The organism is Hydrogenophaga sp. L310 (assembly GCF_055703065.1).
Window position 1 is genome coordinate 55536 of record NZ_JBVPZA010000011.1, and the last position, 115343, is coordinate 170878.

The following is a 115343-nucleotide window of genomic DNA, read 5'->3' on the forward strand; positions in this document are numbered from 1 at the left end:
AGCGCCTCTCGCACGCGGATGTCGTCGAGCGGCTGGCGGCGCGTGTTGAGCACATAACTCTGGAAGCCAGTGGGCAGGCGGTGCACCAGCTCGGCCTTGACCAGCTCGCCGGTGTTGAAGCGTTTGCCATTGACGCGACGCGCCCAGTCGCCGGCCGAGAAGAAGCGCATCAGGTCAAACTCGCCCGCCTTGAGCGCTTCGAGCCGCGCGGTGGCGTCCTTGTAAATCTTCACCGTGATGCGGTCGAAATTGGCGGTACCGCGGCGCACCGGCAGGTCGCGCGCCCAGTAGGCCGGGTCGCGCACGTAGGTGATGTCCTTGCCAAACTGCACGGGACCGATCTTGTACGGACCGCTGCCGATCGGGAAATCCATCACCACCTGGTCAAAGCTCTTGCGCTGCCCAGTCTTGGGATCGGGTGTGTTGCCCCAGGCACGGCTGAACACGGGCAGGCCACCCACCGTCAACGGCATTTCGCGGTTGGGCTTCTTGAACCGGTAGCGCACCGTGCGCTCGTCGATCACGTCCAGTCCCGCCACGTCTTCCAGGATGGTCTTGTAGGCGGGCGAGGTGTAGGGCCCCATGAGGGTGTCGAAGCTGTGCTTCACGTCGGCGGCCAGCACCGGGTCGCCGTTGTGGAAACGCGCCTCGCGCCGCAACCGGAAGGTGACCGACAGGCCGTCGCTCGCGGCATCCACGTCTTCGGCCAGCAGTCCGTAGCCGGCACCCGTTTCGTCCAGCGCACCCGTGAGCAGCGAGTCGAACATCAGGTCGGACAGGTAGGCCGGTGCACTGCCCCGCAAGGTGAACGGGTTGTATTTGTCGAAGGTGGAAACGCGCAGGTTGCTGACCAGCCGCAACTCGCCCCCTTTGGGCGCGGCAGGGTTCACGTAGGCAAAATGGTCAAACCCCGGTGGGTATCTGAGGTCACCCCAGAGCGCATAGCCGTGCGCCGACCAGACCGGGCTTGCAGACAGCGCCAGCACGGCCACCGAACACAGACCAGCCAGGCGTGAACGGAGGCGGTGAAGAGGTGGGTGCATGCGACAATTCTGCTGGATTTTTCATCGGAGGTAGAGCCATGGGTTTTCTGAGCGGCAAAAAACTGCTGATCACGGGTGTGTTGTCCAACCGATCCATCGCCTACGGCATCGCCAGAGCCTGCCACCAGCAGGGCGCCGAACTCGCTTTCAGCTATGTGGGGGAACGCTTCAAGGACCGCATCACCGAGTTCGCGGCCGAGTTCGACTCGACGCTGATCTTTGACTGCGATGTCAGCGACGACGCCCAGATTCACCAGATGTTTGCCGATCTGTCGAAGACCTGGCCGAAGTTTGACGGCTTCGTGCACAGCATCGGCTTCGCGCCGCACGAGGCGATCGCCGGCGACTTTCTCGATGGCCTGTCGCGCGAAGCTTTCCGCATCGCCCACGACATCAGCGCCTACAGTTTCCCCGCCATGGCCAAGGCCGCCCTGCCCTACCTCAACGACAGAGCCGCCCTGCTCACACTGAGCTACCTCGGCGCGCTGCGCATCATTCCCCACTACAACACCATGGGCCTGGCCAAGGCCAGCCTGGAAGCTTCGGTGCGCTACCTGGCCGAGTCGCTGGGTCCGCGGGGCATGCGTGTCAACGGCATCAGCGCCGGACCGATCAAGACGCTGGCCGCCAGCGGCATCAAGGACTTTGGCAAGCTGCTGGGCATGGTGGCCGCCGCATCGCCCCTGCGTCGCAACATTACCATTGAAGACGTCGGCAACGTGGCGGCGTTCCTGCTGTCCGACCTGGCTTCGGGTGTGACTGCGGAGATCACCCATGTGGACGGGGGCTTCAGCCAGACCGGCGGCGCCAGCCGGGACAGTGAACCGGTGGTTTCCTGAACATGCAAACAGGCCATCAACCCTCCATTCATCGGCGGGCTTGGTTGCTGGCGGCACTCGGTCTGCTGGCGTTCGGTGGCGCCGAGGCGGCCGCCCCCAACAACACCCCGACCCTGATGCTGGCCAATGTCTACCGCCCCGGCATCGATCTGGGTGCCTACTGGCTCAGCGAAAAGTACGACGGCGTGCGCGGTTTCTGGGATGGCCGGCGCTTGTTGACCCGCGGCGGGACCGAGGTTCAGGCACCGGCCTGGTTCACCCAGGGCTGGCCCGCCGAACCCATGGACGGTGAACTCTGGGCCGGACGTGGCCGCTTCGAAGAAACGGTCTCCACCGTGCGCCAGCAAACGCCCGATGACGAGGCCTGGCGACGCATCCGTTTCATGGTGTTTGATCTGCCGGCACACCCGGGCGTGTTCAGTGAGCGCATCGTGGCTTACCGGTCACTGGTCCAGGGCATGGACCGGCCGTGGGTGCAGGCCGTGCCGCAGGAACGGGTGTCCAGCCACGAGGCGCTGGGCCATCGGCTGGACCGGATGGTGCGGTCGGGTGGCGAAGGCTTGATGCTGCACCGTGGCGACTCGCTGTACCGCGCCGTGCGCAGCGACGACCTGCTCAAAGTGAAGACCCACGAAGACGCAGAAGCCCAGGTGCTGGGGTCCGTGCCCGGTCGGGGCAAATACGTGGGCGCCATGGGCGCCCTGCTGGTGCAGTCACCGGATGGACGCCGGTTCCGGATCGGGAGTGGCTTCAGCGATGCCCTGCGCCAGCAGCCGCCACCGACGGGCACCTGGGTGACCTACCGCTACCGGGGTCTGCACGACAGTGGCCTGCCGCGCTTCGCCACTTTTTTGCGCATCCGCAGCGACGCCGACTTGTCGGCGCCGGTCGGTGCGCAGACCCCTGCCCTGCGTTGAACAGGGGATTGGACCGCGCTGCTCAGGTGCTGGCCTGGCGCAAGAGGCCGTAAATCTGGTCCTTGAGCAGCAGTTTTTCTTTTTTCAACTGCTCAATCTCGACCTGCGAACCGGGTTCAATGTGCGCTTCCTTGTTTTTGATCACCTGGTCCAGTTCGTTGTGCTTGTCAAACAGGCGCGTGAAGTGGACGTCATGGCCCTTGAGTCGGGTGATGAGATCGCGGTATTCAGGGAACATCGGTAAGCCTCCGGTTGGGTGGTGGGCATGCAACGGTGCACGTTCCATTGCGCTTCCCGCGCAGCGCGGGTTGCCAGAACATCTTACCGTGTGCCCTCCGGATCGCCGTGTCCGGCGGTTTCAGACACCCACACAGTCGGCAAAGTAGCTGACCACGCCGTCCACCCCGCGCTCTTGCACCAGCCCGTGGATATCGGTCTCGAACCCGGGGCACTCGCGCGCGAACTCGCGGTTGAACTTGAGGTAGTCCACGATCTTCTTGTTGAACACCTCGCCGGGGATCAGCAGCGGGATGCCGGGCGGATACGGCGTCACCAGGCTGGTGGTGATGCGGCCCTCCAGATCATCGATCGGCACGCGTTGCGTGGTGCGGTGGGCGATGTGCGCAAACGCGTCACTCGGTTTCATGGCCGGCGTGTGATCGCTCAGGTACATGTCGGTCGTGAGGCGTGCGATGTCGTACTTGGCGTAGAGCTCGTGCACGTGCTGGCAGAGGTCGCGCAGGCCCATCTGTTCGTAACGGGGGTGTTTCTGGCAGAACTCCGGCAGGATGCGCCACATGGGCTGGTTCTTGGCGTAGTCGTCCTTGAACTGCTGCAGCGCGGTCAGCAGCGTGTTCCAGCGGCCCTTGGTGATGCCGATGGTGAACATGATGAAGAAGCTGTAAAGCCCGGTCTTCTCCACCACCACGCCGTGCTCAGCCAGGAACTTGGTGACGATGGAGGCCGGGATGCCGGTGGCGGCGAAATCGCCGTTCATGTTCAGGCCGGGCGTGACGATGGTCGCCTTGATCGGGTCCAGCATGTTGAAGCCCGGCGCCATGTCGCCGAAACCGTGCCAGGCTTCTTCGCCATCGGAAGGCTGCACGCCATCGGCGTCGGTGCGCTTGAGCACCCAGTCGCTGGCGCGGCCGATGCCCTCTTCCACCAGGTTGTCGGGTCCCCAGACCTGGAACCACCAGTCGTCTTCACCGAATTCCGCCTCGACCTTGCGCATGGCGCGGCGGAAATCCAGGGCTTCGGCGATGCTCTCCTCCACCAGCGCTGTGCCGCCGGGCGGCTCCATCATGGCCGCCGCCACGTCGCAGCTGGCGATGATGCTGTACTGCGGGCTGGTGCTGGTGTGCATCAGGTAGGCCTCGTTGAAGAGGTGGCGGTCCAGCTTGGTGGTCTGCGAGTCCTGTACCAGCACATGGCTGGCCTGGCTGATGCCGGCCAGCAGCTTGTGGATGGACTGCGTCGCGTAGACCACCGAATGCTGCGGACGCGCGCGCTTCTTGCCCATGGCGTGGAAGCTGCCGTAGAACGGGTGGAAGGCCGCATGGGGCAGCCAGGCTTCGTCGAAGTGCAGGTTGTCCACCCAGCCATCGAGCAGGTTCTTGATGGTCTCGGTGTTGTAGAGCACACCGTCGTAGGTGGACTGCGTGAGCGTCAGGATGCGCGGCTTGACGGTGTCGGCATCCACGCCGGCCAGTAGCGGGTTGGCGCGGATCTTGGCCTTGATGGCGTCGATCTCGAACTCGCTCTGCGGGATCGGGCCGATGATGCCGTAGTGGTTGCGCGTGGGCTTCAGGAAGACGGGGATCGCGCCCGTCATGATGATGCTGTGCAGGATGGACTTGTGGCAGTTGCGGTCCACCACCACCACGTCGCCCGGCGCCACCGTGTGGTGCCAGACCATCTTGTTGCTGGTGCTGGTGCCGTTGGTGACGAAGTAGCAGTGGTCGGCGTTGAAGATGCGCGCCGCGTTGCGTTCGCTGGCACCGATGGCGCCGTTGTGGTCCAGCAGCTGGCCCAGCTCTTCCACCGCGTTGCACACGTCGGCCCGCAGCATGTTCTCGCCGTAGAACTGGTGGTACATCTGGCCCACCGGGCTCTTCAGGAAGGCCACGCCGCCCGAATGACCCGGACAGTGCCAGGAATAGGAGCCGTCTTCGGCGTAATCGAGCAGCGCCTTGAAGAACGGCGGCTGGATGCCTTCGAGATAACTCTTGGCTTCGCGGATGATGTGACGCGCCACGAACTCGGGCGTGTCCTCGAACATGTGGATGAAGCCGTGCAGCTCGCGCAGGATGTCGTTGGGCAGGTGGCGGCTGGTCTTGGTTTCGCCGTGCACGTAGATCGGCACATCGGCGTTCTTGCGCCGCACTTCCTGGATGAAGTTGCGCAGGTTCAGCACCACCGGGTCCAGATCCGGCCCCGGGCTGAACTCTTCATCGTCGATGGACAGGATGAACGCGCTGGCGCGGCTCTGCTGCTGCGCAAACAGGCTGAGGTCGCCGTAGCTGGTGACGCCGACCACCTCGAACCCCTCCGTCTCGATGGCTTGCGCCAGGGCGCGAATGCCCAGACCGGAGGAGTTCTCCGAACGGAAGTCCTCATCGATGATGACGATGGGAAAACGGAATTTCATGGCGGTCTCCAGCCGCGGACGCGGCCATCAGGTGCAAAAGGAATCGAAACAGGCGCGAAGTGTACGGAAATCGAGTGGCCCTGCCCTTTTGACGCAGGGCATTTGTCGCAGAATGTGGCACGGGTCAGACATTCAGGGGAATGCCTGCCGCATTGGAGAGCTTACATGTCGGATTCCACCCTTTGGTGGCTGCTGGTCGGCGCGGCCGTGGCGCTGGAGTTGTTCACCGGGACTTTCTACCTGCTCATGCTGGCCGTGGGCATGGTCGCCGCGGCACTGGCCGCCCATGCAGGCGTCGGATTGAGCATGCAGCTGATTGTGGCTGCGGTGATCGGATCCGCGGCCGTGTTCTTCTGGCACCTGATCAAGCGGCGGCGCCCGTCGGACCCGTCGGTGCGCGCCATGCGCAGTGTGAATCTCGATGTGGGTGAGGTCATACAGATCGAAGAATGGCTGCCCGACGGCACAGCAAGCGTCAAATACCGGGGCGCGCAATGGACCGTGATCCAGCGGGCGGGCAACCCCCCGATTCCGGGGGCCTACCGCGTGGCAGAACTCGTGGGCAGCCGTCTGCTGGTGGAAAAAGTCTGACTATCAGACTGCAACCTTGCCCGTGGGGCATGATGCAAACCCTCTTCTCACCACAACGGAATCACACACATGGAAATCGCCGTACTTCTGTTTGTCATCGCCGCCATCTTCATCACCCGCTCGATCAAGGTCGTGCCGCAGCAGAACGCCTGGGTGGTGGAGCGTCTGGGCAAGTACCACGCATCCCTGGCGCCCGGCCTGAACTTTCTGGTGCCCTTCATCGACAAGGTGGCCTACAAGCACAGTCTCAAAGAAATTCCGCTGGATGTGCCCAGCCAGGTCTGCATCACACGCGACAACACGCAGTTGCAGGTCGACGGCATCCTGTACTTCCAGGTCACCGACCCCATGCGCGCCAGCTACGGCTCGTCCAACTACATCATGGCCGTGACCCAGCTCGCACAGACCTCGCTGCGCTCGGTCATCGGCAAGCTGGAGCTGGACAAGACCTTCGAAGAGCGCGACATCATCAACGCCCAGGTGGTTCACGCCATCGACGAAGCCGCGCTCAACTGGGGCGTGAAGGTGCTGCGCTATGAAATCAAGGACCTCACGCCGCCCAAGGAAATTCTGCTGGCCATGCAGGCGCAGATCACCGCCGAGCGTGAAAAGCGGGCCCTGATCGCCGCGTCCGAAGGTCGGCGCCAGGAGCAGATCAACATCGCCACCGGTGAGCGCGAGGCCTTCATCGCCCGCTCCGAGGGTGAAAAGCAGGCCGCCATCAACAACGCCCAGGGCGAGGCCGCGGCCATCACCGCGGTGGCCGACGCCACCGCGCAGGCCATCGAACGCATCGCAGCGGCCATCCAGCAACCGGGCGGCGAGCAAGCCGTGCAGCTGAAGGTGGCTGAACGGGCTGTTGATGCCTACGGCAAGGTCGCGGCGGACGCCACCACCACGTTGATCATTCCTGGCAACATGACCGAGGTCGCGGGCCTGATCGGCTCGGCAATGAAGATGATCGGTACCGGAAAAGCAGTCTGATGCTCCGGTAGGCGCCGTCTGGCCTGCTACAATGCAGGGCTTCGCGGAGAGGTGGATGAGTGGTTTAAGTCGCACGCCTGGAAAGCGTGTGTGGGCTAATCCCCACCGCGGGTTCGAATCCCGCCCTCTCCGCCAATAATGAGTCCCAGAGCGTCCCAGGACGTCTCGAAAGACACCCTGAAAGCCCCGGTTTACCTCGTGTTCCGGGGCTTTTTTGTTTCCAGGCGTCCCGTAACGGTTCTTGCCATCCCAGGATTTTTGGGGGTATCTTTGGGGGTCCGTACCCCACTAGTTGGGGGTATTTCACCTTCGGGGTACGGTTTGGAGCTCGAAATGGCGCTGACCAACACCGAAGTTCTGAAGGCAAAAGCCGGCCCATCACCCATCAAGATGGCTGACGGCAGGGGCCTGTACCTGCTGATCACGCCGGCAGGTTCCAAGCTCTGGCGCTGGAAGTACCGTTTTCTGGGCAAAGAGAAACTGATGGCTGTCGGCGCCTACCCAGACGTGTCACTCGCCCAGGCCAGGGACAAGGTGGACGAGGCCCGCAAGCAGCTCGCAGCGGGCTCCGACCCGATGGCGGCCCGCAAGTTCGAGAAGATCGCCCGCCGTCTGGCTGTCGAAGACACATTCGCGGCCGTGGCGAAAAAATGGTGGGAAAGCTGGAAGGCCGCGCGCAGCGACAGCCACACGGTCTACGTTTGGCGGCGCCTGGAGGCCGACGTCTTCCCGGCCATTGGCTTGCGGCCTGTCGCAGAGATCGAGGCACCCGAGCTGGTTGCGATGATGAAAGCCATCGAAAAGCGTGGCGCCCTCGACATCGCCAAACGCGCCCTGCAGACCTGCTCCCAGATCTTTCGCTACGCCATCGCCCACGGTTTGGCGAAACGCAACCCGGCCGTTGAGATTCGCCCCAGCGATGTGCTCGCCTCGCGAAAAAAGGAAAACTACGCGCGGCTGGACAGCAAGGAACTGCCGGAGCTGTTGCGCAAGATCGAGGTCTACAACGGCAGCACCGTCACCCGCGTGGCCATCAAGCTCATGGCCATGACCTTTGTGCGCACCAGCGAGCTGATCGGCGCGCGCTGGGAAGAGTTCGACCTCGACGGCGGACGCTGGGACATACCGGCGTCACGAATGAAGATGAAGACGCCGCACGTGGTGCCCCTCTCCACCCAGGCGGTGACCCTGCTTCGAAGCCTGCACACCCTGACCGGTCAGAGCCCCCTGCTCTTCCCCGGTGAGCGTGACCATCAAAAGTCGATGAGCAACAACACCATCCTGGGCGCTCTGGACCGTATGGGCTATTCGGGGCGCATGACGGGCCATGGTTTCCGGGGCATCGCCTCCACCCTGCTGCACGAACAGGGCTGGCCGCACGAGCACATCGAGCTTCAGCTGGCCCACCAGGAACGGAACCAGGTCAGTGCGTCGTACAACCACGCCATGTACCTCCAGCCGCGAGCCCAGATGATGCAGGCCTGGAGCAACTACCTGGATGCCTGTGTGGCAGGCAATGTGGTGCCATTCAGGGGGAAACGGGCTTAGCCATCCCTGCAAGTTGGCTTGAAGGCCCTCTCCCGACCCTGCAGGGCATTCGGCGTCCAATCATCACTGACAGCTGTGCAGCGAGTCTGTGTGATAACTCGCAAGGAGCTCGCGCGACACGGGCGCTGCTTGCAGCTTTGCGGTTTTCTTCGTCTTGGCCGCATCTGCGACCCGTCAGAGTGACCTGGAGCCCGCTCGGGTGGCAATTTGGGCCTGCTGCGAACGCAAAAGGGCGCCTATGCGCCCAACAACTGCATCACTTTCCTGGTCCTCTCGAAGCCCAGGATACTGAGGACGCGTTTGAAGTTGTACGCCAACATATGACGCTGAGTTCACATCGTCAGTGATCGGCTTTAGCTCGCCGTATTGCTGCAAATGGTCTTTGTCAAACTGGATGCGAAATTTGGCATCAAAGATGCAGAAGCGCGAGGCACTAGTGAACTGAATGAAGTTCTTCGGCTGGCGAGGCAAGCTGCCCGCCCAGCACCTTCCACAGCGCCACTCGGTTGGCTTGCTCGGACTGGCGCAGACCGATCAGTGTCTGCTGCGCGGCGTACAGGCTGCGCTGGGAATCAAGCACCGTGAGGTAGTTGTCCACGCCAGAGGTGAAGCGCGCCTCGGACAGCTCGAACACCCGCGCGTTGGCCTCCACCACCGCCTGCTGTGCCGACAGGCGTTCCTGCCACTGAGCGCGCTCGGCAAGTGCATCCGAGACTTCACGGAAGGCGGTCTGGATGGCTTTCTCGTACTGGGTCACGGCGATTTCGCGGTTGGCCTGCGCCACAACCACGGCCGCGCGTGCACCGCCGCCATCGAAGATGGGCCAGCGGATCTGGGGCACGAAGTTCCAAGTGTTGTTGCCACTGCCGAGCAAGTTGTCCAGCTCACGGCTGCCGAAACCGATGCTGGTGCTCAGGCTGATGGTCGGGAACAGCGCCGCGCGCGCCGCTGCCACGTTGGCCGAGAGGGCCTGCAGGTTGTATTCGGATGCGCGCACGTCGGGGCGTTCCAGCAGCAGGCTCGATGGCAGATCTGCGGGCAGCACCATCAGGGCCGCGGGCGCCGCCGAATCGCCCCGCAGCGTCTCGGCCGTGGGGAGCCAGTCGGGATTCAGGCCACTACCGACCAGGGCGTCCAGAGCATTGCGGTCCTTGGCCACCTGGCCGGTGAAAACGGCAACATCGCCGCGGGCGGTTTCAACCGTGACCCGATTTTGTGCCAGTACCAAGCCGGACGTGCCGCCCAACTGGTGTATGCGTTCGGTGAGCTGGTAAGCCTTCACCCGGCCGGCCAGGGTGTCCCGGGCCAGGGTCAGGCGGGCCTCGTTGGCGGCCAGATTCAGCCACGCGTTGGTGACATCGGCCACCAGCGTGATCTGCACGTTCTGCTGATTCACCTCCGATTGCAGGAACTGCTGCAGCGCCGCCTCGTTGAGGTTGCGCACGCGGCCCCACAGGTCCAGCTCGAAACTGGTGACGGCGAGTTGCGCCGTGTACTGGCTGGAGGTAGCGGGCTGGCCGTTGCTCGACAGATCCGCCGACGTGCGGCTGCGGCTGCCCTGTGCCGTCGCGGCCACCGTGGGCAGTTGAGCCGCACTCGTGATGCCGTACTGCGCACGCCCCCGCTCGATGTTCAGCAAGGCCACTCGCAGGTCGCGGTTGTGCGTGAGCGCCTGCGCAATCGATTGGCGCAAACCCGGGTGCTGCACCCAGGTCAGGCGCGCGGCGGTTTGCACGGCGACGGGGTTCGCATCGGTAACGGCCAGTGGCTGGCCCAGCGTGGGGGGAGCCACGCCCTGTACACCGGGCTTGGCCGGGGGCAACTGGGCACAGCCCGCCAACAGCAAGGACAGAACGCCGAAGACGGCGACCCGTTTGAACACGGCATTCGCTCGGCGCATCAGGCTTCTCCTTGAGAGGACAGCGTGGGCATGGGAGTGGGCTTGGGGGCGGCGGTGTCTTTCGGCCGTTTCCTCATGACCCAGCTGCGCACCAGGAGGAAGAACACCGGCACGAAGAACAGACCGAGCATGGTGGACAGCACGGTGCCACCGAGCACGGCCGTGCCGATGGCCTGGCGGCTGGCGGCGCCCGGGCCAGTGCCCAGGGCCAGCGGCAGCACGCCAAAGCCGAATGCCAGCGAGGTCATCAGGATGGGACGCAGCCGCCGGCGCACCGCCTCCAACGTGGCGTCGAACACGCCCCTGCCCTGATCCATCAGCTGCACCGCGAACTCCACGATCAGGATCGCGTTCTTGGAAGCGAGACCCACCGTGGTGAGCAAGCCGACCTGGAAGTACACGTCGTTGGACATGCCCCGGAAATAGGTGGCGAGCAAGGCACCGACCACGCCCAGTGGCACGGCCAAGATGACCGAGAACGGCACGCTCCAGCTCTCGTACAGCGCCGCCAGACAGAGGAACACAAAAAGGATGGAGATGGCGTACAGCAGCGGTGCCTGCGCGCCGGACTGCCGCTCCTGCAGCGAAGCACCCGTCCACTCGTAGCCGATGCCCACGGGCATCTCCGCCATGATCTCCTCGACGGCGCGCATCGCAGCGCCCGAGCTAACACCGGCGGCGGTGTTTGCGACCATCTCCATCGACGGAGATCCGTTATAGCGCAGCAGCTGCGGCGCACTGCTGGTCCAGGAGGTCGTGGTGAACGCAGAGAGCGGCACCATCTCGCCGTTGCGGTTGCGCACTGTCCACTGCCCGATGTCCTGCGGCAGCATGCGGAACGGTGCATCGCCCTGCACGTAGACGCGCTTGACGCGGCCGTTGTGCACGAAGTCGTTCACGTACGAACCGCCCACCGCGCTGGAGAGCACGTTGTTGATGTCCTGGGTGGACAGGCCGAGTGCGGCCGCCTTGCGGTCGTCGATCACCACCTTGAGTTCGGAAGTGACGTCGAAATCGGTGGTGCGCATGTTCGCGAGCTCCGGCCGCTGGTTGGCCAGATCGATCACACGGTCCTTTGCCGCCCTCAAGGCATCGTTGCCGAGCCCGTTGATGTCCTTGAGCATGAAGTTCACGCCGGCGTCCGAACCCAGGCCTCGCACGGCGGGCGGCATCGACACGAAGATGCGGGCCGAGCGGATGCGCGACAGGTCACGAGTGGCCTTGCGCGCGATGAAATCGGCGCTCTGCTCGGCGTTCGGCCGGTCGTCCCAGGGCTTGAGTCGCACGAAGATCCTGCCCGAACTCTGGTTGCCACTGTTGCCCGCCAGTGAGTTGACCCGCAACACATCGGGCTGGGCCATGAAGTAGCGGGTGATGTCCTGCAGGACCACTTCCAGCTGCGCATCCGAAGAGCCCGCCGGCAGCGTCACGCTGGTAGAGATGAAGCCCTGGTCTTCGATCGGCAGGAAGGAGGTAGGCAGCTTCTGGAACAGGAACACCACACCGCCGATGAGCAAGGCGAACACGAGCAGCACGCGCTTGCCGCGCACCAGCAGCTTGCCGACGACACCCTGGTAGCGCGTGGCGCGGCGATCGAATCCGGCGTTGAAACCCTGGAAAAACCGGTCGATCCAGCCCAGAAAACCTCGACGGACGGGTGCTCCCTCGTAAACGTATTCGGTGGGTTTGAGCAGCGTGGCGCATAGCGCTGGCGTGAGTGTGAGCGCCACCAGCACGGAGAACGCCATGGCCGAGACGATGGCCACGGAGAACTGACGGTAGATCACCCCCACCGAGCCCGAGAAGAAGGCCATGGGAATGAACACGGCCGACAACGTGAGACCGATGCCCACCAGCGCCGGCGTGATCTCGGCCATGGACTTGATGGTCGCCTCCTTCGCGGGCAGCCCCTCCTGGTGCATCACCCGTTCCACGTTCTCCACCACCACGATCGCATCGTCCACCAGCAAGCCGATGGCCAGCACCATGGCGAACATGGTGAGCATGTTGATGGAGTACCCCATCACCGACAGCACCCCGAAGGTGCCGAGCAACACCACCGGAACGGCAATGGCGGGAATCAGCGTGGCGCGCAGGTTCTGCAGGAAGATGTAGATGACGATCACCACCAGCAGCAAGGCTTCAGCCAGCGTGATGACCACCTCCTTGATCGACGCTCGCACGTAAGGCGTGCTGTCCGAGCTGATCACGCCGGTGATGCCGTCGGGGAAGAACGGCGCCAGTTCGGCCATCTTGGCGTTGACCGCATTGGCCACCGCCATGGCGTTGGCGCCATCGGCCAGCACCACACCCAGTCCGGCGCCCGGCTGGTTGTTCAGGCGGGACTTCACCGTCAGGTTATCCGCGTCCAGTTCCACGCGGGCGACGTCACCCACGGTGACGAGCGAGCCATCGGCCGCCGCCTTGAGAACAACGCCCTGGAACTCCTCGACCGTCTTGAGCTTGGTGCGCGCGGTGATGGTGGCGTTGAGCATCTGGTCCTTCACCGCCGGCAGGGCACCCAGTTGCCCGGCGGACACCTGGGCGTTCTGCGAGCTCAGCGCGGAGATGAGGTCCGCCGGCATCAGTGCGAACTGCTCCAGCTTGCCCGGGTCCATCCAGATGCGCATGGCGTAATTGGTGCCGAACACGCTCACGTCGCCCACACCGTCGATCCGAGAGATCACGTCGACCACGTTGCTCGTGATGTAGTCGCCGATCGCGACCTGCGTGACCGTTGGGTCGGGCGAGGTGAAGACGAAGGTCATCAGGTTGTCCTGACCGCCCTTGTTGACGAACACGCCACGGCTCTTCACCGCCTCGGGCAGCCGGTTCATGGCGGTCTGCAGCTTGTTCTGCACCTGCACCTGGGCCACGTCGATGTCTGTGCCCGGGGCAAAGGTCAGCTGCGTGCGCGAGCGGCCCGCGGAGTCGCTGGTCGAGTTCATGTAGAGCACGTTGTCGATGCCCTTGAGCTGCTGCTCGATCACCTGTGTCACGGAATCGGCCACGGTCTCGGCCGAGGCGCCGGTGTAGGTGGCGTTGATCGACACGCGAGGGGGTGCGATGTCGGGGTACTGCTCCAGCGGCAGGGTGAAAATGGACATCGCCCCGGCCAGCATGATGACGATGGACAGCACCCAGGCGAAGACGGGACGGTGGATGAAGAAATGGGCCATGGCGCAGCGTATGGTGTTCGGTTGGCTCGAAAAATTGCAGGGTCACCCGGGTCGGCGTGGCCCCATCGAGTCGGTCAGGGCTTGGGCTCTTCAGAGGCTTGCGCCTGGCCGGCCAACGCGGAAGCCTGTGCCTCCACCACACGGTTGCCGTCAACGCGCATGGCCACAGGCGTCACGGCCTGGCCCACGCGGGCTTTTTGGAAACCATCGACCATCACGCGGTCTCCGGCCTTCAGGCCGTCCAGCACCAGCCACTGTGCGTCCAGGGCCTGACCCAGCCGGATCGGGCGCTTTTCGATCTTGTTGTCGGCGTTGATGAGTTGTACGCTGGGTTTGCCCGCCGGGTCCCGTTGCAGCGCCTGCTGGGGCAGCACGATGGCTTCGCCCGACTCGCCCGTGGACAGTCGCGCACGCACGTACATGCCGGGCATCAGCAACCGCTCGGGGTTGGGGAACACCGCGCGCAGGGTGATGGCACCGGTGCTCTGGCCGACGGTGGCACCCGTGAACTGCAGTTTGCCAGCGTGCGGATACGCACTGCCATCCTCCAGCGTCAGGCGCACCGGGGCGCCGCTGATCTCGACCTTGCCGAAGGTCCCGGCCTGCCACTGGCGCCGCAGCTCAAGCAACTCGGCACTGGACTGCGTGATGTCGACATGGATGGGATCGAGCTGACTGATGGTCGTCAGCGCCTGGGTCTGGTTGGCGGTGACCAGCGAGCCGGGAAGCACCGCGGACAGGTCGATCTGCCCGCCGATGGGTGCGGCAATGCGACTGAACTGCAGGTTGATCTGGGCGTTCTCCAGCGCCGCCTGCGCCACGGCGACGTCGGCTGCCGACTGTGCGACCTGCGCCTGGCTTTCATCGAACACCTGGCGACTGATGGCGTCAATCTTCACCAGTTCGGCATTGCGCTCGGCGTTGGTGCGGGCGGTCTGCGCGGAGGCCCGCGCCTTGGCCAGTGCGGCCTCGGCGCTCTTGACGGCGGCCCCCAGCGTGCGCGCGTCGATCTGGTAGAGCGGCTGACCTGCCTTGACCGTCTCACCCTCGGTGAACAGGCGCTTCTGGAGGATGCCCGACACCTGGGGGCGCACTTCAGCGCTTTGTGAGGCCCTGGTGCGGCCAGCCAGCTCAGTGTGCAGTCCCTGTGTTTGAAGCACCACCGTCAGAAAGCCGACTTGGGGCGCGGCGGGGGGAGCGCTGGGCGCCTTCTGGTCGCCGCAGGCGGCCAGCCCGAGAGCGGCCACTCCCACAAGCACCCAGGACCAGCGCCGTGCTCCGGCTTGCCGAACGGGTCGAGATGAAGCCATCACAGGCGTGGTGGTCGCCCAGCGTGGTACAGCGGATGAAACGAGTGGCAGTGACATGGGCATCGGCACGGGGCCTGGGTGGAGACGCAAGGCATGGCGCCGGTCAGGGGCAGATCACACCCCAAAACCGCTATTTTGTGCATGCAATATGTCTGGGATGTAAACCGAACCAAATGCCCATATAAAGCCGTGTTCCGCGACAACCGCATCGCCGGTGTCAGCGGCTGCAGGTCGTAGACCGCGAGTAAGAGCTTTCGATATTGGGCAGTGGATGGAGTGTTTGATTTTTTGCGATCGCAAGATTGCGAGGTTGAAACTACGAGGTGATCAAAACCGGCGCTCGCTGATACCGCTGCGCGGCATGACCTGTTCCAAAGCACACAGCCGCTATAGGCCGATGGCGGCTCGAAGAAGCTCACCCTCCAAAGCAGAGGCGCTCATGGCCTGACGTCACTTTTCGACAGTCCGATGCGATGTGTAAGTCAGCCGTCCGGTTCGATAGGCCGAAATGGGGTTGCCGACCCAAAAGCGCCAGTGAGGTTGCGGGATCTCAGGATCGGGGCTGCTTCACCGCGACCAACCTGAGACCCTCGCCTTGACTGAAGTAGTACTCGCCTTGCGGACTGATTACGACAGCGCGATCCGCGGCAGGGTGCGAGAAGTAAAGCCACCCTTCACCAGGCTGGCCTGGGCCGGCAGTGGTAAGCACAGTCTGCATCCCGTGGTCGACCCCATCATCTGGATGCGTGCGCCTTGCTTGCTCGCGGTTCTCGCTTACTCCATCAAGGTCCGTTTGTTCGTCACGTTTGCGGGAGTCCCATGCCAGTTGAATGCGGTCTTGGCCATGGCCGGACAGAATCACCGCGCCTTGGTCCGCACGATGCTCGCGGGCATCGGCCAGTGACAAGGTGCTGGTAGCCACGGCCAACACTCCTATCGAAGCAAAAAGCAGGGTCTTGTTCATGATGAAGTCCTCGGTGTGCAACCCCAGTCGACTTTGACTGTGACTTCAGTTTGCAGCTGCCGCGATGTACAGACACTGAGGAACTCGTTCACCTGCTGTTCATCTGGCACTCACCCACGGACTGCGCACAAAGTCGGCAAAGCGTCAGATCGCGAGAGTCGCTTACGCAGAAAACCGTTTTGCACATGCGAATGCTTTGTCACGCGGCCAGGTTCACTCGGCTGCTTCTTGTCAATCCAGATTGCTCTTCAAACGCAAGGCCAACCAGGCGGTCATCGAGCTGATCACGGCGAAAGCCAGGGCGACCAGCGCCCAGTCGGCGCCGTGTAGCGGCCGCAGATTCAAAGCGCGGCTGATCTCCGGAATCTGGACGATCACACCGAGCGACACAAGCGTGGCGACAACGAGCCAGATCGCGGCAGCGTGGCGAAGCTTGGTCAGGCCAGTCGTGATTCCAGCGCTTGCAGCCAACAGCACGGTCAGCGCCATCGCGCGCGCGTGCTCGATGTTGTGGTCAGCGCCGAGTGCGTGGAGGTAGCTCCAGACCACGGCAACGCTCACGAGACCGCCGACCAGGCAGATACCCAGCCAGGCCTTGATCGAGAAGAAGCGTGATCTTCGTTGGCGCTGCACCGGAGCGAGGGGTCCCTGCAATGGCAGATCCTGGAAAGCCAGCATTGCTGTCGGATGAATGACCAGCTCAAGCCACACGATATGGATCGGCAGGAACAGCAAGGGCAGGCCCATCAGCGGAATTGCCGCAGCGCCGACTACAAGCGGCAGGTGCACCAGCAGAAGGTATGCGAAGGCCAGACGCAAGTTCTGGAAGAGTTGGCGGCCTTCCGCAACGGCTTCGACGATGGTTTTGAAGTTGTCATCGAGCAGAACCATCGGTGCAACTTCGCGTGCGCTGCGCGTACCGCGTTCGCCCATGGCCACGCCGACATCGGCCTGTCGAAGCGCCGGTACATCGTTGACCCCGTCGCCTGTGACGGCGACGATTTCTCCTTCGGATTGCAGTGCCTGCACCAGCGCGAGCTTCTGTGGTGGTGTGGCGCGCGCCACAACGTGCAATCCGCCGTTGGTGCCGAGCACGGCGCCTGCATCTTCGTCAGGTGCAAGAACGACGACTTTTGGCGCTTTTCCGCCCAATCCAATCTCGCGAGCGATCGCCGAGGCCGTGGCGGGATGGTCTCCCGTGACCATGATGACACGCATGTTCGCTGCCATGCAGGCTGCAATCGCCTCTCTCACCCCATCGCGGACAGGATCCTCGAAGGCCAGCAGACCCACAAATTCGAACCCTCGCTCAGGTTCGACGCTAACGGGTTCGCCCGCGGGCAATTCGCGTCGAGCGCAAGCGACAACCTTGTGCCCAGATTGGGCGTACGCCTCCACTCGGGCGAGCCAGCCGTTTCGTTGGAGTTCGGACAGCTCACACGCGGCCAGCACCGTCTCAGGGGCGCCTTTCATGAAGGCCGACGAATGGCCGGCAGCCTGGGACCAGACGACCGTCTCGCGCCGTCGTGCTTCCGTAAATGGGAAATCAGCCAGCCTTGTGGCTTGTGGCAGTGGCCCTGCAGCCCCGTGCAGTGCCTGGTCGAGCGGATCACCGCTGTTTGGTCTCGCGGCAAACGTGGCCACTTCCAACACAGAGGCTTCGTCAAGTCCGTCAGCCGGTGCCCGATGTGCAAGCACCAGCGAGCCGGCAGTGATCGTTCCGGTCTTGTCCGAAACAATGCAAGTGATGCGTCCAATGTTCTCGACCGCGACCGCGCGTCGCACCAACGCCTTCTTTTTCGCCAGCCTGAAGACCCCCACACCGAGAAAGAACGTGTAAACGACGGGGAACTCTTCGGGCAGCGCAGCCACGGCCAGTGTCACCGCGCTCAGGAGTGCATCGATCCACCCGTGGCCTTGCCATAGCCTGACCGCGGCGAGGGCGATGCACACGATGATCGCAACACCGATGAGCACGGTAACCAGTTCACCGATGGCCTTCTGCAGCGGAGTTGCGGCATGGCGGCCTTCGGTGGCCGAGCGGACGATCTCCCCATAGCGCGTCTCGCTGCCGATGCAGACGATGCGCAGCCGGGCAGTGCCGGTCAACAGTCGTGTACCCGCTGTGCCCCAGTGCTCCTCTGAGGAGCTGGCGGGCAGGGGTGTTGTGGGCTCAATGGTGCGCTTGGGTACCGGCAAGGACTCGCCGGTCAACGTCGATTCATCCACCTGAAGACCAGTGCCGGACACCAGCAGGCCGTCAGCAGGGAAGTACTCTCCGGGCGTTACCTCTACCAGGTCGCCTGTCACCAAATCCCGCGACGCGATGTCCTGCCATTTCCCGTCTCGCAGGACCCGGGCCGAACTGGCCAACCGACTCGCCAAACCCGCGGAGGAGGCGGTCGTTCGTCGGTGCAAGTAGGCGTCCATGCCCAGCAGTGGGGCCATCGCGACGAGCAGCGTAAGCGACTCCGAGACCTGGCCCAGCAGTGCGAACAAGCCCGCGGTTATCACCAGGAACCACAGCATCGGATCCCGCGCGGTGTCACGTGCGACAACCAGCCAGCCGCTCGCGGTCTGCGGAATGATGTCGTTGAAACCGAACGAGCGCTGTGTCTCGACCTGCTCCGCAATCAGACCCGTCGTGCCACACTCCAAGGTTGGCATTTTGTCGAGGGGGACGTGGCGCTGGCTCATGAAGATAGGGTGCTGCACCTGAGAGCGACCCGAACAAAGTGTCGTTTCACGGCCCGGCAACCCGCAACGGAACTCCGCCTGTTCGCTGCATGTACAAGACAGATCACCGGACCAGCAGCACTGGGGTTGTGCAGAGGGACAGAACCTTGGTCGCCATCGAACCCATCACCACCCCCGCCACAGCGCCATGCCCGTGCGACCCCATGAGCAGCAGGTCGTAGCCACCTTGCCTCGCAAGCTTGGCGATGTTCATCGCGACAGGGCCGATGCGCAGCACGAATTTTGCAGTGATGCCATGCATCTCGAAGAACGCACGGATCGGCCTAAAAATGATCTCCGCATCGTCCTTGTAATACAAGCTGACCTGCTCGGGAACTAGGAAAGCAGCGGCGCGGTGCGGAATCGCCGCCACGCCGTGCACCACCGTGTAGGTGTGGTGTGTCCCCAGCCATTCATCGTGGGCCGCGAGGTAGGCCAGCGCGCGCTTGGTGTAAGGGCTGCCATCAACCGCAATCAAGATTTTCATCGCTCGTCACCTTCCAGTCGACTATTTCGGCACCCGTCATGCTCGTGAATTTTGTCGCCACATGAAGCCCGTTCCGCTGGTGTTGTTCGCGGGACGGAGGTATCCCGCCCGGCTATTCAAATCTTGAATGCCTTCGCCGCTGTGCTTGGCACCTTCGATTGCATGTGCGTATTTAGGTACGTAGCAAGTATGAGGCAACGAACCAGGCAGCAGGTCACTGAGCTGGTCTCAAGTTGGCTGCTGGGTGCGTTGTCGAACAGGCTGGCATTGCTGACGCAGACAGGATCGGAACATGCGAAATCGATTGAGCTTTTTGTGAGTCCGTCCAGGACGATGGCTGCATTTGGCATGCTTCACATGTCTCTGCCAAGCCACCACGGTCTAGAGCTGGTTCGATGAGCGACACCGCACGGAGCGCAACTGACGTACTGAAAGATCCGAAAGATCCTTCCATTCAGACTCCACATTGCCAAGACAGACAGAACAAGGCAGCGAAGGGGCAGCTCAGCTGCACGAGACCATGGGCCAGCGTTTTCCCTTTTGGGCGATGAACAGAAGATGAATGCACCATTCAGCATGCATACAAGGTGGATTTTCCACAATGCCATTGAACAACAAAGCAGAACCCTCATGCGTATCAAAGCCAACTGGAATTTGGTTGCAGTGCATCATCCTTGGCATTTGCGGCTGTTGCGCCGCACGATCTGGAGCGACCTGTACACACGCTGTGACCACTGGCGTCTTGGGTCCGACCCTCGCGCAGCCATGCGAAGCCTGCACCACAAACCGTTTGTCATGTGCTGACCCGATTGAAAGGAGCCTCCCATGAAATACCCCGCCACTTTGCACAAGGGCCTTCTCGTTCTATCACTGGGGCTGGCCGCGCTGCCCGCCTCAGCCGATGACGATTGCGACGCGCCGCTGAATCGCTGGCAGTCACGCGATGCCGTGCGACAGATGGCCGTCGCACAGGGCTGGCAGATCCAGCGATTGAAGATCGACGACGGCTGCTACGAAGTACGGGGTACCGATGCCCAAGGCCGCGCCTTCAAAGCCAAGATCGACCCGGAGACCCTGAAGGTGTTGAAGATGAAGCAAGACGACCGCCAGCGTGCACGGGAACGCGATCGCAATGACCAGGGTGCCGCGCAGCAGGCCCGACCAACGCAACCGGACGGCGCCGCCGTGCCATCGCCTTTGTTGACCCCTGGCACCGTGCCGCGCGGCCAGACCGAGTAACCACCCTTTCTACAGGAACATCACCATGTCCAAACCTCTCTTGACCATTTTGGCCACCGCCTGCGCGCTGGCCCTTCCCGCCCTGGCACACAGCCGCCCGGTCACGCTCACAGCCCAGCTCAAGAACTACGGCGGCGACGGCGCCTACCTGGCGGCGTACCTGACCGATGCCAAAGGCGCCTACGTGCGCACGCTGTGGGTGTCCGGCAGCAAGGCGAAATACCACAAGCACTTGTCTGACTGGAGCCGCCTCTCGGCGGGTGACGCCAAGCGCCTGGATGGCGTGACCGGCGCCAGTGTGGGCGCCGGGCGCACGCTCAAGGTCACCGCCGATCTGGCGGATGCACTGATCGACGCGGGCTATGAAATCCGCATCGACGCCGCCGTGGAAGACATGCGAGACAGCCCGTCGGAGGTCCGCATCCCGCTGTCCAAAGCGAACGTCGGCAAGCCGCAGGCCGGCAAGCAGTACATCCAGTCGGTGACCTTCCAACTTCAGTAAAGGGACTTGCATGAGCTGGAAAGTCATCCACCGCTGGCTGGGCCTGACCGTTGGCACCCTGGCTGTGGTGCTGGGCATCACCGGCTCTGTTTTGGCGATCGACCCGGTGCAGCAGGCGTGGCAGGCGCCCGCCGCTCCGGGCGACTTGCCCGTGGCCACGCTGGTGGAGCGCGTGACGCGCACCGTCCCGGGCGCGGAAGAGATTCGCCACCTGCCCTCGGGTGCCATCGTGGTGTTCAGCTTTGCCGGCGACCAGCCGCAGGCGCAGTACGTGGACCCGGCTGATGGCCGGGTGCTGGGTGCCTGGCAAGCCTCGGCGCTGCCGCGCTGGGTGAAGAACCTGCACCGCTCGCTGCTGCTGGGCGACGCCGGGCGCTGGGGTGCAGCGGGCATTGCACTGGCCATGGCTTTGTTGTGCGTCTCTGCCCTGGTGCTTTTGCTGCGGCGCATGGGCGGCTGGCGGCAGCTGGCGGCGCGGGTGCGTGGCTCGCTGGCGCAGCGCATCCACGTGGTCGCGGGCCGTGTGGTGCTCGCAGTGCTTTGCCTGACATCGCTCACGGCGCTGACCATGAGCGCCTCGACCCTGGGACTGGTGGAACTGGACTCCCGGGCCGAGCCTGAGGTGCTCTCGGTGCTCACCGGCCAGCCCGACTTGCCCGGCGCGCAGCTGGCCGCGCTGCAAAGCCTTGCGGTGCAGGATTTGCGCAAGCTGAATTTTCCCGGCCCCACCGACCCGGAAGACACCTGGAACGTGGCCACCGCCCAGGGTCAGGGTTGGATCGACCGGTACTCTGGCCAGATGCTGGCCTGGCAGGACGCCACCCTTGCGCAGCGCGTTTACGACTGGGCCGTGGTGCTGCACACGGGCGAAGCGTCCTGGCCCTGGGCCGTGGTGCTCGGGCTCGTGGGCGCCAGCGTGCTGCTGTTCTGGCTGTCGGGCGTTGTCATCTGGTGGCAAGCGCGCAGCCAGGCGCCACACATCACCGGCAACTCCCCGCTGGCACAGGCCGACGTGCTCATCTTCGTGGCCAGCGAAGGCGGCAGCACCTGGGGTTTTGCCCAGACGCTGCAAGACGCGCTGAGCCAGGGCGGCCACCGCGTTTACACCAGCGCGCTGGAGAACTTTCAAACCACGGCCGCCACGCGGCAGGTGTTTGTGCTGGCAGCAACCTATGGCGAAGGCCAGGCGCCGGCCCACGCCAGCGGCGCCCTGGAGCACATCGCCGGGCTCAGCGCCAGCGCTGTGCCGGTGACGGTGCTGGGCTTTGGCGACCGGCAGTTTCCGGCCTTCTGCGCCTTCGCCGTGGCGCTGGATCAGACGCTGCGCGCCCAGGGCTGGCCTGCGCTGCTGCCGCTGGAGTGCATCCACCAGCAATCGGGCCAGCAGTTCGCGCTCTGGGGCGTTGCACTGGCGCAGGCGCTCGGCGAACCCCTGGTCCTGGAGCATGTCCCGCGCGTGCCCCCCACCGCGACGCTCACGCTCATGGCGCGCCAGGACTATCCCGGGGTCACCGGGCAGGCCACGGCGATCCTGCGCTTTGCGTGGCCGGCACAGGGACCGGGCGCACGCCTGCGCGGGCACGGTCTGGCGCGGTTTGCAGCCGGCGATCTCTTGGGCATCGTGCCGCCGGGCTCGGCCGTGCCGCGCTACTACTCGCTGGCGTCGGGCTGGGAAGACGGGTTTGTGGAAATCTGCGTGCGCCAGATGCCCGGCGGTCTGTGCTCGACGCACCTGCTCGGCCTGCAGATGGGGGACAGCATCACCGCCTTTGTCCGGTCCAACCCCGGCTTTGCACTGCCGCGAACGCGGCGGCCTGTGCTGCTGATCGGGGCGGGCACAGGTGTGGCGCCGCTGGCCGGCTTCATCCGCCGCAACGACAGACGCCGCCCGATGCACCTGTACTTTGGTGGGCGCGATCCGGCGCGGGACTTTTACTTCGGCCCCGACATCCAGCGCTGGCTCGGCGAAGGACGCCTGGCAACGCTGGAGACGGTCTTCTCCCGCGTGCCCGACGGCGGCGGCTATGTGCAGGATGCCCTGCGCCGAGACGCCGAGCGCGTGCGCGGCCTGGTGGCACAGGGCGCCATCGTGCGCGTCTGCGGCAGCCGTGCCATGGCGCAGGGCGTGGCGGAGACGCTGGACATGGTGCTGGCGCCACTGCAGTTGAGCGTATCGACGCTGAAAGCCAAGGAGCGTTATGCCGAAGATGTCTTCTGAGCCCGCTACACCCTGCAAGCGCACCACCTTTCACGGCCCGACCATGGGCACACGCTGGTCTGCCACTGTCGACGCCGACAACACCATGGACCTGGCGGCCTTGCGCCAGGACCTTGCCGCTGCGGTGGAGCAGGTGGACGAGCAGATGTCACCCTGGAAACCGGACAGCGACCTCATGCGCCTGAACCGCGCGCCCGTGGACAAATGGGTGGACCTGCCCGCTGAAATCCTGGAGGTACTGGACTGTGCGCTCGATGTCCACCGCCTGAGCGCGGGTGCATTCGACCCCTGCGTGGGGACGCTGGTGAATGCCTGGGGCTTTGGCGCGGTGCGCGATGCACCCGACGCGGAAGCGATCCGCGCCGCACGCCTGTCCACCCCCTCCACTGGGCACGGACGCCTGGAACTCGACAGGCCCTCTGGTCGCGCCCGCAAGCTTACGACCCTGCAACTCGACCTGTGCGGCATTGCCAAGGGCTACGCGGTGGACCGCATGGCCCATGTGCTGCAACAGCACGGCGTGCGGCATGCGCTGGCAGCGCTGGATGGCGAGCTGCGCGCCGTGGGCGCTCAGGCCAGCGGCGTGCCCTGGGCTGTGGCGCTCGAACGCCCAGAGCCCGGGCGCCGCGCGGTACAAGGCGTCATCGAGCTGGAGGATCTGGCTGTGGCCACATCGGGCGACTACCGACGCTTTTTGCAAGTGGGCGATGCACGCCTGGCGCACACCATGGACGCGCACCGCTGTGCACCCGTGAACAACGCCGTGGCGTCGGTCACGGTGCTGGCGCACACCTGCATGCTGGCTGACGCCTGGGCCACAGCCCTGCTGGTGGCAGGCCCCGACGAAGGTCTGGCCATGGCACAGCGCATGGGGCTGGATGTGCTGTTCCTGCTTCGCCGCGCTGAAGGCTTGATCGAGCTGGGACTGGGTCGGTTTGGCAGATAGAGGTTTTCAGCACTGCCGCGTCGGGCATGGGGACCGGATCACGGGGGCGTGTTTCATCACGGCTTGACGGTCAATTCGTCGTGGATGCTATGGGCGCCCTCGGCGCCCCGCGCAGTGCCAATGGCGGCGTCGACCTGCGCCTGGTTGGACACCACACCCGTGAGCCGAACATCGCCCTTGGTGGTGACGACGGTGATGTCCAGCCCCGCCAAACCCGATTCGTTGTTCAGTGCGGATTTGACATGGGTCGTGACGTCAGCGTCTGAAATGTTGGCAACTGCGCTGGCCGCCGGAGCTTGAGTCGGGCTCGCGTTCTCTGCCTTGTTGCAGGCGGTCAGCAGCATCGTGCAGCAGGCGGTCAAGAGGAAGAATCGGTTGATGGATTTCATGGGTTTGTTTCGTGGGATGCAGGAGAGAAAACCACTTTGTTCTGCGGCTTCTCTCGGTGTGAATGAATCACAGGGGCAAAAGGGTTCAGGTCATGTGACGCATGTCGGTCTGCTGCGACGGTACCTGGGGATCTCCCGGGTGCTGCTCAAGCACGTAGGGCACTGAAAGGAAGGCCACGGTGAACACGACAAACAGTGTGGCGGCGACAACCTGTGTGATGGGTTGGCAAAAGTTCTTGAGGTCGGCGTTCATGGTGGATCCTGTGATGGCTGAAGGTTTCAGGGATTGAGGGCCTGTGGTCTGTTCTGGACCTTGGAGCCATGTTGCAACCGTGTGGCTGAACCTTTGCTGAACGGTCTTTACTGGGTACGTACACATTGGAGTCAGCGGTGGGTCGTTCAATTCGAGAAGTTCCTCTGCTTTGTTTGGGGCGGGCACAACCGCTCACTCTGGGCGCGACGAGTCATTCTCGAAGCGCGACCGGGCTGGCCTGTGTTGTGTGCCCGGTGACTGAGGTGCAGCGGTCGTTCGGCTCTTGCATCCTCGAATGACAGGAGACCGCGGTGGTTGACATTTAGGCGTGCCAAGTCACCGGCCGAACCCAGCCTACAGCGGTTGCATGCGATCAAACAAATCGGGCCACCGCCGTGACGGGCTCGCCTGTCTCAGTGAGTACCGTGGTGAACGCGAACGCCGCGCATCCAGGCCGTAAGGTCAATAGGGCTGGACGTGCCAGCGCCGGGCTTCGCTGTCTTGGACAGGGATTTCTTGAGCTGGGGTTTGTGCTGCGGCTGGTGGTGGGCCGTACTGCCCAGTGAGAGCTTTTCCAGGATGGCGCAATGGGGTTGGTCGTCACCGTGGCAGGCGTTCACCAGCACCGACAGGCCGTCCATCATCTGATCGATTTCGCGTCGCTTTTCTTCGAGGTCGGCCAGGTGGCGCTGGGCCACGGCCTTGACTTCGCGGCTGGTGCGCCGTGAATCGCTCCACAGTCCGATGAGCTCGGCGATTTGTGCCATCGAAAACCCGAGGTGGCGCGACTGGCGGACGAATCTCAACACCGAGACTTCACGGTCGCCGTAGAGACGGTAACCCGATTCGCTGCGTTCGGCCTCTGGCAGCAGACCGATCTGCTCATAGTGACGAATCATCTTGGCAGAGACGCCTGCAGCGGCGGCCGCTTCGCCGATGTTCATGAGGGTGGTCATGGTGTGCTCCGTGGACTGGGGGACTGCATGGATCGAAGGATGTAGCTTGTCATGGTGGGAAGGTCAAGACCCTCACCTGGAGGGTCTTGCTTGACCTTCCCGGTTCAGCGCGGCGGGTAGCCGGCTTCGGTGAGCGCTTCGACCAGGGCCTCGCGATCTTCGCCGCTCTTCACGCTGACCAGCTGCCGTGGCAGATCGAGCTGGATCTCGCAGGCTGGATCGACCCGCTTGAGGGTCACATTCACCTTGGAGGCGCAGTGGCCGCAGGTCATGTCGGGGAGGTGGAATTCGTGCATGGATGGCTCCGTAAAGGGTTGGGGAAATCCGCACTCTGGGCATTGCCACAGGGGCAAGGTCAAGCCGGATCGGCGGTTGCGCTTGACACCGTGTCAAGGCCAAACATCCGCTCCACCCTCAATCACAGGAGCCTCCCGTGAGAACCGCCACAGCTTCCCTCATTGAACGCCAGCTCCCCATCGAAGGCATGACCTGCAACTCGTGCGTCGGCCGCGTCGAAAAGGCCTTGAAGGCCCCGATTCAGCGCATCGTGGACCGCGTGAGCGCCGTCTTCGTGCCGGTGGTGCTGGTGATCGCTGCGCTCACCCTGCTCGGCTGGGGCCTGGCCACCGGCCACTGGGAGCAGGCCATCCTGAATGCGGTGGCGGTGCTGGTGATTGCGTGTCCGTTTGCCCTGGGCCTGGCCACGTCCACCGCCATCATGGCCGGCACCGGTGTGGCCGCGCGCCAGGGCATCCTGATCAAGGACGCCGAAGCGCTGGAAGTGGCGCACCGCATCGACACCGTGGCGTTCGACAAGACGGGCACGCTCACCGAAGGCAAGCCCACACTGGTGACCGCACTCGCTGCACCGGGCCATGAAGACAATCTGCTCTCGTGGAGTGCCGCCATCCAGGCGGGCAGCGAACACCCGCTGGCCCGCGCCGTGATGAACGCCGCCGAACAGGCTGGCCTGGATCTGCTCTCGGCCGCCAAGGTAAGCGCTGTGCCTGGACGCGGCATGTCGGCCGAAGTGCAGGGCCGTGCCTTGCGGCTGGGCAGCCCGCGCTACATGCAGGAACTCGGCGTGGACACCTCGGTCCTGGCCGAGTCAGCGCGCAAGCTCCAGGACGACGGGCGCACGGTGTCGTGGCTGGCCGATGTGACGGCGTCACCTGCTCTGGTCGGCATGCTGGCCTTTGGCGATGCGCCCAAGGCCAGCGCCATCACCGCCATCCGGAGCCTGCGGGCCCTGGGCATCCGCACGGTGATGGTCACCGGTGACAACCTGGGCAGCGCCCTGGCGGTGGGCAGTGTGCTCGGTATCGACCACATCGAGGCCGAGGTGCTGCCCGCCGACAAGGCGTCCATCGTGAACCGCCTGAAGGACGGTGGCCACTCGGTGGCCATGGTGGGCGACGGCATCAACGACGCGCCGGCCCTGGCGTCGGCCGACGTGGGCATCGCCATGTCCACCGGCACCGACGTGGCCATGCACGCCGCCGGCATCACGCTCATGCGCGGTGACCCGGCGCTGGTGGCCGACGCGATCGACATCTCGCGCCGCACCTACCGCAAGATCCGCCAGAACCTGTTCTGGGCCTTTGCCTACAACGTGATCGGCATCCCGCTGGCGGCGGCCGGCCTGCTCAACCCGGTGGTGGCCGGCGCGGCCATGGCGCTGAGCAGCGTGAGCGTGGTGAGCAATGCGCTGCTGCTGCGGGCCTGGCACAGGAGAGGCTGAGGTCCAGAGGGGGCTTCAATGGATGGGTCGATCCGTCTTCGCGGCCACCGCCCCCCTTGGCTTGCGCATCAGCCGATAGATCACCGGCACCACCAGCATGGACAGCAGCGGTGCGCTGAGCATGCCGCCGACCATCGGCGCGGCGATGCGCTGCATCACCTCGCTGCCCGCGCCCGCGCCCCAGAACAGGGGCAGCAGGCCGGCCACGATCACCGCCACCGTCATCGCCTTGGGGCGCACGCGCAAGACCGCGCCATCGCGGATCGCGTCGAGCAGGTCGGTGTCGGTGTCCCGCCCCTGGTCCAGCCGCGCGGCCCAGGCCTGCTTCAGGTACAGCAGCATGATCACGCCGAACTCGGCCGCCACGCCGGCCAGCGCGATGAAGCCCACCACGCTGGCCACCGACAGGTTGTGCCCCAGCGCCCAGAGCAGCCAGATGCCGCCGATGAGGGCAAAGGGCAGCGTCGCCATGATGAGCAGGGCCTCATCGAGGCGGCGAAAGGTCAGGTACAGCAGCAGGAAGATCACCAGCAGCGTGAACGGCACCACCAGCTTGAGCTGGGCGCTGGCGCGCTCCAGAAACTCGAACTGGCCCGACCACGACACCGAATAGCCGGCCGGCAGAACCACCTTTTCGGTGACGGCCTTTTGCATGTCCAGCACGGCGCCATGCAGGTCGCGGTCGCGGATGTCCACGTAGACGAACCCGGCCAGGCGCGCGTTTTCGCTGCGCAGCATGGGCGGACCGTCGGCGATGCGCAGGCGCGCCACGTCGGCGAGCACGAGCCTCTGGCCACGCGGGGTGACGATGGGCAGCTCGCGCAGGGCGGCGAGCGAGTCGCGCGCGTCGCGCGGGTAACGCAGGTTGATCGGATACCGCTGCAGTCCCTCCACGGTCTCGCCGATGTTCATGCCGCCCACCGCGCCCGAGACCACGTCCTGCACGTCGGCAATGTTCAGACCGTAGCGCGCCGCTTCGTCGCGGCGGATGTCCACGTCGATGAAGCGCCCACCGCTCAGGCGCTCGGCCAGCGCGCTGGTGACACCGGGCACGCCCTTGACCACCGTTTCAATCTGCTGCGTGAGTCGGTTGATGGTGGCCAGGTCGGCGCCGGCCACCTTCACACCCACCGGGCTTTTGATGCCGGTGGCGAGCATGTCGATGCGGTTGCGGATCGGTGGCACCCAGATATTGGCCAGTCCGGGCACACGCACCGTGCGGTCGAGTTCGTCCACCAGTTTGTCTGGCGTCATGCCCGCGCGCCATTGCTCGCGCGGCTTGAACTGGATGGTAGTCTCGAACATCTCCAGCGGCGCCGGGTCGGTGGCGCTGTCGGCGCGGCCGGCCTTGCCGTACACGCTGTGCACCTCGGGCACGGTCTTGATCAGGCGGTCGGTCAGCTGCAGCAGTTCGGCGGCCTTGGCGGCCGACAGGCCGGGCAGCGCGGTCGGCATGTAGAGTAGGTCGCCCTCGTCCATGGGCGGCATGAACTCGGCGCCGATGTGCCGCAGTGGCCAGAGGCTGGCCACCAGCAGCAGCGCGGCCACCAGGAGCGTCCGCTTCGGGCCCTTGAGAACGGCGTCGAGCACCGGCCGGTACAGCGCAATCAGTCCGCGGTTGAGCGGGTTGGCGGTCTCCTCTGGAATGCGCCCGCGCACCAGGTATCCCATCAGCACCGGGATCAGGGTGACCGCCAGACCGGCGGCCGCCGCCATGGCGTAGGTCTTGGTGTAGGCCAGTGGCGCGAACAGCCGCCCCTCCTGCGCCTGCAGGGTAAACACCGGGATGAAGCTCAGGGTGATGATCAGCAGCGAGAAGAACAAGGCGGGGCCGACCTCCGCCGCCGCGTGGCCGATCACTTGCCAGCGTGGCTCGCCATCGAGCGTCTCGCCCGGATGTTCGTGCGCCCAGCGCTCCAGGTGCTTGTGGGCGTTTTCGATCATCACCACCGCGGCGTCCACCATGGCGCCGATGGCAATCGCAATGCCGCCAAGCGACATGATGTTGGCGTTCACGCCCTGCTGCTGCATCACGATGAAGGCCGCCAGAATGCCCAGCGGCAGCGAGACGATGGCCACCAGGGCGCTGCGCAGGTGAAACAGGAACAGCGCGCACACCAGGGCGACCACACCAAACTCCTCCAGCAGCTTGATGCCCAGGTTGCTGGCTGCGCGTTTGATCAGGCCGGAGCGGTCGTACACGGGCACGATCTCCACCCCCTCGGGCAGGCCACGCTGCAGCTCCGCCAGCCGTGCCTTGACCGCTTCAATGGTCTGCAAGGCGTTCTTGCCCGAGCGCATGATCACCACCCCGCCGACCGCTTCGCCTTCGCCGTTGAGTTCACCGATGCCGCGCCGCATCTCGGGCCCGACCTGCACGCGCGCCACGTCGCCCAGCCGCACCGACACACCGGCATCGGTGGTCTTCAGGGGCAGCGCCCGGAAGTTGTCCAGGGTTTTCAGGTAACCGTTGGCGCGCACCGCGTATTCGGCCTCGCCGAGCTCCAGCACCGAGCCGCCGGCCTCCTGGTTGCCGCGTGCCACGGCCTCGCTCACCATCTGCTGCGTGATGCCGTAGGCCGCCAGTTGGTTGGGGTCGAGCACGATCTGGTGCTGACGCACCATGCCGCCGATGCTGGCGACCTCGGCCACGTCGGGCACCGTCTTGAGCTCGAAGCGCAGGAACCAGTCTTGCAGCGAGCGCAACTGGGCCAGGTCCTGCCGCCCGGTGCGGTCGATCAGCGCGTACTGGTAGATCCAGCCCACGCCCGTCGCGTCGGGGCCGAGCGACGATTTCGCCGTGGCCGGCAGCCGGGACTGCACCTGGTTCAGGTATTCGAGCACCCGCGAGCGCGCCCAGTACAGGTCCACGCCGTCGTCGAACAGCACGTAGACAAAGCTGTCGCCAAACATGGAGAACCCGCGCACCGCCTTGGCGCCAGGCACCGAGAGCATGGTGGTGGTCAGCGGGTAGGTGACCTGGTTCTCCACCAGCTGCGGCGCCTGCCCGGGCCAGCTGGTGCGGATGATGACCTGCGTGTCCGACAGGTCGGGCAGCGCATCCAGCGGCGTGCGCAGCATCGACACCACGCCCCAGGCTGTGATCATCACCGTGGCCATCAGAACCAGGAAGCGGTTGGCGATGCTCCAGTGAATCAGGCGCGCGATCATCGTTGCGCTCCGGTGGCCGCGGGTTCGATGCGCGTGATCTGCGGCACGTCGCCGTCGCGCATCTCAAATTCGATGTGCACCGCGCTGCCCGCAGACAGGTTCTTGGGCCGCTGGTCGGCCGGGGGCAACTGGAAATCCATGCTCATGGCCGGCCATTTGAGGGCCGGTATGGCCGGGTGTTGCAAGGTCACGGTGTCGCCGTCCACCGCTTCGACCAGGGCATCCGTCTGGTGGGTCGTGGGCAGGCTGGCCGCTGGTTTTTCGGAAGCAGCCTCTGGCGCCGGGCTCAGCCGCGCCAGCAAGCCGTTGAGGCTGGCCTCGGAGTCGATCAGGAACTGGCCCGAACGCACGACTTTTTGCCCGGCTTGCAGACCGTGCAGGATCTCGGTCTGGTCCCCCGCCTCGCGCCCGGTGCGCACCTCGACCGGGGAGAAGCGGCCATCGCCCTCGGCCAGCATCACCACGCTGCGCTGGCCGGTGTGGATCACCGCGTCGCTGGGCAGCAGCAAGACGTTTTTGGTGCTGGGGTTGGCGAAGCGCATCTGCACAAACATGCCCGGCACCAGCCGGCCCTGGGGGTTGGCGAGTTCGAGCCGCGCCTTGATCGTGCGCGTGGCCGGGTCGACCGAGGGCAGCAGCGCCTGCAGGCGACCCGTGAAGGTCTGGCCTGGGGCGGCCGGACTGGTGGCGCTGACCTCGGCACCGGGCTGGAGCTGGGCGGCCTGGCTCTCCGGCACCTGGCCTTCGGCCCAAACCGTGCCCGTGCCCTGCAGCCGCAGCAGCGCCATGCCCGGCATCACGGTCGCGCCTTCGCTCACCATCAGTTCCGTGACCACGCCGGCGAGAGGCGCGGTGAGCGTGAAGCGGGGCTGCAGGCTGCCGCTGCGCACCACGCGCTGAATCTGGGCGGGGCTCATGCCCGCCTGGCGCATGCGCTGTGCGGCGGCGTCGCGCAGAGCCTGCAACTGGGGGTCCTGTTCGGCCATGCGGGCCACCGCCAGATACTCTTCCTGCGCCGCCACCCAGCTGGGCACGTAGATGTCGGCCAGCGGCGCACCCTGTGCCACGCGGTCCTGCGTGGCGCGCACGTGCAGGCGTTCGACGAAGCCCAGCGACCGTGCACTGACCAGCACCTGGTCGCGTTCGTTCCAGGCCACGTTGCCGGCCACCGACACCGCACTGTCCAGCCGGCCTTCGGTCACTTCCACCGTGCGCAGCCCGAGGTTTTGCTGCGTGCGGGCACTCACGGTGACGCCACCGGTGTCGGCTGCGTTGCCACCGGCGTAGCGGGGCACCAGCAGCATGTCCATGAAGGGCGACTTGCCGGGTGCGTCGAAGTTCTTGCCCGGCACCATGGGGTCGTGGTAGTTGAGGATTCTCAGCCCGGTCACCGGGTCCACGTCTCCGGCCTTCAGTCCGTCGCGCATGTGGCGCTCGGTGGCTTCGAAACCTTGCGTGATGGTCCAGGCGCCGGGGTCCTGTGTTGATGGGGTGGCCCCATTGGTGCCGGTGGAAGCACCCTGGGGCATGGCCATGGACATGCCGGCGTTCATGCCGACGGTCCAGGCACCGTAACCCACGGCGCTCAAGGTGGCCAGGGCGACAGCCGTCAGCCCGATCCAGTTGGATGTTTTCATGGGGTCAGTCCTTTTGGGTTGCGGCTGCAGTCGGGGCGAGGGGCGCGGCATCTGTGGGTGAAGCGTCGGGCAGGAGGTACGCCAGCCGGGCCCATAGGCGGGCGGTCGAGAGGTGCAGATCGACGCGCTCCATCTCCAGGGCCAGCGCCATGCGCCTTGCGGCGAGCACGTCGCTCAGCCTGGCGTTGCCGCCGCGGTAGGCCGCCTGTGCCAGGTCCACGCGCTGGCGCGCCCAAGGCAGGCGCTCGCGGTCGATCAGAGTCACTTGTTCCAGACCGGCCCGCCAGGCGGCCAGCCAGCGCTCGGTCTCGGCGAGTGCCTCGCGCGCCCGCTCTTCTCGCTCGGCCTGCAGTTCGTTCACGCGCGCCAGGCGCGCGGCCAGCAGGCGGTCCTGGCGCTGCGGCCGGTCCCATTGCAGCGGCACCGACACCGCGAGCGAGACCATGTTGTCGTAGCGCGGGCGCCGGTGGCTGAACATCAGCTCGCCGCTCCAGTCGGGCTGGCGATCCTGTCGCGCCAGCTCGGCGTCGGCCTCGGCGGTGGCCAGACGTGCGCTCGCCAGCGCCAGGTCCGGGTGTTGCTGCAGCTGGGGCGCGAAGCCATTGGCCGACAGCGCCAAGGAGGTCAGCGCGGGCGCATCGCCCAAGGGTTGATCGGGGGTGGTTCCGGTCCAGCGGGCCAGCGCCTGGCGCGCGTTGACCAGCCCGGCTTCGGCACCGAGCAGGGCTTGCTGCGCCTGGGCGACCGCGTCGCGCGCATTCAACCAGTCCACCGACGGGCTGTTGGTGCCCCCGGGCAGTGCGCCGCGGGTGGCCGCTTCAGCCGCCTGCAGCTGCAGGCGGGTTTCGTTCAGTAACGCACGCAGCAAAGACACCCGCTGTTCCTGGGCGTGCCTTTCAAACCAGGCGACCGCGGTGTCGCGCCGCAGGCTGGCTGCGCGCTGTGCCCGTGTGGCCATGGCCACGTCGGCTTCGCGCTCGAAACGTTGCGAGCGGGCCTGGCGCTTGCTCTCGGCGGGGAACGCCTGCATCAGCGAGACGGCTTTGCTGGTCATGGGCTCGCTCGATGTGCTGAAGCGGTTGTCGCCCTCGATGGGCAGGCTGTTGAGGGAAAACCGCAACACCGGGTCCGGACGCTGCCCCGCCGCTGCGGCGGTCTCCCGCGCCGAGCGGGCTGCGGCATCCTGGGCACTGAGGGCCTGCGAGCGCGCCAGCGCGGCTTGCACGGCCCCTGCAAGACCGAGCGGTTCGATGTCCGAGGCCAGGCCGGGCATTGGCACGCCCAGCATCAAGGCGATCAGCAGGGCTGTGGTGTTGACGATGCGGTTGGGCGCCATGGCGCGAACCACCGGGCTCGCGGGCCGGCTCATGGCCATTGGAAGGGCTGACATATCTCTGCTCCATGAAGATGAACATGGGCTGCGCACGACACAGGCGGGCAGCCACGTCACGGACGGCGCGCCAGCCTCAGCAGCGGCGCGCGGTCCGGATCAACGGAGTCAGAGGGTGGGGGGGCGCCAGACGCTGGCGGGAGCGCCGCGCGGTGGCGTGGGTGTAGCGGTCACGAGCAGCAAGCTCGTCGGCAGGGCCTGAACGATGGGCTGCAAGGGCGTTGTGAGCCAGCCGGTGGGCGCCTGGCATTCCTGGCCGGTTTTGCAGAGTTTGCCAGTGAGCGTGGCGGTCGCCGCGTCATTGCAGCAGTCAGCGAGGTCGGCCATCGCTTCGCTGGTGTCGTCGGCGTGCATCGCCACCATGTCGCCCATGGGGCAAGGCGCTTGCACCACCGCGCCCGCAGCCCAGCCCTGGAGCGGGATGGCCAGGCAGAGCAGGATGGCGATGAACAGACGCATGGGCGGATTCTAGGTGGGCGTTGCGGACGCAGAGCGCTTTTTTGCGTAGGCGATCAGGGAAAGGTATCTCCGTGCTCAGCGACGGCGCCAGACAACCACCGCAATGATCAACATCGCCAGGTAGTTGGCGACCATGAACCACGGCGTGTTCCAGGCGATGCCGTCAAAACCCCAATAGGTCACAGGGTAAAAAACGGGGGATGGATAGAAGTCTGCGGAATGCGTGAACACATCGATCAGGATGTGCGACCACCAGCCCAACAAGGGCATCCAGAAACGGCCCAGCCACACCCAGCTGATGGCGGTGACCACACCGGCCACCAGGGCGCTGTGCATCACACAATGCAGGTGGTGGGTGAGTTCCGTGACGACCGGAGACAGCGCAGGCTCATACCCCGGCAGAGCGTTGGCGTAAGCCAGCAGGACCGTCCAGCCGTCGGGCGAGAACAGTGCCAGATAAACCAAAGGCAACAACTGTGCAAGGTCGGGCACCACAGCCAGACCCACCGCCAGCACCGCGGTTCGGCGGTCCAGGCGCCGATGCCGATGCATCCAGGCGGCACCGACGCCCACCCACAGACCGTGTGCCAGGATGTCCACGGTCAAGGGTCCGTGTGTGACGCGCCCGGCTGGATTTTGGCCGCCCGCAAGCGCAGGGCATTGCCAATGACCGAAACCGAACTCAGGCTCATGGCCAGCGCGGCGATCATCGGTGAGAGCAGCCAGCCGGTGAACGGATACAGAAGACCCGCGGCAAGCGGAATGCCCAGCGCGTTGTACATGAATGCAAACGCCAGGTTCTGTTTCATGTTGGCCACGGTGGCCACCGAGAGGTCGCGCGCCGTGGCGATGCCGCGCAAGTCCCCCTTCACCAGCGTGAGCTGGGCGCTGTTCATGGCCACGTCGGTACCGGTGCCCATGGCGATACCGACATCGGCTCGCGCCAGCGCCGGTGCGTCGTTGATGCCGTCGCCCGCCATCGCCACCACGCGGCCCTCGGACTGGAGGCGTTCGACCAGCTTGAGTTTGTCGGCGGGTTTGACCTCGCCATGCACCTCATCGATGCCAAGGCGCTGGCCCACGGCGCGCGCGGTGGTCAGGCCGTCGCCCGTGGCCATCACCACGCGGATGTTGGCCTCGCGCAGTGAGGCCAGGGCATCGGCCGTGGTGGCCTTGACCGGGTCCGACACCGCCAGCAGACCGGCCAGGGTCCGGTCCACCGCCAGGTGCATGACACTGGCCCCCTGCCCTCGCAGCGCTTCGGCTTCGGTGGCCAGCGGCGACACATCCACCCCGAGCTGCTGCATCAGCGCGGTGTTGCCCAGCGCCAGTCGCTGCGAACCCACGACACCCTGCACACCGATGCCGGATTCGGAATCGAACTGCTCGGGCTTGTCCAGCACCAGCCCCTGCTGTTTCGCGGCGGCCACGATGGCGGCAGCCAGCGGATGTTCGCTGCCCTGATCGAGGCTGGCCGCCAGGCGCAACACCTCGTTCTCTGAAAACCCACCGAAGCCGATCGACCGCTCGAAGGTCGGCCGCCCTTCGGTCAGGGTGCCGGTCTTGTCCACGATCAGGGTGTCCACCTTGCGCAGGTTCTCGATGGCGGCGGCGTCTCGGAACAACACACCATGCGTGGCGCCCCGCCCCGTCGCCACCATGATGGACATGGGCGTGGCCAGGCCGAGCGCACACGGGCAGGCAATGATCAGCACGGCCACCGCGTTGATCAGGGCATAGACCCAGCTCGGCTCGGGCCCGAACAGGCCCCAGCCCAGGAAGGTGAGCAGGGCGGCGCCCACCACGCCGACCACGAAGTAACCCGCCACCTGGTCGGCCATGCGCTGCATGGGTGCGCGCGAGCGCTGCGCCATGGCCACCATCTGCACGATCTGCGCCAGCACGGTGGCCGAGCCCACGTGTTCGGAGCGCATCACCAGCGCGCCGCTGGTGTTGAGCGTGGCGCCGATCAGCTTGTCGCCCACCCGTTTCGTGACCGGTAGCGGCTCGCCGGTGAGCATGGACTCGTCAAGTGCGCTGCTGCCCTCGACCACGGTACCGTCCACCGGCACTTTCTCGCCGGGTCGCACACGCAGCAGATCACCCACGTGCACGTGGCCCAGCGGCACGTCTTCTTCCTGGCCGTCGGCGCCGATGCGGCGCGCGGTCTTGGGCGCCAGGCCCAGCAGGGAACGGATCGCCGCCGAGGTCTGCGAACGCGCCTTGAGCTCCAGCAATTGCCCCAGCAAGGTGAGCGAGATGATCACCGCAGCCGCTTCGAAGTACACCGCCACGCGCCCCATCGAAAGAAACGAATCGGGGAACACCTGCGGGGCCACCGTGGCCACCACGCTGTACACAAAGGCCGCACCCGTTCCCAGACTGATGAGGGTCCACATGTTGGGGCTGCGGTTCATGATCGACTGCGCGCCGCGCACGAAGAAGGGCCAGCCCGCCCACAACACGATCGGCACCGAGAGCACGAGTTCGATCCAGCTCTGCACCGCCATGTCGAACCAGCCCAGGCTGTGGCCGAACATGGCCAGCACGGTCACCACGACGGTGAGCGGCAGGGTCCACCAGAAGCGGCGCTGGAAGTCCCTGAGTTCGGGGTTCTCCTGTTCCTCCAGCTCGGGCAGCAAGGGCTCCAGCGTCATGCCGCACTTGGGGCAGTTGCCGGGGTGGTCCTGCCGGATCTCCGGGTGCATGGGGCAGGTGTAGATCGTGCCGGCCACCGCAGGGGCCTGTTCCTGCGGCGGCGCCGGGGCGAGGTATTGCAGCGGGTTCGCCGCGAACTTGCCCTGGCACTTCGCGCTGCAGAAAAAGAAGGTCCGGCCTTCGTGCACCGCCTGGTGAACCGATTGTTCGGTGACGGCCATGCCGCACACGGGGACCTTCAGCGCCGCCGGATCGGTCTGGTTGTCAAGGGAATGCCCGGCCGGGTGCCGGTGCGCTGTCATATCCATGGCGTTCTCCTTCCTGGCCACGGCACACCAGGGCGACCCGATGGCTTGGCCCCGTTTGTTTTTCAAGGACTCACGCTGATCCCGTTGGGTCCGGCGCCCACCGCGACGGTGGCAACGGACTTGCGTGTCTGCACATCAATGACCGACACGGTGTTCGCATAGAGATTGGTCACATAGGCATGGCGTCCATCGTTGCCCACCACCACGCCGTGGGCGCCATTGCCCGTGCGGATGCGCTGCGTGCTGAAGGTCGAGAGATCGATCACGCTCACAGTATTGCCGGGGCTCTTGCGGCTGCCCTGATTGGCCACAAAGAGGAAGCGGTTGTCGGGTGTCGCATAAAGCTGGATCGGCACATTGCCGACCCGAACCTTGCGGATCACCTTGCGGCTGGCCGGGTCGATGACGGCCACGCTGGCCTCTTGCGACAAGGACACGAAGGCCCGTTGGCCATCAGCGGTGAATCCCACCTGGGCTGGGCCTTTACCTACCGCGATCCGGCTGATTTCCTTGCGGCTTTCCGTATCGATGACCGACACCGTTCCGCCCTTCAGGTTCGCGACATACGCCTGCTTGCCATCCGGGCTCAGCCGGATGCCGTGAGGAAATGCACCGGCAGGAATGGTGTCGACGACCTTGAGCAATGTGGTATCCACCACGCTGAGGGTGTTGTCGCCGCCGTTGGTGACATAGGCCCAGCGGCTGTCGGCAGACACCACCACATGGGCCGGATGTTTGCCGACCACCACCCGGGCGACCACCTCGTCGGTAGCGGTGTCGATGGCCCAGACTTCGCCCGCGTCCGCCATGGCGCCGTGTTCGGCGGTCGACATGCCCGCATGGGCCATGCCGGCAGTGGCGGATTTTGGGGTGCCGTTGTTGGTGACCCACGCCAGTTTTCCATCGGGTGACACCTGGACGTTGTGCGCTCCCGCACCCACCGCAATGTGCCGAGTGACCTTGAAGGTTTCGGCGTTGATCACGCTGACGGTACCAGCCCCTTCATTGGCCACGAATATCTTGCGATCGGCGGCGTAGGTGGACAGGCTGCCGACCAGAAGCAGTGCGGGCAGGAAGGCCTGCATCCAGGCCAAATATTTGGGTTTCACAGGTGTCTCCGGGTGGAAGGATTGCTGTCGCTTCAGGTTCATGGGTGAGCGTCCGGCACTGCCTGACGTTGTCAGCGTGTCAAATGGCTTTTCAGGCTTTCACCGTGTAACACAACATCATTCCCGCTTCTGCGTGTTCCAGCGTTTGGCAGTGAAAGACGTAGTCCTGATCACCCGCGTGCGGGTGGGCGAAGTCGATGGCAACCCGCGCCGATTCGCCGGGCCACACGTGCACGGTGTCGATGACACCCTGATCCTGTCACCCAGTTTTCGCAGGCACCGCGTTGCACGCTCAATTCCGCCATTGCCCGTCAGTTGCCGGCGGGTGGGGTGGCTGCGGCCGGCATGCGCTGCATCATCATGTCCATCATGGACTGCATCATGTCCATGCGTATTTCCATCATCTGTTGACGCTGTGCGGGGTCTGCTGGCGCGGCACCCGGGGCGCCCATGCCGGGCATGCTGCCCATCGCATTCATGCCTTTCATCATGTCCATGCCCTCGTGCATGGCCTTCGAGTGATCGGCCATCAGGGCTTGGCGTTCGGCCGGGGTCTGGGCGGCTGCCATCCTGGCGTGCAGTGCCTGCATGGTGGCCATGTGCTGCTGCATGTGTTGTTGCATCTGCGGCATCGAAGCCATGCCCATGGGCATGCCCGCCTGCGGTGCAACGGCGGTCGAGGGTGCGGGGGTCGCCGTTGCAGCAGGATGGTGCTGGTTGTGCTCAGCGGCTTGCTGCGCTGAAGCAGAGAACGTCACACCCGTGACGACGACCATCAGCAGGGTGGGGATCCACTTGGACATGTCAAATTCCTTTCATGACGGGCCTCTGGCGGGATTGCCAGAGCAGGCTTGGAGGTGATCGGCATCCCATGTGATGCGCCGGTCCCTGATGCCATGCCATCAATGTAGGTATCGGCCGGGGTCGGCAAGATGACCCGAAGATGACAAAAAAGTCAGGATCAGCGCTGCGCCGCCTGGTTCGCCTGGCGGTTGATGGCGTCGTGGTGGGCCTGGATGTCGGACGACCACCGGGACTTGATCCAGGACAGGACGGCCACGATGTCGGCGTCGCTGAGCGAATCGCCAAAGGTCGGCATGCTGGAGACGTAGTCCGGCAAGCCTGCGGCCTTGGCCACGCCGTCTCGGGTGATCCGGATCAGGAGCTCGTCAGGGTGGTGCCAGGTGTGACCACTCTCGTCATGGGGTGGCGCTGGAAGGCGCCCGTCGGCCCCCCGCTCCCGCCAGTTCGCCTGCCCTTCCAGGTTCGCGCCATGACAACTGGCGCACTGTGCCTGGTAGATCTGCGCTCCCCGTTGGAGCATCACCGGGTCATCCAGGCGAAGCACGCCTGGTGGGTTCGACCCGAATGGATCGGTGAATCGCCACCAGAAAAAGGCCGCAGCCACCCCTGCCAGTGCAAGGCCGGCTGCAGCCCAACGGAGGGACCGGGAACGCAGGATCACTTCGCGGGCTGGATGTCGGTCACCATCATCTGACCGTTCTCGTTGGTGGCCATGAACTGGACCTTGGCACCGACGGCGGTCTTGTCCAGCAGGGCCTTGTCCTTGACCACGAAGACCATGGTCATGCCGGGCATGTCCATGTGCTTGATGTCACCGTGCTTGATGGTGATCTTGCCCGCGTCCTTGTCGATCTTGCGGACTTCGCCATCGGTCATGCCGGGCGCTGCCGCCATGCCCATTTTTCCATGGTCCATGTTCATCTGAGCGAATGCGGGACTTCCGAGAAGGGATGCGAGGGTCAAGGCAGCTGCGCCCAGAACCCGTTGTACGTTTGTCATTGATAGCTCCTGAAATGGTGAGATGAAACTGTGCCGGATGCACGACGCCCTTACTTGGCCGCCACCTTGACCTGGCCCTTCATGCCGGCGTCGAAGTGACCCACGTGCAGACAGGCGAAGTCGACGGGGCCCGCCTGGGTGAACTGCCAGATCACCTCACCCTGTTTGCCGGGAGCGAGTGAAATCTTGTTGGGCTCATCGTGTTCCATGTCGGGAAATTTCTTCATCACCTCGTAGTGCTCCAGCAGCTCTTGCGGTGTCCCCAGGCTGAACTCGTGTTTGACGCTGTCGGTGTTCTTCAGCACGAAGCGGATCGTTTCGCCTTGCTTGACCCGGATGTCCGAGGGCTTGAACCGCATGCCGCTGCTCATGTCGACCTGGATCGTGCGAGTGACCTTCGTTGCCACACCGGGCTTTCCAATCGGAGACTCGTGGTGCCCGCCGGCGTGGTTGCCGGCGGCCGTTGCTGCCGTGGTGGCCAGCAAAACGCCAGAGAAAAACAGCGCAGAGCGAAAAGACAGGATGGATCGGGAAAATGTCATGGGACTTCTTTCAAGTGAGGGTCTGACAACGGGGAAGCGGAAGGAAAACAGGGGAAAGGCGCCGGGCAAGCGGTTCCAACCCAGAGACACCGTGGAACCGGCTTTGCCGGGCCACTGGTGTCGTCCCCCTGGGGGGAAGACGCGAAGCGGCGCAGGGGGGTATTCACTTCAATGCGACATGCCTTTGGCGGTGGGCTTGATCGCCTTGGCGGTCGCGGGTGTCGTGTCGCTGCTGGCCGCGGGGCGCGGCGCCGGAGGGGGAACACCGTTCCATTCGTAAGCCACGGTGCCTTCTGGAAACTTGTACGGACCCGGGTCCTTGTAGTCGCCCGGCTGCTGATCCTTGCGGACCTTGAAGACCGTGAACATGCCGCCCATCTCCAGCGGGCCGAACTGCCCGGTGCCGGTCATCATGGGGGCCGTGTTGTCGGGAATGGCCATCTGCATCTCGCCCATGTCGGCCATGCCGCGCTCGCCCATCATCATGTAGTCGGGTGCGACCTTCTGGATCTTCTTGACCAGGCCGCGGTGGTCCACGCCGATCATGGTCGGCACGTCGTGGCCCATGGCGTTCATGGTGTGGTGGCTCTTGTGGCAGTGCATGGCCCAGTCGCCTTCTTCGTCGGCAATCAGCTCGATCTGGCGCATCTGCCCCACGGCCACATCGGTGGTGACTTCGTACCAGCGCGTGCTGGGCGGGGTCGGGCCGCCGTCGGTGCCCGTGACCAGAAACTCGTGCCCATGCAGGTGGATCGGGTGGTTGGTCATGGTGAGGTTGCCGATGCGGATGCGCACGCGGTCGTTCAGGCGCACGTTCAGGGTGTCGATGGCCGGAAACACCCGGCTGTTCCAGCACCAGATGTTGAAGTCCGTCATGGTGTTGATCTTCGGCGTCTTGCTGCCAGGCTCCACGTCAAACGCATTGAGCAGGAAGCAGAAGTCCCGGTCCACGGCGCTGATGTGCGGGTGCCTGGTCTTGGGGTGGGTCACCCACATGCCCATCATGCCCATGGCCATCTGCACCATCTCGTCGGCGTGGGGGTGGTACATGAAGGTGCCGGGGCGGCGCGCTTCAAATTCGTAGACGTAGGTCTTGCCCACGGGGATGGCCCGCTGGGTGAGCCCGCCCACGCCGTCCATGCCGCTGGGCAGCCGCTGGCCATGCCAGTGGATGGTGGTGTGCTCGGGCAGCTTGTTGGTCACGAAGATGCGCACGCGGTCGCCTTCGACCACCTCGATGGTGGGTCCCGGGCTCTGGCCGTTGTAACCCCACATGTTCACCTTGAAGCCCGGTGACACCTCGCGCACCACGGGCTCGGCCACCAGGTGGAATTCCTTGACGCCATCGTTCATGCGCCAGGGCAAGGTCCAGCCGTTGAGGGTCACCACGGGGTTGTACGGCCGGCCGGTCGTGGGAACGAGTGGGGGCGCGGTCTCGACGGAGGTCTGGATGACGGGCTCGGGCAAACCCGCCAGCGCGGAGCGGGTCACGGCCAGGCCGGCCACGGACGCGGCGGCGCCTGCGAAAAACTGTCGTCTGGAGTTGGTGCTTGTCATGTGTTGTGTCCTTTCAATGTCCTGCTGCAGCGGGGGTATCTCCACCCACTCCACCCAACGAGACGAAGCTGTCGGGCTCTCCACCCTGCAAGACCCACTGAAGATCGGTCTCAGCGATCCAGAAGTCGCGTTGCGCGCCGATGGCATCCACCGTGGCTTGTGACTGGTTGCGAACTTCGTCCAGCAGGTCCCAGACGCTCTTGAGCATGCCGTTGTAGTGAAGGACCGTTTCTTCGGTGATGAACTCACGGGTTTTCAGGACATCCCCCTGGCTGTCGAGCGCCAGCGCATGGGCGGCCATGTAGGCGTTCATGGCCCCTTTGGACAGCGCCCGGTTGCGGAGGCTTTCTGCGGCAGGCAACTGGTTGCGAATCGCATCGGCGCGCTTTTGCAGATCGGCCTCGGCCATGGGCTTCGCCGGGATGGCTGGAAGTTGGTCCGGGAGCGAAAAGGCCTCCTGAAGGCCCGTTTGCCCCATGGTCTTGACCAGATGGCTTTGGGCCTGGGCGGCGACTTGCTGCGCACGCCGGAGATTCATGCGGGCGGTCGTTGCGGCCAGTTGAACGGGCGACAGCTGCAACTGGCTCCAGTTGCCCACCGTCACCATGCGCTGTCCCAGCTCATGGGCGGCCTGGGCAGCTTCCAGCATGTCGCGCTGGTGCTTCAAGACCTGCTGAGCCGCCACGGCCTCAACCCAGGCCTTGCGCCCCGCTGCAGCCACCTCCAGCACCTCGCCGGCATCCTCGACGCGACGCTGCAGGCTGGGATCGAGCTCTATCGAGCGGCCCTCAGCGATCAATTGCACGTTCTTTGAACCCAGTTTCGACAACGGACGGGCCAGTTCGCGATGCACCGTCCAGGCCATGCGAACCGCGGCCTCTGCGTTAGGGATGGCGACACCCGTGGCGCTGACTGGCGCCGTGGTCGATGCACCCGGATGGGCCTGCTCCCACTTGAGCACGTCGGCATGACCCCGTTTGAGCGCGCCCACCGCGTCGTTGGCCCGGCGCCAGTCGGATTCTTGTGAAGGGCTGGCCGTCTGCGCGGAGAGCGCAAACGGCAGGGCCAGGACGCCCGCCACCAGCAGTTGGCTCGTGGCTCGGTTGTTAAACGAAGATCTCACTGCAGTTGCTCCTTTTTGATATAGATCAAACGGGGCGAATTCTGCGGGTGGTCGTCCGTCAACTCCCTGTCGGGTTGATTACAAAACTGTCATTTTTCTCCGCCCGGCCGCCCGCGCGGGCAAACTAGCGGTCAGGAGCACGACCGTGAAGATTCTGATTGTTGAGGACGAGCCCAAGGCGGGCGACTATTTGAGGCAAGGCTTGCGTGAGGCCGGCTATGTGGTGGATCTCGTCACCAATGGCGTGGACGGCCTGCACCATGGGCTCGAAGGTGACCACGATCTGGTGATCCTGGACGTCATGCTGCCCGGCATGGATGGCTGGCAGGTTTTGAGCAGCCTGCGCAGCCAGGGACGGGAGATGCCGGTGCTGTTTCTCACCGCCCGCGACCAGGTGGAAGACCGCGTCAAGGGCCTGGAGCTGGGAGCCGACGACTACCTGGTCAAGCCGTTTTCGTTTGCCGAACTGCTGGCCAGGGTACGCACCATCCTGCGGCGCGGTCGTTCGGGTCTGGAAGCCACCACGCTGCAGGTGGCCGACCTGGAGCTGGACCTGTTGCGCCGGCGCGTGACCCGATCGGGCAAACGCATTGACCTGACGGCCAAGGAGTTCGGCCTGCTGGAGCTGCTGATGCGCCGCCATGGCGAAGTCTTGCCGCGCTCCCTGATTGCGTCGCAGGTGTGGGACGTGAACTTCGACAGCGATACCGATGTGATCGAGGTGGCCATGCGCCGCCTCCGGGGCAAGGTGGACGACCCCTTTGAACCCCGTCTGATCCAGACCGTGCGCGGCATGGGCTATGTGCTGGAAGTACCGGAGGCGTCGAACTGATGCTCGGGCGACTGTCACTGACCGCGCGCCTGACCGCCTTCTACGCGCTGGTGTCGGCCACTGTGCTGGTGGGGCTGGCGATCCTGGTGGCGTTTGCGACGAGCCGGCACTTTGTCGAACTCGACCGGGGTTACCTGCAGGACAAGATCGGGCTGGTCCAGAAAATCGTCAGCGAATCCCCGTCGCCGCAGCTGCTGGTCAGCCGGCTCGATGAGCTGCTGGGCAGTCACCACGGACTCTTCATTGACCTGCGCCAGGGTGATCGTGTGGTGTACGGAACCGAGGGCATGGTGTTTCCCTCAGGCCTGGCGCCACAAGGCGCCACCCCCACGGACTGGACCCTTCACGATCAAACCCTGCGCGGCCTGAGCGCGCGCGTCGATCCGCCCTCGACCCCATCGAGCGAGCCGGACGCTGGCGGCGCGCCGATGCAACTGCGGATCGCCCTGGACACCGGGCACCACCTGCATTTCATGCGGTCCCTGAGCCAGACGCTGGCGTTCTACTCGCTGGTGGCCATCCTGGTCAGCGGCTTGCTGGGCTGGTGGGCGGCTCGCCGCGGCCTGGCGCCACTGCGCATCATGAAAGAGCGCGCCTCGACGGTCACCGCGCAAAAGCTGGACCAGCGCATGCCCGTCGAGGCCGTGCCGGTGGAGTTTGCCGATCTCGCCGAAAGCCTCAACACCATGCTCGGGCGCCTGCAGGCGGACTTTGCGCGTCTGCAGGAGTTCTCCAGCGACCTGGCCCATGAGCTGCGCACCCCCATCAACAACCTGCTGACCCAGACCCAGGTGTCGCTGGCGCAGAAACGGGATGCCGAAGCCTACCGGGACATCCTCGCCTCCAACGCAGAAGAGTTCCAGCGCCTGGCGCGCATGGTGTCCGACATGCTGTTCCTGGCCAAGACCGAACACGGACTCGAACTCCCCAACACGGAGGCGATCTCGCTGGATCAGGAAGCGCTGGATCTGTTCGACTTCTACGATGCCGTGGCCGATGAAAAGCGCATCCGCTTGAAAATCCTGGGCGAGTCCCAGGTCATGGGGGACCGCTTGATGGTCCGGCGAGCCATTGGCAACCTGTTGTCGAATGCACTCAGGCACTCGCCTGCCGAAGCCGAAGTCGTGGTTGCCATCGAAGTGCGACCAGGAGAAGCCACCCTGTGCATCACCAACAGCGGGACGACCATCGCGCCTGAAGTCCTGCCACGTTTGTTCGATCGCTTCTTCCGCGTCGACAAATCGCGCAGCCATCCGGAGTCCGATGGCACAGGTCTCGGCCTGTCCATCACCCAAGCCATCATGACGGCCCACGGCGGTTCCGTTTCAGTCACATCGGACCAAGGGCAGACCACTTTCTGCCTCGAGTTTCGCAGCACACGTGTGGTTTGAGCCTTGAATGGCGGCTAGAAGAAGCTCATTTCGGCAAGGCTGAGAGCCCTCACCAGTCGTTGCCATTCTCCAGAAGAAGCGCCGGGCTTGGCTCAGGGAATCGGTCAAGCGGTGTGCAGGATGAAGCCCACGCGTGTGATGCCTTCGCTGGACTCCGCTGCAGGACCGCCATCGTGCATGCGTGCAATGGCTTCAGCTTTCACCAGAGCGCTGTGGGGGCATTTCCATTGAGCCAAATGGGAACGGCCCAGTCCTTTTTATACTTCATAGTAATATTTGAAACTCAGTAGTTTCAATCGTTTGCCTCTTGCGCGCACCGCTGGTGTTTGCAGTGGACACCACTTCTGTGCCTTTGATTGCAGCCTCCTCGGATGCCGCGGCGATTGCTCCCGTGGTTGGGCAGACGCTCAGTGGCAAGACCGCCACCGTATTCATTGACGTGCGGCATTCGTGGCGGCTCTTCTTCTCCCGAACGCTGGCAAGGAGTCCTTCGCGCTCGACTCGGCAAGGCCCTGACCAGCCAGGTTCAGAACAAACACGCTTTCTGAGTTCACCCATCGAGGCATCCCCATGAAAACCATCACCGCACTGCTTGCGTTCACAGCTCTGGCCGGCGCATCTGGCCTCGTCCACGCCCAGTCTGACTTCTACCGCAGCGTCACACCGCCGAACGTGCAAGAAGGGGGCGTTGCCAGTGCTGCCGTACTCGTTGGACGCGAGTACCAGGGTTCCGACGAATCCCGTGCGCGGGTCCTCCCGAACATCGAATACCAGTGGAGCAACGGACTCTTTGCAGGTGTCCTCAACGGTGTCGGCTACAACGGTTCGACGCAGCCAGACATGGCCTACGGCGTACGCGTCACAGCGGATTTCGGTCGCAAGGAGCGTCGCAGCGACGCACTGCGAGGCCTCGGTGACGTTGACCCTCGGCCCGAACTCGGGGCCTTCTTCAACTTCAGTCCGACGCGCGGCGTCACGCTGAACTCCTCGGTGCGCTACGGCAGCGGGAACGAGCGCAAGGGGCTGCTCGTGGACCTGGGGGCCGGCTGGAGCACCAGCCTCAGCCCCCATCTTCGATTCGGCACGACCCTGGCAACCACCTGGAGCAACACCGACTACGCACAGGCGTACTTCGGCATCGATGCCGTGCAAGCGGCGCGCAGCGGACACGCGCGGTTCGTCCCTGGCTCCGGCTTCCGGGATGTTCGACTGGGTGCATCGCTCATCTACCGTGTCGCACCGGCGTGGAGCCTGGCCGGGTCCATCACCTGCTCCGAGCTTCTGGGAGACGCCAGGCGCAGCCCCATCGTGCGTGACAAAAGCGCCCTGACTGCTGTGGTTGCTCTGGGCTACAGCTTCTGACTTTGGCGGCATGCGCCGCTTGACCTGAGGGCGCGAAGCCCCAAAAAAAAGCCTAACCGGCTTGCCGAACTTCTGGAGGTCCGGTATTTCCTCTTCCAACGGGGGTGAACATGGCCCTGACCGACATCACCCGGGCTGAAGCTGGCGGAACTGAGCGACCAGAAACGCCTCTTCAGATATACGCGTTCACCGGCTTGGCATGCCGCATGTGCAGCGACAGCCCCAGAGCGGCCATGTGGTTGCTGTTGCGACCCAGGATCTCTTCGCTCAAGGGCAGGAACTCGGTTTCTTCATAGGCCGCGTGCGCCTTGTACTCGGTCACCAGACGGTGCAACTCGCTCACATCCAACCTGGTGCTCTGGCCCTTGGCGACCGGCTTCAGTCCTTTTTCCAGTTGTTTCCACAGCGCTTCAATCGCACGGTGTTCGTCCGTCAGGCGCTTGGCCATGGCCTTGACACGCTCAAGCTCTGCCCCGGGCTGGGCGCTGGCGATCACGGCGGGAAAGAGTTCGCGCTCTTCTTCCAGGTGGTGCTCGAAGATGGCTTCGCGAAAAAACTCGAGCGATTCTTCGGCAATCTGGCGGGCCTTGGCGGCCGGCTCCAGCAAGGCGGGCAGCTCATCCAGGGCTGTCAGGCGCTTGACAATGCCAGCGTGGCAGTCAGAGAAATTGTTCAGGGGTTCGTCGGTGTTGACGGGGGTATTCATGTTGACTCCTCATGTGCTTTGTACCGTGAATCTGCCGCGGAAATTCGACAGCACACTCACGATGCAAGCACCAGTCTAGAGACTACCAGTTTGGCGACCTTGACGCATGTCAAGGGCTGCCCCATCTCAGTGCGCACCGGAGGTCGCTTTGCCGCGGATGCGGCTCCAGACATTGAACACCATCACCACAGCGGCCCCGGCCACAAAACCGGCCAGGCCACCCAGCAGGCTGTTCGTCAGACTGGCGGCCCACCCCAGGCCGTCGGTGAAGTGCTCGATGCCATGGCCAATGGCAGGGACTCCGTGCACGAGGATGCCCCCACCCACCAGGAACATGGCTGCCGTGCCGAGCACGGACAAGGCCTTCATGAGCCAGGGTGCAAAGGCCAGCAGGCCGCGGCCAAAGGCCTGTTTCCAACTGGCGGCCTGGCGCGCGAGGTACAGGCCGGCGTCATCCAGCTTCACGATGCCGGCCACGAGGCCGTAAACACCCAGGGTCATGAGGAGGGAGATGCCCACCAGCACGGACACGCGCTGCCCAAAGCTGGCCGCCGTCACGGTGCCCAAGGTGATGACGATGATTTCGGCCGAGAGGATGAAATCGGTGCGGATCGCGCCCTTGATCTTTTCCTTCTCGAACGCCACCAGATCCACCTTTTCGTCGCTCACGGCCTTCACCAATTCGGCATGCTGCGCATTCACTTCGTCGGGCTTGTGAAAGAGCTTGTGCAACACCTTTTCCGCACCTTCGAAGCAGAGAAACAGGCCGCCGAGCATGAGCAGCGGCGTGATGAGCCAGGGCACGAAAGCACTGATGGCCAGCGCCGCCGGCACGAGGATGGCCTTGTTGAGCAGCGAGCCTTTGCACACCGCCCACACCACAGGCAACTCGCGGTCGGCTTTGACGCCGGTGACCTGCTGCGCATTGAGCGCCAGGTCGTCGCCCAGCACGCCCGCCGTCTTCTTGGCCGCCATCTGCGTCATGGCTGCGACATCATCGGCCGCCGACACCCCCTGGCGGGCGGCGACCTTGGTCATGACGGCCACGTCGTCGAGCACGGTGGCGATGTCGTCGAGAAGCGCAAGAAGGCTGGTGGCCATGGTGGACGATCTTCAGAAAGGAATGAGAAAGGCAGACGGCGGATTGTCCTCGGTCAGCTGACAAATTTTCTGGCGTTGCGCCAGATGCGCATCCACGGGCTGTGGGCGCTCAGGTCGCCGCTGGTCCAGCTCATCTGGATGTTGCGGAACACGCGCTCGGGGTGCGGCATCATGGCCGTGAAGCGGCCGTCGGCCGTGGTCACCGCCGTCAGGCCGGCCGGGCTGCCGTTCGGGTTGAACGGGTACTGCTCGGTGGCCGCGCCGTGGTTGTCCACGAAGCGCATGGCCGCAATGGCCTGCGCGGGGTTACCGCGGTGCTTGAAGTTGGCGTAACCCTCGCCGTGCGCCACGGCAATCGGCAGGCGGCTGCCCGCCATGCCCTGCAGGAACAGACTGGGCGATTCGAGCACTTCCACCATGGACAGGCGGGCCTCGAAGCGCTCGCTCTGGTTGGTGGTGAAGCGCGGCCAGGCTTCGGCGCCGGGGATGATGTCGGCCAGCTCGGCAAACATCTGGCAGCCGTTGCACACGCCCAGGCCGAAAGTGTCGGCGCGGCCGAAGAACCCCTGGAACTGTTCGGACAGCAACGGGTTGAAGGTGATGCTGCGCGCCCAGCCGATGCCGGCGCCCAGCGTGTCGCCGTAGCTGAAACCACCGCAGGCGACCACGCCCTGGAAGTCGGCCAGCTTGGCGCGGCCGCTTTGCAGGTCGGTCATGTGCACGTCGTAGGCCTCGAAACCGGCCTGCGTGAAGGCATAGGCCATTTCCACATGCGAGTTCACCCCCTGCTCGCGCAGGATCGCGACCTTCGGTTTCGTCAGGTTCAGGAACGGCGCGGCCACGTTGTCGGCCGGGTCGAACGTCAGCGACACGTGCATGCCGGGGTCGGCAGCCAGGCCTGCGGCGGCATGTTCGGCGTCGGCGCAGGCCGGGTTGTCGCGCTGCTGGTTGATCTTCCAGCTCACGCTGTCCCAGACCTGGTGCAGGTCGAACAGGTCGGCGCTGAACACGGCCTTGGTGTCGCGCCAGACCTGCAACTGGCCCTTGCCCACGTCCATGCCGGACGATGCCGGTCGGGTCTTGCCGATGAAGTGGCTGTGTTTGGACAGGCCGTGCTCGCGCAGGGTCTGCATCACCTCGTTGCGGTGCTCGGTGGCCACCTGCAGCACCACGCCCAGCTCTTCGCTGAACAGGGCCTTGAGCGTGAGTTCCTGGCGGCGCGCGGCCACCTGGGTGGCCCAGTTCTTGGCGTCGCCGCTGTCCATGCGGCTGTCGGAAATGCCGTCGCCCTCCAGCAGTAGCATGTCCACGTTCAGCGCCACGCCCACGTGGCCGGCAAAGGCCATTTCAGCCACGGTGGCCAGCAGGCCGCCGTCGGAACGGTCGTGGTACGCGAGGATGCGGCCCTGGGCGCGCAAGGCGTTGATGGCGTTGACGAGCTTGACCAGGTCTTTGGCGTCGTCCAGATCGGGCACGGTGTCACCGAACTGGCCGAGCACCTGGCCGAGCACGCTGCCGCCCATGCGGTTCTGGCCCTTGCCGAGGTCGATCAGCACGAGCGTCGTGTCTTCGATCTGGTTGTTCAGCTGCGGCGTGAGGGTGCCGCGCACGTCGGCCAGCGTGGCGAAGCCGGTGACGATCAGGCTCACCGGCGAGGTGACTTTTTTCTTGTCCGAGCCGTCGCTCCATTGCGTGCGCATGGACAGGCTGTCCTTGCCCACGGGGATGGAAATGCCCAGCGCCGGGCACAGTTCCATGCCCACAGCCTTCACGGTCTCGTAGAGCGCGGCGTCTTCGCCCGGTTCGCCGCAGGCGGCCATCCAGTTGGCGGAGAGCTTCACGCGCGGCAATTCAATGGGTGCTGCCAGCAGGTTGGTGATGGCCTCGGCCACCGCCATGCGGCCCGAGGCCGCGGCGTTGATCGCCGCCAGCGGCGTGCGCTCGCCCATGCTCATGGCCTCACCCGCGAAACCCTGGAAATCGGCCAGGGTCACGGCGCAGTCGGCCACGGGCACCTGCCAGGGGCCCACCATCTGGTCACGATGCGACAGGCCGCCCACGGTGCGGTCGCCGATGGTGATGAGGAAGCGCTTGGACGCGACGGTCGGGTGGCTCAGCACGTCGATCACGGCCTGCTGCAGGTCCACGCCGGTCAGGTCCATGGGCTGACCCGAGCGTTCGACGGTTGTCACGTCGCGGTGCATCTTGGGCGGCTTGCCCAAGAGAACATCCATCGGCATGTTGACTGCGGCCCCCACGCTCCCCACTTCGTGTGGTTCGCTGCCCCCCGAGGGGGCTGTGCTTGCTTGGGGCGGCCCGGCGCGGCGCACGGCGTCTTCGTTGCCCACGAACAGGTGCCGCTCTTCCGTGGCCACACCGACGACCGAGAATGGGCAGCGCTCGCGTTCGCAGAAAGCCTTGAACTGTTCCAGCGACTCCGGCGCGATGGCCAGCACGTAGCGCTCCTGGCTCTCGTTGCACCAGATCTCTTTGGGCGCCAGGCCGCTCTCTTCCAGCGGCACGGCGCGCAGGTCAAAGCGTGCGCCCCGGCCGGCGTCGTTGGTCAATTCGGGGAAGGCGTTGGACAGGCCGCCCGCGCCCACGTCGTGGATGAACAGCACGGGGTTCTGATCACCCTGCGCCCAGCAGTGGTTGATGACCTCTTGCGCGCGGCGCTCGATCTCGGGGTTGCCGCGCTGAACGGAGTCGAAGTCCAGCGAGGCGGCGTTGGTGCCGCTGGCCATGGAGCTGGCGGCACCGCCGCCCATGCCGATCTTCATGCCCGGGCCACCGAGCTGGATCAGCAGCGAACCGGCAGGGAAATCGATCTTCTTGGTCTGCTTCGAGTCGATGACGCCCAGACCACCCGCAATCATGATGGGCTTGTGGTAACCGCGGGTCACACCCGCCACGTCCTGCTCGTATTCGCGGAAATAGCCCAGCAGGTTGGGCCGGCCGAATTCGTTGTTGAACGCGGCGCCGCCCAGCGGGCCCTCGGTCATGATCTGCAGCGGGCTGGCGATGTGCTCGGGCTTGCCGCCCGGCTGGTCGCTCAGGCCACCCCAGAGTTTGGAGACGGTGAAGCCGGTCAGGCCGGCCTTGGGCTTGGAGCCGCGGCCGGTGGCACCCTCGTCGCGGATCTCGCCGCCCGCGCCGGTGGCGGCGCCGGGGAACGGGGAAATCGCCGTCGGGTGGTTGTGCGTTTCCACCTTCATCAGGATGTGGTTGGTCGCAGTCTGGCTGGCGTAGGCCGGCGAAGCGCCCTGCCCGGCCCGTGCCACGAAACGCTCGACTTCGCTGCCTTCCATGATGGAGGCGTTGTCGGAGTACGCGACGATGGTGTGCTGCGGCGCCGTCTGGTGCGTGTGGCGGATCATGCCGAACAGGCTCTTGTCCTGTGCCACGCCGTCGATGGTGAACTGCGCGTTGAAGATCTTGTGGCGGCAGTGTTCGCTGTTGGCCTGCGCGAACATCATCAGCTCGACATCGGTCGGGTTGCGTTTCAGGCCATTGAACGCGTTGACCAGGTAGTCGATTTCGTCATCGGCCAGTGCCAGGCCCCATTCGACGTTGGCCTTTTCCAGCGCCACGCGTCCGCCACCCAGCACGTCCACGTGCTCCATCGGTGCCGGGTGCAACTCGGTGAACAGAGCTTGTGCCTGGCCGCGCTCGGTGGTCACGGCCTCGGTCATGCGGTCGTGCAGCATGTCGGCCACGGCGCGAAGTTGTTCGGCGCTCAGGCTGGCCTTGCCCAGCAGGCCGCTTTTCAGACCGATGCGGAATTCGACCAGCCGCTCGACGCGGTGCAGCGCCAGGCCGCAGTTGTGCGCGATGTCGGTGGCCTTGGACGCCCAGGGCGACACGGTGCCCAGGCGCGGCATCACCAGCAGGGCCGGAGCGCCGGATTTTTCCAGCGCCAGGTGGGCTTCGGTGCAGGGCTCGCCATAGGCCATGAGCTGGCCCACGCGGTCCAGCGTGGCGGCGTCGGGCGCGGCGTCAAACGACGCCAGGTGCACGAAGCGGGCCGAGAGGCCGGTGATCTTGTCGGAAATGCCCGCGAGACGGGGCAGGATTTGCTGGACTTTGAAGTCGCTGACGGCGTTGCCGCCGTCAAAAAAGCGCAGGTGCAGGGTCACGGTGGGTGGCCTTGGGGCTGACGGGCGCGGGGTGGCCCGGGGGATGGGTGGAAACCCGGGATTTTACCCGGGGCGCCCTGGGACGAGCCACACAGGGAATGCAACCAGCCCCTGCTGACGGAGCGCGTGCATCCACCAGCACACGCCGGGGATCCGGCTCCGCCGGTCCAAGGGCGTGGTCCCCCTCGGGGGGAAGCCGCGCAGCGGCGCAGGGGGGTTAAAAGTTGTAGCCGAAGCTCACCTTGATCACCGGCAACACCTTCGCGCTGTCCAGGTCGTCCTGCACCTTGCGCTCTTCGGCCGCGATGGCGGCAGAGGCTCCAGGCTGCGCCATCAGGCCACCGGAGCCGGTCAGGGTGACTTTCGGTTTGCCGATCGAGACACCCAGGTCCAGACCGAAGGTCCAGCCGGGCTCGTTGAAGCGGCCATGGCCCCAGCCAACGCCCAGGTAAGGCATGGTGTTCGGGTACTTGATGGTGGCCAGCAGCGAGTTGCCGGTGGCGCTGAAGGTCTGGCCATCGATGGTCACTGTGCCGTCGGTGGTCTGGGCCTGCAACGCAGCGGAAGAACCGGTGAACGTGGCGCCCGCAACCAGGCGGAAGGTGCCAAGAAACGGGCGGAAGTCGGCGAACACGCCGTTGCCGCGCAGTTTGAGGTCACCCTTGTAGGTGATCTGGTCTTCGGTGTAGGTGTCGGACGTCGTCAGCTGCGCCAGTTCGCCACGCAGACCGAAAGCCGGGCCCACCGGCAGGTTGAGACCCACGCCAAGGCCGCCGGTGCCGGCCACGCCATACACACCGACACCCTGGGCCATCGCCGAACCCGACAGCAAAACCAGAGCCAGACCCGCTGCGTGCACCGTTTTCATCGAAAACCTCATCTTGATGGATTGAACTGCGCGCGAGTATAGGTGTGCACCCGGCGATTCAGGGGTGCATTGACCCTTCGTTTCAAAGCGTTGCAGTCCGCGGGATAATAGCCCCCCATGAGCATCACCTACAAAGACGATACCGGCATTGCGGGCATGCGGATCGCCGGCAAACTGGCCTCCGAAGTGCTGGACTACCTCACCCCGCACGTGGTGCCCGGCGTCACCACCGAGGCGCTGGACAAGCTGGCGCACGATTACATCGTGAACGTGCAGGGCGCCATTCCGGCGCCACTGAACTACGCACCCTCGGGCTACATCCCCTACCCCAAAAGCATCTGCACCTCGATCAACCACCAGGTCTGCCACGGCATCCCGAACGAGAAGGCGCTCAAGAAGGGCGACATCCTCAACATCGACGTGACCGTCATCAAGGACGGCTGGCACGGTGATACCAGCCGCATGTTCATGCTGGGAGGCGAAAGCGCGGCCTCGATCGCGGCGAAGCGCCTGTGCGCCATCACCTACGACGCCATGTGGAAAGGCATCGTCATGGTCAGGCCCGGCGTTCGCCTGGGCGATATCGGCCACGCGATCCAGGTGTTTGCCGAGGGCAACGGATTCTCCGTGGTGCGCGAGTTCTGTGGCCACGGCATCGGCCAGAAATTTCACGAAGAGCCCCAGGTGCTGCACTACGGCAAACCCGGCACACTTGAAGAGCTCAAGGTCGGCATGACGTTCACCATCGAACCCATGATCAACGCCGGCAAACGCGACATCAAGGAAATGGGCGACGGCTGGACCATCGTCACCAAGGACCGTTCGTTGTCCGCCCAGTGGGAACACACGATCCTGGTCACGGAAACCGGCTACGAAGTGCTCACGCTGTCGGCGGGCAGCCCGCCACCGCCCGAGTTCGTCACGCCAGCGGTCAGCACCGTGGCCTGACCCGTGACGGGCCAACAGGAGAGCGCCATGGGCGATCTGAGCGCACTGCGGTTGCAATACCGCAGCGACAAAGCCACCCTGATGAACCGGCTGGGTGTGCAGGGCACCTCCACCCGGGGGGTGCGCAGCGCCCTGCAGAAACTGTCGCGCCTGACCGACCAGACGCTGCGCGAACTCTGGACCCGCTCGGGCTTCGGACCCACGTTTTCGCTCATCGCGGTGGGCGGCTATGGCCGCGGCGAGCTGTTTCCGTATTCGGACGTGGACGTGCTCGTGCTGCTGCCCGACGGCAGCGAACCCGACCGGGACGAAACGCTCAAGAACCGACTCGAAGGCTTCATCGGTGCCTGCTGGGATGTGGGCCTAGAGATCGGCTCCAGCGTGCGCACCATCGCCGACTGCGTGGCCGAGGCCTCCAAAGATGTGACAGTGCAGACCTCGCTGCTCGAATGCCGCCTGATCTGCGGTGGGAAATCGCAGTTCACCACGCTCGTCACCCAGCTCAGCGAAGCGATGGACCCCAAGGCGTTCTTCGTCGCCAAGACGCTGGAAATGCGCCAGCGCCATCACAAGTTTGAGAACACGCCCTACTCGCTCGAACCCAACTGCAAGGAATCGCCCGGTGGCCTGCGCGATCTGCAGATCATCCTATGGGTGGCCAAGGCGGCGGGACTGGGCCGCAGTTGGGACGAACTGGCGCGAAAGGGCCTGGCCACGCCGCTCGAAGCGCGCCAGATCAAAGCCAACGAGGCCCTGCTCAACCTGATCCGTGCGCGCCTGCATCTGTTGTCCAACCGGCGCGAAGACCGGCTGGTCTTCGACCTGCAGAACGCGGTGGCCGAATCGTTCGGCTTCAAGCCACAGGTGCCGGCCGTCATCACCCCCAGCGGCCCCGGCCCCCACGCAGCCCCTGTCGTGCGCGGTGCGCGACGCGCCAGCGAAGTGCTGATGAAGCGCTACTACTGGGCCGCCAAGGCCGTCACCCAGCTCAACCAGATCCTGCTGCTCAACATCGAGGAGCGCCTCGCCAGCGACGACGTCGGCGTGGACCGCATGCGCCCGATCAACGAGCGCTTCTTTGACAAGGCGGGCATGCTGGAAGTGGCCAGCGACAACCTCTACACGCAGCACCCGCACGCGATCCTGGAAACCTTTCACATCTACCAGACCACCGTGGGCATCAAGGGCCTGTCGGCGCGCACGCTGCGCGCGCTCTACAACGCCCGTCCGGTGATGAACGCGAAGTTCCGCAACGACCCGGTCAATCGCGCCACCTTCATGCAGATCCTGATGGAGCCCGAGGGCATCACGCACGCCATGCGACTGATGAACCAGACCTCGGTGCTCGGGCGCTACCTCTGGGTGTTCCGCCACATCGTGGGCCAGATGCAGCACGACCTGTTCCACGTCTACACCGTGGACCAGCACATCCTGATGGTGCTGCGCAACGTGCGCCGCTTCTTCATCGCCGACCACTCGCACGAATACCCGTTCTGCTCGCAACTGGCCGCCGGCTGGGACAAGCCCTGGATCTTCTACATCGCCGCGCTGTTCCACGATATCGCCAAGGGCCGCGGCGGCGACCACTCCGACCTCGGCGCCAAGGACGTGCGCAGCTTCTGCCGCCAGCACGGCATCGAACGGGCCGACGCCAAACTGATCGAGTTTCTCGTGGCCGAGCACCTGACCATGAGCCGCATGGCGCAGAAGGAAGACCTGAGCGACCCGGACGTGATCAACGGTTTTGCCCAGCGTGTGGGCAACGAGCGCTACCTCACCGCGCTCTACCTGCTCACCGTCGCCGACATCCGCGGCACCAGCCCCAAGGTCTGGAACGCCTGGAAGGGCAAGCTGCTGGAAGACCTGTACCGCTACACCCTGCGCGCGCTCGGTGGCCGCGCGCCCGATCCGGACGCCGTGATCGAGGCCCGCAAGCGCGAAGCCCTGTCGATGCTGGCCCTGCATGCCCTGCCCCACCTGGCGCACAAGGCGCTGTGGGACACGCTGGACGTGAGCTACTTCATGCGACACCAGGCCGACGAAATTGCGTGGCACACGCGGGTGTTGACCCGCGAACTGGCTGTTCGAGCCGTGGCTTCAAAAGCCGCCAGCCCTGAAGCGGTCGGGCATGAAGCGCAGGAACCGGACAACAGCATCGTGCGCGCCCGCCTGTCAACCGAGGGCGAGGGCCTGCAGGTGCTCGTGTACGCACCCGACCAGCACGACCTGTTTGCCCGCATCTGCGGCTACTTCGACAACGCCGGCTTCAGCATCCTGGACGCCCGGATCCACACCACGCACACCGGCCACGCGCTCGACACCTTCCAGGTGGTGGCGCCCACGCTGTCCGAGCACTACCGCGCGCTGACCGCCATGGTGGAAAACGACCTGGCCCTGGCCATCGACCAGCGCGGACCGCTGCCCGCGCCCAGCAAGGGCCGGCTGTCCCGCCGCGTCAAGAGCTTTCCGATCACACCGCGCGTGGACCTGCGGCCCGACGAAAAAGCCCAGCGCTGGCTGCTCAGCGTCTCGGCCAGTGACCGCGCCGGCCTGCTGTACTGCATCACGCGCGTGCTCGCGCGCTACGACATCAGCGTGCAGCTCGCCAAAATCACCACCCTGGGCGAGCGCGTGGAAGACACTTTCCTCATCAGCGGCTCCCAGCTGCAGGTCAACAAGCGGCAGATCGAGATCGAAACCGAGTTGCTGGAGACGCTGGAAGGTTAGGCGCGAACCGCTCAGTCGTCCTCGGCCGCGTCCAGGCCGGGAAACAGCACCTCGGTGAAGCCGAAGCGGCTGAAGTCGCGCACCCGCATCGGGTACAGCACGCCCTGCAGGTGATCGCATTCGTGTTGCACCACCCGGGCATGAAAGCCCTCGGCTTCCCGGTCGATGGGGTTTCCTGCAAGGTCAAAGCCCTGGTAACGGATGCGCTGCCACCGCGGCACGATGCCGCGCAGACCGGGCACCGACAGACAGCCCTCCCAGCCCTCTTCCTCCAAGTCGCCCAGCGGGGTGATCACCGGGTTGAGCAAGACCGTGCGCGGCTCCATGGGCGCCTCGGGATAACGCGGGTTCGCCGCGCCGGTACCGAAGATCACGAGCTGCAGGTCGACGCCGATCTGCGGCGCGGCCAGTCCCGCCCCGTTCGCCGCGGCCATGGTCTCGACCATGTCGGAAACCAGGCGGTGCAGCTCGGGCGTGTCGAACCGGGTCACGAGCTGGGCCACGCGCAGCAGCCTCGGGTCGCCCATTTTCAGGATGGCATGAAGGGTCATGTTGTGGAGGTCCGGGCTGAATCGGGGCCTTCTTCAATGTAGTGCTGATGGCGCTTGCGGACCACCGCCGCGGCCTCGTCGTACAGGAACGGCAGGTACATGTAGCGCCGGCCGGCGGTCACGGGCATGGCCTCGTGCAGCATCGAGCAGGAGAACACCACGGCACCGCCGCTGGGCGCGGTGTACAGGCTGTTGCCGTATTCCGGAAACCGCAACTGTCCGCCGCTGTATTCCCCGGTGTTGAGGAACAGCGAGACGGCAAAACGCCGATGGGCCGTGCCCAGGGTGGTGTTATCACGGTGCGCCCGGAAATGCCCACCCTCGGCCGCGTCGTAACACGCCACCAGATGGCGCTCCAGGTGTGAAGCCTCGAACTGAAACGCGTTGCGAATCTGTGGCACCAGGCGATGGCGGATGGACGTCACACACTGCTGCCGTAAGGCCGGATCCGCGATGGTCCAGTCACTTCGCACCTTGTGCCGGCGGTCCTGAAGCTGAACCGTCTTGCCGTCCACGTCGCGCATGAAACCGGAAGGCGCTCCACCATGGAGGTCATAGGCGGCCCGCAGGACGCGGCACAAGCCAGGGCTGAACACCCGCGGGACGATCAGCACCGGCGCAAATGCCCCCACCGGATGGGGTGGATCGAAACGCGGCAGGGTGGGCAAGAGCTGAAACAAGCGGGAGAGGCTGGTGGCCGTGTCCCCGCCCAGGCGATAGGCGCTGACCACACGCAGGGTCGGATCCAGCAGGTAGACCGATTTGCGCAGCGTACCGTCCTTCTCACGCAGTCCGAAGCCCGCAGCGATCGCATGGTCGAAGTCCCAGAACACCCGCAAGCCCGGCATCTGGCGCGTGATGCGGGACTGGGTCTCGTCCTCGGGGTCATGGCTGACCCGGAAATACGACAGTCGTTCGTCGTCGAACAGGTCCCGGTGCTCCTGCACCGCCTGTTCAAGTTGCTGGCTGTCGGCGTCCGCGGCCGACCCGAAAAAACCCAGCAAAACAAAGCGGCCAGCGGCGGAGTCGAAACTGAATCGGGGGTTGGTCGAGGACCGGGCATGGAACCAGGGCGCAGGCTCGCCGATGACCAGAGGATTGTCGCGGGGATCCATGGAGTGGGCAGTGGGCTGTCGTCAACGCCGATGGCTGAAGGCGGGACCATTGTGTCTCAACTCCGCAGCGGGCAGCCACCTTGAGGGCACTGGTTTTCCCGGGTGTGGTCCCTGCGGGCACAGGGTGTAAATTGGGCGCTTCCGTGCGCAGCCCGCGGCCAGCACGAAAGCGCCCCACAACAGGAGGACCCGTCAACATGAACCCCACCCCCATCCGCCCATCCATGCCCTCCCATCCCGCCTCTCACCGGGCGTTGCGATACCCGCTCATCGGGCTGGGCGCGGGTCTTCTCCTTCTGGGTGCACTGGTCGCAGGCCAGGCGCGCGCCCAGGGCGCAGAGATCTTCAAGGGCGCCGACCTGGCGCTGGGCGAAAAGATGATCACCGAGCACAAGTGCGTGGCCTGCCACGTCAGCAAGGTGGGCGGCGACGGCAGCGCCATGTACAAGCCCATGGGCAAGATCAACACCGCCGGCCTACTGCGCGGCATGGTGGAGATGTGCAACACCACCATGAACCTGGGCATGTTCCCGGAGGAAGTCAGCGCCGTGGCCGCGGTGCTCAACCGGGACCACTACAAGTTCAAGTGAACCGAAACCAGGCCCCCACGCTCCGCCGCTGACGCGGGTCGCTGCCCCCCGAGGGGGTGCGAATTCAGCTTGGGGCGGCCCGGCGCTGAATTCAAGCCTGCAACAAGGCCAGCATGGCGGCTTCATCCAGCACAGTCACGCCCAGCGTCTGCGCCTTCTCCAGCTTGCTGCCGGCTTCCGCGCCCGCCACCACGTAGTCGGTCTTCTTGCTCACCGAGCCAGCCACCTTGGCCCCCGCGGCTTCCAGCAGGTCCTTGGCGGCGTCGCGGCTGAGCGTGGGGAAGGTGCCGGTGAGCACGAAAGTCTTGCCCGCCAGCGGTCTGGGCGCCTGCGCCGCGGGTTCGCCCTCTTCCCAGGTGACGCCACACGCCCGCAGCTGCTCCACCACTTCCCGGTTGTGCGGCTGGTCAAAGAAGGTCCGGATGCTTTGCGCCACCACTGGGCCGACATCGTTCACTTCCAGCAACTGTTCCACCGTGGCGTCCATGATGCGGTCGATCTGGCCGAAGTGGCGCGCCAGGTCTTTGGCCGTGGCTTCGCCCACATGGCGGATGCCCAGGCCGAACAGGAAGCGAGGCAGCGTGGTCTGCTTGGACTTCTCCAGCGCGGTCACAATGTTCTGCGCCGACTTGTCGGCCATGCGGTCCAGGCTGGCCAGCGCGGTGAAGCCCAGGCGGTACAGGTCGGGCAGGGTCTTGACCACGCCCGAGTCCACCAGCTGTTCCACCAGCTTGTCGCCCAGGCCCTCGACCTCGACCGCGCGGCGGTGGGCGAAATGCAGGATGGCTTCCTTGCGCTGGGCGGCGCAGAACAGGCCACCGGTGCAGCGGTAGTCGACCTCACCCTCTTCGCGCACGGCATCGCTCCCGCACACCGGGCACTGGTGCGGCATGGTGAACACCTCGGCGCCTTCTGGCCGCTTCTCGGGCAGCACCCCCACCACCTCGGGGATCACGTCGCCCGCTCGCCGCACGATCACCGTATCACCCACGCGCACGTCCTTGCGGCGCGCCTCGTCCTCGTTGTGCAAGGTGGCGTTGGTCACGGTCACGTTGCCCACGAACACCGGCGCGAGCTTGGCCACGGGCGTGAGCTTGCCGGTGCGTCCCACCTGCACGTCGATGGCGAGCACGGTGGTGAGCTGTTCCTGCGCCGGGTATTTGTGCGCCACCGCCCAGCGTGGTTCGCGGGTGACGAAACCGAGCTGCCGCTGCAGCCCGAGCGCGTTGACCTTGTAGACCACGCCGTCGATGTCGTAAGGCAGCTGGTCGCGGCTGGCGCCGATGCGCTGGTGGAACGCGACCAGCTCGTCGGCCCCCGTGGCCACCGTGGTCTGCTCGGCCACCGGAAAACCCCAGGCCTTGAGTTGCATGAGCAGTTCGAAGTGGGTCTCGAACGCCGGGCCGCCATGCTCCGGCGGCGTGATCTCGCCCAGGCCGTAGGCGAAGAAGCTCAGCGGGCGCTGGGCGGCAATGCCCGAATCGAGCTGGCGCACCGCGCCGGCCGCGGCGTTGCGCGGGTTGACAAAGGTCTTTTCGCCCTTGGCACCGGCGGCGATCTTCGCGCGTTGCTTCTGATTGAGTGCATCGAAATGATCGCGGCGCATGTAGACCTCCCCCCGCACCTCCAGCACCGCAGGAGCGCCCGCTGGCAAGCGCAAAGGAACCTGGCCGATGGTGCGGATGTTGTTCGTCACCTCCTCACCCACCTCCCCGTCGCCGCGCGTGGCGGCCTGCACCAGCACGCCGTTTTCATAGCGCAGGCTCATGGCCAGACCGTCGAACTTGAGTTCGGCCACGTAGTCCACTGGCGGGTCGGCTTCGGTCAGCCCCAGCGCGCGGCGCACGCGGGTGTCGAAATTGCGCGCGCCGCTGGGTTCGGTGTCGGTCTCGGTGTTGATCGAGAGCATGGGCACGGCGTGGCGCACCGGCGTGAAGGCATCCAGCACCCGACCACCAACACGCTGGGTCGGCGAATCCGGCATCAACAGTTCGGGGTGCGCGGCCTCCAGCGCCTGCAGCTCACGGAACAGCCGGTCGTATTCGGCGTCCGGAATCTCCGGCGCGTCCAGCGTGTAGTACAGGTGGGCGTGGTGGTTCAGTTGCTCGCGCAACTCGGCCGCGCGTTCGGCCGGCGATGGTTCAGCGGAAAAAAGATCAGAAGTGCTCATGCAGCGAGAGAAGTGAGTTCAACCCAGGATGCCGCGGAACCGGCTTTGCCGGGCCGCCTGCATCGCCCCCTGGGGGGTCACGCGAAGCGTGGCGGGGGGGTCAACTGAACAGCCGCCTCGCCTGCGGCGAACCCGCCGACAGATCATGGCTGTCCAGCGCGTCGTACAGGCTTTCCAGGTCGGCGCCGATGCCGTCCATCGTGTCGGTTGACAGCGGCTGTCCGGCGTCGTCGGTGATCACGCCTTCCATGGCCTCGGCCAGCGCAGCGGCGGCCTGGCGCATGCGCAGAAACGGTTGTTCGCTGCGCGGCACGTGGGTGACTTCGAGCGACAGCGCCACCTCGCGCAACGCACTTTGTTCCGGGTCTTCGGCCATGGCGGCCTGCGAATCAAACGCCAGGCTCAGGATGGGCGCTTGTCCCGCCGCGCTGGCGGGCAGCACCATGCGCCCGGGCAACACGCCCGCAACGAATCCGTGCCGCGCCGCATTCTGGGCCACATATCCGGGACTCCAGGCGCTGCGACGGGCGCGCAGCGTGAAGCCCAGCTGGGCATCGTGGCCGCTGGCAAAGGCGTCCAGTTCGCGGGCACGGGCCACCTCGGCCCTCATGTCGGGGAAATCGGGTGCGGCGCCCACCGCATCGGCAAAGGCCTGGGCCTTGACGACGAACTCGGAGAACTCGATATCGTTGAGCGCGCCGGCACGGTTCGCCAGCTGCACGCCGGCCTGCAGCGCGTGGTAACGCTGCCCGGGCCGGGGCCCTTCCCATTCACCGCTGATCTCGTTCAGGCCTTCGACGGCAAACGGCTTGCTGCCGACCCGACGCGTGCCAGGCAACGCAGCCAGCAAGGCATCGCCCGACACCGGACCTTCAATCGCCAGCGGCGTGATGACGTCGATCAGGGCGTCCAGCCCGGGCCGCTTCTCGGGTGGATTGACGACGTTGTTGAGCGTGACAGGCACCACCACCGGAGCGCGCGCTTCGCCATCCCCCGCCACCTGCGGTTCAGGCTCGCTCGCGGCCTCGAACGCATGGCCCATCACGGGTTCGATGCGTTCGGATACCCCATCGTGGTCCGGCTCGGTCACCGGGCCGGTCAGCGGGCTTTCAAAGCTGTGGGGTTCGCCCGCACCGTCTTGCCCGGGGCGTTCGCGGGCGGTTCGCGGGGCGCTCTTGCTCGTGACCCAGGCGTTGTAGGCCACGACGCCGGCCAGCACGAGCCCTCCGATGATGGCCAGACTGATTTGCAGAGTGCTCATGTGTGTTCAGCGGTGGGTGGCGTGATCAGACGGATTCCAGCATGCCGGCAGCGGACTCCATGTCCACCGCGACGATACGCGAAACACCCTGCTCCTGCATGGTCACGCCGATCAGCTGCTCGGCCATTTCCATGGCGATCTTGTTGTGGCTGATGAACAGGAACTGGGTGCCCTGCTTGCTCATGCTGGTCACCAGGCGCGAATAGCGCTCGGTGTTGGCGTCGTCCAGCGGAGCGTCCACCTCGTCGAGCAGGCAGAACGGCGCCGGGTTGAGCTGGAAGATGGCGAACACGAGGGCGATGGCGGTGAGCGCTTTTTCGCCGCCCGAAAGCAGGTGGATGGTCTGGTTTTTCTTGCCTGGCGGCTGCGCCAGCACCTGCACGCCCGCGTCCAGGATTTCCTCGCCAGTCATCACCAGACGGGCATTGCCGCCACCGAACAGCTCGGGGAACATGCGGCCAAAGTGTTCGTTGACGGTGTTGAAGGTGCTGCCCAGCAGGTCGCGCGTTTCGGCGTCGATCTTCTTGATCGCGTCTTCCAGCGTGGTCATGGCTTCGACCAGGTCGGCCGACTGCGCGTCGAGAAAGGTCTTGCGCTCGCGCGCCGCGGTGAGTTCGTCCAGTGCCGCGAGGTTGACCGCACCCAGCGCCTGGATCTCGCGGTGCATGCGGTCGATCTCGCCCTGCAGACCCGTGAGCCGCACATTGCCCTCCGAGATGCTCTGCGCCACGGCGGCCAGGTCGGCCTGGGCCTCTTCGAGCTGCTGGCTGTACTGCTCCACCCCCAGGCGCGCGGCCTGTTCCTTGAGCTGGAAATCGGTGATGCGCTGGCGCAGCGGGTCGAGCTCGCGCTCCAGCTTCAGGCGGTGTTCGTCGCTGGCGCGCAGCTTCATCGTGAGGTCGTCGTACTGGCTGCGCAGGGCGCCCAGGGTCTGCTCGCGTTCGAGCTTGACGGCCAGCACGTTCTGCAGCCCGGCCTGGGCCGCGGCGTCGCTCAGGCGGGCCAGCTCTTCGGCGGCCCGCTGCTCTTCGTCGGCGAGCGACTTTTCCTGCGAGGCCGCGGTTTCCAGTGAGCGCTGCAGCTCACCCTGGCGCGCCTGCAGGCTGCGCAGGGCGAAGGTGGCCTCCTGCGCGCTGCGCTCCAGCGAGCGCTGCTGCTCGCGTGCCGCATTCAAAGCGCGCTCGGCATCGATCACCTTGTCGTCGAACTGGGCGTGGCGCTCCTGGCAGTCGGCGAGCATCATGTCCAGCTCGTCGAAGCGGGCCTCGGCCGTCACACGGCGCTCCTGCAGATCTTCCAGCTGGGCATCCACCTCGGCCAGATCGGAAGCGATCTGCTCGCTGCGCGCGCGGGTCTGTTCGGCCAGCTGCGTCAGGCGCAGGGCCTCGACCTGCAGCTCGTGGGCCTTGCCACGCGTTTCGGCGCCTTCGCGGCGCGCGCTCACGAGCCGCTGCGAGGCGTCGCTGTAGGCCGCTTCCGCGCGCACCAGCGCGGTCCGGGCCTGCTCGGCGATCAGTGCCTGGGCCCGCAGCTCCTTCTCAAGGTGTTCAATTTCCTGCGCGCGCGCCAGCAGGCCGGCCTGCTCGCTGTCGGGCGCGTAAAAGCTCACGCTGTGCGCGCTGACCGCGTGGCCGCTGGGCACGTAGATCACTTCGCCGGCCTGCAGCTGGGCGCGCTGCGCCATCGCTTCGTCCAGGCTGGCCGCCGTCAGGCAACCCTGCAACCAGTCACCCAGCAGGGCCTTCTGCCCGGCGTCGTTCAGGCGCAGCCAGTCGGCCAGCGGTTTGAGCCCGCTGTGGCTGGCGCTGCCCGACGCCACGGCGGACGGGCTGTAAAACGCGAGCTTCGCGGGAGGGGCATCGTTGCCGAACGAGCGCACCATCTCCAGCCGCGACACTTCGAGCGCACCCAGGCGCTCACGCAGCGCGGCTTCGAGCGCGTTTTCCCAGCCGGTTTCGATGTGGATGCGGCTCCACAGGCCCTGCAGGCCGTCGAGTCCGTGCTTGGCCAGCCAGGGTTGCAGCTTGCCGTCGGTCTTGACCTTCTCCTGCAGCGCCTTGAGCGCTTCCATGCGGGCCGACAGGTCGGCCTGTTTCGCCGATTCCTGGTTCACCGCCTGCTGGGCGGCGCGGCGCTGCTCGTCGAGCTGGGGCACGCTGTCCTGCAACTCGTGCAGCACAGCGTCGGCCACGTCGGCGGCTTCCTGCGCCACCACCAGCTGGCTCTGCGCGTCCAGCAGGCGGGCCTCGTCGGGCGCGGCCAGGGCGTTGCGGTCGGCGGCCAGGCGTTCGCGTCGCTGGTTGAGCTGACGGCTCTGCTCTTCAATGTTGCGCTGCTCGGCGGCCAGCACCTGGATCTGCTGCTGCACCTGGGTCACGCTGCCACGCTGTTCGTTCGCCCGGTTCTGCGCCTGGCGCAGGCCGTCTTCCAGCGCGGGCAGGGCCACACCCTGCTCTTCGCCTTGGGCGGCGAGCACCACCGACTTTTCTTCAGCCTCGACCATGGCTTCGGCCAGCTGCTCCAGCTCCACACCGGCGTCCTGGCTGCGCGTGGTCCACGAGGCCATCTGTTCCTTCAACTGCACCAGCCGCTGTTCGACACGGGTGCGGCCTTCGATCACGAAGCGGATCTCGGCTTCCAGCTTGCCCACCTCGGCGCTGGCTTCGTACAGCTTGCCCTGCGCCTGGTTGACCTGGTCGCCCGCGGCGTAGTGCGCCTGGCGGATGGTTTCCAGCTCGGACTCGACCCGGCGCAGGTCGGCGGTGCGCGACTCCAGGTCGTTCAGCGCCTGGGCGGCGTCGGTCTTGACCTTGATCTGGTCGGCCTCGGCCTCGCTGCGCTTCAAAAACCAGAGCTGGTGCTGCTTGAGCGTGGCGCCGGCCTGCAGGGTGTTGTAGCGCGCAGCGACCTCGGCCTGCTTCTCCAGCTTGTCGAGGTTGGCGTTGAGTTCGCGCAGGATGTCTTCGACCCGTGTGAGGTTTTCGCGCGTATCGCTCAGGCGGTTGGCCGTCTCGCGGCGGCGTTCCTTGTATTTGGAGACCCCGGCGGCTTCTTCGAGGAACAGGCGCAACTCTTCGGGCTTGCTCTCGATGATGCGGCTGATGGTGCCCTGGCCGATGATGGCGTAGGCGCGCGGGCCGAGGCCGGTGCCGAGGAACACGTCCTGCACGTCGCGGCGGCGCACCGGCTGGTTGTTGATGTAGTAGCTGCTGGTGCCGTCGCGCGTGAGCACGCGCTTGACGGCGATTTCCAGGAACTGGCCCCACTGGCCGCCGGCGCGGTGGTCGGCGTTGTCAAACACCAGCTCGACGCTGGAGCGGCTGGCCGGCTTGCGGTTGTTGGTGCCGTTGAAGATCACGTCCTGCATGGACTCGCCACGCAGCTCGGACGCCTTGCTCTCGCCCAGCACCCAGCGCACCGCGTCCATGATGTTGGACTTGCCGCAGCCGTTGGGCCCCACCACGCCCACCAGTTGCCCGGGCAGCATGAAGTTGGTCGGCTCGGCGAAGGACTTGAAGCCCGATAACTTGATCGAATTGAGGCGCACGGGAATTCGGTCGCGGGAAGCTAACTGTTTGATTTGTAACGATAATCCTCCCCCGAGCGGGGCCGGACCGCAAGCCGCATGATACCGTGTCCGCCTGGCCTTGAGCCCGCCCCGAGGGGGCCTGAAGCGGCCTTGGGATAATCGGCGCCATGAATCCCAAGTTGTCCCTCCTGCAGCCCTACCCGTTCGAGCGGCTGCGCCAGCTGTTTGCGGGCGTCACACCCAACCCGGCCTACCGCCCGATCAGCCTGGGCATCGGTGAACCCAAACACGCCACGCCCCAGTTGCTCAAGGACGCGCTGGCCGCCGCACTCGACACCGGCCTCACCGGCTACCCCGCCACCGCCGGCGAGCCCGCGTTGCGCGAAGCCTGTGCGGCCTGGCTGCAGCGGCGCTACGGCGTCACCGTGAGCCCCGCCAACCAGGTGCTGCCGGTGAACGGCTCGCGCGAGGCGCTGTTTGCCTTCGCCCAGACGGTGCTGGACCCGACACAGCCTGGCGCCACGCTGGTGTTTCCCAATCCGTTCTATCAGATCTACGAAGGCGCGGCCCTGCTCGGTGGCGCCCAGCCGTACTACGTGCCCAGCGTGCCGTCGCGCAACTTCGCGGTGGACTGGGACAGCGTGCCGGAAGACGTCTGGGCCCGCACGCAGCTGATCTTTGTCTGCTCGCCCGGCAACCCAACCGGCGCCGTGATGCCGCTGGACGAATGGAAAAATCTGTTCGAACTCAGCGACCGCCACGGCTTTGTGATCGCCTCCGACGAGTGCTACTCCGAAATCTACTTCCGCGACGAACCGCCGCTGGGCGGGCTGGAAGCGGCGGTGAAGCTCGGACGCACCGACTTCAGGAACCTGATGATGTTCACCAGCCTGTCCAAGCGCAGCAATGTGCCAGGACTGCGCAGCGGTTTTGTGGCCGGGGATGCGGCGCTGATCAAGGCCTTCCTGCTCTACCGCACCTACCACGGTGGCGCCATGAGCCCGGCGGTGCAGGCCGCCAGCGTGGCCGCCTGGGGCGATGAAGACCATGTGATCGACAACCGCCGCCAGTACCGCGAGAAGTTTGCCCAGGTCACGCCGCTGCTGGCCTCGGTGATGGAGGTGGCGCTGCCTGACGCGGCCTTCTACCTCTGGGCCGGCGTGCCGGCGGCCTTCAATCACCGGATTCCGGGCCTGAGCGCCGACGAAGCGTTCGCCCGCGAGCTGCTGGCTCAATACAATGTGACGGTTCTGCCCGGCAGCTACCTGGCTCGCGAGGCACAGGGTGTCAATCCGGGCCGCGGCCGGGTGCGCATGGCCCTGGTGGCCGAACCCGCCGAATGCCTGGAAGCCGCCGGCCGCATCGTCGAGTTCCTCTCGCCGCGCGCCTGAGACCCTTTCCGTTCCATCCAACTCTTTCTGACCGTTCGAGACAACATGACCCAACAACTGCAAACCCTGATCGACAACGCCTGGGACCAGCGCGCCGACCTGTCCCCCGCCACCGCACCCAAAGAAGTGCTGGACGCCGTGGAACACGTGATCAGCGAACTCAACACCGGCAAGCTGCGCGTGGCCACCCGTGAAGGCGTGGGCCAGTGGACGGTGCACCAGTGGATCAAGAAAGCCGTGCTGCTGTCGTTCCGCCTGAAGGACAACGAGATGATGGGCAGTGGCGACCTGGCCTTTTACGACAAGGTGCCCACCAAGTTCGCCCACCTGAGCGAAGCCGAGATGAAGGCCACCGGCGTGCGCGTGGTGCCGCCGGCCGTGGCCCGCCGCGGCAGCTTCATCGCCAGGGGCGCGATCCTGATGCCCAGCTACGTGAACATCGGCGCCTACGTCGATGAAAACACCATGGTCGACACATGGGCCACCGTCGGCTCCTGCGCCCAGATCGGCAAGAACGTGCACCTGTCCGGCGGCGTCGGCATCGGCGGCGTGCTGGAGCCGCTGCAGGCCGGCCCCACCATCATCGAAGACAACTGCTTCATCGGCGCGCGCTCCGAAGTGGTCGAAGGCGTGGTGATCGAAGAAAACTCGGTGATCTCCATGGGCGTCTACATCGGCCAGAGCACCCCGATCTACGACCGGACGACCGATACCGTGAGTTACGGTCGCGTGCCGTCTGGCTCGGTGGTGATCAGCGGCAGCCTGCCCAAGGACGGCGGCAAATACAGCCTGTACGCGGCCATCATCGTCAAGCGCGTGGACGCGCAGACGCGATCGAAGACCAGCCTGAACGACTTGTTGAGGGATTGAGTCCCCCCTGCGCCGCTTCGCGTCCCCCCCGGGGGACAACACCTGCGGCCCGGCAAAGCCGGTTCCGCGGTGTTCTGGCCTCAAAGCACGGTCGCCGATGAGATTTTTTTTGAGTTCTTGAAAGGTCTGGCATGAGCAGCGGAACGATGGAGCGCATCCTGCGCCTGATGGCCGAAAAGAAGGCTTCGGACGTGTACCTGTCGGCGCACGCGCCGGCCATGATCAAGATCAACGGGCAGACGCTGCCGATCAACAGCCAGGTGATGCCGCCGGAGGCGCCGCTGAACCTGCTGTCCGAAATCGTGCCGCCCACGCGCATCGAGGAACTGCGGGAAACCGGTGAGCTCAACATGGCCGTGCCGCTGGAGGGTGTGGGCAATTTCCGCGTCAGTGCGATGCGCCAGCGCAGCACCTACGCTGTGGTCATGCGCTTCGTCCCGGGCGATGTGCCCTCGCTGGACTCCCTGAACGTGCCGCCCGTGCTGTCGGATCTGGTGATGGAGAAGCGGGGACTGGTGTTGATGGTCGGTGCCACGGGCGCTGGCAAGACCACCACGCTGGCGGCCATGATCGACCTGCGCAACGAACTGAATACCGGCCACATCCTCACCATCGAGGACCCGATCGAATACGTCTACCGCAACAAGAAGTCGGTCGTCAACCAGCGTGAAATCGGCCCCGACACCGCTTCGCTGCAAGTCGGCCTGAAGAACGCGCTGCGCCAGGCGCCCGACGTGATCCTGATCGGCGAGATCCGCGACCGCGAAACCATGTCGGCCGCCATCGCCTACGCGCAGTCGGGACACCTGTGTCTCGCCACGCTGCACGCCAACAACAGCTACCAGGCACTCAACCGCATCCTGAGCTTCTACCCGGTCGAAGTGCGTCCCACCATGCTCGGCGACCTGGCCGCCGCGCTGCGCGCCATCGTCTCGCAGCGCCTGCTGCGCACCCACACGGGCGGCCGTGTGCCCGCCGTGGAGGTGATGCTCAACACCGCCCTGATCGCCGACCTGATCCAGAAGGCCGATTTCTCCGGCGTGCGCGAGGCCATGGAAAAGTCACTGGCCGTGGGCTCGCAGAGCTTCGAGCAGGACCTGGCCCGACTGGTGCGCGACGGCATCGTCTCGCGCAACGAGGGTCTGGCCCACGCCGACTCGCCCAACAACCTGTTGTGGCGCCTGCAGAACGACTTCAACGCTTCCAAGTCCAACCTGGACGCCAAGCCGTCCGATGAGGACCAGAGCGACAACGCCACCTTCACCGAGTTCTCGCTCGACGTCAAATTCTGATGACCGCCACCCTGCGCCTGACCGAAGAACTGATCGCACGCCCCTCGGTCACGCCGCTGGACGAGGGCTGTCAAGCCCTGATCGCCGACCGCCTGCGAGCGCTGGGTTTTGTCTGTGAAACCATCGAAAGCGGCCCGGCCGATTTCCGCGTGACCAACCTCTGGGCCCGCCTGGGCACGGGCCAGCAGCCCACCCTGGTCTGGGCGGGCCACACCGACGTGGTGCCCACCGGTCCGCTGGACGCCTGGGGCAGCGATCCCTTCGTGCCTTCGCACCGCGACGGCAAGCTTTATGGCCGCGGCGCCAGCGACATGAAAACCTCGCTCGCCGCCATGGTGGTGGCCTGCGAAGAATTCGTGGCTTCCAACCCCCAGCCGCCCATCGACATCGCCTTCCTGCTGACCAGCGACGAAGAAGGCCCGGCCAACGACGGCACGGTGATCGTCTGCGACAAGCTGCGCCAACGCAGCGAACGCCTGGACTGGTGCATCGTCGGCGAGCCCACCTCCGTCGAGCGCACGGGCGACATGATCAAGAATGGCCGCCGCGGCACCATGAGCGGCAAGCTCACGGTCAAGGGCATTCAGGGCCATATCGCCTACCCGCAACTGGCGAAGAACCCGATCCACATGGTCGCCCCGGCCCTGGCCGAACTCGCCGCGACGGTCTGGGACATGGGCAACGCCTACTTCCCGCCCACCAGCTGGCAGGTGAGCAACATCCACGGCGGCACGGGCGCGAGCAACGTGATCCCCGGCACGGTGGTGATCGATTTCAACTTCCGCTTCTCCACCGAGTCCACACCCGAAGGCCTGCAGCAGCGCGTGGTCGACATCCTGCAGCGCCACGGCCTGCAGACGGGCGCCGACCACGACCTCGCCTGGACCATCGGCGGGCGACCTTTTCTGACCCCGCCCGGCACGCTGGTGGACGCGGTGCGCTCGGCCATCCAGGCCGAGACCGGCATCGAGACCCAGCTGTCCACCACCGGCGGCACCAGCGACGGCCGTTTCATCGCCCAGATCTGCCCCCAGGTGATCGAACTCGGCCCGCCCAACGCCACCATCCACAAGATCGACGAACACGTGGCCGTGGCCGACATCGAGCCCCTGAAGAACATCTACCGCCGCGTGCTTCACAACCTCGCCCAACAGCAGGCCTGCGCGCGCTGAACCCATGACTCTGCAAGACCTGCTCGCCGGGGCCACGACACGCCTCGAAGCCGCCCATCTGGCCTATGGCCACGGCACCACCAACGCCCGCGACGAAGCCGCCTGGCTCGTGCTGTGGCAACTTCACCTGCCGCTGGACGGCGACCTGGAAGAGATGGCCGAAACGCCCGTCTCTGACGAAGATGCGCTGGCCGTGGCCGAGCTGATCACACGCCGCATCGAGACCCGCCAACCAGCCGCCTACCTCACGCACGAAGCCTGGCTGCAGGGGGTGCCGTTTTATGTGGATCAGCGCGCCATCGTGCCGCGCAGCTTCATTGCGGAGCTGCTCGCCGACGGTGGCTTCGACGCCTGGCTGGGCGAGCACACGATCCATGTGCTGGACCTGTGCACCGGCAACGGCAGTCTCGCCGTGCTGGCAGCCATGGTCTGGCCGCAGGTGCAAGTCACGGGCGCCGACATCTCCACCGATGCGCTGGCCGTGGCCCGCATCAACGTCGACCAGCACGGCCTGAAGGACCGTATCACGCTCATCGAGTCCGACGGCCTGGCGGCCTGCCCCGGCCCGTACGATCTGGTGCTGTGCAACCCGCCCTATGTCAACGCACAGAGCATGAATGCGCTGCCCGCCGAATACCGCGCCGAACCCGCGCTGGCACTGGCGGGCGGCGCCGACGGCATGGATTTCATCCGCACCCTCTTGCAAGACCTGCCCTCGCGCCTGTCGCCCCACGGCGTGCTGGTGCTCGAAATCGGCAACGAACGCGAACACTTCGAAACCGCGTTCCCGCAACTCGAAGCCGTGTGGCTGTCCACCAGCGCCGGCGACGACCAGGTCCTTCTTCTCACTTCCGATTCCCTTTCGGCAATGGCCCAGCCGCCAGCGCCCCGCCCATGATCACACTGAAAAACCTGGTCCTTCGTCGTGGCACGAAGGTCCTGCTCGATGGCGCTTCCGCCACCATCAACCCCGGCGAAAAAGTCGGCCTCGTGGGTCGCAACGGTGCCGGCAAGTCCAGCCTGTTTGGTCTGCTCAACAAGACGCTGCACGAGGACAAGGGTGACTTCTACGTTCCGGCCCAGTGGCGCATGGCCCAGGTCGCGCAGGACATGCCCGAGACCGACATGCCGGCCACGCAGTTCGTCATCGAAGGCGACGTGACCCTGCTCGCCGCGCAGCAGGAAGTGACCGCATCGGAAGAAAGCAACGACGGCGAGCGCATGGCCCACGCCTACATGGCGCTGCACGATGCGGGCGCGCACGATGCACCGGCCCGCGCGCAGGCGCTCATCCTGGGCCTGGGTTTCCGCACCGACGAGCTCGACAACCCGGTCAACAGTTTTTCGGGCGGCTGGCGCATGCGCCTGCAGCTCGCGCGTGCCCTGATGTGCCCCAGCGACCTGCTGCTGCTCGACGAACCCACCAACCACCTGGATCTGGACGCCCTGGTCTGGCTGGAAGCCTGGCTCAAACGCTACGAGGGCACCATGCTCGTGATCAGCCACGACCGCGAGTTTCTCGACGCGGTGACCGACGTCACCATCCACATCGAGCGCGCCCAGCTCACGCGCTACGGCGGCAACTACAGCAAGTTCGAAGACATGCGCGCCGAGCAGATGGCGCTGCAGGCCACGGCGTATTCCAAGCAACAGGAGAAGGTCGCGCACCTGCAGAAATTCATCGCGCGCTTCAAGGCCAAGGCCAGCAAGGCCAAGCAGGCGCAGAGCCGTGTCAAGGCGCTGGAGCGCATGGAGAAAATCGGCCCGGTGCTGGCCGATGCCGACTTCACTTTCGAGTTCAGCGAGCCGCAGAACCTGCCCAACCCCATGCTGGCCATGAACGAGGTGAGCTTTGGTTATCCGCCACCCGTCGCGGGCGGCGAACCGATCACCATCGTGCGTAACGTCAGCCGCTCGGTGCTGGCCGGCCAGCGCATCGGCATCCTGGGCGCCAACGGCCAGGGCAAGTCCACCGTGGTGAAGACCATCGCCCGTGATCTGAAGGCCATCAGCGGCGAGATCATCGAAGGCAAGGGCCTGAACATCGGCTATTTCGCCCAGCAGGAACTGGACGTGCTGCGCCCGGCCGACACCCCGCTGGAGCACATGATCCGCCTGGTGCGCGAGTGCACGGCGCAAGGCCGCCTGAGCGGCCAGGCCACACGTGAGCAGGACCTGCGCAGCTTCCTCGGCAGCTTCAACTTCACCGGCGACCAGGTGAAGCAGGCGGTCGGCAGCATGAGCGGCGGCGAAAAGGCGCGCCTGGTGCTGTGCATGATCGTCTGGCAGCGCCCCAACCTGCTGCTGCTCGACGAGCCCACCAACCACCTGGACCTCGCAACCCGCGAAGCCTTGTCGATGGCGCTCAACGAGTTCGAAGGCACGGTCATGCTGGTCAGCCACGACCGCGCCCTGCTGCGCGCCGTGTGCGACGAATTCTGGCTGGTCTCGCGCGGCGGCATTGCACCGTTCGACGGTGATCTGGACGACTACCAGCGCTACCTGCTGGACATGGCCAAACAGTCGCGGGAAGCCCAGCGCCAGGAGCAGAAAGACCTGCTGCGGGGCAATGTGGCGGCGCCCGCCGTGGTGGCCGTGACAGTGGCCGCGCCGGCACCATCGGTCAATCGCAGCTCCGAACAGCGCAAGCAGGACTCCCAGCGCCGCCAGCAGCTCACCGAGCAGCTGCGCCCGCTGAAGAAAGAGCTGGAGCAAAACGAAAAACGCACCGCCGCATTGAGCCAGCAGAAAAACCAGCTGGAGGCCCGCCTGAGCCAGCCCGCGAGTCCCAAGGACATGGCCGACGCGGGACGCGAACTGAAAGCGGTGAACGATCAGATTGAAACGCTGGAATTGCGCTGGCTGGAACTCACCGAACTGATCGAAGGCGCCAGCGCCAACGGGTGAGCGCCCCGCGCTCAGTCTGTGACATGCACGTTGCAGTGACGGCGTTCACAGGCAGGTGTGCTGCATGGGAAGGGTGAGAGCGAAAAAGCGGGCTTGGCGCTACAGTGTGATCCCACACCTTGCTCAATCCGACACATCGAAAGGCAGCCCGCCCATGTCCATTCTGATCACACTCTTCATTGGCTTGATCGCAGGCTTCATCGCCCGCGCCATCAAACCCGGCGACGACAACATGGGCTGGATCATGACCGCCTTGCTGGGCGTGGCGGGATCGTTCCTCGCGAGCTATGGTGGCGCAGCGCTGGGGCTTTACGCTCCGGGCCAAGCGGCGGGATTCATTGCCTCGGTGATAGGCGCTTTGATCCTGCTCGTGGTCGTCGGCCTGATCCGGAAGAAATGAGCCATTGACCGGCAAGCGCGCCCCATCCAGGGTGTCGTCTGGGGCACTCGACATCAAACTGTCACCGAACGGGTAACGGGAGCACAAATGAAAAAGCCTGCTACCGAATCAGTAGCAGGCTTTTCAACTCCCGCGAGGGGAATCTGGTGGGACGTGCGGGGGTCGAACCCACGACAAACGGATTAAAAGTCCGCTGCTCTACCAACTGAGCTAACGTCCCAACATTCAAAAAACATCAACGGCGACCGGATGAGAGACCATCCAGATGCCAGCATCTGGTGGGGCGTGAGTGACTCGAACACTCGACCTACGGATTAAGAGTCCGCTGCTCTACCAACTGAGCTAACGCCCCATCTGGCCTTGCAAAGTTGGCTTTTACTACATCGCCAAGCCTCAAATTATAGCGTCATTTTCAACCTATTTTCAAGACCAGCAGGACTTTTTGAATCGCTCGCGATCGCGTTCATCAAAGCACCCGCGGCGGCCATGCCAAAACTGGCCGTCACACTCACCGCCGATCCATAACCGTGGCAATTCAACGATCCGTCTCCCGCGTCGGCCAGTGCGCACGAGGCGTCGGGTGGCGACACGGCTTCGCGGCTGAACACACAGCTCACACCCATGGGGCCGTTGCGTGCGCCGTCATGGTGTTTGCGCAACTGATAACGCAGTTGCGCCAGCAAGGGGTCGTGTGTGGTGAAGGCCAGATCGGCCACCTCCATGGCATGGGCCAGTCGTTTTCCACCCGCGGCTCCCACGGTCACGAAGGGCACGGCCTTTTTCACGGCCCAGGCAGCCAGCACGGACTTGGCCCGCATCTGGTCGCAGGCATCAATGAGGCCAGAGGGCCTCGCCCCAGCTTCAACCATCGTTTCACCCAAAAGTGCAGGCCAGTTCTCAGGCGTCACAAACTCCTCGATCACGTCAACCACACAGGTCGGGTGATACATCGAGATGCGCTCGCGCATGGCCTGTGCCTTGCTTTGTCCCAAGGTGATGTCCAGGGCATGAATCTGGCGGTTGATGTTGGATTCAGACACGTGGTCCAGATCAATCAGGGTGAGGCGCCGCAGACCGCTGCGGGCCAGGGCCTCGACAGACCACGATCCGACACCGCCAATGCCCACCACCACCACATGGGCATCAAAGATGCGTTGGGAGCCCTCTTGCCCGTAGAGTCGGCGCAAGCCACCGAAGCGGCGTTCGAAATCGGGCGTCATGACAGGCTCGCTGCCCTTGTCGTACTCACTCACGTTCCAGCAACCAGAGCTGGAAGCGCACACCGCCAACTGCGCCGAGCACGATGCCCGCTACCGCGATGGCACTGGTGAGACTCAGTGTGGACAGACCCGAAAGACCTTGGCCCACGGTGCAACCCAGCGCGGTCACTCCCCCCACGCCCATGCAGAACGCACCACCCATGTGCAGGGCCGTGTCTTGCGTGCTGCGAAAGCCTTCCCAGCGAAAACTGCCTTCCAGCCGTGCCTGGGCAAAAGCCCCGACCACCACACCCGCCACCGTGACCACGCCCAGGGTCAGCACGTTGGACTTGTCGCTGAAGAGGATCAGCCAGTCCAGGGCGTAGGCCATCGGTGCTGTGAAGGTCAGGGATTCCATGCGCCCGGTGTTGGTGGCGAGGTAAACCGATTCCAGTGTCTCCGGATGTTCGGCAACAAACGCCATGTGTCCACTGACCCACCACATGGCCGCAATCACAAGCCCCAGGCCCACACCACCCAGCAGGTTGTTGGCGTTGCGAAAATCGGCGTCCATCAGGGCCCAGATGACCAGCCCCCCTCCCAGGATCAATGCAGCCAGCAGACCAGCGTTGCCCGACTCCAGTCCCACGGCTGCAACGATCCACATCGGCACGGTGCCGCCCGCCCCGATATCAAAGGCCACCAGATCGACGGTGTTGACGCGAAGCACCGCGAGCACGCCGCGCAAGGTCGCGTAGGCGGCAAAGCCCATGACAAAAAACACCACCAAGGACTTCAGGCTACCGGCACCGATGCGCACCAGCGTCTTGCTGCCGCACCCTGAAGCCAGCACCATACCAAAGCCAAACAGGGTTCCACCCACAATCGCAGACAGCCAGATGATCCGGCCTGACCCATAGATGGTCTGACTGGTATCGATCCAGCCCAGCCAGCCCATGGTGTAAAAGCCGATAGACGCCACCCCCACAGCCATGCCCCACATGCGCATGCGCGTCCAGGCGCCCATGTTGATGATGTCGCTGATGGCGCCCATGGTGCAGAACTGGGTGCGCTGGGCAATAAAACCAAACACCGCCGAGACCGCGAATGCGGCCCAGAGCACTTGGGTATGCAGTGTTTGAATATCGGCGATGTCCATCATGGCCGACATTGTAGGAGGAGCCCTCCGGTCACCCGGACTGGAAGGCCATGTCGACAAACCCGCCGCGATCAGCGCAGGCGGGCGAGACGCTCGCGTCCAGCCGCTGCGGCCTCGGACTGGGGATGGGCCTTGATCAGATTTTCCAGCGTGCGCCGTGCGGCCTTGCTGTCCTTGAGTTCGATCTGGCTGTTGGCCATGGCCAGAAGTGCCTCGGGCGTACGGGGATGGTCGGGAAACTGGCTCGCCAAGCGGTGATGACTCTCGATCGACTCCTTGTAGGCGCGGTTGGCGTACTGGGCGTTGCCCAGCCAGTACAGAACGGAAGGCGTGTAGCCACTGCTGGGATAGCGACGCAGCAAACCCGCAAACCCCGCAGCAGCTGGTCCAAACTCCGATCGGCGCAGCAACTCCATGGTCGCATCGAAGTCGCGCTTCTCCTCGGGCGAAGCCGTGAACTCGCGGCCATCCAGAGAGACCGGCACTGGCTCCACCTGACGCAAACGGGCATCCACGCCGGCCTGTGCGTCTTTTTGTTGACGCTGAAGCTCTGAAACTTCACGGGCCAGCTGCTCGTTCTGCCCAAGCAGACGCGCAACCTCACCACGCAGCTGTTCGTTCTGGTTGGCCAGCTCCAGCAGACTGCGCTGGGTCGAGGTCTGGCTATCCCTCAACTCCTGGGCCATGCGAGACAATGAGTTGTCGGTCGACTGGCGATGGGTATCGAACTTGTTGCGCAGCTCGATGATGGCTTTGCGCGCCTCATCGTCGTCGAACAACGCATGCGCCTGCAAGGGCCAAAGGCTGCTGATCAGCAAGGCCGCTGCACTCAAGAGCGAGGGAACTGAACGGTTCATCAAGGACATCGGCTCAACGGTAGGTCAGTTCCACCCGACGGTTCTTGGCGTAGGACTCTTCGTCCATACCCAATGCAGCAGGCTTTTCTTCACCAAAACTCACCGGCTCCATCTGCGACTCGCTCACACCCATCAGTGAGAGTGAGCGGCGCACGGCTTCGGCGCGCTTCTGTCCGAGTGCTAGGTTGTATTCACGACCACCACGCTCGTCGGTGTGGCCTTCCAGGGCGATCTTGCGGCTGCTGTTGGCCTTCAGGTAACGTGCGTTGGCTTCCAGGGTTGCGGCGTATTCGCCACGCACTTCGAAGCTGTCGTAATCGAAATACACCACGCGCGCCATGGCTTCGGGTTGCTGCGAATCCATGCCCGGCACCTCGACACCCGACACACCCCGAGGATCCACGCCACTGCCCGTGCCCCCCCCTGCACCAGCCTGCCCGGCCGCACCGCCGGTGCGGTCTTCAACGGGAACATCGTCGAGCTTGACGCTGGATCCGCAGGCAGCCAGGGAGGCAACCACCAGCAGACCCGCGAAGCGGGTCAGCCAAACACGTTTGCCACCTGTTGCGGTCGAATGGGTCGATTTAAGGTTGTTGTTCATGGGTGTATCCCTTTCTGGACAGGTTTGAATGGTTGAATGATGGCGCAGATCTGAAACAGTTCGCCGTCAGCGGGTGAATGGGCCCCATTCGGGCTCCCGAATGTCTCCCCCTGCGCTGGCAAGGCGGGTCTTGATGCGACCATCCACCGTGCTGGTCATGAGGGCCTCCTGTCCGCGTTCGCGGGTGGCGTAGATGATCAGGCGACTGTTGGGTGAAAAGCTGGGGCTTTCATCGGCGCTGGTCTCGCTGACGGCTGTGACATTGCCCGAGGCCAGCTCCATGACGTGAAGACGAAACGCCCCGCCAACACGCGAGATGAAGGCCAGCCAGCGTCCATCCGGGCTGGGCGCTGGCGAAATGTTGTAGTTGCCCGTGAAGGTCACGCGTTGCGGGTTCGCGCCCTGCACGCCCATGCGGTAGATCTGCGGCGAGCCGCCGCGGTCGCTGACGAAGAAAATGCTCTTCCCGTCGGCACTGAAAACAGGCTCGGTGTCGATGCTGCCCGACTGGGTCAGGCGGCGCGGCGCACTGCCGTTGGCGTCCATGGCATAGATCTGCGCGTTGCCGGAGATTGACAGGGTCGCCACCAGCTGGCGACCATCGGGCGACCACGTTGGGGCGCTGTTCGATCCCCGGAAGTTGGCGAGCAGGCGGCGCTTGCCCGTGGCCACGTCGTGCGAGTAAATCACGGGCTTGCGCGATTCGAACGACACATAGGCCAATTGGGCGCCCCCCGGAGCCCAGCTCGGCGAGATGATGGGCTCCGGGCTGGTCAACGTTGCACGGGCGTTTTCGCCATCGGAATCGGCCACCAGCAGCGTGTGCCGCTGCCCGGCCTTGGTCACATAGGCGATGCGTGTCGAGAAGACGCCTTTTTCACCCGTGAGTTTTTCGTACACGTAGTCGGCGATCCGATGCGCGGCGAAACGCAGATCCGTGGTGGACACCGGGTAACTCAGTCCACCCAGATCCTGACCGCGCACCACATCCCACAGACGGAACCGCACGTCAAATCGGCCATCGGCCAGACGCGAAACGCTGCCGGTCAGCACCGCGTCACTGCCCTTGCTGCGCCACGCAGCGAACTCAGGTCGCGAGGTTTCATCGAGCCGCGCCGGCAAAGGCTCGACAAAGCGGAACTGACCACTGCGCTCCAGATCGGCCCGGACAATGGCGGCCATGTCCTGGTTGACCACGCCGTTGTCGCGGAAGCTGACCGCCGATACCGGAATCTGGGTCACCCCGGCCCCGGAAACTTCGACGCGGAATTGGGCCAGTGCGTCTTGCAATGGCCAGGCCATCAGGGGAAGTGCGGTGGCCTGGGCCAGAAGGGACCGCCGCGAGGGCTGCCAGTCAGATCTATTCAATGCCTGCATTCGGTATGGGTTGGGTGATGTGGCTGGAAAGCGGATTGTGAAGCCCGTTTTCCAATTGCCAGCAGATAATACCGGAAGCACTTTCTGCACCCGTGACAAGTTGTGCTTTTTTTGTACAGGCTGTGCCCACGGGCACGCTGTACCCAGCCCAGCCACCCTACCCCGCCATCCAAGGCCGCGCAGACTTGACCGATTCCAACGCTTCCAGCAAGCAGCCAGCCAACACCATCATCCAGCGACTGCGCCAGTTCTGGCCGTATTTCCGCTCCGCCAAGAGTGGCATCGTGTTGGCCGCCATCTGCACCATCGTGGGGGCCTTGACCGAACCACTGATCCCCGCCTTGCTCAAGACCTTGCTGGACCGGGGCTTTGCCGAGGGCAACATCGACCTGTGGATGGTGCCCGTCGCACTGATGGGTCTGTTTGGCATACGTGGTCTGGCAGGGTTTCTGGCCCAGTATGCGTTGTCCTACACAGCCAGCCTGGGTCTGCTGAACCTGCGGCGAGCGATGTTTGTCCGGCTCAACGATGCCCAGATGACCTTGTTTGCCCGTCAAAGCGCCAGCAAGCTCTCGAACACCCTGGTCTACGAGGTGCAGACGGGGTCGTCCATGCTGGTCAACGCCATGTTGAGCCTGACCAAGGACAGCCTGACGCTGCTGGCCCTGCTGGGCTATCTGATGTACCTGAACGGAAAGCTCACGCTGATCGTGCTGCTGCTGTTTCCTGGCCTGATTCTGGTGATGCGTGTGCTCTCGCGCCGTCTGTACCGCCTCACGCGTTCCAGCCAGCAGGCCACCGACGAACTGGCCTATGTGGTGGAAGAAAACGCGCTGGCCCACCGCATGGTGCGCCTGCACGGGGCCCAGCAACGCCAGACCCAGCGTTTCGACGGACTCAGCGTTTCCCTGCGGCGCCTGGCCCTCAAGTCCACCGTGGCCCACGCCGCCATGACCCCGCTGACCCAGATGCTCGCCGCCGCCGCGTTGTCGGCCGTGATTGCTGTGGCTCTGTGGCAAAGCACCAGCAGCGGTGTGACCGTGGGCAACTTTGTGGCCTTTGTCACCGCCATGCTGATGTTGATCGCACCGATCCGGCACCTGGCCGAAATCGCCGGCCCGATCACCCGGGGACTCGCCGCGCTGGAACGGGGTCTGGAACTCATCGATGAAACCCCGCCACAAACATCGGGCACCCACCGGGCCGATCAGGTGAAGGGCGCCATCACCCTGCGCGACGTCTGGGTGCGCTACCCGACGCGTGACGAGCAGCCGGACGACGGCCACATCAGCCGCAGCGCGCTGCGCGGCATCAACCTGAGCATCCAGCCGGGTGAAGTGCTGGCCCTGGTGGGCCCCTCGGGTTCGGGCAAGACCACGCTGGCCAATCTTCTGCCACGCTTTGTCGAAGTGGACCGCGGCGAAGTGCTGCTGGATGACGTGCCCCTGCCCAGCTGGGATCTGGCCAGCCTGCGGCGCCAGTTCGCCATGGTCAGCCAGGAAGTGATCATGCTCAACGACAGCCTGGCGGCCAACGTGGCGCTGGGGGCAGCCGACGACCAGATCGACGAAGAGCGCGTGCGCGCGGCCCTGGCCTCGGCCAACCTGCTCGATCTGCTGGAGCGCCTGCCCCGGGGCATGCACAGCACGGTGGGACACAACGCGGCCGAACTCTCCGGCGGCCAGCGCCAGCGGCTGGCGATCGCGAGGGCCATCTACAAGAACGCACCCATCCTGATCTTGGACGAAGCCACTTCAGCCTTGGACAACGAGTCCGAGCGGCTGGTACAGGATGCGCTGGCGCGGCTCATGAAGGGGCGCACCACCATCGTGATCGCCCACCGACTGTCCACCATCGAGCATGCCGACCGTGTCGTTGTACTGGCCGACGGGCAGATCAGTGAGATGGGTCGCCATGAAGAACTGCTCCGCAGCGACGGTCTGTATGCCCGTCTGCATGCACAAAAACTCACCCCCGAAGCCGATGCGTAAAAAAGCCGGAAGCACCTCCAGGGTGCTTCCGGCTTCCAGGGCATCCAGAGATGCCATCAACTTCAGAAGTTGTACTGCAGGCCCAGACCGAAGTAGTCGACGTTACCCCAGCGTGGGTTGTTGGATCCACGAAGCTTGTAGTGGTCCGCATCGCCGCGCAACATCAGGGTTTCACTCAACGCATAGGTGAAGCCCACACCCACAGTCGGTCGGGTCTGCGAGCTGGAATGGCTCGGCAGATCCGCAAACTGGCCACTGGTGTGTTTCACACTGGCCACGCCCAGCTTGCCAAACAACCTCAGTTTTTCCGTCACGTTGCTGCCAGCCGTCACACGTGCGCCAAACACCTTGGCCTTCGCGGACAAGTCCACGCCATTCAGCGCGGTGTACTCATGGCTCTTGCCGGTTTGATAAAAGACTTCTGCGCCCAGGATGTTGTTGAATTGCAGACCGGCGCCCACTTGCAGACCGATCTGACGATCACTGTCGCCAACGAGGATGCTGCCATTCTGACCGCGATGCACCACGCTGTCGTTGACGACACCCAGGGTACCGAATACGTAGGGCGTCATACCTGGAGCCGGTGGTGCAGGAGCCACCATGGGTGCGGCTACAGGAGCCGCTGCCACCGGCGCTGGAACAGGTGCTGGCGCTGGTGCGGGAGCCACGGCGACCGGTGCGGGCGCAGGCGCAACCACCGGCAGCGGCACGGCGCGCGGCATCACGTCCGAGAAGCGGTTGTCGCACTTCGCCATGCTGGCGCGCACGGCCATACCTGAATTGTCAGCATAAAGATTGATGGGCATGTCGGGGCTGTAGGGCACGTACTTGCCAACCAGCGCCTTGGCCACACCATTGCGGCCGTTCGCGCGGCTCACGCCCACGTCACAGGCACCCAGCTTGTATTGCGGACCGAGATCGGACAGGCGCGCAGTGCGAACCGTCGCTTCACCCTTGCGCCGCAGTGGCGGCATGGTGGTCGATGCCTCATAGAAGCGGGCCTGGCCCGCCTGAACCGCTGCGTCGCACTCGGCAGCGGTGTCGTAACCTACATTCCCGTGGCTGTCATTGACCATACCAGCATGACCGAGCGAGGCCACCAACAAACCACCTGTCAGCAGAACCGAATTCAATGGTGTGAGTTTCATGATTTCTCCATATAAGGAAAGTTAAAAGAGCTTACGAAATGAAACATTGTTTGATGTAAATGCACCCATCTCTCGTCACAGGCGGATTATCAACGCATCAGCACGCCAACTCGGTAACGAGAGGCTTCAATACAACAATGTTCGTTATCGCACAGACAGACGTGCGAGAGCTTTTTCGGGTGTTTTCATCGGTCCACCGAGAGAGCATTAAAGCAGCACGATGTCGTATTGTTCCTGCGTCATTGAACTTTCGCTCTGCAGCGAAATGGGCTTGCCGATGAAGTCGGACAAGCCCGCAAGGTGGTGGCTTTCTTCGTCAAGGAAGAGCTCGACCACCTTGGCCGATGCGACCACACGGAACTCGCGCGGGTTGAAGGCTCTCGCCTCGCGCAGGATCTCGCGCAAGATGTCGTAGCAGACGCTGCGCGCGGTCTTCACCACACCTTTTCCGCTGCACGCCGGGCAAACTTCACTCAGCATGTGGGCCAGCGATTCACGCGTGCGTTTGCGCGTCATCTCCACCAGCCCGAGCTGGGAGAATCCACCCGTCATGGTTTTCACCCGATCTCGGGCAAGTTGTTTGCGGAATTCGGTCAACACCGAATCCCGGTGGTCTTCGCGCACCATGTCGATGAAGTCGACGATGACAATGCCGCCCAGGTTTCGCAGCCGCAGCTGGCGCGCAATCGTCTGCGCGGCTTCCAGGTTGGTACGGAACACCGTGTCATCAAAATTGCGCGCGCCCACGAAGCCGCCCGTGTTCACATCCACGGTGGTCAGCGCCTCGGTCTGGTCGATCACCAGATAGCCACCCGATTTCAGATCGACCCGGCGGCTCAGTGCCCGCACGATGTCTTCGTCAATGTTGAACAGGTCGAAAATCGGACGTTCACCGGTGTAGACCTGCAGCTTGGCTACCGTGTCGGGCATGAACTCGCTGGCAAAGGCCTGCAACAAGCCGAACTGCTCGCGCGAATCGATGCGGATCGACTGCGTCTGCGCGCTCACGAGATCGCGCAAGACGCGCTGCATCAGGTTCAGGTCCTCGTGCAGCAGCGTGGCCGCCGGCTGGCGCGTGGCGGCCTCCTTGATCCGTTGCCAGGTCTTGCGCAGGTAGGCGATGTCCTCGCTCAGTTCCTCGTCGGTCGCATCCTCGGCATTGGTGCGGAGGATGAAGCCCCCGGTCACGCTGCCATCCTGCGGCACGGCCAGGCCCAGCACACGCTGGCGCAGGGCCTCGCGCTGGGTCGGCGGAATTTTTTGTGACACCCCGATGTGGTTGTCTTGCGGCAGAAACACCAGCAACCGCCCGGCGATGCTGATCTGTGCCGTCAGGCGCGCGCCCTTGGTGCCGATCGGGTCCTTGAGCACCTGCACCATCAGCGCCTGACCCTCAAAGATCTGCCGCTCGATGGGCAACACCGGATCGGGCTTCAGCACCTGGTTGCTGGATCCGTTGTCGCCATTGAAGGCGCCTTCGGCGCGGACGCTTTCACTGACCCCTTCCGCTGGCACTGAAGCCTGACTGCGTTCGCGGGGCGCTGCGTGCTTGGCGGCGATATTGGGCATCAGATCGGCCACATGCAGAAACGCCGCCCGGTCCAGGCCAATGTCGATGAAAGCCGACTGCATGCCTGGCAGCACGCGCGATATCTTGCCCAGGTAGATATTGCCCACCAGGCCACGCTCCAGCGTGCGTTCAAGGTGCACTTCCTGCACCGCGCCCTGCTCCACCACCGCCACCCGGGTTTCCTGGGGCGCCCAATTGATCAAGATGTCCTGGCTCATGGCGATCGTTTGTCTCGAATTCTGGAGGTTCGCAGTGTCAGAGCAGCCGCACACCGGCCTCACCGAGCACCTGTGCCGTCTCGTGCGCAGGCAGACCCATGATGCCCGAATAACTGCCACTGATGTGGCTGGTCCACAGCGCCGCATGGCCCTGGATTGCGTAGGCGCCGGCTTTGCCCATGGGCTCGCCGCTGTCGACGTAGCGGCGGATCTGTGTCGCGCTGAGCGGGGCAAAACTGACCCACGAGGTGGACAAAGCAGCCCACTGGCGAAGACCACGTCCCGCCGGTTTGCCCACCGCCACGGCCGTCAGCACCCGGTGGCGCCGTCCTGCCAGATCGGCGAGCATGCGGCATGCCTCGCCAGCGTCACCCGGTTTGCCCAGGATGCGCCGGCCCAGCGCCACGGTGGTGTCGGCGCACAGCACGGGCGCGGGCGGCAAGCCCCGGCGCTTGAGCCGGGCGAGCGAGGCCTGGAGCTTGAGCCCGGTCACCCGCTGCACGTAGCTGGCCGGCGCTTCGCCGGGCAACACCGCTTCGAGCGCCTCGACGTCTTCGTCCACATCGGGCAGCAGCAGTTGACAGCGCACGCCCCATTGCTCCAGCAACTGAAGACGGCGCGGGCTCTGGGAGGCGAGATAGATGAAATCGGTCATATCGGTTCGGGCAATGCGTTTCGCCGCAGGGCTGCCCCGGCCAGGCGCGGTCGTTCACTCGCGGTGATAAGGGTGATTGGCATTGACGGACCATGCCCGGTACAGCTGTTCGATCAGCAGCACCCGCACCATCGCGTGGGGCAAGGTCAGATCCGACAGACGGATGCGCTGGTGTGCCGCGGCTCGAAACGCCGGCTCCAGGCCATCGGGCCCGCCAATGACCAGGGCCACGTCATCGCCCTCCAGTTGCCATTGCTGCAACTGGAGGGCCAGGGCTTTGGTCGTGAAGGTGGTGCCGCGTTCGTCGAGCACCACCACACGGCAACCGCGTGGCAATGCCCCCTGAATGCGCTCACGCTCGGCAGCCAGCAGCGTCTCCAGGCTCTTGGAGCCGCGAGGCTCGGTCTTGACGGTCTTGATCTCCACCCGCAACTCGGGCGGGAAGCGTTTGGCGTAATCGTCGTAGGCGGTCTGGGCCCAGTCGGGCATGCGCTGCCCGACCGCGACGATCAGCAGCTTCATGCCTTTTTCTTGGGAGCCGCCTTGGTGGCCACAGGCGCGCGCTTGGCCACCGTCTTGGTCGCGCTCTTGGCCGCCGTTCGGGCAGTCTTGGGTTTGACCACCACGGTCTTCAACGGCGCCTTGGCGGGTGATGTCTTGGTCGCGGTCTTGCGGGCTGCCGTGGGAGCGACACGCTTGGCTGGGCTCTTGGCAGCGGTCTTGGCAGCTGTTTTGGCCGCGGTCTTGGCCACGGCTTTGACACCGGCCTGTGTGCCGGGCTTGGCGGCGGTCTTCGCGGGCGCAGCAGCGGCCGCAGCAGAAACCGCCTTCGCCGCCTTGCGGGCCACCGACTTCGCGTCAATCGGTTTCACTTCCTTCTGCACGCCCTTTTTGCTGGTCTTGCTCGTTGCCTTCTTGGCTGCGGTTTTGGCCACGGGTATGGCTTCTGCAACCTTTTCGGCGCCGTGTTTCAGGCGCACCGGCTTGGCACCCCAGATTTCTTCCAGGCGGTAGTACTGCCGGATGACCGGCTGCATCACGTGGGCCACGGCCGCGCCGCAGTCCACGATGATCCATTCGCCGTTTTCTTCGCCTTCGATGCGCGGCTTGTCAAAGCCTGCTTCACGCACGGCATCGCGCACGCTGGACGCCAGCGCTTTGGTCTGCCGGTTGGAGGTGCCGCTGGCGATGATCACCCGCTCGAACAAGGGCGAGAGGTGTTCCGTGTTGAAGACCACGATGTCCTGGCCCTTGACGTCCTCAAGCCCCTCCACAATGGCGCGCTGGAGTTTCTGGATGTCTTTTTTGGCGGTGGTTTCGCTGGTCATGAAGGCTCTTGATAAAGGTGATGGAGTGAAATATAGCTTGCGACGGCTTCGGGCACCAGAACCGACAGCAAGTTGCTGCGGTCTACGGGCTGGCCGACATGGGCGCGCACTGCGGTGGCGCTGATGTTCTGGAGGGGCATTTCAAGACGCCGGAAAGGCAGGTCCACAGAGGAAAGGTCCGCCTCAAGCGCATGCTCGCGCAAGGCATCGGCTCCGATCTCTGCGGCCCGGTTCGCCACCGCCAGGGTGGCCAGCTCCAGCACTTCGGACCACCGAACCCAGCGCTTGAAAGCCAGCAACTGGTCAGCGCCCAGCACCAGGAACAGCTCGGCTCCCGGGTATTCGCCGGCCAGTTCGCGCAGGGTGTCGGCGGTGTAACTCGGGCCCTCGCGCTGGATTTCTCGGCGGTCAATGCGGGTGCGGGGCAAATCGCCGAAAGCCAGCTCACACATCGCCAGGCGGTGCTCGGCCGACGTCAACGAGCGCGACTTGTGCCAGGCCTGACCGGTAGGCAAGATGTGCAACACATCGAGCCCCAACTGAGTCAAAGCGGTTTCCGCCAGTATGCGGTGTGCCCGGTGCGGCGGGTCAAACGCGCCGCCGAACATGCCCACACGCAGGGGTTTGGCACGCTGTTCCGTCTTTTCAGCGGATTCTGGAATGAGCGTCAAACCCAGTCCTTGCGCACCAGGAAGTGGGTGTAGAGACGTGCTTCGGGCGAGGCCTTGGCGTTTTTGCGCTGGTACGACCAGCTCACCAACGGCGGCATGGACAGCAGGATCGACTCGCTGCGCCCGCCCGACTGCAGGCCAAAGTGTGTGCCGCGGTCCCAGACCAGGTTGAACTCCACATACCGCCCGCGGCGGTAGAGCTGGAAGTCCCTCTCCCGTTCGCCGTAAGGTGTGCCCTGGCGGCGGGCGACGATGGGCAGGTAGGCGTCCAGGAATGCATCGCCCACCGAGCGCAGCATGGAGAAGCTGCCATCGACCCCGAGTTCGGAAAAATCATCGAAGAAGACACCACCCACGCCACGCTGCTCGTCGCGGTGCTTGAGGTAGAAATACTCGTCGCACCACTTCTTGAAGCGTGGGTACTTGTCGACCCCGAAGGGGTCGAGGGCGGTCTTGCAGGTGCTGTGAAAGTGCACCGCGTCATCCTCAAAGCCGTAGTACGGTGTGAGGTCCATGCCACCACCGAACCAGCACACCGGCTCGCCTCCCTTGGGCGTGGCCGCGATCATGCGCACGTTCATGTGCACCGTCGGCACATAGGGATTGCGTGGATGGAACACGAGCGAAACGCCCATGGCCTCGAATGGCGCGCCTGAGAGCTCGGGCCGGTGCTGCGTGGCCGAAGGCGGCAGGCGCGGGCCGGTCACGTGCGAGAAGCCGCAGCCGGCGCGCTCGAACACCGCACCGCCTTCCAGGATCTGCGTGATGCCCTGGCCTTGCAGGGTTTCGCCGGCGGGCTTCTTCCACTGGTCCACCACAAACTGGCCGCCATCGACCAGTGCCACGGTAGAGGTGATGCGTTCTTGCAGGCCGGTCAGGTAGTCACGCACACGCTGTGTCTGTTTGCTCATGGGGTCTTGATGCTCAGAGGGCGCGGAAGCCGATGTCACGGCGGCATTGCATGCCGTCGAACTGGATACTGTCCACCACACCATAGGCCTTCTGCTGCGCATCGGCCACCGTGTCGGCGAGCGCTGTGACACACAACACCCGCCCCCCGGAAACCTCGATGGCACCGCCCGGGCCGCGGGTGGTGCCCGCATGGAACACCATGGCATCGGCGGCGTCCGCCGGCAGACCGGTGATGGCGTCACCCTTGCGCGGGTTGAGCGGGTAGCCGGCCGCAGCCAGCACCACACCCAGCGCCACACGAGGATCCCATTCCAGCGTCACCCGGTCCAGCTCGGCGCGGGTGGCCGACAGCAGCACCTGCGCCAGGTTGCTCTTGAGCCGCATCATGATCGGCTGGGTTTCCGGGTCGCCCATGCGGCAGTTGAATTCCAGCGTCTTCACGCGGCCATCGGGCGTGATCATCAGGCCGGCGTAGAGGAAGCCGGTGTAAGGAATGCCATCCGCCGCCATGCCGCGCAGCGTGGGCAGGATCACCTCGTCCATCGCGCGCTGGTGCACCGCGGGCGTGACCACCGGCGCGGGCGAATACGCGCCCATGCCGCCGGTGTTGGGACCCTGGTCGGCGTCGAGCAGGCGCTTGTGGTCCTGGCTGGTGGCCAGCGCGAGTGCGTTCACGCCGTCGCACAGCACGATGAAGCTGGCCTCTTCGCCTTCGAGGAATTCCTCAATCACGACGCGGGCGCCGCCTTCGTTGTGCGCCACGCCCAGGGGGTTGTCCAGCAGCATGAAGTCAATGGCTTCGTGCGCCTCGGCCGGGCTCATGGCCACGACCACGCCCTTGCCTGCTGCCAGACCGTCCGCCTTGACGACGATGGGAGCGCCTTTCGCGTCCACATAGGCGTGCGCCTGCACAGGGTCGGTGAAGGTCTGGTACTCGGCCGTGGGAATGCCATGGCGCTGCATGAAGGCCTTGGAGAAGGCCTTGGAGCTTTCCAGTTGGGCGGCCTTCTGCGTGGGGCCGAAGATGGCCAGGCCGTGGGCACGGAATTCGTCCACCACGCCGGCCGCCAGCGGCGCCTCCGGGCCAACCACGGTCAGGCCGATGCCGTTGGCCTGTACCCATTCGCGCAACGCCACCTTGTCGGTGATAGGCAGGTTGGTCAGTTGCACATCGCGTGCGGTACCGGCGTTGCCGGGCGCCACGAACACCTGCTCCACACCCTCGGACTGCTTCAACTTCCACGCCAGCGCGTGTTCGCGGCCTCCGCCGCCAATCACCAGGACTTTCATTCGTTGATCTCAGCGTTGTGAAAGACTTCCTGCACATCGTCCAGGTCTTCCAGGATATCGAGCAGCTTTTGCATGCGCGCAGCGTCTTCACCGGTGAGGGGAATGCTGTTCTCGGCACGCATCGTCACTTCGGCTACTTCAGGCTTAAAGCCTGCGGCCTCCAGCGCGTTTTTCACGGCTTCGAAATCCGTGTAAGCGGTCAGCACCTCGATGGCACCGTCCTCGTCGGTGATCACGTCTTCCGCACCCGCTTCCAGCGCCACTTCCATCACCTTGTCTTCCGAAGTGCCGGGCGCGAAGATGATCTGGCCACAATGCTTGAACTGGAACGCCACCGAGCCGTCGGTGCCCAGGTTGCCACCGTACTTGCTGAACGCGTGGCGCACTTCGGCCACTGTGCGCACCTTGTTGTCGGTCATGGTGTCCACGATGATGGCCGCGCCGCCGATGCCGTAGCCCTCGTAGCGGATCTCTTCCAGCGCCTGGCCCTCGAGGGCGCCCGAGGCCTTGTCCACGTTGTACTTGATGCGGTCGGCCGGCATGTTGGCGGCCTTGGCCTTGTCGATCGCGAGACGCAGACGCGGGTTCATCGCCGGGTCACCGCCACCGGTGCGGGCGGCCACCGTGATTTCACGGATGACGCGCGTCCAGATCTTTCCCCGCTTTTCGTCCTGGCGACCCTTGCGGTGTTGAATATTTGCCCATTTGCTGTGTCCGGCCACGAAAGATTCCTTATCCCCGTTTCGGGTTTGATCTAATAAGCAGTCGATTTTACGTTTTCACCCACCTTGCCCCCGGAAGGACCACATCCATCATGGCCGAACCGATGCTGATTGCCCAGAACGCCACCACCCAGTGTCACCTGCTGCCGGGCCTGGCCAACCGACACGGCCTCATCACCGGCGCCACCGGCACCGGCAAGACCGTGACCCTGCAGACCCTGGCCGAGCAGTTCTCCAACATCGGCGTGCCGGTGTTCATGGCGGACGTGAAGGGCGACCTCACCGGTATCAGCCAGATGGGCAGCTTTGGCGAGAAGATCAGCGCCGTTCTGAAGGACCGCGGCATCACGCTGCCCACCTCGCAAGCCTGTCCCACCACGCTGTGGGACGTATTTGGCGAACAGGGCCACCCGGTGCGCGCGACGGTGAGCGACATGGGCCCGTTGCTGCTGGCTCGCATGCTGAACCTGAACGACACCCAGGCTGGGGTGCTCAACCTGGTGTTCAAGATTGCCGACGACAACGGCCTGCTGCTGCTGGACATGAAAGACCTGCGCACCATGTTGCAGCATGTGGGGGACAACGCCAAGCAGTTCACAACCGAATACGGCAACATCAGCGCGGCCAGCATCGGCGCCATCCAGCGCGGGCTGATGCAGGTGGAGCAACAGGGCGGCGACCAGTTCTTTGGCGAGCCCATGCTCGACATCAGTGACTTCATGCAGACCGTGGACGGCAAGGGGGTGGTCAACGTGCTCGCGGCCGACAAGCTGATGAACTCGCCCCGGCTCTACGCCACCTTCCTGCTGTGGATGCTGTCCGAGCTGTTTGAGCAGTTGCCCGAGATCGGCGACCCCGAAAAACCCAAGCTGGTGTTCTTCTTCGACGAAGCCCACCTGCTGTTCAACGAAGCGCCGAAAGTGCTGGTCGAGCGCATCGAGCTGGTGGTGCGCCTCGTGCGATCCAAGGGCGTGGGCGTGTATTTCGTGACACAGAACCCGCTGGACATCCCTGACAGCGTGCTGGGCCAGTTGGGCAACCGCGTGCAGCACGCGCTGCGCGCATTCACCCCGCGCGACCAGAAAGCCGTGAGGGCAACGGCAGAGACCATGCGCCCCAAGGCCGGCCTGGACATCGAAGCCGCCATCACCGAACTCGCCGTGGGTGAAGCGCTGGTGAGCCTGCTCGATGCCAAGGGCCGCCCGAGTGAAACCGAACGTGTGTACGTGCTGCCCCCGGGCAGTCAGCTCGGCCCCATCACCTCCCAGCAACGCCAAAGCCTGCTGCAGGGCTCGCTGGTGGCCGGGGTGTATGAGAAAGACGTGGACCGCGAAAGCGCCCACGAAATCCTGCGTGCCCATGTCGACGCACGCACCCCCCAGGCGGAGCCGGAAGTTGCCGGCACGCCAAGAATCCCGCGCATCCCAGGGGTGGCGAAACAGCCTGTCGAGGCAGCAGGAGGTGGTGGCATCGGCGGCATGTTGAACGAAGCCCTGTTCGGGCGCACGGGCCCGCGCGGTGGCCAGTACGACGGTCTGGTACAGACCATGGCCAAAACCGCCGCCCGCAGCGTGGCCAGCGGAATTGGTCGGCAGATCGTACGGGGGGTGTTGGGTGGTTTGCTGGGCGGCAAGCGCTGAGCCGGTGGCTTCACCGTCCATTCCCGCAGTCTTGCCTGTTTGCCGCGTGGGACTGCTCAAAGCGCTGCTGTACGCCCTGCTCGTCCTGGTCGTTCTGGTCCCGATCGGCGCCGGGTTCGGCTGGCTCAGCGGTGATCTGCCTTCCGACCTCGGTGTGATGCAGGGACGCCTGAAGCCGCCGTCCCTCACACGCAACAGCGTCTCCAGCCAGGCCGGCCTGTACCCGGACCACCCGCAGCGGGCCCACGCGTTCATACCACCCCTGCCCCTCAAGCATGGCGACGCCACGGCCTCGCTGCGCACGCTGGCCACCGTGTTGCAGACGCTGCCCGGCGTCACGCTGGTGGAGCAGCGACCGGACTACCTCTACGCACAGGCCCAGACGCGCTGGCTCAGGTTCGTGGACGACCTCGAGTTCTGGTTCAACCCGGCGCTGGGCGCGATCGAAGTGCGCAGCGCAAGCCGCCTGGGTCGCGAGGACACCGGCCTGAACCGGCGGCGCATGGATAACATCCGTGCGGCCTATCTGCGTCAATGAACCTCTTGCGAAGCCGATTCCCCATCGGCAACCCGATCAAACGACTTTTCCGGATGCTTCATGCCTCGAAAAATGACCCCATCCCGTGCCGCCTTGCTGGTGCTGACCGCGGTGCTCAGCGCCTGCGGCGGCGGCGACTCTGACGACGCCTCGGGTGACGCCACGACAGCGCTCAGAGTCGCGAGCTGTGGTCGCGAGGGTGGCGCGCTGCGCATCATGCCCCTGGGCGATTCGATCACCCAGGCCGAGGCGGGGCACAACAGCTACCGCCGGGTGCTCTGGCAACGCCTGAACGCCGCAGGTTGTTCGGTGGACCTGGTGGGCAGCCGCTCCGGCGTCTCCAGCGGCTACCGCGACAGCCCGCAAACCAGCGCCCCCGACCCCGATTTCGACCCCGATCATGAGGGCTACTGGGACTACCGGGCCCACGAGCTGGCACCCCAGGTGGCCGCCAAGGTCGGCGGCGCCCGCCCCGACATGGTGCTGCTCCACCTGGGCACCAACGACGTGCTGGATGGCCAAAGCGCTGCGGGCATCATCGGGGAACTCGGGGGCGTGATCGATGCCATCCGCGCCGGCAAGGCCGACACCTACATCGTGCTGGCCAAGATCATTCCCGCCGCCCCGGACACGGCGGGAACCGCGGCCCTGAACAGGGGCATCGATGGCCTGGCGGCCTCCCGCAACACCGCGCTCTCACCCATCGTCGTGGTGAACCAGGCTGCGGGCTACTCGGTCGCAGACAACTACGACGGTGTGCACCCGAACGCCACCGGTGAGGCCAAGCTCGGCAACAAGTGGGCCGAGGCCGTGCTGGCCTGGCGCACACGCTGACCGGTTGACGGCGGTCTTTCTGCAAAAAAAAAGGCCCGGATGTCCGGGCCTTTTTGGTGTCTGCCGAGTAGAACTGCCTCAACCCGCCGTGGCTTCCTCGGGCTTCGCCTTGCCTTCCTTCTTCGGCAACGGCTGAATGTCGAGCTTGACTTCCTGGGTTTCCTTGCCGTCCTCGCCGGTCTTGGTTTCCAGGTCCACCGTCAAGCGCCCGCCATCGGTGAGGCGCCCAAACAGCAGTTCGTCGGCCAGGGCCCGGCGGATCGTGTCCTGGATCAGGCGCTGCATCGGACGCGCACCCATGAGCGGATCAAAGCCCTTCTTGGCCAGGTGTTTGCGCAGCGCATCGGTGAAAGTGACCTCCACCTTCTTCTCGGTCAGCTGGCCTTCCAGCTGCAGCAGGAACTTGTCCACCACGCGCATGATGACGTTCTCGTCCAGCGCCTTGAAGCCCACGATGGCGTCCAGGCGGTTGCGGAACTCCGGCGTGAACAGGCGCTTGATGTCGGCCATCTCGTCGCCGGCTTCGCGCGGGTTGGTGAACCCGATCGTGGCCTTGTTCATGGTCTCCGCACCGGCATTGGTCGTCATGATGACGATGACGTTGCGGAAATCGGCCTTGCGTCCGTTGTTGTCGGTCAGCGTGCCGTGGTCCATGACCTGCAGCAGCACGTTGAAGATGTCCGGGTGCGCCTTTTCGATTTCGTCGAGCAACAGCACGCAGTGGGGCTTCTTGGTGATGGCTTCGGTCAGCAGGCCACCCTGGTCAAAACCCACATAGCCCGGAGGCGCACCGATCAGGCGACTCACGGCATGGCGCTCCATGTACTCCGACATGTCGAAGCGGATCAGGTCGATGCCCATGATGTAGGCCAGCTGCTTGGCGGCTTCGGTCTTGCCCACGCCGGTGGGGCCGCTGAACAGGAAGGCACCGATGGGCTTGTCGCTTTTGCCCAGGCCCGAACGTGCCATCTTGACGCTGGAGGCCAGCACTTCAAGGGCCTTGTCCTGACCGAACACCACGCTCTTGAGGTCGCGCTCCAGGGTCTGCAGCTTGCCGCGGTCGTCGTTGGACACGTTCGCGGGCGGGATGCGCGCGATCTTGGCCACGATCTCTTCGACCTCGGTCTTGCTGATGGTCTTCTTGCGTTTGGACGCGGGCAGGATGCGTTGTGCCGCACCCGCCTCATCGATCACGTCGATGGCCTTGTCGGGCAGGTGGCGGTCGTTGATGTACTTGGCGCTGAGTTCGGCCGCAGCCTGCAGGGCCGCCAGGGCGTACTTGACATTGTGGTGCTCTTCAAAGCGCGACTTCAGCCCTTTGAGGATGTCCACGGTCTGCTCCACCGTCGGCTCGACCACGTCGACCTTCTGGAAGCGGCGGCTGAGCGCGGCGTCTTTTTCGAAGATGCCACGGTACTCGGTGAAGGTGGTCGCGCCGATGCACTTCATCTGGCCACTGGACAGCGCGGGCTTGAGCAGGTTGGACGCATCCAACGTACCGCCCGATGCCGCGCCGGCACCGATCAGGGTGTGGATCTCGTCGATGAACAGGATCGCGTTGGGCTTGTCCTTGAGCGACTTGAGAACGCCCTTCAGACGCTGTTCAAAATCGCCGCGGTACTTGGTGCCGGCCAGCAGCGCGCCCATGTCGAGCGAATACACCTGGGCTTCGGCCAGGATTTCCGGCACGTCGTTCTGGGTGATGCGCCAGGCCAAGCCCTCGGCGATGGCGGTCTTGCCCACGCCGGCTTCGCCGACGAGCAGCGGGTTGTTCTTGCGGCGGCGGCACAGGATCTGGATCACGCGCTCGACCTCGTAGTCGCGCCCGATCAGCGGATCGATCTTGCCGTCTTTGGCGAGCTGATTCAGGTTCTGGGTGAACTGCTCCAGCGGCGACGCCTTTTCATTCTGCTTGGCTTCGCCAGCCTCTTCGTTTTCGGCCGCACTCTCCCCCGGCTTGCTCGCCTCGGGTGGATCGCTCTTGCGGATACCGTGGGCGATGAAGTTGACCACGTCCAGCCGGGTCACACCCTGCTGGTGCAGGTAGTACACGGCGTGGGAGTCCTTTTCGCCAAAGATCGCCACCAGCACGTTGGCGCCTGTGACTTCCTTCTTGCCGTTGCCGGTGGACTGCACGTGCATGATGGCGCGCTGGATCACCCGCTGGAAACCCAGCGTGGGCTGCGTGTCCACCTCGTCGGTGCCGGCGACCTGCGGCGTGTTGTCCTTGATGAAATTCGTCAGGGACTTGCGCAGGTCGTCCACGTTGGCCGAGCAGGCGCGCAGCACCTCGGCGGCGCTCGGGTTGTCGAGCAGGGCGAGCAGCAGGTGCTCCACCGTGATGAATTCGTGTCGCTGTTGCCGGGCCTCGACGAAGGCCATGTGCAAGCTGACTTCAAGTTCCTGGGCAATCATGGACACATCCTTTGGGCTGGTGGTGGTTTGAAACGCTGGGGTCCGGGTACGTAAGGTGTATCGGGTGGATGGCCATCAAATGGGGCGGATCTGGCGTTATTCAATCGGCTCGCTCAAACACTGCAACGGATGCCCCGCGTTCCGGGCAGCCTGCGACACCTGGTCGACTTTGGTGCTGGCCACATCGCGCGTGTATATCCCGCAAATGCCTTTGCCTTCGAGGTGTATCTTGAGCATGATCTGGGTCGCGGTTTCACGGTCCTTGCTGAAATATTCCTGAATGACGTGCACAACGAACTCCATGGGGGTGAAATCGTCGTTGAGCAGCACCACCTGAAACATCTGAGGGGGTTTGGTGCGCTGCGCACGCCGCTCAAGCACCACCGAATCGTCATTGCCCACACTGGGGGGAGCGACGGGGTTTTCGGGTTTCTTGGGGTTCTGGGTGGCCATGAAAATGATTCTAGCGGGGTGCGCGCGTCCCTATGTGCTGCTCGGGATATGTATTTGCCGTGACAACACCGTGTTGTTGACCGCCCCATCGTTGGCGGTGGATCAGTAACAGAGGCAAAGGCGCAGCGCGGCATGCCCCATTGTGTCGTTTCGACGCAAAAGAAAACCGCCGAGGAAGGCTGCTTCCGGGCGGTTTTTCCAAGGGTTCTGCCCGGCACCGGCTTCATTGACCGGCGACGAGCGGAATTGGCGGGTTATCGATCATGAGGCCTCAATCGGTTGCAGCACGCCGCAGGCTGTGGCACGGCGTTGCGCTGGCGTCGCTCCATGGGGCCAATCATGGAGCCATTGCTGGCCGCAGCTGCAACTCATTCGCTCTACTTCGCTCCACAACGCTGCGCCCCCAACGAGTACACCAGGCACCCCACGCGTGGAGGCGCCCGCCCACGCCAAAAACGGTTCTACGGAGCCATTACGGGCAGCGCATCCATGCTCACTCCGCTCTTAAGGCCGGTGGAGCACCATCGTTTGGCTCGACGGTGGCAAACCGAGCAGCCAACAGATCGGCCTGCTCGGCAAACTTCTTCGCATTGGTCTTCTGCAACTGCGCCAGGTTCTGCAGCTTCCATCGCACGCCCGGCAGATGTTCGAGGTGATCAATGCCCAGCCGCGCCCACTCCGGTGCACCGGCGACCATCGATAGCAGAAAAAGCCGCTCCTCCTCGTCCAGTCCCAACTGGATCTCGCGCACCAGGCGCTCACGGGCGGCGAGCAATGCGTCCAACGGCACCGGCTCCGCCGTCATGCCATGAAAGTTGTGCGTGAAGTCGTACTGGATGTCCCGCAGCGGCGGGAACAGCACTTCGTGCACCGGACGGTTGCTGCAGGCCAGGTAGACCACAAAGGCGCGCCGGATGCCGGGCGTGATGCCTTCGTGCGAAAAAAGCTGCATCACGTCGAACAGGTCGCGGGGATGCTGCCGATCCAGCGCCGCCACCAGCTTGCCGCCGTAAACGTCTTCCAGCGAGACCACCGGGATCTCCAGGTCGGCCATCAGCACATCACGCGCGGTCGGCGTGAGCGAGGCTTGACGCACCGGCAGCACGGTGCCCCGCATCACGAAATTCACTTCGATCTTGACCTGTACGGGTCCACGCCGCACCAACAGCTTGGTCTCCCCCTCTGCTGCCGCCGGCGCGTGCACCTGCAAGCCTTGTTTCTTCAAGCGCTCAGCCGCTTGCCGGATGGCCTCATTGATGCGAACCAGCGCTTCGTCACGTGGCAGCGTGTGGTCGGGAAAGACCAGATCAAGGTCCACCGACAGGCGCGGCATGTCGCGCACGAAGAGGTTGATCGCGGTTCCACCCTTCAGCGCCAACGTGTCGTCCACGAATACCAGCGGCGCCACCTGCGTCAGCAGGCGCGCGGTATCAAGATAGGTCTGATTCATCGTTTTAGCACCAGCAGGCCGTCGGCCGATCGGGACACCCAGGGCCGGTCGCTGCCCGTCGGTAACGTGGCCGGATCGAGCTTGGCTGCCCAGGGCAGCGATGCCTCGCGGCCGAGTTGCAGGCAGAGCCGTACGGTCTTGACGCTCGTGCAGCGCTGCAGCAGCTCGCGCAGCACGTCGACACGCAGGCTGTAGGCGCTTTCCACGAGCTCGCGCGCCTCCTGCAACGGCTGGCGGACGCCGACGTCGCTCAGCAACTCCAGCAGTGCGCGCTCCGGCGCCGATACCTGCGGCGCTCCGCTACGCTTCTCGAACGGCCCGGCGTGCAGCAAGGCGCCAGGCTGCTCATCGAAGAGCCGCTTGCGGTGGTACTCGGCCGGAAAGCGCTCGGTGAACCATTCGGGCAGGCGCCCGGCCGCCCAGCCATAGAGCTGCAGCACCGGCTGCTGCGCCACATACTGGCGCACGCCATACCAGTCCAGCGCCGACTTGCCGCCTACGTGCAAGCCTTTGAGGCGACGCTGCAGCAGGGTCAGGCTCGGATGCAGCGCTAGGGTGTCGTTGGGCCGGCAGAAAACCCCGCGAGCCAAGCGCGTGAGCCAGCCCGCGCGCACATAGTGCACGGCCAGATCCGCAGAGATGCCCAACGCCGCCAGGTCTTCCGAGGTCAGCGGCATCCCCGGCGGCAGGCGGGTATAGAGCGCATTTAGTTTGCTCGTTCCAGTCGTAGCCATACTGCGATTCAAACACTTTATTCAAACTTCAGTCAACTTGAAATGTGATTTTGAATCGTAGCTCGACTACGACAATAGAACTTTTTCAAAATAACCGGGCTACCCGTCGACAGCCAAGCAAGAAATCCGCACCAATCCGCCCGACGCTGTGCATCCTTCGCTGGTTGCGGTGGGGCGTTTGATTGAGCGGCACTGCACATCGACCCAGTCGCGAGAAACGAAGCCTCCAAAAAATAGACCGATATCTTCGTGCCCTGCACACTGTGACAGAACGGGGTCGGCCCGCTCCTGCCTGACATCCCGTTACTCCGGTTACTATTTGCCGAGCAAGGGGAACGAAGGGGGAGCACATCCAGTGCTGACAACAAACACGGCAGCAGAACTGTTTCGGCACCTGAGCGCGGACAAAGCCGTGCTCTACCGCAGCATCATGGACGTATTCGCCGCAGCCAAGCGGCAGTACCGCCTCCAGCTGCGGCCAGACGAGGTCCTCGCTGAAGCCAACTGGCCAGGTTCACCACCGCGCCTTGAAGAAGTGAGCATCGCCCTGGCACAACTGGCAGCGTGGGGCAACCTCGAATCCCAGCCCGACACCGCGCGCGTATCGTCGCTGAACGACTTCTACCGAGCCCGCTTTCTCTATCGCCTGTCCCACGGGGGCGAGGCAGTGGAAGCCGGTCTGGCGGTCTTCTACCAAACCCTGTACCGTCGCGCCGAACTGCAGACCGTTGCCCTAGAAGACATCACCAGCCGCCTTCTAGCGTTGCGTCAACTGGTTGACGACATGACGTCACCCGATGGCCCTGACGTTGCCAAGATGCATGAGGTGTTGCGTGATCTGGTCCGCGTTTTTGAGGATCTGGCCGAAAACGCTCAAGCCTTCATGGCCGGTGTGGCTCGCAGCCTGGAGCTGCAGCAGGCGGACGCGAACGCCGTCGTCACCTACAAACGGCGGCTGATCGACTATCTCGAACGGTTCATGGGCGATCTGGTCCGCCGTTCGGAGACCATTGCCCAGCTCATTCATTACCTCTCCTCCCGTATCGATCACATCTTTCTGCAGATTGCCGAGCGCGAGGCCACCGACGCGGCGCCGGGTGATACCCAGGACCAGATCGACGAAAAAATGCGTCGCTGGCAGGGCTGGCGAGAGCGATGGAAAGGACTTCAAGGCTGGTTCCTGTCAACGGGTTCGGAGCCCCCTCAAGCGGAACTGCTGCGCGCCCGGGCGCGGGCCGCGATCCCTCAGTTGCTGGGCGCCATCGCGGCCATGAACGAACGACGCAGCGGGCGCAGCGACCGTTCGGCGGACTTTCGGATGCTCGCCCAGTGGTTTGCGGCTTGCGAAACCGAGAGCGAGGCGCACCGCCTTGCGCGGGCAGCTTTTGCGCTCCAGCCTGCCCGACATTTTTCGCTGAACCCGCAGTCTGAAGACGACATTCCCGCGAGCACCTCCTGGCTGGATGCGCCGCCCTTGCAGATCAGCCCGCGTCTGCGTGAGTACGGGGAAGCATCGCCCCGCGGCCCGCTGGCCCGGGTGCGTGACCGCAGCGAAGAACGGGCGCTGATGGCACAACAGCTCTCGGAAGAATCGCGCCAAGTGGAGGCGGCACGGCAACGTCTGGCCACCGGTCAACCGATCAAGCTGTCTGAACTGGGCGATCTGGACACGCACGCATTTGGCTTGTTCCTCAGCCTGCTCGGTGAAGCACTGGCCGAGCAGGCACACCCGGATCAAATTGTGGAGCGCCAGACAGGTGACGGACTCCTCCACATACGGATGGAGCCCCTGGAGGCGGACAGTCGTGCCCGCATCTCCACATCCTGCGGGGTGTTCTCTGGCCGGGATCACCTGCTCACGATCTCCCTGACCCAGGAGTCGATGTGAACATTCGCGTTGCGCCACGACAAGACAACCAGCGCATTGGGGATCTCCAGAAGGCGCAGCAGCAAGACGAGTTCAGCAGAGGCTTGCGTGCACTGTTGATGCACCCCTTGATGGCAGCAGGACACGAGGACTTTTCTGCAGTGCGCCGCCAGGCCGAACGGTTGAGAGACTGGTTCGCCAGGGAAACCGGCTGGCCACTGCACGTGGACCGCGAGGGAGCGCGACTGTTCAAGCGACCCGCCAACCTCAGCGACGACACGAGGGGCATGCCCTCCTACGACAAGCGCCGCTATGTGTTGCTCTGTCTGGCTTGCGCCGTGCTGGAGCGCGCCGACCCCCAGATCACCCTTCAACTGCTTGGCGAACGCGTGATGCAGTGGGCATCAGAAGCCACGCTGCAATCGCGAGGCTTTGAGTTCACGCTTCGCACCGCCGCAGATCGGCGTGACCTGGTCGCTGTCTGCAGAACCTTGCTGGAGTACGGCGTCTTGCAACGCGTTGCAGGCGAGGAAGAAGGCTTCATTCACGATGGCAATGGCACCCAGCACGACGCGCTCTACGACGTGCAACGGCGAATGCTTGCAGGCATGTTGGCCGCTGTGCGTGGTCCCTCGACCTGGCGCTCCGAGGATGCACCCATTGAGTTCGAGGACCGCCTGCGGTCTCTGGTTGTCGAACACCAGGTCGAGAGCGAACAAGGGCGACGTGACACCTTGCGCCATCACCTTGCTCGGCGCCTGTTGGACGATCCCGTGATCTACACCGCCTCGCTCGATCCGGATGTGCAAGCGTATTTCATCAATCAGCGGGGCACCATGGCCAGCCGCCTCTGCGAAGCGGCCGCCCTAACCGCTGAGCAACGCGCCGAAGGGCTGGCGCTGACCGACGAGTCCGGTCAGTTGACCGATGTCTCGATGCCAGCAGAAGGCACCGAAGCGCATGCCACGCTGCTGGTGGCCGAACATCTTGCCCAGCGTCTGCGTCTCGATTCCGGATCTGCAGGAACCACGGACGAAGCGGTTGCAGCTTTCTTGCGTGGCGCCGTCGAGCGGTATGGCCGCTATTGGCGAAAGTCGGTACGGGAGCCCGGCGCGGAACGAGAACTGGCCGACATCGCGCTGGACAGGCTCTACAAGCTCCAACTGGTCCATCGCCAGGAAGGTTGGATTCATCCCCGTCCAGCCATCGCAAGATTTGCGCTCGGAGAAACCCAGGTGCGCCCGCCCACATCACGCCCCGGCCGTCCAGATACGCTTTTTGACGAATGACAGACGCCCTCTTCACTCCATCGCCGTCACACCGCCCTGCCCTCCCCGAACCTCAGCGGGAGCGCTGGCAGCCACTGAGGCTGGGTCTGGTCGAACTCTTTCACTACGACAGCGAGGAATTCTGGTTCAGGGACGGCCATCTGCTCCTGCGAGGCAACAACGGAACAGGCAAATCCAAGGTGCTTTCGCTGACCTTGCCGTTCTTGTTCGATGCCCAGTTGCGGCCATCACGCATTGAGCCCGATGGCGACAACGGGAAGAAGATGGCCTGGAACCTGCTGATGAGTTCCTATCAACGACGCATCGGCTACACCTGGATCGAATTTGGTCGCCGGACAGCAGATGGTGTTTCACACTACCTCACCCTGGGCGCCGGCCTGTCAGCTGCGGTTGGGAAAACACAGGTGGACAGCTGGTTTTTCATCCTTGAAGGCGGGCCCAACGGCGCTGATCCCCGCATTGGCCAGGATATCTGGCTCACCAATGAGCAGAAGATGGTCCTCACCCGGGAGCGCTTGCGCGAAGCGGTTGAAGGACAAGGTCGAGGCAAGATTTTCGAGAACGCCCACAGCTACCGCCGCGCAGTCGATGAGCGCTTGTTCAATATAGGGACCAAGCGCTATGAAGCGTTGATGGACACCCTGATCCAGCTGCGCCAGCCCCAGTTGTCAAAGAAGCCGGACGAAGCAGGGCTGTCGCATGCATTGACCGAGGCGCTACCGCCCATGCCCATTGAGCTGCTCGGAGATGTGGCTGAGGCTCTCAACCAGTTGGAGGAGGACCGTATCCAGTTGGAGGACATCCGCTCATTGGAACGTGCCATCAACCACTTCGAACAGCGCTACCGCACGTATGCAGGCACGGTGACGCGACGTCAAACGCGAGAGCTCAGGCAGGCCCAGACGGGGTTCGACAAGGCGAGCGAAGGACGCAACAAGGCCCATGCGGATTTGAAGGATGCCCAGGGCGCAGAAGTCCTGGCCCAAACCGATCACGCGGAGACCAAACAGATCTTGGCCGCTGCCAGGACCCGCCTGCAAACGCTTCAAAGCGATCCGGCCAATCAAGACGCCAACCGCCTGAGTCAGGCAGAAACCGATGCCAAGGAAAGGAGAGCCGAGGCCGAAGCCGCCGAAGCGCTCCGCAATCAGGCAAAGAAAAACCTGGATCGAGAGGAAGAGCGCAGCCGCCAATCAAACCAGCGCTCAACAGCGGCCAAGAGCGAGCTCCTGACAGCAAGAGCTCATTGCGCCGAAGCAGCAGAAACGGCGGGTACGGCGTCCTCGCTCACGGACAACCTGCTGATCACCCTCGTGCCGGAAGATCTGCCCCGGCTGGCTCCTGCAGAAATCCAGCAAGCGACAACTCTGCTGCGCAATGCCACCAGCAAACGCCGGGAGGACATTCGTCACCTGGAGTCGCGACATACGGCGATGAATGTCAAGCAACAGGCTCTGGTCAATCTGCAGGACTCGCAACGTGATCGCCAGGCAGAGCTGGAAGAAGCGGCTGAGCGACGGGCTGTAGCCGACCTGGATACCGAAACCGCTGGCAACCAGCTGATCGACGCTTGGCACGCCCATTGTTCCAACCTGGTCCACCTTCACCTTGACCAAGTTGCACCACTGGAACAACTTGTCGATTGGGTTGCACGTCCAGAAGGTGCAAACCCCATTCGAGAGGCATTGACCGAGGCGTATCGGAAATCGACCCAACGCCATGCCGCCCAGCACTCGGCGTTGACCACCCAACAGAACACCCTCCAGTCCGAACAGGAAACGCTCAGCACTGAGAGGGATCGGCTGCTCGCCGGACACGATGCGGTTCCCACGCCTCCAGCCATGCGCGCCGCAGGGGTCCGCGATGGACGTCCAGGGGCTCCGTTGTGGCGACTGGTGGACTTTCAGCCGGATCTCGACGCGAAACAGCGAGCGGGATTGGAGGCCGCGCTTGAAGCCTCGGGCCTGCTGGACGCCTGGCTGTCACCCGACGGTGCATTGGTAGACGCCAATGGTATGCAGTTGCTTGACAGCTCATGGGTACGTCGCCCGCCGATCCCTGGCCACCACCTTGCGAGCGCGCTGCACCCCAACGTCCCTGACGACAGCGCAGTGACCGCTGAACTGGTCGCGTCCTTGCTTGCCACCGTAGCGTATGGGTCGGAAGATCACGGCGAGAGCGAGTCGTGGATCAGCGAGCGAGGCGGTTACCGCTTAGGTGCTCTCGCCGGCGCCTGGCAGAAGCCACAGGCTGTCTACATTGGTCACACAGCCCGCGCGAACGCACGACAACGACGCCTCAACGAGATTGCCGACCGTCTGGACGAGATCGTCACGCTGCTGGAAGAGTTGCAACAACAATTCCTGCACCTCGCACAGGATGGACAAGAGGCGGAGCGTGAATGGAAGGACGCGCCTTCCGACCATTCGCTGCGCGCGGCGATTCTCGCTGCGGCCAGTGCGGAGCGGGAAGTACTCCAGGCCCGTCAGCGTCTTGATGCTGCGGATGCCCAATGTCGAACCGCTGAAGCGGAACTTCAGTCCGCCCGCGAGACCTTGGAGCGCGACGCTGCTGACCTTCAATTGCCTGCGGTGCTTGCGGACTTGTCGCCCATCAACGAAGCATTGGACCGATTCGCCAACGCTCATCAGCAACAGGCCCTGGCAACACGGGAGTGGTGCAGCGCCTGGCCCGAGTACCAGACACAACAGGAACGTGAGAAAGAGGCTGTGGAGACCTTGAGCGAACGGGAAGCGTCGTTCTTCGCAGCCAGCGAGCGCTCAGCTGAGTCTGCGGCACGATATGAAGTCCTGAAAGGAATGATCGGCGCTAAGGTTGAAACGCTGCGCCAACAGCTGCAAGATGCATCCGCAGAGGTATCGATTGCCAATGGTGCGTGGGAAGCCGCCCAGTCTGCATTGACAACGGCCAGCGAGAAGCGTGCGGTGGCGGCAAGCCAAGCGGACACCGCTGATGCCGTGCTGGCTGAGCGAGCAGCCACCCGCGCGCACGCCATAGAACGCCTGCAGCGCTTCACCGAGAGCAGCTTGCTGGCGTCCGCTCTTCCGGACTTTCCGGTTCCGGACGGGAGCATCCCTTGGACCATTGACCCGGCCCTGAACCTCGCTCGCCGCGCTGAGCACGCTCTCGCCCACATTGCAGACGACGAGGCGGCATGGAGTCGGATTCAACGACAGATCGCTGAAGACCTGACCGAGTTACAGCGATCACTCAGTTCGCTGGGCCATCAGGCAACCTCAGAACCCAACGACTGGGGGTTCTCTGTTCATGTCATCTACCTGAACAGGCCAGAGCGGCCCGATGCCCTTTCCAATCGACTAGCCGACGAGATCGCGCAACGCAGCGAGCTGCTCACCGCCAAAGAACGAGAGGTTCTGGAAAACCACTTGCAGGCAGAAATCGCGGCCGAAATTCAGCGCCTGATGCGCGCGGCCAACAAGCAGGTGGATGCCATCAACGAAGAGCTCCGCAAACGCCCCACGTCCACGGGGGTGCGCTACCGTTTGCAGTGGCTCCCTCTGACACCGGAACAGGGCGCTCCTGAACCGCCCCGGGTTTTGAGGAGGCTCTTTTCTCTGAGAGGATTGAGCCATGAGCAAGAAGTCGAACCAGTTTTCACCTGAGGTCCGCGAACGCGCTGTTCGCATGGTGCACGAGCACCGTGGCGAGTACCCTTCGCTGTGGGCTGCTATCGAATCCATCGCCCCCAAGATCGGCTGCGTGCCCCAGACCCTCAACGAATGGGTCAAGCGCGACCAGATCGATGCCGGCGTGCGCGACGGCATCACGACATCCGAACGTGAACAGATGAAGGCGTTGGAGCGCGAGGTCAAAGAACTGCGCAAAGCCAACGAGATCCTCAAACTGGCCAGCGCGTTTTTCGCCCAGGCGGAGCTCGACCGCCGTCTGAAGTCCTGAACAACTTCGTAGACCAGCATCGACAGGCCTACGGGGTCGAGTCGATCTGCAAGGTGTTGCAGATCGCCCCGTCAGGCTATTGGCGCCACGCCGCTCACCAACGAAATCCCCAGCTGCGCTGTCCGCGCGCCCAGCGTGACGACACCCTGGTACCGCACATTGAGCGTGTCTGGCAAGCCAACATGCGGGTCTATGGTGCCGACAAAGTCTGGAAACAGATGAACCGGGAGGGAGTCGCCATTGCCCGCTGCACGGTCGAGCGCTTGATGAAGCGCCTGGGCTTGCAGGGCGTGCGCCGTGGCAAGGTGGTGCGCACCACCATCAGCGACATGAAGGCACCGTGCCCGCTGGACCGGGTCAACCGACAGTTCAAGGCCGAGCGGCCCAACCAGTTGTGGGTGTCGGACTTCACGTACGTCTCGACCTGGCAGGGTTGGCTGTACGTGGCCTTCGTGATCGACGTGTACGCCCGGCGCATCGTGGGCTGGCGGGTCAGCACCTCCATGCACACGGAATTCGTTCTGGATGCCCTGGAGCAGGCGCTGTATGCCCGGCAACCCGAGCGTGATGGCGCACTGATTCACCATTCCGACAGGGGGTCCCAATACGTTTCTATCCGCTACAGCGAACGGCTCTCGGAAGCTGGCATTGAGCCTTCGGTGGGCAGTAAAGGTGACAGCTATGACAACGCCCTGGCCGAGACGATCAACGGGTTGTACAAGGCCGAGGTGATCCACCGCCGGTCATGGCCAACCCGCGAATCGGTGGAACTGGCCACGCTGGAATGGGTGTCCTGGTTCAACCATCACAGGCTGCTCGGACCTATCGGATACATACCGCCCGCAGAAGCTGAGGCAAACTACTACCGGCAACTCGCCAGTCAGACCTCCATGGTGGTGGCCTGACTTAAACCAACCGGCCTCCACGAAACCCGGGGCGGTTCACTCCCACCGGTCTTGAAGTCGCCCGCGAACGCTTGCTCAACCGAAGTGCCGACATGTGGTCGGCTGAAGACTGCAGCGTGGTGGGCGCCATGCTTCAGCAGCAAATCGCGGCAGAGCGCGCGCAAGCAGACGCCGGCACCACAGGTTCAAGCCTGGTTGAGCAGTTGGCAAAAGCTTTGGACTATCGCCGCTGGCATCGGTTCAGCGTACAAAGGCATCAGGATGGTCAGTGGCGCAAGCTCTCTGGTCCAGCCTCCAGCGGGGAACGCGCACTCGGTCTGACTGTTCCCTTGTTTGCGGCCATTTCCAGCTTCTACGGACGAGGAGGCAGCCCACACGCACCTCGCCTGATGCTGCTCGATGAGGCGTTTGCAGGCATCGACGACGCGGCCCGAGCACATTGCATGGGACTGATACGCGAGTTCGATCTGGATTTCGTGATCACCAGTGAGCGCGAATGGGCCTGTTATGCAGAACTGCCAGGCGTATCGATCTGCCAGCTCCAACGCCGCGAGGGCGTGGATGCGGTCTTCGTCTCTCGTTGGGCCTGGGATGGTCGAGCCAAGCGACGGGAAGACGACCCGGACCGCCGCTTTCCCACTAAGTGATCCACATGGCGAACGATCCCAGTATTGATCCAAGGTTGATCCGAAGGCTCGGGGGCGGCGAGCTTGCTGAATTGCGACAGCGGATGAGGCGGCATTTCGAGCGCCATGGACGCAATCCAGAAAAATCGGGCTTCCACCTGACCAAGCTGAGCGCCGTTGAATACGAGGCGTTGGCTCTGCTCATCGGTCTACCTCCTCGATCCACCCAATCTGTCCGAATCGACATTGCCCGGTTCGACGCTGCCCTGCAGGATGCGGGCATGGCCAACTCGCTTCATGAAGCCCTGGAAATGCTGGATGGCCCCATCGTGAACCGAGCAGAGGCCAAGGCCGAGCTGCAGTCACGCTGGTCCAGCGTCACCGACGGTCAAGGGCTTCACCCCTCGCTGCAGGCGTGGTTGCAGGGTGCATCAGCCGTCGGCTTGCTCAAGCGGGTGTCCAAACAGGAGACCCAAACGGCTCACCTACTGCTTCAGCAAGCGCACGTGGTCTTGCTGCGCCTGCCAGCCCAGGGTCTGACACGCGCCCAACTGGCCGCCGAAGTGCTCGGCAATGCCCATGCCCTCGACATTGGACAAGCCGTAGCTACGGTTGTGTTGGCCGCATTGCAACATAGCGCCAGTACCGATGAGCAGGAACAACCCCCTTCTGAGGAAGCCACAGAGGAAGCAGATGGCGCTCGTCGACCCAACGAACGGGTGCGAGATATCTGGGCTCGATCGGGCGTGCTCGTCAACGAGTTGGCCCGCCCTGCCCTGTTTCTGAATCTGCCGGTCCGCACTCCATCAAACGCGCTGGCCGCACCAGGTGAACCAGGTTACCTTTCCCTGCGCCGCCTCGTGAGAACACCGCCTGACTGGGACGTTGCGGATCAGATCATCTATGTCTGCGAGAACCCCAACATCGTCTCGATTGCAGCGGATCAACTTGGTGCCGCATGTGCTCCGCTCGTATGCACCGACGGCATGCCGGCAGCCGCACAGCGTGTGCTGTTGAAACAGCTGTCAGACGCTGGAGCCAAGCTGCTGTATCACGGTGACTTTGATTGGGCTGGTATTCACATCGCCAACAACGTCATGAAGCTCTGCGATGCACGTTCATGGCGATTTGGAGCCGAGGACTATCTCCAGGCAGTCAAGTCCCTCGCGCCCAAGGAGCGGGACCTGGAGGTTGTGCGCATTGCCGCATCTTGGGACTTTGCTTTGGTCGAGTCGATGCGATTGAAGGGAGTAGCCATAGCTGAGGAGGCTGTAGTCTCGCAATTGGTTGGTGATCTGCGGCATCCCCTTTGAAGTCAAATTGAACCCAAAGTGCATTCGTGTGCACCCTGTCTCGCTTGCCTCAGCGTCCGACCACCCTAAGAAGCGCTGCTCTTTGATACGATGAGTTTCAAGATGCAACGCCTTTTCAAGGCAAACAGGGAGCACCACATGGCCAATAGCCGCAACGTATTCATCAGCCACATCCATGAAGATGATCACCGTCTCACCCCGTTGAAGGACTTGCTGAACAAAGCAGGCATGGAGGTCCGGGACGGATCCATTCACAGCGACAAGCCCAACAACGCCAAGAGTCCGGACTACATAAAATCCGAAATCCTAAAGCCCCGGATCGAATGGGCTTCAGTGCTGGTGGTTCTGATTTCCCCAGACACAAAGGACAGTGATTGGGTGTCTTGGGAGATCGAGTGTGCCGAGCGCATGGGTAAGCGAATTGTGGGTGTCTGGGACCACGGAGAGGCCCAATGCGACATGCCGCCTGCGCTTGACCAGTACGCAGACGCCATTGTGGGCTGGCAGGGTGAACGCGTGAAAGACGCGATCGAAGGACGCATCAACAATCGCGAACAGTCGGATGGCTCGCCCGCAAGTCCGCGCTCAGTCCCTCGGTATTCCTGCTAATCCATCGGCTATGCGCTTGTATTCCTATGTGGTGGCGCGTGACTATGGTTTCGCGCCCAACCCGTTCGGTGGCGTCTGCACCCTCGCCACTTGCAAGCCAGATATCCGCCAACGTGCGGACGTGGGGGATTGGGTAGCCGGGTTGACCTCGGCAGCTGATCGGGCCACGCTAGGCTTCGTTTACATCATGAAGGTAGATGAAGTTCTCACCTACGATGCTTACTGGAACGACGCTCGATTCCAGCTTAAGAAGCCATCTCGCCGTGGAAGTGTGAAGCAACTGTTTGGGGACAACATTTATCACCAGAGCCCGACAGGTGTCTGGCATCAGGCCGACTCTCATCACAGCCTTGATGGGGGCGGCGCCAACCCAAGGAACATTGCCAACGACACAAGGTCGCACGGCGTGTTGGTCGGCCGTCGCTTCGCTTACTGGGGCAGCGCGGCCATTGATGTCCCGCAAGAATTTCTTAACTTCAATGGACACAGCATTCGACTGAATCGAGGGTATCGGTCGAAGTTTCCAGATGAATTCATCCGGGCCTTTGTCTCCTGGTTCGAATCGCTGGATGCACAGGGGTTCATTGCGCCTCCTTTCATGTGGCAGCGTCAGCGCTCAACCTGGGCCCGCCCGCAAACCTGACAGGGTACCCATGGAGTCCAGATGCCAAACGCCGTTCCAAAGCAACCTCCACTAACCCTCTCGCAGTACGCCGGCGCCGCAAGCGAGACGGACCGCTTTGCCAAGGTTTCGGGTGGCACCAGCAAGCTTACGTTCGGTTTTTTCGGCGAGGTTGGGGGATTGCTCGCTGCACTTAAGAAAGTTAATCGCGATCAACTCCTGGAATCGGAGACCGAGGTAGCAGGAGAAGAAATCGGTGATGCGCTTTGGTACCTCGTCGCAATGTCGGCAGCCCAAAACGTTGATCCGCAGCAACTCGGTCAGCATTGCCTCGCTTCGCTCCGTAAGCGATTCAATGAGTGTGACCACGATGGCCATGGTGCTGTCAGCTTTAGACAGATCGACGGCATCATTGACGTTCATGGCAGCGACTTGGCTCTGCGCCGAGTCGAACTGCTAAGTGAACTCGCACGAATGAGCGGCGAGGTGGTCGGCCACGGTACCCGCGAACAGTTGAGCCTAGGGGACGCTACTCGCGCCAATCAGTTCGGCCAATTGTTGGCCGTTCTCGGCCTTGTCTGCGCGTCATTCTTGCTGAAGCTGGAGGACGTCGCCCGAGACAATCTGGTGAAAATCCACGGACGCTGGCCAGGGTCATCTAGAGCCTACCGGGATGCGTTCGATAACAGCTTCCCTGAACATGAACGGCTTCCTCGGATCCTACCCATTGAATTCATCGAACGTGGGCAAGTGGGTAGTACGTACGTGGTGCAGCGACTCAATGGAGTTCATGTTGGCGACCGTCTCACAGACAACAGCAATGAGGCCGATGACTATCGCTTTCACGACGTGTTCCACCTTGCCTACGTGGCGCATCTAGGGTGGTCACCTGTGATCCGTTCTCTGCTGAAGCTCAAGCGAAAATCCAACGCTGCGGTCGACGAAAATGAGGACGGCGCCCGCGCGATGATCATTGAAGAGGGGATCGCCACGTGGATATTCAACCATGCCAAGAGGCGCCGCTTCTACGAAGACGTGGAGCCTGGAAAACTCGACTACGGTCTTCTCAAACAAGTCCACAGTATGGTGAGTGGCTACGAGGTTGATTCCTGCCCGTTGTGGCAATGGGAACAGGCGATACTTGACGGGTTTCGCGTCTTTCGCGAGTTGCGAAAGACCGAGCACCGTGGAGGTATGGTCGTGGTGAACATGACCGATCACACCTTGACGTTTCAGCCAGCTACAAGAAGTACCGAATGAACCCGAACACCTTCGTTCGAGAACTTGCATCCATCGAACTGATCAACGTGTTCAATCCGTATACGGACACGTGCCATGTGTACGACAAGAGCAATGCGGCATCTGTGAGACGAAGGAATCTCCGAACGTACTTGAGTGCGGCCCTGGCCCAAGGTGTTGACACGATTTGGATGGGGCGGGATCTTGGATACCGCGGAGGCAGGCGCACAGGCTTGGCGTTGACCGACGAGTACCACCTGGTTGATCTGGAGCGTATCTTTCCAAACACGACCTTTTCACGTGCAACGGTCGGGGACGCCGTTGCGGAACGTACGGCCGCAGAGATCTGGCGTGCTTTGAGATGCATTCCGAAGCAGCCGTTGCTCTGGAACGTCTTTCCACTTCACCCGCACGAACCCGGGAGCCAATTGAGCAATCGCCGCTTCGCGTCGCGCGAACTAGCGGCCGTTGAGGGGTTAAACGCACAGCTCATCCGTGAGCTGGGCGTCACGAGGATCGTCTCGCTTGGTCAAGACGCTGCCCACTACGCAAAGCGATTCGGAGTGGGCGTTGAGACTGTTCGGCATCCGAGCTATGGTGGCGTGGTTGACTTTCGCCGAGGCATAGCAGAGTTGTATGGGCTTCGGGCAGACCTGATCAATCCTCAACAGAAACAAGCGTGTCTGTTTGCCGCGCAGTAGAAGGCTCCAGTGTCATTGCCCACTCGTCCGTTTCTCGTCCTTTACGTTGCGTGGCATCCAGCGTTTGAAGAAGGACATGCGATCGCCAAGAAACTTTACGATCACTATCGGCGTGAGCTGTACAGCAATGTTGCGGGTGGTGCAGGACTGAGTGTGATCTACAGGCATGCTCCGGACCCTGCAACGTCAGCGCCAGCAGTAGTCGACTGCTCAGAAAGCGAAACCTGTGCCGTGGTCATGCTGATCGACGAACACTTTGCCAGTGATGAAAAGTATGTGTCTTGGGCAAAAGACTTGTTCACTCAGACAGATGCCATCGGACTAAGTGCTCGCGTTTTTCCGATTGCCATCACCGCTGGGGCAACCCACATTGGATTTGCCGAGCAGGCTGTACGTTGGGACCGATGGTCAACGCTGGACCATGAAGCGCGGCTGCGCCGCCTGACATCCGATCTGACATATCAGTTTTGCCGGATGTTGCGCGCCTACCTTGAGCACCTTGTCCGGCCACACGAGGAAGAAACCGCACTGGAACAGTATCTTAGAAAGGTGCAGATCTTCCTCAGCCACTCCAAGCACGACGCTGACGGGGAACGCATCGCCAAAGAAATTCGACAGCGAATTTTTGCTGGCGATGGTCTAGGTACGTTCTTCGACGTTCACGACATTCCTACAGGTCTGCGCTTTGACAGCGTCCTCTTGCAACAGGTCAAGGTCAGCGCGGTTGTTGCGGTACACACCGACAGCTTTTCTTCTCGGGAGTGGTGCCGACGGGAAATTATCGAAGCGAAGCGATGGAACGTTCCCTTGGTCGTCGCGGACTGCATTTCGGACACCGACGAGCGTGGCTTCCCGTATATGGGAAACGTTCCTGTCGTTCGGATGGATCCGGTCAAGGTTGACCGAATTGATCACGTCATCGCGCGCCTGCTTGATGAAGTGCTAAAGGACTTCCTATGGAAGTGCCGGGTTCAGTTGATGCAAAACGCTGGAACGCTTGATGCCGTATTTTTCCCTCGCTCACCCGAACTTGTCTCGTTGGCTGGGCTGAGCAATCAGGCGGGAGACCGCATTCTCGTCGTCTACCCGGACCCACCGTTGGGTACTGAAGAGCAACGTCTCTTTGAACAGATCGCACCGCGCTATCAGTTGCGCAGCCTGACCGAATGGTTGGCATCAGCGAAGGCGACGCAGTGAGCTACAGCGAGCCCCTAAGCCATACTGCCATCGGAATCTCTATCTCTGGCAGCCAGGACATGGAAGCCCTAGGACTTGCCGAAGAGCATCTACGTGATGCCATGACTGAGGTGGCGCGACACTTGCTGGCGATGGGTGCGCGCTTGGTGTACGGCGGAGACCTCCGGGAGCACGGCTTCACTGAACTGCTGTTCGAATTGGTTGCGAGATACCGACGCGATGCGGACGTGGGTGACAGCCGACCCGCCATCGTGAACTACTTGGCGTGGCCGGTTCACCGCAGCATGCAACCCGAAAAAATCCAAACCCATTCCCAAGCCGTTGCAGGTCTGGCTGAGCTGCACTACCTAGACATTCAAGGCCGCAATATCGCGGCCGAGAAGCTGGAGGTATCCACCTCGCTTCCTACACCCGAAGAATGGTCCACAGGCCTTACCGCCATGCGCCACGTGATGACCAAAACGTGTGACGCGCGAATCATCCTTGGCGGGAAAGTCTCTGAGTTCAAGGGCCGTATGCCCGGTATTGCTGAAGAAGCTCTTTGCTCTATAGATTCAGGGCAGCCACTGTATGTGCTTGGGGGATTTGGAGGGTGTGCCCGCGGCATCGCCGAAGAACTGGGCTTGGTCGCTCCGCTTCAAGTACAGGCGACTCCCTGGGGCGACCGCGCCAAATTTGAAGGGTTGACCGTTAACGCCCTCAACAATGGCTTGGATGAAGCTGAGAATCTAACGTTGGCACGAACAGTTCACGTCGACGAAGCCGTCGCGCTCATTCTTAGAGGACTGCTTCGGCGCTTCAGCGATCCTGATCGGTAAATATCGGTTTTTGTGCTTTTCAAGCACCCCAAAAAAGTATCACGCGAACTTAGAAGCTGGTGCACAAGATCAAGGACCTTCAGCGGTGTCCCTGTCCGAATCGTCCCGGCGGGCCGAGCTGAGTGCCTTCTCCAGAGCTTTCTCCACCGCATCAATGCGGGACTGGCACACCTTGTAGGCGGCGACGGATTCCGTGTGAGCGTCCAGTCAGCCCATCTTGAAAGCAGGAGCGGTTCGTAGGAGCCTCGAGTCCACTTCAACTCTTGGTGGACTCGTGAACACTATCCCCGATCAACAAGCAGGTCCGCGCCAGCGGCGGCGCGTGCACAGCGATGCTTTCAAGGCCGGTGCTGTGGCGGCCTGTGCACAGCCTGGCATGTCGATGGCCGCAGTGGCAATGGCTCACGGCATCAACGCCAATCTTCTGCGGCGCTGGGTGCACGAGGTCGAGAAGAAGCCAAGAAGCGATGTCGTGCGCGCAGACGTCGTGGTTGGAGCCGCAGAGCGTGAGCCCAAGACCGTCTTCGTACCGGTCAGCTTGCCGCCATCGGCGCCACCGACCCAGGTCCCAGACATTCGCATCGAGTTGCGACGTGGACCGACGACGGTCACGGTGACCTGGCCGGCAGGTGCCGCCAGCGACTGTGCGGTCTGGATGCGCGAGCTGCTTCGATGATCCGAATCGATGCGATGTGGCTGGCCGCCGACCCCATCGACATGCGCGCCGGCGCCGACCGCCTGCTGGCGCGCGTTGTGCAAGTCTTCGGTGCAGCGCAGGCCCACCACGGCTACCTGTTCGCCAACGCCCGCGGCACCCGCATCAAGCTCCTCGTGCACGACGGCTTCGGCGTCTGGTGCGCGGCACGCCGGCTCAACGCGGGGCGCTTCGCGTGGGTACCGGCCACAACGACATCGCCCGTATCTTTGTCGCTCACCAACGCGCAGTTTGACGCGCTGGTCCTCGGCCTGCCGTGGGAGCGGTTGCCCGAATTGAGCACCATCACGCGGGCCTGACAGCAACATCGACGCTGACACTTGACCGCGCCAGCGTCGACGCAATTCGTACTTGTTCCGATGCGCTGCATACGGCGTCCTGGCACCATGCTGTCATGCTCGGCACGCACGATCTTCCCCCGCTCAACCTGCAGGCACTCCCGCCCGAAGCGGCGGCCTGGGTTGCCCGTTGGCAGCATGCCGAACAGCAACTTGCCCTGCGTGAACAGGCTCTTGTCGATCGCGACCGCGAGCTGGACCAAGCCAGGGATCTCCTGCAGCGCAAGGACCGCGACATCGCCTGGCGCGATGCCAAGATCGAGAAGATCACCTTCGAGTTGGCTCGCCTGAAGCGCTGGAAGTTCGGCGCCAGCTCCGAGGCGATGAACACCGAGCAGCGACGCCTGTTCGAGGAGACGATCGCCGAGGACGAGGCGAGCCTGCGTACGCAGCTGGAACAACTGCGACGCGAAGCCGCTGAGATCACTGTCGACGCCAAGCCGAAGGCCGCGCCGCGGCGACCACGCCGTCAGCAATTGCCTGAACACCTGCGTCGCGTCGAACACCGTCATGAGCCCGAGAGCACCAACTGCCCCGCGTCTAACTGCGGTCGACCGATGACGCGCATCGGCGAGGACATGAGCGAGCGGCTCGACATTGTGCCGGCCGAGTTCTTCGTTCATCGCTACATCTACGGCAAGTGGGCCTGCCGCTGCTGCCAGATCCTCAAGCAGGCGCCGTCCATCCCGGAACTGATCGAGGGCGGTATGGCCGCGAGCGGCCTCATCGCGCACACGCTCATCAGCCGCTGCGTTGACCACCTGCCGTACTACCGGCAAGAGGCGATCAACGCCCGCAGCGGCGTCCACACACCGCGTTCCACGCTGGCGGCTTGGGCAGGCCAGGCGGGCGCGGCGCTGGAGCCACTCTACGAGGTGCACAAGGCCTTCGTCCTCGCTTGCCGGGTTCTGCATGCCGACGAGACCCCCGTGGCG

General features: G+C 64.2%; 96 protein-coding genes, 3 tRNA genes, 1 pseudogene and 1 other annotated feature (2 of these 101 cut by a window edge). Of the genes and pseudogenes, 43 read left to right on the forward strand and 57 right to left on the reverse strand.

The genetic code is table 11. The annotated features are described in order from the left end of the window. Positions 1–1043, reverse strand: partial view of an extracellular solute-binding protein gene (locus AC0GNO_RS17570; protein ID WP_472904871.1) — the 5' portion only. The gene continues 805 nt to the left of window position 1, outside the view; the window shows 1043 of its 1848 coding nt (coding positions 1–1043); its start codon is at positions 1041–1043; the stop codon falls past the left edge of the window. Positions 1044–1081: 38 nt separating this feature from the next. Between AC0GNO_RS17570 and fabI the strand changes: the two genes are divergently transcribed. Next, positions 1082–1882 carry an enoyl-ACP reductase FabI gene (gene fabI / locus AC0GNO_RS17575; RefSeq protein WP_472904872.1) on the forward strand — a complete coding sequence of 267 codons (801 nt, stop codon included), beginning with the start codon at positions 1082–1084 and terminating at the stop codon, positions 1880–1882. A gap of 2 nt (positions 1883–1884) precedes the next feature. Then, on the forward strand, positions 1885–2799 hold the full coding sequence (locus tag AC0GNO_RS17580; protein WP_472904873.1) for a DNA ligase: 915 nt from the start codon (positions 1885–1887) through the stop codon (positions 2797–2799). Between the two features lie 22 nt (positions 2800–2821). Here AC0GNO_RS17580 and AC0GNO_RS17585 read toward each other — a convergent pair whose 3' ends face one another. Both AC0GNO_RS17585 and AC0GNO_RS17590 read right to left on the reverse strand, forming a co-directional pair. Beyond that, positions 2822–3037 (reverse strand): YdcH family protein, encoded by a 216-nt coding sequence (locus AC0GNO_RS17585; protein ID WP_472887926.1) that lies wholly within the window; start codon positions 3035–3037, stop codon positions 2822–2824. Between the two features lie 120 nt (positions 3038–3157). Continuing rightward, positions 3158–5449 (reverse strand): Orn/Lys/Arg family decarboxylase, encoded by a 2292-nt coding sequence (locus tag AC0GNO_RS17590; RefSeq protein WP_472887927.1) that lies wholly within the window; start codon positions 5447–5449, stop codon positions 3158–3160. Between the two features lie 165 nt (positions 5450–5614). Here AC0GNO_RS17590 and AC0GNO_RS17595 point away from each other — a divergent pair, with 165 nt between their 5' ends. The 4 genes from AC0GNO_RS17595 (at position 5615) to AC0GNO_RS17610 (ending at position 8572) form a co-directional block, all read left to right on the forward strand. Continuing rightward, positions 5615–6040 carry an NfeD family protein gene (locus AC0GNO_RS17595; RefSeq protein ID WP_472887928.1) on the forward strand — a complete coding sequence of 142 codons (426 nt, stop codon included), beginning with the start codon at positions 5615–5617 and terminating at the stop codon, positions 6038–6040. A 69-nt stretch (positions 6041–6109) separates the two neighbouring features. Then, the gene (locus AC0GNO_RS17600) at positions 6110–7024 is read left to right on the forward strand and encodes an SPFH domain-containing protein (protein ID WP_472904874.1); all 915 of its coding nucleotides are present in this window, start codon (positions 6110–6112) and stop codon (positions 7022–7024) included. Between the two features lie 45 nt (positions 7025–7069). After that, a tRNA-Ser gene (locus AC0GNO_RS17605) sits at positions 7070–7159 on the forward strand. 198 nt (positions 7160–7357) lie between these two features. Beyond that, positions 7358–8572 (forward strand): tyrosine-type recombinase/integrase, encoded by a 1215-nt coding sequence (locus AC0GNO_RS17610; RefSeq protein ID WP_472904875.1) that lies wholly within the window; start codon positions 7358–7360, stop codon positions 8570–8572. 433 nt (positions 8573–9005) lie between these two features. On the opposite strand, the gene AC0GNO_RS17615 is transcribed toward AC0GNO_RS17610, so the two are convergent. The 6 genes from AC0GNO_RS17615 to AC0GNO_RS17640 form a co-directional block, all read right to left on the reverse strand. After that, positions 9006–10472 carry an efflux transporter outer membrane subunit gene (locus AC0GNO_RS17615; protein WP_472904876.1) on the reverse strand — a complete coding sequence of 489 codons (1467 nt, stop codon included), beginning with the start codon at positions 10470–10472 and terminating at the stop codon, positions 9006–9008. After that, positions 10472–13651 (reverse strand): efflux RND transporter permease subunit, encoded by a 3180-nt coding sequence (locus tag AC0GNO_RS17620; protein WP_472904877.1) that lies wholly within the window; start codon positions 13649–13651, stop codon positions 10472–10474. Before AC0GNO_RS17620 ends, AC0GNO_RS17615 begins: the two co-directional genes overlap by 1 nt. A 74-nt stretch (positions 13652–13725) precedes the next feature. Further along, entirely contained in the window at positions 13726–14961 is a 1236-nt protein-coding gene (locus AC0GNO_RS17625; protein ID WP_472904878.1) for an efflux RND transporter periplasmic adaptor subunit, read from the reverse strand. Between the two features lie 550 nt (positions 14962–15511). After that, entirely contained in the window at positions 15512–15925 is a 414-nt protein-coding gene (locus tag AC0GNO_RS17630; RefSeq protein WP_472904879.1) for a hypothetical protein, read from the reverse strand. Positions 15926–16156: 231 nt separating this feature from the next. Then, positions 16157–18622, reverse strand: coding sequence for a cation-translocating P-type ATPase (locus AC0GNO_RS17635; RefSeq protein WP_472904880.1), 2466 nt, complete (start codon positions 18620–18622; stop codon positions 16157–16159). A 103-nt stretch (positions 18623–18725) separates the two neighbouring features. Continuing rightward, positions 18726–19148, reverse strand: coding sequence for a universal stress protein (locus AC0GNO_RS17640; RefSeq protein ID WP_472904881.1), 423 nt, complete (start codon positions 19146–19148; stop codon positions 18726–18728). Positions 19149–19973: 825 nt separating this feature from the next. On the opposite strand from AC0GNO_RS17640, the gene AC0GNO_RS17645 reads away from it, so the two are divergent. Genes AC0GNO_RS17645 through AC0GNO_RS17660 form a run of 4 tightly spaced genes read left to right on the forward strand, consistent with a single transcriptional unit; the run spans position 19974 to position 24053 of the window. Further along, the gene (locus AC0GNO_RS17645; RefSeq protein ID WP_472904882.1) at positions 19974–20387 is read left to right on the forward strand and encodes a PepSY domain-containing protein; all 414 of its coding nucleotides are present in this window, start codon (positions 19974–19976) and stop codon (positions 20385–20387) included. A 25-nt stretch (positions 20388–20412) separates the two neighbouring features. Further along, positions 20413–20889, forward strand: a complete 477-nt coding sequence (locus tag AC0GNO_RS17650; protein ID WP_472904883.1) for a DUF2271 domain-containing protein — start codon at positions 20413–20415, stop codon at positions 20887–20889. A gap of 10 nt (positions 20890–20899) precedes the next feature. Continuing rightward, positions 20900–23107 carry a PepSY domain-containing protein gene (locus AC0GNO_RS17655; protein ID WP_472904884.1) on the forward strand — a complete coding sequence of 736 codons (2208 nt, stop codon included), beginning with the start codon at positions 20900–20902 and terminating at the stop codon, positions 23105–23107. After that, complete coding sequence (locus AC0GNO_RS17660; RefSeq protein ID WP_472904885.1) at positions 23088–24053, forward strand: FAD:protein FMN transferase; 966 nt, start codon at positions 23088–23090, stop codon at positions 24051–24053. Before AC0GNO_RS17655 ends, AC0GNO_RS17660 begins: the two co-directional genes overlap by 20 nt. A 56-nt stretch (positions 24054–24109) precedes the next feature. Here AC0GNO_RS17660 and AC0GNO_RS17665 read toward each other — a convergent pair whose 3' ends face one another. From AC0GNO_RS17665 to AC0GNO_RS17680, 4 genes are all read right to left on the reverse strand, one after another. Further along, a complete protein-coding gene (locus AC0GNO_RS17665; protein ID WP_472904886.1) occupies positions 24110–24442 on the reverse strand; it encodes a BON domain-containing protein in 333 nt (110 codons plus the stop codon). 85 nt (positions 24443–24527) lie between these two features. After that, positions 24528–24695 (reverse strand): hypothetical protein, encoded by a 168-nt coding sequence (locus AC0GNO_RS17670; protein WP_472904887.1) that lies wholly within the window; start codon positions 24693–24695, stop codon positions 24528–24530. 413 nt (positions 24696–25108) lie between these two features. Then, positions 25109–25651 (reverse strand): Cu(I)-responsive transcriptional regulator, encoded by a 543-nt coding sequence (gene cueR / locus AC0GNO_RS17675; protein WP_472904888.1) that lies wholly within the window; start codon positions 25649–25651, stop codon positions 25109–25111. A 104-nt stretch (positions 25652–25755) separates the two neighbouring features. Continuing rightward, positions 25756–25947, reverse strand: coding sequence for a heavy-metal-associated domain-containing protein (locus AC0GNO_RS17680; protein WP_472887935.1), 192 nt, complete (start codon positions 25945–25947; stop codon positions 25756–25758). Positions 25948–26168: 221 nt separating this feature from the next. Here AC0GNO_RS17680 and AC0GNO_RS17685 point away from each other — a divergent pair. Then, positions 26169–27392 (forward strand): annotated as a pseudogene (locus AC0GNO_RS17685) (heavy metal translocating P-type ATPase); the annotation flags it as partial. 15 nt (positions 27393–27407) lie between these two features. Here AC0GNO_RS17685 and AC0GNO_RS17690 read toward each other — a convergent pair. The 14 genes from AC0GNO_RS17690 to AC0GNO_RS17755 all read right to left on the reverse strand — a co-directional run bounded on the left by AC0GNO_RS17690 (position 27408) and on the right by AC0GNO_RS17755 (position 43149). After that, positions 27408–30563, reverse strand: a complete 3156-nt coding sequence (locus AC0GNO_RS17690; protein ID WP_472904889.1) for an efflux RND transporter permease subunit — start codon at positions 30561–30563, stop codon at positions 27408–27410. Continuing rightward, entirely contained in the window at positions 30560–32200 is a 1641-nt protein-coding gene (locus AC0GNO_RS17695; RefSeq protein WP_472904890.1) for an efflux RND transporter periplasmic adaptor subunit, read from the reverse strand. Before AC0GNO_RS17695 ends, AC0GNO_RS17690 begins: the two co-directional genes overlap by 4 nt. A gap of 4 nt (positions 32201–32204) precedes the next feature. Then, entirely contained in the window at positions 32205–33590 is a 1386-nt protein-coding gene (locus tag AC0GNO_RS17700) for a TolC family protein (protein ID WP_472904891.1), read from the reverse strand. A 108-nt stretch (positions 33591–33698) separates the two neighbouring features. After that, positions 33699–34049, reverse strand: a complete 351-nt coding sequence (locus AC0GNO_RS17705; protein WP_472904892.1) for a hypothetical protein — start codon at positions 34047–34049, stop codon at positions 33699–33701. A 75-nt stretch (positions 34050–34124) separates the two neighbouring features. Beyond that, on the reverse strand, positions 34125–34649 hold the full coding sequence (locus AC0GNO_RS17710; RefSeq protein ID WP_472904893.1) for a hypothetical protein: 525 nt from the start codon (positions 34647–34649) through the stop codon (positions 34125–34127). Between the two features lie 2 nt (positions 34650–34651). After that, entirely contained in the window at positions 34652–37015 is a 2364-nt protein-coding gene (locus AC0GNO_RS17715; protein ID WP_472904894.1) for a heavy metal translocating P-type ATPase, read from the reverse strand. Positions 37016–37077: 62 nt separating this feature from the next. Beyond that, on the reverse strand, positions 37078–38166 hold the full coding sequence (locus AC0GNO_RS17720) for a YVTN family beta-propeller repeat protein (protein ID WP_472904895.1): 1089 nt from the start codon (positions 38164–38166) through the stop codon (positions 37078–37080). Positions 38167–38215: 49 nt separating this feature from the next. Further along, entirely contained in the window at positions 38216–38368 is a 153-nt protein-coding gene (locus tag AC0GNO_RS17725; RefSeq protein ID WP_472904950.1) for a multicopper oxidase domain-containing protein, read from the reverse strand. Between the two features lie 67 nt (positions 38369–38435). Further along, positions 38436–38927 carry a hypothetical protein gene (locus AC0GNO_RS17730; RefSeq protein ID WP_472904896.1) on the reverse strand — a complete coding sequence of 164 codons (492 nt, stop codon included), beginning with the start codon at positions 38925–38927 and terminating at the stop codon, positions 38436–38438. Between the two features lie 158 nt (positions 38928–39085). Further along, positions 39086–39448: a c-type cytochrome gene (locus tag AC0GNO_RS17735; RefSeq protein WP_472904897.1), complete on the reverse strand. Its 363-nt coding sequence runs from the start codon at positions 39446–39448 to the stop codon at positions 39086–39088. Between the two features lie 137 nt (positions 39449–39585). Further along, positions 39586–39927: a copper-binding protein gene (locus AC0GNO_RS17740; protein ID WP_472904898.1), complete on the reverse strand. Its 342-nt coding sequence runs from the start codon at positions 39925–39927 to the stop codon at positions 39586–39588. 50 nt (positions 39928–39977) lie between these two features. Further along, positions 39978–40469 (reverse strand): cupredoxin domain-containing protein, encoded by a 492-nt coding sequence (locus tag AC0GNO_RS17745; RefSeq protein ID WP_472904899.1) that lies wholly within the window; start codon positions 40467–40469, stop codon positions 39978–39980. 168 nt (positions 40470–40637) lie between these two features. Then, entirely contained in the window at positions 40638–42026 is a 1389-nt protein-coding gene (locus AC0GNO_RS17750; protein WP_472904900.1) for a multicopper oxidase family protein, read from the reverse strand. A 13-nt stretch (positions 42027–42039) separates the two neighbouring features. Then, positions 42040–43149: a TolC family protein gene (locus AC0GNO_RS17755; RefSeq protein ID WP_472904901.1), complete on the reverse strand. Its 1110-nt coding sequence runs from the start codon at positions 43147–43149 to the stop codon at positions 42040–42042. Between the two features lie 145 nt (positions 43150–43294). Between AC0GNO_RS17755 and AC0GNO_RS17760 the strand changes: the two genes are divergently transcribed. The 3 genes from AC0GNO_RS17760 (at position 43295) to AC0GNO_RS17770 (ending at position 46734) form a co-directional block, all read left to right on the forward strand. After that, positions 43295–43981 (forward strand): heavy metal response regulator transcription factor, encoded by a 687-nt coding sequence (locus AC0GNO_RS17760; protein ID WP_472904902.1) that lies wholly within the window; start codon positions 43295–43297, stop codon positions 43979–43981. Continuing rightward, a complete protein-coding gene (locus AC0GNO_RS17765; RefSeq protein WP_472904903.1) occupies positions 43981–45372 on the forward strand; it encodes a heavy metal sensor histidine kinase in 1392 nt (463 codons plus the stop codon). Before AC0GNO_RS17760 ends, AC0GNO_RS17765 begins: the two co-directional genes overlap by 1 nt. A gap of 570 nt (positions 45373–45942) precedes the next feature. Next, on the forward strand, positions 45943–46734 hold the full coding sequence (locus AC0GNO_RS17770) for a MipA/OmpV family protein (RefSeq protein ID WP_472904904.1): 792 nt from the start codon (positions 45943–45945) through the stop codon (positions 46732–46734). A gap of 172 nt (positions 46735–46906) precedes the next feature. On the opposite strand, the gene AC0GNO_RS17775 is transcribed toward AC0GNO_RS17770, so the two are convergent. The 4 genes from AC0GNO_RS17775 to AC0GNO_RS17790 form a co-directional block, all read right to left on the reverse strand. After that, on the reverse strand, positions 46907–47440 hold the full coding sequence (locus AC0GNO_RS17775) for a hemerythrin domain-containing protein (protein WP_305360111.1): 534 nt from the start codon (positions 47438–47440) through the stop codon (positions 46907–46909). 126 nt (positions 47441–47566) lie between these two features. Beyond that, the gene (locus tag AC0GNO_RS17780; protein ID WP_472904905.1) at positions 47567–48541 is read right to left on the reverse strand and encodes a DUF808 domain-containing protein; all 975 of its coding nucleotides are present in this window, start codon (positions 48539–48541) and stop codon (positions 47567–47569) included. Between the two features lie 53 nt (positions 48542–48594). After that, a complete protein-coding gene (purL, locus tag AC0GNO_RS17785) occupies positions 48595–52677 on the reverse strand; it encodes a phosphoribosylformylglycinamidine synthase (RefSeq protein WP_472904906.1) in 4083 nt (1360 codons plus the stop codon). Between the two features lie 217 nt (positions 52678–52894). Next, entirely contained in the window at positions 52895–53545 is a 651-nt protein-coding gene (locus tag AC0GNO_RS17790; RefSeq protein ID WP_472904907.1) for a hypothetical protein, read from the reverse strand. 117 nt (positions 53546–53662) lie between these two features. Here AC0GNO_RS17790 and map point away from each other — a divergent pair, with 117 nt between their 5' ends. Further along, complete coding sequence (gene map, locus AC0GNO_RS17795) at positions 53663–54493, forward strand: type I methionyl aminopeptidase (RefSeq protein WP_472904908.1); 831 nt, start codon at positions 53663–53665, stop codon at positions 54491–54493. Between the two features lie 27 nt (positions 54494–54520). Further along, positions 54521–57220, forward strand: a complete 2700-nt coding sequence (locus AC0GNO_RS17800; protein ID WP_472904909.1) for a [protein-PII] uridylyltransferase — start codon at positions 54521–54523, stop codon at positions 57218–57220. Positions 57221–57231: 11 nt separating this feature from the next. Here the strand turns inward: AC0GNO_RS17800 and def are convergent, their stop codons facing one another. Next, positions 57232–57771: a peptide deformylase gene (def, locus tag AC0GNO_RS17805; protein WP_472904910.1), complete on the reverse strand. Its 540-nt coding sequence runs from the start codon at positions 57769–57771 to the stop codon at positions 57232–57234. After that, positions 57768–58886 (reverse strand): 2OG-Fe(II) oxygenase, encoded by a 1119-nt coding sequence (locus AC0GNO_RS17810; RefSeq protein ID WP_472887960.1) that lies wholly within the window; start codon positions 58884–58886, stop codon positions 57768–57770. Before AC0GNO_RS17810 ends, def begins: the two co-directional genes overlap by 4 nt. Before the next feature lie 197 nt (positions 58887–59083). Here AC0GNO_RS17810 and AC0GNO_RS17815 point away from each other — a divergent pair, with 197 nt between their 5' ends. Beyond that, on the forward strand, positions 59084–59476 hold the full coding sequence (locus tag AC0GNO_RS17815) for a hypothetical protein (RefSeq protein WP_472887961.1): 393 nt from the start codon (positions 59084–59086) through the stop codon (positions 59474–59476). A 91-nt stretch (positions 59477–59567) separates the two neighbouring features. Here AC0GNO_RS17815 and ligA read toward each other — a convergent pair whose 3' ends face one another. From ligA to smc, 3 genes are all read right to left on the reverse strand, one after another. Continuing rightward, positions 59568–61646 (reverse strand): NAD-dependent DNA ligase LigA, encoded by a 2079-nt coding sequence (gene ligA, locus AC0GNO_RS17820; protein WP_472904911.1) that lies wholly within the window; start codon positions 61644–61646, stop codon positions 59568–59570. Between the two features lie 100 nt (positions 61647–61746). Beyond that, positions 61747–62907, reverse strand: coding sequence for a cell division protein ZipA C-terminal FtsZ-binding domain-containing protein (locus tag AC0GNO_RS17825; protein ID WP_472904912.1), 1161 nt, complete (start codon positions 62905–62907; stop codon positions 61747–61749). A 25-nt stretch (positions 62908–62932) separates the two neighbouring features. Further along, positions 62933–66454 carry a chromosome segregation protein SMC gene (gene smc / locus AC0GNO_RS17830; protein ID WP_472904913.1) on the reverse strand — a complete coding sequence of 1174 codons (3522 nt, stop codon included), beginning with the start codon at positions 66452–66454 and terminating at the stop codon, positions 62933–62935. Positions 66455–66603: 149 nt separating this feature from the next. Here smc and dapC point away from each other — a divergent pair, with 149 nt between their 5' ends. The 7 genes from dapC (at position 66604) to AC0GNO_RS17865 (ending at position 74468) form a co-directional block, all read left to right on the forward strand. After that, positions 66604–67827: a succinyldiaminopimelate transaminase gene (gene dapC / locus AC0GNO_RS17835; protein ID WP_472904914.1), complete on the forward strand. Its 1224-nt coding sequence runs from the start codon at positions 66604–66606 to the stop codon at positions 67825–67827. A 45-nt stretch (positions 67828–67872) separates the two neighbouring features. Continuing rightward, positions 67873–68697: a 2,3,4,5-tetrahydropyridine-2,6-dicarboxylate N-succinyltransferase gene (gene dapD / locus AC0GNO_RS17840; RefSeq protein WP_472904915.1), complete on the forward strand. Its 825-nt coding sequence runs from the start codon at positions 67873–67875 to the stop codon at positions 68695–68697. Between the two features lie 131 nt (positions 68698–68828). Further along, positions 68829–69989: a PilT/PilU family type 4a pilus ATPase gene (locus AC0GNO_RS17845; protein ID WP_472904916.1), complete on the forward strand. Its 1161-nt coding sequence runs from the start codon at positions 68829–68831 to the stop codon at positions 69987–69989. After that, on the forward strand, positions 69989–71161 hold the full coding sequence (gene dapE / locus AC0GNO_RS17850) for a succinyl-diaminopimelate desuccinylase (protein WP_472904917.1): 1173 nt from the start codon (positions 69989–69991) through the stop codon (positions 71159–71161). The genes AC0GNO_RS17845 and dapE overlap by 1 nt, the downstream gene beginning before the upstream one ends. 4 nt (positions 71162–71165) lie before the next feature. After that, the gene (gene prmB / locus AC0GNO_RS17855) at positions 71166–72059 is read left to right on the forward strand and encodes a 50S ribosomal protein L3 N(5)-glutamine methyltransferase (RefSeq protein WP_472904918.1); all 894 of its coding nucleotides are present in this window, start codon (positions 71166–71168) and stop codon (positions 72057–72059) included. Continuing rightward, positions 72056–74068 carry an ABC-F family ATP-binding cassette domain-containing protein gene (locus tag AC0GNO_RS17860; RefSeq protein ID WP_472904919.1) on the forward strand — a complete coding sequence of 671 codons (2013 nt, stop codon included), beginning with the start codon at positions 72056–72058 and terminating at the stop codon, positions 74066–74068. The genes prmB and AC0GNO_RS17860 overlap by 4 nt, the downstream gene beginning before the upstream one ends. Before the next feature lie 154 nt (positions 74069–74222). After that, the gene (locus AC0GNO_RS17865) at positions 74223–74468 is read left to right on the forward strand and encodes a GlsB/YeaQ/YmgE family stress response membrane protein (RefSeq protein ID WP_472887971.1); all 246 of its coding nucleotides are present in this window, start codon (positions 74223–74225) and stop codon (positions 74466–74468) included. A gap of 144 nt (positions 74469–74612) precedes the next feature. On the opposite strand, the gene AC0GNO_RS17870 is transcribed toward AC0GNO_RS17865, so the two are convergent. The 7 genes from AC0GNO_RS17870 to tolB all read right to left on the reverse strand — a co-directional run bounded on the left by AC0GNO_RS17870 (position 74613) and on the right by tolB (position 79586). Continuing rightward, positions 74613–74688: transfer RNA gene (locus AC0GNO_RS17870), tRNA-Lys, on the reverse strand. Positions 74689–74744: 56 nt separating this feature from the next. Continuing rightward, positions 74745–74820 (reverse strand) — tRNA-Lys (locus AC0GNO_RS17875). A 46-nt stretch (positions 74821–74866) separates the two neighbouring features. Further along, positions 74867–75688: a tRNA threonylcarbamoyladenosine dehydratase gene (locus tag AC0GNO_RS17880; RefSeq protein WP_472904951.1), complete on the reverse strand. Its 822-nt coding sequence runs from the start codon at positions 75686–75688 to the stop codon at positions 74867–74869. A 25-nt stretch (positions 75689–75713) separates the two neighbouring features. After that, the gene (locus AC0GNO_RS17885) at positions 75714–76829 is read right to left on the reverse strand and encodes a YeeE/YedE family protein (RefSeq protein ID WP_472904920.1); all 1116 of its coding nucleotides are present in this window, start codon (positions 76827–76829) and stop codon (positions 75714–75716) included. Between the two features lie 68 nt (positions 76830–76897). Beyond that, entirely contained in the window at positions 76898–77683 is a 786-nt protein-coding gene (gene ybgF, locus AC0GNO_RS17890) for a tol-pal system protein YbgF (protein ID WP_472904921.1), read from the reverse strand. A gap of 13 nt (positions 77684–77696) precedes the next feature. After that, positions 77697–78284, reverse strand: coding sequence for a peptidoglycan-associated lipoprotein Pal (gene pal, locus AC0GNO_RS17895; protein WP_472904922.1), 588 nt, complete (start codon positions 78282–78284; stop codon positions 77697–77699). A 66-nt stretch (positions 78285–78350) separates the two neighbouring features. After that, entirely contained in the window at positions 78351–79586 is a 1236-nt protein-coding gene (gene tolB, locus AC0GNO_RS17900; protein WP_472887975.1) for a Tol-Pal system beta propeller repeat protein TolB, read from the reverse strand. A gap of 260 nt (positions 79587–79846) precedes the next feature. On the opposite strand from tolB, the gene msbA reads away from it, so the two are divergent. After that, positions 79847–81652 carry a lipid A export permease/ATP-binding protein MsbA gene (gene msbA, locus AC0GNO_RS17905; RefSeq protein WP_472904923.1) on the forward strand — a complete coding sequence of 602 codons (1806 nt, stop codon included), beginning with the start codon at positions 79847–79849 and terminating at the stop codon, positions 81650–81652. Between the two features lie 62 nt (positions 81653–81714). Here the strand turns inward: msbA and AC0GNO_RS17910 are convergent, their stop codons facing one another. The 9 genes from AC0GNO_RS17910 to AC0GNO_RS17950 all read right to left on the reverse strand — a co-directional run bounded on the left by AC0GNO_RS17910 (position 81715) and on the right by AC0GNO_RS17950 (position 90166). Beyond that, entirely contained in the window at positions 81715–82800 is a 1086-nt protein-coding gene (locus tag AC0GNO_RS17910) for an outer membrane protein (RefSeq protein ID WP_472904924.1), read from the reverse strand. A 207-nt stretch (positions 82801–83007) separates the two neighbouring features. After that, on the reverse strand, positions 83008–84735 hold the full coding sequence (locus AC0GNO_RS17915) for an Rne/Rng family ribonuclease (protein WP_472904925.1): 1728 nt from the start codon (positions 84733–84735) through the stop codon (positions 83008–83010). Further along, entirely contained in the window at positions 84626–85243 is a 618-nt protein-coding gene (locus AC0GNO_RS17920) for a Maf family protein (RefSeq protein ID WP_472887979.1), read from the reverse strand. Before AC0GNO_RS17920 ends, AC0GNO_RS17915 begins: the two co-directional genes overlap by 110 nt. 54 nt (positions 85244–85297) lie before the next feature. Beyond that, on the reverse strand, positions 85298–85765 hold the full coding sequence (rlmH, locus tag AC0GNO_RS17925) for a 23S rRNA (pseudouridine(1915)-N(3))-methyltransferase RlmH (protein ID WP_472887980.1): 468 nt from the start codon (positions 85763–85765) through the stop codon (positions 85298–85300). Then, positions 85762–86571: a ribosome silencing factor gene (rsfS, locus tag AC0GNO_RS17930; RefSeq protein ID WP_472887981.1), complete on the reverse strand. Its 810-nt coding sequence runs from the start codon at positions 86569–86571 to the stop codon at positions 85762–85764. Before rsfS ends, rlmH begins: the two co-directional genes overlap by 4 nt. Beyond that, entirely contained in the window at positions 86568–87179 is a 612-nt protein-coding gene (gene nadD / locus AC0GNO_RS17935; protein ID WP_472904926.1) for a nicotinate (nicotinamide) nucleotide adenylyltransferase, read from the reverse strand. Before nadD ends, rsfS begins: the two co-directional genes overlap by 4 nt. 59 nt (positions 87180–87238) lie before the next feature. Beyond that, positions 87239–88153, reverse strand: a complete 915-nt coding sequence (gene hemF / locus AC0GNO_RS17940) for an oxygen-dependent coproporphyrinogen oxidase (protein ID WP_472887983.1) — start codon at positions 88151–88153, stop codon at positions 87239–87241. 13 nt (positions 88154–88166) lie between these two features. After that, positions 88167–89444, reverse strand: coding sequence for a phosphoribosylamine--glycine ligase (gene purD / locus AC0GNO_RS17945; RefSeq protein ID WP_472904927.1), 1278 nt, complete (start codon positions 89442–89444; stop codon positions 88167–88169). After that, on the reverse strand, positions 89441–90166 hold the full coding sequence (locus AC0GNO_RS17950) for a YebC/PmpR family DNA-binding transcriptional regulator (RefSeq protein WP_472904928.1): 726 nt from the start codon (positions 90164–90166) through the stop codon (positions 89441–89443). Before AC0GNO_RS17950 ends, purD begins: the two co-directional genes overlap by 4 nt. A gap of 92 nt (positions 90167–90258) precedes the next feature. On the opposite strand from AC0GNO_RS17950, the gene AC0GNO_RS17955 reads away from it, so the two are divergent. The 3 genes from AC0GNO_RS17955 to AC0GNO_RS17965 all read left to right on the forward strand — a co-directional run bounded on the left by AC0GNO_RS17955 (position 90259) and on the right by AC0GNO_RS17965 (position 93178). Beyond that, a complete protein-coding gene (locus AC0GNO_RS17955; RefSeq protein ID WP_472904929.1) occupies positions 90259–91806 on the forward strand; it encodes a helicase HerA-like domain-containing protein in 1548 nt (515 codons plus the stop codon). A gap of 46 nt (positions 91807–91852) precedes the next feature. Beyond that, positions 91853–92344, forward strand: coding sequence for a DUF1499 domain-containing protein (locus tag AC0GNO_RS17960; protein WP_472904930.1), 492 nt, complete (start codon positions 91853–91855; stop codon positions 92342–92344). A 72-nt stretch (positions 92345–92416) separates the two neighbouring features. Continuing rightward, entirely contained in the window at positions 92417–93178 is a 762-nt protein-coding gene (locus AC0GNO_RS17965; RefSeq protein ID WP_472887988.1) for an SGNH/GDSL hydrolase family protein, read from the forward strand. A 78-nt stretch (positions 93179–93256) separates the two neighbouring features. Here AC0GNO_RS17965 and clpA read toward each other — a convergent pair whose 3' ends face one another. The 4 genes from clpA to AC0GNO_RS17985 all read right to left on the reverse strand — a co-directional run bounded on the left by clpA (position 93257) and on the right by AC0GNO_RS17985 (position 98230). Next, a complete protein-coding gene (gene clpA, locus AC0GNO_RS17970) occupies positions 93257–95593 on the reverse strand; it encodes an ATP-dependent Clp protease ATP-binding subunit ClpA (protein WP_305722688.1) in 2337 nt (778 codons plus the stop codon). Between the two features lie 96 nt (positions 95594–95689). Then, positions 95690–96046 (reverse strand): ATP-dependent Clp protease adapter ClpS, encoded by a 357-nt coding sequence (clpS, locus tag AC0GNO_RS17975; protein WP_210824528.1) that lies wholly within the window; start codon positions 96044–96046, stop codon positions 95690–95692. 493 nt (positions 96047–96539) lie between these two features. Next, a complete protein-coding gene (locus AC0GNO_RS17980; protein WP_472904931.1) occupies positions 96540–97496 on the reverse strand; it encodes a nucleotidyl transferase AbiEii/AbiGii toxin family protein in 957 nt (318 codons plus the stop codon). Beyond that, positions 97493–98230 (reverse strand): type IV toxin-antitoxin system AbiEi family antitoxin domain-containing protein, encoded by a 738-nt coding sequence (locus AC0GNO_RS17985; protein WP_472904932.1) that lies wholly within the window; start codon positions 98228–98230, stop codon positions 97493–97495. Before AC0GNO_RS17985 ends, AC0GNO_RS17980 begins: the two co-directional genes overlap by 4 nt. 355 nt (positions 98231–98585) lie before the next feature. Here AC0GNO_RS17985 and AC0GNO_RS17990 point away from each other — a divergent pair, with 355 nt between their 5' ends. From AC0GNO_RS17990 to AC0GNO_RS18045, 12 genes are all read left to right on the forward strand, one after another. Next, complete coding sequence (locus AC0GNO_RS17990) at positions 98586–100118, forward strand: TIGR02677 family protein (RefSeq protein ID WP_472904933.1); 1533 nt, start codon at positions 98586–98588, stop codon at positions 100116–100118. Further along, the gene (locus AC0GNO_RS17995) at positions 100115–101386 is read left to right on the forward strand and encodes a TIGR02678 family protein (protein WP_472904934.1); all 1272 of its coding nucleotides are present in this window, start codon (positions 100115–100117) and stop codon (positions 101384–101386) included. Before AC0GNO_RS17990 ends, AC0GNO_RS17995 begins: the two co-directional genes overlap by 4 nt. After that, positions 101383–105030, forward strand: coding sequence for a TIGR02680 family protein (locus AC0GNO_RS18000; protein WP_472904935.1), 3648 nt, complete (start codon positions 101383–101385; stop codon positions 105028–105030). The genes AC0GNO_RS17995 and AC0GNO_RS18000 overlap by 4 nt, the downstream gene beginning before the upstream one ends. Beyond that, a protein-coding gene (locus tag AC0GNO_RS18005) for an IS3 family transposase (RefSeq protein ID WP_472904936.1) occupies positions 104999–106230 on the forward strand; the annotation gives its coding sequence in 2 pieces (ribosomal slippage) (positions 104999–105290 and positions 105290–106230; 1233 coding nt in all). The genes AC0GNO_RS18000 and AC0GNO_RS18005 overlap by 32 nt, the downstream gene beginning before the upstream one ends. Beyond that, positions 105280–105396, forward strand: a sequence feature (AL1L pseudoknot). (Overlaps the previous gene by 117 nt.) Positions 106231–106322: 92 nt before the next feature. Next, positions 106323–106877 (forward strand): SbcC/MukB-like Walker B domain-containing protein, encoded by a 555-nt coding sequence (locus AC0GNO_RS18010; protein ID WP_472904937.1) that lies wholly within the window; start codon positions 106323–106325, stop codon positions 106875–106877. Positions 106878–106882: 5 nt separating this feature from the next. Then, a complete protein-coding gene (locus tag AC0GNO_RS18015) occupies positions 106883–108169 on the forward strand; it encodes a TIGR02679 family protein (protein WP_472904938.1) in 1287 nt (428 codons plus the stop codon). 138 nt (positions 108170–108307) lie between these two features. Next, the gene (locus AC0GNO_RS18020; protein WP_119108524.1) at positions 108308–108778 is read left to right on the forward strand and encodes a TIR domain-containing protein; all 471 of its coding nucleotides are present in this window, start codon (positions 108308–108310) and stop codon (positions 108776–108778) included. Between the two features lie 10 nt (positions 108779–108788). Further along, entirely contained in the window at positions 108789–109421 is a 633-nt protein-coding gene (locus tag AC0GNO_RS18025; protein ID WP_472904939.1) for an Nmad2 family putative nucleotide modification protein, read from the forward strand. 21 nt (positions 109422–109442) lie between these two features. Then, a complete protein-coding gene (locus AC0GNO_RS18030; RefSeq protein ID WP_472904940.1) occupies positions 109443–110660 on the forward strand; it encodes a nucleoside triphosphate pyrophosphohydrolase family protein in 1218 nt (405 codons plus the stop codon). Then, the gene (locus tag AC0GNO_RS18035; protein ID WP_119107778.1) at positions 110657–111340 is read left to right on the forward strand and encodes a uracil-DNA glycosylase; all 684 of its coding nucleotides are present in this window, start codon (positions 110657–110659) and stop codon (positions 111338–111340) included. Before AC0GNO_RS18030 ends, AC0GNO_RS18035 begins: the two co-directional genes overlap by 4 nt. 9 nt (positions 111341–111349) lie before the next feature. Beyond that, complete coding sequence (locus AC0GNO_RS18040; protein WP_119107779.1) at positions 111350–112537, forward strand: toll/interleukin-1 receptor domain-containing protein; 1188 nt, start codon at positions 111350–111352, stop codon at positions 112535–112537. Then, the gene (locus tag AC0GNO_RS18045) at positions 112507–113355 is read left to right on the forward strand and encodes a hypothetical protein (protein ID WP_472904941.1); all 849 of its coding nucleotides are present in this window, start codon (positions 112507–112509) and stop codon (positions 113353–113355) included. Before AC0GNO_RS18040 ends, AC0GNO_RS18045 begins: the two co-directional genes overlap by 31 nt. Positions 113356–113424: 69 nt before the next feature. On the opposite strand, the gene xseB is transcribed toward AC0GNO_RS18045, so the two are convergent. Beyond that, complete coding sequence (gene xseB / locus AC0GNO_RS18050; protein WP_472904952.1) at positions 113425–113562, reverse strand: exodeoxyribonuclease VII small subunit; 138 nt, start codon at positions 113560–113562, stop codon at positions 113425–113427. A 67-nt stretch (positions 113563–113629) separates the two neighbouring features. Between xseB and tnpA the strand changes: the two genes are divergently transcribed. The 3 genes from tnpA to tnpC all read left to right on the forward strand — a co-directional run. Further along, positions 113630–114031, forward strand: coding sequence for an IS66-like element accessory protein TnpA (tnpA, locus tag AC0GNO_RS18055; RefSeq protein WP_472904942.1), 402 nt, complete (start codon positions 113630–113632; stop codon positions 114029–114031). Further along, positions 114028–114369, forward strand: a complete 342-nt coding sequence (gene tnpB, locus AC0GNO_RS18060) for an IS66 family insertion sequence element accessory protein TnpB (RefSeq protein ID WP_472904943.1) — start codon at positions 114028–114030, stop codon at positions 114367–114369. Before tnpA ends, tnpB begins: the two co-directional genes overlap by 4 nt. Before the next feature lie 95 nt (positions 114370–114464). Beyond that, positions 114465–115343, forward strand: partial view of an IS66 family transposase gene (gene tnpC, locus AC0GNO_RS18065; protein ID WP_472904944.1) — the 5' portion only. The gene runs 813 nt beyond the window's last position; 879 of the gene's 1692 nt are visible here — the first part of the coding sequence; the start codon lies at positions 114465–114467; the stop codon falls past the right edge of the window.

Excerpts from the sequence above, each read along its gene's own strand:
- fabI (WP_472904872.1), top strand. The coding sequence starts at position 1,082 with ATGGGTTTTCTGAGCGGCAAAAAACTGCTGATCACGGGTGTGTTGTCC.
- AC0GNO_RS17580 (WP_472904873.1), top strand. The coding sequence starts at position 1,885 with ATGCAAACAGGCCATCAACCCTCCATTCATCGGCGGGCTTGGTTGCTG.
- AC0GNO_RS17585 (WP_472887926.1), bottom strand. The coding sequence starts at position 3,037 with ATGTTCCCTGAATACCGCGATCTCATCACCCGACTCAAGGGCCATGAC.
- AC0GNO_RS17590 (WP_472887927.1), bottom strand. The coding sequence starts at position 5,449 with ATGAAATTCCGTTTTCCCATCGTCATCATCGATGAGGACTTCCGTTCG.
- AC0GNO_RS17595 (WP_472887928.1), top strand. The coding sequence starts at position 5,615 with ATGTCGGATTCCACCCTTTGGTGGCTGCTGGTCGGCGCGGCCGTGGCG.
- AC0GNO_RS17600 (WP_472904874.1), top strand. The coding sequence starts at position 6,110 with ATGGAAATCGCCGTACTTCTGTTTGTCATCGCCGCCATCTTCATCACC.
- AC0GNO_RS17610 (WP_472904875.1), top strand. The coding sequence starts at position 7,358 with ATGGCGCTGACCAACACCGAAGTTCTGAAGGCAAAAGCCGGCCCATCA.
- AC0GNO_RS17615 (WP_472904876.1), bottom strand. The coding sequence starts at position 10,472 with ATGCGCCGAGCGAATGCCGTGTTCAAACGGGTCGCCGTCTTCGGCGTT.
- AC0GNO_RS17620 (WP_472904877.1), bottom strand. The coding sequence starts at position 13,651 with ATGGCCCATTTCTTCATCCACCGTCCCGTCTTCGCCTGGGTGCTGTCC.
- AC0GNO_RS17625 (WP_472904878.1), bottom strand. The coding sequence starts at position 14,961 with ATGGCTTCATCTCGACCCGTTCGGCAAGCCGGAGCACGGCGCTGGTCC.
- AC0GNO_RS17630 (WP_472904879.1), bottom strand. The coding sequence starts at position 15,925 with ATGAACAAGACCCTGCTTTTTGCTTCGATAGGAGTGTTGGCCGTGGCT.
- AC0GNO_RS17635 (WP_472904880.1), bottom strand. The coding sequence starts at position 18,622 with ATGAGCCAGCGCCACGTCCCCCTCGACAAAATGCCAACCTTGGAGTGT.
- AC0GNO_RS17640 (WP_472904881.1), bottom strand. The coding sequence starts at position 19,148 with ATGAAAATCTTGATTGCGGTTGATGGCAGCCCTTACACCAAGCGCGCG.
- AC0GNO_RS17645 (WP_472904882.1), top strand. The coding sequence starts at position 19,974 with ATGAAATACCCCGCCACTTTGCACAAGGGCCTTCTCGTTCTATCACTG.
- AC0GNO_RS17650 (WP_472904883.1), top strand. The coding sequence starts at position 20,413 with ATGTCCAAACCTCTCTTGACCATTTTGGCCACCGCCTGCGCGCTGGCC.
- AC0GNO_RS17655 (WP_472904884.1), top strand. The coding sequence starts at position 20,900 with ATGAGCTGGAAAGTCATCCACCGCTGGCTGGGCCTGACCGTTGGCACC.
- AC0GNO_RS17660 (WP_472904885.1), top strand. The coding sequence starts at position 23,088 with ATGCCGAAGATGTCTTCTGAGCCCGCTACACCCTGCAAGCGCACCACC.
- AC0GNO_RS17665 (WP_472904886.1), bottom strand. The coding sequence starts at position 24,442 with ATGAAATCCATCAACCGATTCTTCCTCTTGACCGCCTGCTGCACGATG.
- AC0GNO_RS17670 (WP_472904887.1), bottom strand. The coding sequence starts at position 24,695 with ATGAACGCCGACCTCAAGAACTTTTGCCAACCCATCACACAGGTTGTC.
- cueR (WP_472904888.1), bottom strand. The coding sequence starts at position 25,651 with ATGACCACCCTCATGAACATCGGCGAAGCGGCCGCCGCTGCAGGCGTC.
- AC0GNO_RS17680 (WP_472887935.1), bottom strand. The coding sequence starts at position 25,947 with ATGCACGAATTCCACCTCCCCGACATGACCTGCGGCCACTGCGCCTCC.
- AC0GNO_RS17690 (WP_472904889.1), bottom strand. The coding sequence starts at position 30,563 with ATGATCGCGCGCCTGATTCACTGGAGCATCGCCAACCGCTTCCTGGTT.
- AC0GNO_RS17695 (WP_472904890.1), bottom strand. The coding sequence starts at position 32,200 with ATGAAAACATCCAACTGGATCGGGCTGACGGCTGTCGCCCTGGCCACC.
- AC0GNO_RS17700 (WP_472904891.1), bottom strand. The coding sequence starts at position 33,590 with ATGTCAGCCCTTCCAATGGCCATGAGCCGGCCCGCGAGCCCGGTGGTT.
- AC0GNO_RS17705 (WP_472904892.1), bottom strand. The coding sequence starts at position 34,049 with ATGCGTCTGTTCATCGCCATCCTGCTCTGCCTGGCCATCCCGCTCCAG.
- AC0GNO_RS17715 (WP_472904894.1), bottom strand. The coding sequence starts at position 37,015 with ATGGATATGACAGCGCACCGGCACCCGGCCGGGCATTCCCTTGACAAC.
- AC0GNO_RS17720 (WP_472904895.1), bottom strand. The coding sequence starts at position 38,166 with ATGAACCTGAAGCGACAGCAATCCTTCCACCCGGAGACACCTGTGAAA.
- AC0GNO_RS17730 (WP_472904896.1), bottom strand. The coding sequence starts at position 38,927 with ATGTCCAAGTGGATCCCCACCCTGCTGATGGTCGTCGTCACGGGTGTG.
- AC0GNO_RS17735 (WP_472904897.1), bottom strand. The coding sequence starts at position 39,448 with ATGCTCCAACGGGGAGCGCAGATCTACCAGGCACAGTGCGCCAGTTGT.
- AC0GNO_RS17740 (WP_472904898.1), bottom strand. The coding sequence starts at position 39,927 with ATGACAAACGTACAACGGGTTCTGGGCGCAGCTGCCTTGACCCTCGCA.
- AC0GNO_RS17745 (WP_472904899.1), bottom strand. The coding sequence starts at position 40,469 with ATGACATTTTCCCGATCCATCCTGTCTTTTCGCTCTGCGCTGTTTTTC.
- AC0GNO_RS17750 (WP_472904900.1), bottom strand. The coding sequence starts at position 42,026 with ATGACAAGCACCAACTCCAGACGACAGTTTTTCGCAGGCGCCGCCGCG.
- AC0GNO_RS17765 (WP_472904903.1), top strand. The coding sequence starts at position 43,981 with ATGCTCGGGCGACTGTCACTGACCGCGCGCCTGACCGCCTTCTACGCG.
- AC0GNO_RS17770 (WP_472904904.1), top strand. The coding sequence starts at position 45,943 with ATGAAAACCATCACCGCACTGCTTGCGTTCACAGCTCTGGCCGGCGCA.
- AC0GNO_RS17775 (WP_305360111.1), bottom strand. The coding sequence starts at position 47,440 with ATGAATACCCCCGTCAACACCGACGAACCCCTGAACAATTTCTCTGAC.
- AC0GNO_RS17780 (WP_472904905.1), bottom strand. The coding sequence starts at position 48,541 with ATGGCCACCAGCCTTCTTGCGCTTCTCGACGACATCGCCACCGTGCTC.
- AC0GNO_RS17790 (WP_472904907.1), bottom strand. The coding sequence starts at position 53,545 with ATGAAAACGGTGCACGCAGCGGGTCTGGCTCTGGTTTTGCTGTCGGGT.
- map (WP_472904908.1), top strand. The coding sequence starts at position 53,663 with ATGAGCATCACCTACAAAGACGATACCGGCATTGCGGGCATGCGGATC.
- AC0GNO_RS17800 (WP_472904909.1), top strand. The coding sequence starts at position 54,521 with ATGGGCGATCTGAGCGCACTGCGGTTGCAATACCGCAGCGACAAAGCC.
- def (WP_472904910.1), bottom strand. The coding sequence starts at position 57,771 with ATGACCCTTCATGCCATCCTGAAAATGGGCGACCCGAGGCTGCTGCGC.
- AC0GNO_RS17810 (WP_472887960.1), bottom strand. The coding sequence starts at position 58,886 with ATGGATCCCCGCGACAATCCTCTGGTCATCGGCGAGCCTGCGCCCTGG.
- AC0GNO_RS17815 (WP_472887961.1), top strand. The coding sequence starts at position 59,084 with ATGAACCCCACCCCCATCCGCCCATCCATGCCCTCCCATCCCGCCTCT.
- ligA (WP_472904911.1), bottom strand. The coding sequence starts at position 61,646 with ATGAGCACTTCTGATCTTTTTTCCGCTGAACCATCGCCGGCCGAACGC.
- AC0GNO_RS17825 (WP_472904912.1), bottom strand. The coding sequence starts at position 62,907 with ATGAGCACTCTGCAAATCAGTCTGGCCATCATCGGAGGGCTCGTGCTG.
- dapC (WP_472904914.1), top strand. The coding sequence starts at position 66,604 with ATGAATCCCAAGTTGTCCCTCCTGCAGCCCTACCCGTTCGAGCGGCTG.
- dapD (WP_472904915.1), top strand. The coding sequence starts at position 67,873 with ATGACCCAACAACTGCAAACCCTGATCGACAACGCCTGGGACCAGCGC.
- AC0GNO_RS17845 (WP_472904916.1), top strand. The coding sequence starts at position 68,829 with ATGAGCAGCGGAACGATGGAGCGCATCCTGCGCCTGATGGCCGAAAAG.
- dapE (WP_472904917.1), top strand. The coding sequence starts at position 69,989 with ATGACCGCCACCCTGCGCCTGACCGAAGAACTGATCGCACGCCCCTCG.
- prmB (WP_472904918.1), top strand. The coding sequence starts at position 71,166 with ATGACTCTGCAAGACCTGCTCGCCGGGGCCACGACACGCCTCGAAGCC.
- AC0GNO_RS17860 (WP_472904919.1), top strand. The coding sequence starts at position 72,056 with ATGATCACACTGAAAAACCTGGTCCTTCGTCGTGGCACGAAGGTCCTG.
- AC0GNO_RS17865 (WP_472887971.1), top strand. The coding sequence starts at position 74,223 with ATGTCCATTCTGATCACACTCTTCATTGGCTTGATCGCAGGCTTCATC.
- AC0GNO_RS17880 (WP_472904951.1), bottom strand. The coding sequence starts at position 75,688 with ATGACGCCCGATTTCGAACGCCGCTTCGGTGGCTTGCGCCGACTCTAC.
- AC0GNO_RS17885 (WP_472904920.1), bottom strand. The coding sequence starts at position 76,829 with ATGATGGACATCGCCGATATTCAAACACTGCATACCCAAGTGCTCTGG.
- ybgF (WP_472904921.1), bottom strand. The coding sequence starts at position 77,683 with ATGAACCGTTCAGTTCCCTCGCTCTTGAGTGCAGCGGCCTTGCTGATC.
- pal (WP_472904922.1), bottom strand. The coding sequence starts at position 78,284 with ATGAACAACAACCTTAAATCGACCCATTCGACCGCAACAGGTGGCAAA.
- tolB (WP_472887975.1), bottom strand. The coding sequence starts at position 79,586 with ATGGCCTGGCCATTGCAAGACGCACTGGCCCAATTCCGCGTCGAAGTT.
- AC0GNO_RS17910 (WP_472904924.1), bottom strand. The coding sequence starts at position 82,800 with ATGAAACTCACACCATTGAATTCGGTTCTGCTGACAGGTGGTTTGTTG.
- AC0GNO_RS17915 (WP_472904925.1), bottom strand. The coding sequence starts at position 84,735 with ATGCGGCGCTGTGGACCAGCCACATCAGTGGCAGTTATTCGGGCATCA.
- AC0GNO_RS17920 (WP_472887979.1), bottom strand. The coding sequence starts at position 85,243 with ATGACCGATTTCATCTATCTCGCCTCCCAGAGCCCGCGCCGTCTTCAG.
- rlmH (WP_472887980.1), bottom strand. The coding sequence starts at position 85,765 with ATGAAGCTGCTGATCGTCGCGGTCGGGCAGCGCATGCCCGACTGGGCC.
- rsfS (WP_472887981.1), bottom strand. The coding sequence starts at position 86,571 with ATGACCAGCGAAACCACCGCCAAAAAAGACATCCAGAAACTCCAGCGC.
- nadD (WP_472904926.1), bottom strand. The coding sequence starts at position 87,179 with ATGTTCGGCGGCGCGTTTGACCCGCCGCACCGGGCACACCGCATACTG.
- hemF (WP_472887983.1), bottom strand. The coding sequence starts at position 88,153 with ATGAGCAAACAGACACAGCGTGTGCGTGACTACCTGACCGGCCTGCAA.
- purD (WP_472904927.1), bottom strand. The coding sequence starts at position 89,444 with ATGAAAGTCCTGGTGATTGGCGGCGGAGGCCGCGAACACGCGCTGGCG.
- AC0GNO_RS17955 (WP_472904929.1), top strand. The coding sequence starts at position 90,259 with ATGGCCGAACCGATGCTGATTGCCCAGAACGCCACCACCCAGTGTCAC.
- AC0GNO_RS17965 (WP_472887988.1), top strand. The coding sequence starts at position 92,417 with ATGACCCCATCCCGTGCCGCCTTGCTGGTGCTGACCGCGGTGCTCAGC.
- clpA (WP_305722688.1), bottom strand. The coding sequence starts at position 95,593 with ATGATTGCCCAGGAACTTGAAGTCAGCTTGCACATGGCCTTCGTCGAG.
- clpS (WP_210824528.1), bottom strand. The coding sequence starts at position 96,046 with ATGGCCACCCAGAACCCCAAGAAACCCGAAAACCCCGTCGCTCCCCCC.
- AC0GNO_RS17980 (WP_472904931.1), bottom strand. The coding sequence starts at position 97,496 with ATGAATCAGACCTATCTTGATACCGCGCGCCTGCTGACGCAGGTGGCG.
- AC0GNO_RS17985 (WP_472904932.1), bottom strand. The coding sequence starts at position 98,230 with ATGGCTACGACTGGAACGAGCAAACTAAATGCGCTCTATACCCGCCTG.
- AC0GNO_RS18000 (WP_472904935.1), top strand. The coding sequence starts at position 101,383 with ATGACAGACGCCCTCTTCACTCCATCGCCGTCACACCGCCCTGCCCTC.
- AC0GNO_RS18010 (WP_472904937.1), top strand. The coding sequence starts at position 106,323 with ATGTGGTCGGCTGAAGACTGCAGCGTGGTGGGCGCCATGCTTCAGCAG.
- AC0GNO_RS18015 (WP_472904938.1), top strand. The coding sequence starts at position 106,883 with ATGGCGAACGATCCCAGTATTGATCCAAGGTTGATCCGAAGGCTCGGG.
- AC0GNO_RS18020 (WP_119108524.1), top strand. The coding sequence starts at position 108,308 with ATGGCCAATAGCCGCAACGTATTCATCAGCCACATCCATGAAGATGAT.
- AC0GNO_RS18025 (WP_472904939.1), top strand. The coding sequence starts at position 108,789 with ATGCGCTTGTATTCCTATGTGGTGGCGCGTGACTATGGTTTCGCGCCC.
- AC0GNO_RS18030 (WP_472904940.1), top strand. The coding sequence starts at position 109,443 with ATGCCAAACGCCGTTCCAAAGCAACCTCCACTAACCCTCTCGCAGTAC.
- AC0GNO_RS18035 (WP_119107778.1), top strand. The coding sequence starts at position 110,657 with ATGAACCCGAACACCTTCGTTCGAGAACTTGCATCCATCGAACTGATC.
- AC0GNO_RS18045 (WP_472904941.1), top strand. The coding sequence starts at position 112,507 with ATGGTTGGCATCAGCGAAGGCGACGCAGTGAGCTACAGCGAGCCCCTA.
- tnpB (WP_472904943.1), top strand. The coding sequence starts at position 114,028 with ATGATCCGAATCGATGCGATGTGGCTGGCCGCCGACCCCATCGACATG.